The following is a 115,343-nucleotide window of genomic DNA, read 5'->3' as shown; positions in this document are numbered from 1 at the left end:
GCTTCCACTCAACCGAAACGGAACATAGGTTCCGCTCGGGGCCGTCACACTGGGCAGGGCAAGGCCCAACTCCGCCAGTCTGGAAGAAACGATTCCCATCTCGAATTCCCCTGTTTTTGTTCGCCTGTTCTGCAATTGCTGTAGCATGGAACTACCTGCAACTGCGTAGTGATAATATCACATGGCGTCTTGTTGTGATGTTAGGTTTGCTGAAATAATATCACTTGTCAAGAATGAATCTCGGGCGTCTATTTTGGTAAAAAAGCGATTGATACTGGACATTACGATATGGAAAACAGCATGTTGACCAATCTTTGAACGAATTCAGAGGGCTGTCCTAAGTGGCTGAGTATCTACTTTTGTCGAGGCATTTTGTTCCGATAGTGCCTGTTAGGCGCTCCACGGGGCACCAGATTGAGTGGCACAGCGAAGCGTGATTTTAAGTGATATTATCACTGATATGATGATAGTATCTTGTCTTGAGCGTGCTTACCGCGTATCACCATGGAAAGACGATATTTTCACCGGGGTAGCCTCATATTGAAAACACTGACTGCGCGAACGATTGAGAGCCTCAAGACACTGATCGGTGACGGTACGCTTCAGGTCGGCGACAAGTTGCCGACCCTTGTCGAACTTGGGGACAAGCTTGGTGTCAGCCGCACGGTTATCCGGGAAGCTGTGGCGGCTCTGCGCTCTGACGGATTGTTGGAAGCAAAGCACGGGGTCGGAATATTCATTCGCGATCCCGGAAAGGCAGCATCTCCCGTTTCAGACGATTCCATGCTGGAGCCGTTGGCGCGGCTTTCGCTTCCATTTATGGATTTGCTTGAGTTGCGTATGGCTTTTGAAGTCCATGCCGCCGGATTGGCCGCACAGCGCCGGTCATGGGCGCAGGAAGCAAACATGTGGGATGCGCTGAAGCAGTTCGAGGCTTCTATTGAAAATGAAGAAGCGCTGGATGAACTGGACTTCATTTTCCACCGGTCCATATCGGAAGCAACCAATAATCTGGCGTTTATCGAGTTTTTCAGCGTCATGAGCCTGAAAATACTGCCACAGCCAGCATTTTCGCGGGATCTGAACCCCTCACTTATCACGCCTGATTATATCCAGAACACGGTCATCGAGCATCGCGCGATTTGTGAAGCGATCAGCGCCGGAAATGCAGAGCAGGCACGTGAAGCGATGCAGGCACATCTCAATCGCAGCCATCAGCGCTATCGCGGATTCAACGGCGCTTTTGGCTCGCCGTTGAGTAATATTGTGGATAGCTGAAACCTATTCAGTAAGCGCTATCGACTGACGGATTAAGGTCGCTACCTTCAACATTCGGGCGGTGAGGGCGGTACAACCGGTTGTTCGAAAGTGCGCTGCAACTGACCCCAGCCCGGATCGTGCATATGGGCGTCCAGTCCGGCTCTGGCAACCAGCGCACGCGCCTCTGCTTCACCGAAGGCAAGCGCCTCGTGCATATCAGCAGTTAGGACCACGCCGTCCTGCATGATAATCTTGCCATCGACGATGACGGTATCAACATCGCTGCCAAGAACCTGATGAACCAGCCGATGGACGGGCATCCAATTGGGTGTCAGATGCGGTTTGCGCATATCGATGACCGCGATATCCGCTTTCTTGCCAGTTTCAAGAGAACCGATCTCATGATCCATACCAATCGCACGCGCTGCGTCGATGGTGATCATCTCGAACACTTTGCCGGGCGGCAGAAGGTATCGGTCGTGATTGTGCAATATGTGCTGGGTCGATTGCGCGATCCGCGCGACCTGCAGCATATCGAAATGGCGGCTCGGCGCTGCGCCATCGGACGAAATAGCGACAGGCACGCCCCGCGCCAGCATCTGCATAATCGGCGTGGAACGTCCGGGCGGCGCATGGGTGACGTGGGTGGCCGTTTCGGCGAGGATATCAATTTCCTCATGAGAGATGCCCCAGCAGTGCTGCAAATGCACGTCAGGACCCAGCAGCGTGTTTTCCTTATCTTGATAAGCCATCCGAATTTGCCCGGCAAAGGCATCCGAATGGATGCGCACACCCCATTTGCGTGCCGTTTCGCGAATACGACGCGCTTGCATCCGGTCGTTCTGCGTCAGACTGACCGCGAAATCCGGTGTGGAAGCGTTAGAAGGCTCGACCGAAGGGACGATTGTGAAAGGCGTCAGAAAAACCTTAATGCGGCCCTCGGCTGTTCCGTTAAGGCTTTCGACGGTTGCTTCAGCGCCCTCAATCATTTCTTCGAATGAAACAGTGTGACGCACAGGCTTGCCGCTCTCCCATCGCGTCACCGATTGCGGCCAGGGTAGTCCAGCGGGGCCAACGCAGATGATCTCGCGCAGACCGAGTTCCGCATAGGCGCGCGCGTGATTGGCTGCAAAGACCGGATCGTCACTGCGCGGCATGGAGGTGATGATGCTGGCAGAGGTTGTTACGCCTGCGCGCAGTCGCTCCAGACCGGAAACGAGACCATCTGCGTACCAGTAATCGCGCGTTACATAATGATAATAGGTTGGCGTGACGATCCGCATCCAGAGTGAATTGGTGTCGGCGGCAATGCTGCGTATCAGCGCGTGACCAGCGTGGCCGTGCGCGTCGATGAGGCCCGGAATGAGCATCTTGCCACGGCAGTCGATTGCATTCTTGTCAGTATGGCGAGGAGCGAGGTCCTGCGATGTGCCAATATCGACAATTCTGTCGTTCTCGATTGCTACAGCTCCATCTTCGATGATCCGCCGTGTTTTATCGACTGTCACGACAGTCCCGTAAAGCAGCAGCAATCCAGTCATATCTTCCCCTTTTTATGTCCAAGACGACAGCGTTTGACACTGTGCGGTCTCATATCGATGTGTCGATGTTTTTGAACTTAATTGGCGACAATATCGTTGACAATAAAAGAATGGATTAAGATACTGCGACGAAATTCAGTCCAACAATCTTATCGTTATAGATGAGGGGAAAAGCATGTCGCGTTTAAATAGGTTTTTTATATCGGCCTTGACGGCAGCTGCTATTGCGGCGCCGGCGCTGGCCAGTTCTGCCGACGCGGCTACGTTACGTTGGGGCAGTCGTGCGGATATCTACTCGCTCGATCCAGATTCTGTTCCGTCCACATCCAATCTGGCTTTCCTGAACCACATTTACGAAGGTCTGATCCGTTACGGCCCGAACTTCGAGATCGAGCCTGCGCTGGCTACCGAATGGAAGCTGGTCGATAACAAGTTCTGGCGTTTTACCCTTCGCAAGGGCGTGAAGTTCCACAACGGCGCAGATTTTACGGCTGATGACGTTGTGGCCTCGATGAACCGTGTCTCCGACCCGACATCACCTCTGCGCGGCAATATTCCGCTGTATGTTGGTGTCAAGAAAGTGGACGATTCCACGGTGGATATCGAGGTTTCGGCACCGTCGGCGCTGTTCCTCAATGACATGACCAATATTTTCATGTTCAACGCGAAGTGGCTGAAGGAAAATGACGCCGAAAAGCCGACCGATATCGCGTCCAAGACCGAGAATTATGCTACGCATAACACCAACGGCACGGGCCCGTTCAAGCTCGACAGCCGTGTACCTGATTCAAAGACGGTTCTGATCGTCAATGATCAATGGTGGGACCAGAAAAAGCACAATCTGGATCGCATCGAATACATTCCGATTTCTTCGGCTGCAACACGCGTTGCGGCGCTTCTCTCTAATGAAATTGACCTGGTCGATTCAGCACCCATTCAGGATATTCCGCGTCTGGAATCGACGCCGGGCATCAAGGTCGACAAACGCACCGAGCTGCGCACGGTGTTTATCGGCTTTAACGGCAAGGAGAAGCTTGAGGATGGGCGTCCGAACCCGTTTCTCGATGTCCGCGTGCGTCAGGCCGTCGAGGCAAGTATCGATCGTGATCTCATCAACAAGAAAATCATGCGCGGTCTGGCGCGTCCTTCCGGTTCGCTGATTGCGCCGGAAATCGCAGGCTATTCGAAAGCGCTCGACACTTATCAGCCAGCCGATCCCAAGCTCGCACAAAAGCTGCTTGAAGATGCTGGTCAGAAAGGCCTGACTTTCAACTATCTTTGCATGAATGATGAGAGCATCAACGAGGAAGATATCTGCTCGGGCATCGCCAATATGATGAAACGTGGCGGGTTCGAACCGTCCATCGATATGGGGCCGCGTGCCGTTCAGCAGCCCAAGCGCACCAATGGCAAGGCTGATATGTTCAATCTGAGCTGGGCCAATGAGCCGACGCTCGATGCCTATTCGTTGCTTTCGCAGGTGCTTTCCACACGCAGCGGTTCGACCGGCGTATCCAACTATGGTGGCTGGTCTTATCCTGAACTCGATGAGCTGATGAAAAAAGCGGCGCAGGAGCCGGATACGGCGAAGCGCTTGGCGCTGGAAGAACAGGCGCTGAAAGTTGCCAAGGACAAGGCTATTCTGATCCCGCTTCATCAGCAGCCTATCGCTTGGGGCATGCTGGACAAGGTCAAGAGCGTGGATTTCCGGGCCGATAACAAGCCGCGTCATTGGCACACGCAAATGGCCGAGTAAGGCCAGCAAAGCGAAAACCGAAAAGCGCTTCACCTTGGTGAGGCGCTTTTTTTATGTGGTGCACAATCTGGTGATGCGACAACACTCATTCAAAAGCCGCACTTTGATTGCTGCTCAGAAATGTGGCAGCGCCTGACCAATTGTAGAGCATAGTTGTCGACAAATAGGTTATTGAAACCCAGAAAATTGTCTACAATTACGTTGACAACCTTATATCGACTGGCAATACTCCATTTCGTGATCTGGGAGGCAGGTCACCCCAAAAAAGGAGAAATCAGTATTACCCGCCTGCATGGCGTGAGCAGACACTGAAACGCAGCACCGAAACGGATGCGGCGATGCATGAAAACAGACCTCCAAAAAAGGAGGCGCAAATTTCCAGAAGCGGAGCAAAATCTATGTTAAGAAAACTTGGCCTCGCGGCCACAATGCTGGCTGGGCTGACTTTGGCTGGCCACGCCGAAACGCTCAAATGGGGCGCTGCGCGCGATATCTATTCGCTTGATCCCTATTCTTATGGCGACAGCTATACACTGTCCTTCCTCAATCACATCTATGAAGGCCTCGTGCGCTACGACGCCGAGCTGAAGATCGAGCCTGCCCTTGCTGAATCCTGGGAAAATGTTTCCGAGACGGTTTGGCGCTTTCATCTGCGCAAGGGCGTCAAGTTTCATGATGGCGCTGATTTCAATGCCGACGATGTGCTCGCTTCGTTGAAGCGCGTGAGCGATCCGGTTTCGCCGCTGCGTGGTAATTTGCCTGCCTACAAGTCCTCAAAGAAAGTGGACGACTACACAATCGATATCGAGTTGAGCGGCCCTTATCCGCTGCTCCTCAACGACCTCACCAATATTCACATCTTCGATGCGGGCTGGCTGAAGACCAATAATTCGGAAAAGCCGACTGACGTTGGTGCCAAGATTGAAGGTTATGCAACCTACCACACCAATGGTACGGGTCCGTTCAAGCTGGAAAGCCGCGTACCGGATTCCAAAACCATTCTGGTTAAGAACCCGGACTGGTGGGACAAAACGTCGAAATCAAACATCGACCGCATCGAGTTCAATCCGATCACTTCGGCTGCGACACGCGTGGCGGCGCTCCTCTCTGGAGAAGTCAATTTTACGGAAAGTGCGCCATCGCAGGATTTGCCGCGCCTTCAGGCACAGCCTGACCTGAAGGTCATGGAACGTACCGATTTGCGTACAGTCATGATGGGTTTCAATCGCAAGCCGAAGCTCGATAATGGATCGGAAAATAAATTCAACGATTTGCGTGTGCGTCAGGCTTTCGCACATGCGCTTGATCGTGATTTGATACAGAAGCGCATCATGCGCGGCAAGTCGCGCACGGCAGGTGCGGTGGTTGCGCCGGAAATTCCGGGCTACACGCCGGAACTGGATACCACTCTGGCCTATGATCCGGCCTTGTCCAAGAAGCTTCTGGCCGAGGCTGGCGCCACGGATTTTCCGTTCACACTGGTTTGTACAACTGATGCCTATGTGAACGAGGAAGAACTGTGCCAGGGGCTCGTGAACATGCTGAGCCGGGGCGGTTTCAAGCCGCAGCTTGATATTGCACCAACGGCTGCGCAGGCACCGAAACGCACGGGCGGCAAGGCCGATGTCTATATCATAGGCTGGGCGACAGAGCCCATGCTCGACAGCTATTCCATTCTGTTGCAAATGATTGAAACCAAGACAGACAATGCTGGTGTTTTCAACTGGGGTGGCTGGAGCTATCCGGAAATCGACAAGCTGATCATTGAGGCATCCACGGAGATGGATCGCAGCAAGCGGCTAGCGTTGCAGACAAAGGCCTTGCAAATGGTCAAGGACGAGATCGTCATGTTGCCGCTGCATCAACAGCCGATGGCGTGGGTCATGTCGAATAAGATTGATCATATCGTCCAGTTGCCAGACAACAAGCCGCGTCACTGGCTGACGCATTTTGCCGAATAGTCTCATCAAGACGCTCCGGGGCACGCCGTTCCGGAGCGTCCTGTTCCCAAGGAATTCACATGCTGGTTTTTATCATCAAGCGTCTGGCCAATGCCATCATGGTCATGCTGGCTGTTGCCTTGCTGGCCTTTTTGATCTTTCGTCTGGCGGGCGACCCCGTCGAGATGATGGCCAACGAACAGATGACACAGGCCGACCGCGATAATCTGCGTGAGCGTCTGGGGCTTAACGATGGCCTGATGACACAATATACCCGGTTCGTGGTGAACGCCGCTCAGGGCAATTTCGGCATTTCCTATCGCAATGGTCAGGATGTGCTTGGCCTTATCGCCGAGCGGTTTCCGGCAACACTGGAACTGGTGCTGGTGGCCACCTTGATCTCGTTGTTGCTTGGCCTTCCCCTTGGCGTACTAACAGCAATTAAACGTGGCAAATGGTATACGGAGGGATTGCAGTTTCTCTCCATTGTCGGTGTTTCGCTGCCAAGTTTTGTGGTCGGTATACTGCTCATTCTGGTTTTTTCGGTCACGCTTGGCTGGTTCCCGGCATTCGGACGGGGTGATGTCGTACAGCTTGGCTGGTGGTCCACGGGATTGTTGACGCATTCCGGTCGTATCGCGATTTTGCTACCGGCCATTGCGCTCTCGCTTTATCAAGTCACGCTTGTCATGCGTCTGGTTCGCGCAGAAATGTTGGAAGTGCTACGTTCGGACTACGTGAAATTCGCCCGTGCCCGCGGTATTCCGCGCTGGCGTATCTATTTCCGTCATGCGCTTCGCAACTGCCTTATGCCGGTTGTGACGATGACAGCGATGAATGTCGGTTCGCTGATCGCCTTCGCGCTGATCACCGAAACCGTGTTTCAATGGCCGGGCATGGGCATGTTGTTCATTCAGGCCGTTACCTTCCTCGATATCCCGGTCATGGCAGCCTATCTCTGCATCATTTCCTTCATCTTCGTTGTACTCAACACTTTCGTGGACATTGCCTATGCGGTGATTGATCCACGCCTGCGCACGGCGCGTTGAGTTGCCCATGGAACCGATTGTGGAGTCAAAGCCGATGAGCACCCCAACCACGCAAACCACTACCATCTCCCGCCCGTCGGTTGTACAGCGGATTCGTAAAAGCGACTTGTGGTGGTCGTTCACACACAGCAAGACCGCAATGATCAGCGCAGCACTGCTCGCAATCCTGATCTTGACGGCATTGTTTGCACCCCTCATTGCACCGCAAAACCCCTATGATGGCGCTGCACTCGATATGTGGAAAGCAGAGCTGCCGCCTATCTGGGAAGACGGCGGCGAATGGCCCTTCCTGCTGGGCACCGACACGCAAGGGCGCGATATGCTGTCAGCCATTCTTTATGGCACGCGCATTTCCATCGTTATCGGCATCGCTTCCGTTGTGCTTTCCTTGATCATCGGCATGAGTGCCGGTTTGGTCTCAGGTTATTTCGGCGGTTTTATCGACAATCTACTGATGCGCATCGGCGATATCACGCTGTCGATCCCGACCATTCTAGTCGCCATTCTGGTTTCAACCGTCGTGCGACAGATGTTGCCTGTCAGCCTGCGCGAGGTCGGAGCATCCGCGGTTCTCATTCTGGCCATCGCGCTCTCCGCATGGGTGCAATATGCCCGTACTGTCCGCGCTCAGGCCATCGTTGAAACCGGCAAGGATTATGTATCCGCCGCCCGTCTGATCGGCGTTCCAGCGCGCCGCATTATGGCGCGGCATATCCTGCCGAACACGCTGACCCCAATCATGGTGGCGGCCACGCTTAATTTCGGCATGGCCATTCTTACCGAAGCCACGCTGTCCTTCCTCGGCATCGGCATGCCGCCGAGCCAGCCTTCTCTCGGGACACTGATCCGTATCGGCAACCAGTTCCTGTTTTCCGGTTCCTGGTGGATCGTGCTCTTCCCCGTCATTCAGCTCTGCCTGCTGGTCGTGGCCGTCAATATGCTTGGCGACTGGCTGCGCGATGCTCTCAATCCGAAACTGAGGTAATATTGATGAACAATCTTTTGCTCCGCAATGTGCGCCCTATGGCTGGCGATACGTGCGATGTTTTGATCAAGGATGGGAAGATTGCGGGTTTCGGACGGTTCGAGGCAGAGCCGGGCATGGCCATCGAAGATGGTGGTAATGCAATCATGGCGCCCGGCCTGATTGATGCGCATACGCATCTCGACAAGACGACCTGGGGCATGCCCTGGCATGTCAATAATCGTGCCGCGATTCTGCGTGAACGTATTGATTTCGAGCGCGAGCACCGGCTGGAAATCGGCCTTGATCCGCATCGCCAGTCGATGCGTCATGCCATCGGTCTTGCTGCCCATGGCGCAACGCATATCCGCAGCCATGTCGATATCGACCCCACTCATGGATTGTCATTGGTCGAAGGCGTCTGGGCAACACGCGAGAAGCTGAAAGGCATCATCGATATCGAGATCGTTGCATTCCCGCAGTCGGGTCTGATGGTCATGCCTGGTACGGAAGAATTGCTCGATGAGGCCTTGCGTCAGGGTTGTGAAGTTCTGGGTGGTATTGATCCATGCGGTATTGATCGCGACCCAAAGGGTCAGCTCGATATTCTGTTCGCGCTCGCACTCAAGCACGGCGTACCGATTGATATTCATCTGCATGAGACCGGCGATCTTGGCGCGTTCACGATGGAACTCATCTTTGAGCGCATTCGCGCCAACGGTATGGGAGGGAAGGTGGCGATCAGCCATGCTTTCGCGCTCGGCATGAATGATTATTTGCGCGTCGGCCAGTTGATCGAACAGATCGCGGCTCTGGATGTCGCAATTCTGACGACCGGCGCGCCATCGGCCACGGTGCCGTCGATCAAGCGCCTGAAGGAAGCGGGCGTGCGCATTGGTGGTGGTTGTGATGGCATTCGCGACACCTGGGGACCTTGGGGCCAGCCGGATATGCTAGACCGTGCCAAGATCATTGGCATGAAAAACGGCGTCCGCTCGGACCATGATCTGGAACATCTCCTGTACATCGTCTCTCAAGGCGGCGCGGATGTGATGCGTCTTGAAAACTATGGTCTCGATGTGGGCTGCAATGCCGACTTCACCCTTTTGACGGGTGAAACACTGGCCCATGCCGTGGTGGATATCGCGCCGCGCCCTCTGGTGGTCAAAAACGGTCGCGTCACTGCACGCAACGGCGTTGCTGTGGTGGAGATGCCGTGATGAACAACGCTATGGACACATTAACCCTCGGTCAGCGACCTGATGGACGGACTCTGATTACTGCCAGTTGGGTGGTTGGGCACAAGGATGGCGGCCATACGCTTTTGCGCAATGGTGAAGTCGTTTTTGAACACGGCGAGATTGTCTTTGTTGGACATGGCTTCACCGGAGAACTGGCGCGCCGCATCGATTTCGGCAATGCGCTAATCTCGCCGGGTCTCATTGATCTTGATGCCTTGTCGGACCTCGACACCACCATTCTTGGCATAGACAACCATCCCGGTTGGGCCAAGGGTCGCGTCTGGCCACGGTCTTATGTCGAGGCTGGCCCTTATGAGATGTACAGTCAGGACGAGCTGGCTTTTCAAAAGCGCTTTGCGTTCGGCCAACTCCTGTTGAACGGGATCACCACGGCAGCACCCATCGCCTCTCTATTCTATCGAGAATGGGGCGAAACAGTTGCCGAGTTCGATGCTGCTGCCGAGGCGGCTGGTGAACTGGGGCTACGCGTTTACCTCAGCCCTGCTTACCGTTCCGGCGGTATGGTTCTGGAAGAACCGGGAAAGATTATTCCGGTTTTCGACGAAGAGCGTGGTTTTCAGGGGCTGAAAGACGCCATTGCCTATATCGAGCGCCAGAATGGGCGTCACGGCGATCTGGTGCGCGGTATGTTAGCCCCGGATCGAGTCGAGACTTCGACACTTGGATTGTTGCAACGCACTGATGCAGCGGCGCGCGATCTTGGCTGCAAGTTCCGTCTCCATATGGCTCAAGGCACGATGGAAGTCGATACTGTGCGGATGCTGCATGGCTCGACTGCTCCGGTCTGGCTTGCGAAACATGGTCTGCTCAGCGAGCGGATGATTGCACCTCACGCGACGAACGCAACGGATGAAGATCTGGGCCTCTATGCGGCCAATGGCGTTTCCATTGTGCATTGTCCGCTGGTATCGGCACGCAGCGGTTCGATCCTCAAATCCTTCTCCGCTTGCCGCAAGCGGGGGATCAATATTGCCATGGGCACAGATACCACGCCGCCAGATATGCTCATGAATTTGCTGACGGGCCTTATCGCTGGCCGCATCGCCGATGGTGCGCCGGATCGTTTGCGGTCAGCCGATCTTTTTGACGCCGCGACCATTGGTGGCGCAAAAGCACTCGGACGCGGTGATCTCGGTCACCTCTCACCGGGTGCGAGAGCGGATATAGCGATCTTCGATCTCGACGATACCATCATGGCCGCGACAGTTGACCCCATCACGACCATTGTCACAGGCGGTTCGGGCAAGATCACGCGTGCGGTCTTTGTCGATGGCCGCGCTTCCATGATTAATCGAAAGCTTGCGGGGTTGGATATGGAACAAGCTCGTCGTCAGGCACAGGCCCAGTTCGACGGACTTATCGCCAAATATCCCGAGCGCAGCTGGAACCATCCTCCTGTCGCGGAAATCTTCCCTTCCAGCTATCCGATAGAAGGTGACTTCAATGCATGACATGCAAGAACCAGTCATTGAAGTGCGCAATCTGCGCGTGGATTTTCCAGGGCGTCATGGCACGGTTACCGCTCTGTCAGATGTCAGCCTGTCGATCCGGCCCGGTGAAATCCTTGGTGTTGTGGGTGAATCCGGTGCTGGCAAGTCGATGACCGGTCTGGCCATTCAGGGCCTGCTGGAAGCGCCGGGGCATATCGCCGACGGTGAAGTGTGGCTTGGCAAGCGCCGGATAGACACACTGGATGACCGCGCCATGGAGAAAATTCGCGGACGTGAAATCGGCGCGATCTTTCAGGATCCGCTCACCTCGCTCAATCCGCTGTTCACGGTGGGCGCGCAGCTTGTCGAAACGATCCGGCGGCATCTTGGTCTTGGCAAAGCTCAGGCGCGTGAACGGGCTATCCAGTTGTTGCGCGATGTTGGCATTCCTTCGCCGGAGGACCGCGTCAACCAGTATCCGCATCAGTTCTCGGGCGGTATGCGGCAGCGCGTGGTAATTGCACTTGCACTTGCCGCTTCCCCTAAGCTCGTCATTGCCGATGAACCGACGACGGCGCTGGACGTATCGATCCAGGCACAGATCATTTCGCTCCTGCGGAAACTCTGCAAGGAAAAGCAAACCGCCGTTATGCTCGTTACGCACGATATGGGCGTGATTGCCGAAGCCGCTGATCGCATTGCCGTAATGTATGCGGGGCGACTGATTGAGATCGGGCCTGTCGAACAGGTTCTGCATAAGCCGCGTCACCCCTATACACAGGGCTTGATGGCCTCGATCCCGTCGCTTGGTGCGCGCGTGGACAAGCTGAATCAGATCGATGGCTCAATGCCGCGTCTTGACGCTATTCCCAAGGGCTGCGCTTTCAATCCGCGTTGCAAGGTGGCGGTGCCACGCTGTCTTGAGGAGCGCCCCGAACTCAACCTTATCAGTCAAAACCCCAACCTTGGCGCTAGCGCTTGTTGGCTCAACGCAGGAGGCAGCGTATGACGAACTCGTCGAAAGAAACTGCGGCTTTGACCGTCGAGCGTCTGGTCAAGACATTTGATGTCTCTGCTCCATGGCTCAACAGAGTGATAGAGCGCAAGCCGCGTCAGTACCTCCAGGCTGTCAACGATATCAGCTTTACGGTGCCAGCAGGTGGTTGTCTGAGCATCGTTGGTGAAAGTGGATGCGGAAAGTCAACCGTGGCCCGACTGGTCACCGGATTGCATGGTGCGACAAGCGGCCAAATGCGGTTTGCGCCCGGCAAAAGTGGTGCGCCATTGACGGCGCAGATGATATTTCAGGACCCTTATGCCTCGCTCAATCCTCGTTGGCGCGTCAAGAACATCATCGCTGAACCATTGCGGGAATTGAAACTGCGCAAAACAGCGGCGGAAGTCACCGAGCGCGTGGAGGAACTTCTGCGTACTGTCGGGCTTTCACCCTCCGACGGCGAAAAGTTTCCGCATGAGTTTTCCGGTGGGCAACGGCAGCGCATTTCAATTGCGCGTGCCTTGGCGAGCGAGCCTGAGTTTCTTGTTTGCGACGAGCCGACTTCGGCGCTGGACGTTTCGGTGCAGGCGCAGGTGCTCAATCTTATGCGCCGCTTGCAGGATGAGCTGGGCCTGACCTACCTCTTCATCAGCCATGATATGAGCGTCGTTCGCCACATGTCCGATCGCATCGCGGTCATGTATCTGGGGCGGATTGTTGAAGAGGGCAATACGGAAGAACTCTTCGCGCAGCCGCGTCATCCCTATACGCAGCTTTTGTTGCAGACGATCCCCAACATTGAATCTCCCAATCGCAACCGCACACTGGCAAGCGGTGAAGTTCCAAGCCCGCTGAAACCGCCTTCGGGTTGCACATTCCATCCGCGGTGTCCGTTTGCGGTGGCGCGCTGTGCGCAAGAAGCGCCGAAGATGCAGACTTTGTCGAATGGCACACGCGTCGCCTGTCATCTGGTGGAAGAGGCCGCAGCAGCTGCCTGATATAGGTAGGGTGTTCAGGCACCGCATTGGGCTACTGTTGCACGTTTAAAGCAGGTGCCGAGATCTGCGGATAAGTGCTCCAGTCGGGATTAAAGCGGGTTGTTAAATTGTCGACAATATGAAATATTATTGTAGATAATAAATCAGGTTCTGGGGACGTGATGGAATTCGATTTTGAAGAGTTGGACCCTCAAAGCCGTTACAGGCTTCTGACGAATTTCATCGGTCCACGACCGATAGCACTTGTGACAACCCGTTCACCAGCAGGCCATAGCAATGCCGCGCCGATGAGTTTCTTCAACGTGTTTTCGCACGACCCGGCCATTGTCGTTCTGGGCATTCAACCACGTCTTTCCGGTGAGGAGAAGGACACGCTGGCGAATATCCGTCGCACTGGCGAGTTCGCAATCAGCATGATCGACATGGCATTGTCGGAACAGATGCTGATCTGCGGATTGGGTTTCGACAGCGAGGTCGATGAGCTTGAGATGGCGGGGCTGTCAGCGACACCCTGCCAGAAAATCGATGTCTCTTTTGCTGAGCAGGCACCTTGCACCTTCGAGTGCCGTGTCGAACGTGTGATCGATTATCCGCGTCGCGCGCTTATCCTGGGTGAGGTGGTGCATATGCACGTTCGTCGCAATTGTCTGGATGCCGACGGCCACTACGTCGATCCCGAATTCTATCAACCGATTGCCCGGCTTCACGCCGACAATTACATCACTTCAGATCGTCAGTTCGTTTTGAAGGCACCGCCCATCGCCGATTTCGTGAAGCCGGAAAACTAGGCCAGAACGACGGTTCTTCGAGAATTTTTACCATGCACATTCATCTGATCAATCCTAACTCAACAACGTCTATGACAGAGCAAGCTCTTGATAGTGCTCTGCTCGTCAAACACAGCAGCACCACGGTCTCAGCCTCAAATCCTGCCGACACGCCTGTCAGCATTGAAGGCGGAACCGACGAAGCACTGGCTGTGCCGGGCATGCTTGCGGAAATCCGAAAAGGTGAAGCGCAAGGTGTGGACGCCTATGTGATCGCCTGCTTTGACGATCCCGGCCTGCATGCGGCGCGAGAGATCGCGAAGGGTCCGGTACTGGGTATTTGTCAGGCGGCGGTACAGGTGGCTATGACGATCAGCCGGCGCTTTTCAATTATCACGACCTTGCCGCGGTCGGTTCCGATCATCGAAGATCTGGTCAGTGATTACGGCGCAGATCGTCATTGCAGAAAAGTGCGTGCGATCAATTTGCCGGTACTCGGCTTGGAAGATGATCCTGCGGAAGCAGAACGGCTTTTGATCAACGAGATCGAACTCGCCAAACGCGAAGATCGGGCGGAGGCGATCATTCTCGGCTGCGCGGGCATGACGTCCTTGTGCGACCGGTTGCGGGATGCAACGGGCGTTCCGGTGATCGACGGCGTTGCGGCGGCGGTGAAGCTTGCCGAAGCTTTGGTCGGAGCGGGCTACGCGACTTCGAAGGTGAACACCTATGACTATCCGCGTGTGAAGACGGGCAATACGAACGCCATCTGCGGAATATGTGCCTGAAATAGAAGCATCACGATGTATTGTTGACAATTTTGTAGGCGCTTTGCGGTTGCAATAGTTGACTTTTTCGGTCGCATCACGCTTCCTGAATCGGAACGGGAGCAAGACCATGACTGATCAGACAGGTGTCTCGACGCAGCAGATTGTTGAGAAAGTATGGCTATCCATTGCCGAGCGCCGTCTGCGTCCGGGGGTGCAGCTTAAAGAAGAGCAGATGGCGACGATTTTTCACGTCAGCCGTGCGCGTATCCGTCAGGCGCTTGCCGCGCTTGAACGGGAAGGGCTTGTCACGATTATTCCCAATCGCGGCGCTTTTGTTTGCAAGCCGACCGTGGAAGAAGCGCGGGATGTGTTCTTCGTACGCCGGACTGTTGAGCGTTGTGTGGTCGAGCGCCTTGGGCGTTCTCCGTCAAAGGACAAGATCAAGATTTTGCGCGAACATGTTGCGAAAGAACGTGTCGCCAACAAGAACAATGTCACGACCGATATTATCAAGCTGTCAGGTGGTTTTCATCTGCTGCTGGCCGAATTGACGGGGTCTGATTTTCTGTTCACAACGATGCGCGATCTCATTTCGCGCACCTCTCTCATCACGGCTGTCTACCGCAATACCAACCGCTTCAACTGCGGGCCTGATGAACACGCGGAGATTGTAGAAGCGATTCTGCATGGCGACGTCACAAAGGCCGCCGATCTGATGGCACACCACCTTGAACATGTGGAATCCGAGCTCGACCTGCGGGAAATCAATGATCTCTCCCATGATTTGAGTGCCGCACTTGCTTAAATGGGAGTGAACGGATAACGGGCGATATTCTTTTTCGTCCGAAGCCGTTGTGATTGATGGCGGATACGCCATTACTAAAATATTTCAATGAGTTGTTAGCAAAGTAAGCCAACCGGTTATTGCCCGTTTGTTTGTTTTTGTACCGTCTGCCTATTGCGCACACGGCGATTACTCGACCAAAAGCGGAACAAGTTTCGGGTGAAAACGTAAGTTTCATCCCCATAGCAAAGAAATCCACCCACAATCTTGACATATGTCATAAGTTGGAATTAGCTTAGTTAAAATTGAGCAGATGTCGCTTCGAGGAGACCCTTGTGAGGGTGGAGCACATCGAGCTTGGGAGGAAATATTTGTGACTGGATTGTACACTGCAATCTTCGATTGTATGATCGCGTGCGGCTGTGTTTCAGGCGGAGCATCTGCCTGTCTGTGGTTGGGCGTGGAACAGAAACTGACTTCTGCCTTGCAGGGTTCTTCGCCTGAACTGGTGAAGTCTCTATGAGCTACGAGTTCAGTTTCAGCTTCCTCAGCCAGTATTGGCCGCTGCTGCTCAAAGGTACTTTGGCGACGATCCAAATGTCCCTGATTGTCACGGCGCTGGGCTTCGTGCTGGGCACGATCTGTGCGGTTGCCAGCATCAGCAAATACAAGTTCCTGCGCATTCTCGTGGCGATCTATGTCGAGGCGATCCGCAATACACCTCTGCTCGTGCAGCTGTTTCTGGTCTATTTCGGACTGTCTTCCATGGGCGTCAAATTTTCCGCCCAGACCTCGGCGCTAATCGGCCTGACCATCAATGTTGGCGCTTACTCCAGCGAGATCATTCGCGCGGGCTTGCAGGCCATTCACCCCGGCCAGCTGGAAGCTGCTGACACACTGGGACTGTCCCGGCTGCAAATGCTTGCAGGGATTATGCTGCCGCCAGCACTTGAGAAGGTTTATCCCGCTCTCGTCAGTCAGTATGTGCTGTTGATGCTGGCAACAAGTGTTGCATCGCAGATATCGGCTGAAGAGCTGACCGGAGCTGCGTCCAGAATCCAGTCGATGACCTTTCGTTCTTTCGAAGTCTATCTCGTCATTCTGGTGATTTATCTCGTTCTTTCCCTATTGATGCGGGGACTGTTCAAGCTTCTGGGGTTGGCGTTGTTTCCACGCAAACGCCGTCTTGGCACCAATCTTTAGGAGGTCGGGATGTTTACGAATTTCTCCTGGATTCACATCGAAGTTCTGCTTCAAGGCTTGGTCTGGACAGTTCTGCTTTCGATCATCGCCTTCATATTCGGCGGCCTGCTTGGCTTTGCCGTGGCGCTGGCTGGAATAGCAAAGAACAAGGCTTTGGTTGCTCTGGTCGATGGTTATACCGTTCTGGTGCAGGGCACACCGGTTCTGATCCTGATGTTCATCGTTTACTTCGGTTTGCCGGTCTTCGGCATTGAAGTTTCGTCACTTTTTGCGGCCAGCGTTGCGATGACGATCTTCGCGAGCGCCTTCCTTGGCGCCATCTGGCGAGGTAGTCTGCAATCCGTGCCACGCACGCAGTGGGAAGCATCCGATTGTCTGGCCTTGACTGGATTGCAGGGGTTGTTCCTCGTCATCATGCCCCAGGCTATTCGCATCGCAACGCCGCCAACAGTCGGCTTCATGGTCCAGATCGTCAAGAACACGTCGCTCGCATCGATCATCGGCATGGCCGAGATGACCTATATTGGCAAGGAAATCAACGCTTCGACGTTCCAGCCCTTCACGACCTATCTCGTGATCGCATTCTTCTACTTTTGCATTTGCTTCCCGCTCTCAGCGGCCAGCCGGAAATTCGAGAGGATGTACAGTGTCAGCCGTCGTTAAGTTTGTTGACGTTCATAAAAGCTATGGCTCGCTGCCGGTGCTCAGAGGTATCAATCTCGAAATTGAGAAGGGACAGGTTGTTGCTCTGATCGGACGAAGCGGTTCCGGCAAAAGCACAGCGCTTCGCTGTGTCGACCGGCTCGAAACCGTCAACAGCGGGGATATCTGGGTTTGCGATCATCGTGTCAGTGATCCCAATATCAATCTGCGCGCGCTCCGACAGGATGTTGGCATTGTCTTTCAAAGCTACAACCTCTTCCCGCATCTGACGGTTGAACAAAATATCACTCTGGCGCTGCGCTGGGTCAAGAAACTGACAAGACCCGCCGCGCGCGAAATAGCCGAGACGGTTTTGCGGCAGGTTGGACTGGCGGAAAAGATAGATTCCTATCCCGAGCAATTGTCCGGCGGACAACAGCAACGTGTAGCCATTGCCCGATCACTCGCGATGAAGCCGAAGGTCATGCTGTTCGACGAGGTCACTTCGGCGCTGGACCCTGAACTGACCGGAGAAGTGCTGAAGGTCATCGAAGATCTGGCGCGGGGTGGCATGACGATGCTGCTCGTCACCCACGAAATGGATTTTGCCCTGCGCGTGGCAGACAGAATTGTCTTCATGCATCAGGGCCAGATTTGCGAACAGGGCGAGCCGACAATTTTGGCAAATCCGCAAACACCTGAATTGCGCAGCTTCGTTGGCGCGCATCACTGAAAATCCGATCATAAGCATGTGGTGTCGATGAGGAGCGACATCATCAACAACAGGAGGAGGAAATATGACTATTCTGAACAAGAGAAGATTTCTGGCAATAATGGGACTTGGCATCGGTATGGCGGCCATGATGCCCCAGACCTCTTTTGCCGATCAACTGGATACGATCCGCCAGAAAGGCAAACTGCAGGTCGCCATTGATCTTGGCAACCCGCCCTATGCGATGCGCGATGCACAGTTCCAGCCGACCGGCTCGGAAGTCGAAACAGCGAAGCTGTTGGCCAAGGACCTGGGCGTGGATGTGGAGTTCCTGACGGTTCCAACCTCGGGTCGCATTCCGTTTCTTGTCTCCGGCAAGGCTGATTTGGCGGTGTCCACGCTTTCAATAACAAAGGAGCGGCTGGAGGTTGTTGATTTCAGCATTCCCTATGCTGAAACCGCAATTGTCGTTGCAGCACCCAAAGAAGCAAAAGTGAAATCCTATGCGGATCTAACCGATGCATCGGTTGCGGTCACGCGCGGTACGGTCAACGACACCAATCTGACGGAAAAGACGGCGGATGTTGCCGGCGTGCAGATCGTGCGGTTTGAGGATGATCCAACATCGAGTGCGGCAGTCACCAGCGGCCAGATTGCAATTTATGCAACGTCCCGCCCGCTTCTGACGGAATTGATCAAGGCCAACCCCAAGCTCGACCTCGAAGAAAAGTTTGTCGCCAAGGCTTACCCGCTGGGTATTGCACTCCGCAAGAACGAGCCGAAGCTCAAGGAATGGATCGACGCGTGGATCAAGACCAATCTCGACAACGGCAAGCTGATCGACATTTACGAAAAATATCACGGCGCTCGTCTGGACCCGCAGAAACTGCTGGCCAGTGACTTGCCTCGGTCGTGACACAACTGCCGTGGCGGGGCTGTGAAAGACACAACCCGCCACAGTGCTGGTCTGAATACTGATGGAACGGAACCTTGCTCTTGAGAACTTGGACGACCCCGAAGCCAGCAGATTGGAGCGCATCCCGAAAAGCATGAAACAGCTTTCGGAAAAGATGCGCGTTAAAACAAACATTTAGAGCGCCGATCTGATCCGGTCAGATCGAAACGAGCTCTAAGGTGCAGGAATGAAATTATGACAGACAAGTTCAGTGTGAGAGACAAGATCGCCATTGTAACAGGCGGGTTGGGGCAGCTCGGAACCCAGTTCAGCAAGTCGCTTGCCGAAGCTGGCGCCAAGGTGGCGATCTTCAGCCGCCGGGCAATCGACGCTGCCGATCTCGAAGCGAAGTTTCCGGGCTTGACGAAGAACATTCGCGTTTATGTCGCGAGTGTTACGGACAAGGCCAGCCTTGAGCAGGCAACCGAACAGCTCATCGCCGATTGGGGTGTGCCGCATATTCTGGTCAATAATGCTGGCATTGATTCAAAGCCGTCTGGCTCTGCCGACCAGAACAGCCCTTTTGAAATTTACCCGCAGAAATACTGGAACGAGATCATCGAGACCAATCTGACGGGTGTGATGCTGTGCTGTCAGGTCATCGGCTCGAAGATGGCCGACGCCAGACGCGGCAGCATCATCAATGTCGGTTCGATCTACGGCATCGTGTCGCCCAATCAGGCGCTCTATGCATATCGCGAAGCACGAGATGGCGAGCCGTTCATCAAGGCCGTCTCCTATGCGGCTTCCAAATCCGGTCTTGTCAACTTGACCCGCTATCTTGGCACCTATTGGGGAACCAAAAATGTCCGAGTAAACCTGATTTCGTTCGGTGGCGTGAAAACCGCAAACTTTGACAAGGAATTTGTGGATGCGTTTCTCGAACGCGTTCCGATGAACCGACAAGCAGAGATCGATGAATATAATGGCGTGATACAGTTTCTGGCATCCGATGCCTCGTCCTATATGACAGGTTCGAATGTCGTTGTGGATGGAGGCTTTACGGCATGGTGACAGAACAGGCAGACAATCGATATCTGACGAGGCGCGCGTTACCTGATCGTGACAAGCTGCACGTCTCGGTCGTTGAGGCGCTGGAAGCTCAGATACTTTCCGGCAAGCTCAAGATTGGCGATCGTCTGCCTGCCGAAGCCGCAATGGCGCGTGAATTCAATGTAAGCACGCGATCTGTTCGTGAAGCGCTTCAAATTCTCGAAACAAAGGGGCTCGTTCGCCGCAAACACGGTGAAAGAGCGCTTGTTGTGCGTGACGATGTCGGAGAATTTCTCGGTTCGCTTGCAACGACTGTCAAACAACTCTTTGCCAATAATTCCGACTATCTCGTCCAACTCATGGATGTGCGCCGGATCATTGAGACGGAAGTCGTGACGCGACTGAGTTCGGAAGACCTGGTGATGACGGCGGAAGTTGACGAGGCGCTTGCCAGTATGAGGGCTGCAGCTGACGCCAATGACATGGCCCGTTTTACCGACAGCGATGCCGCTTTTCATCTTGGGCTCGTGCATTCCGTGGGCAACGAGATCCTCAATGTCGTCTATGACAATCTTTTCTCGATCATCATCGATGTCATCCGGGTTACGAGCCGTGTGCCCAACAAATCGCTGGAAGACGGGTTTGCCGAGCATGAGGAAATTTACAACCTCATTAAGGCCAGAGAACCAGATATCGCCCGGCAAGCCATTCGCAGACAGATCGACGAAAGTTCGCGCTATCTCAAGGTCGCACTGGACAATTCAAATCTACAGAACAAGGTTAAAACCAAATGAGCAACTTCGATTATTCCGATACAGACTGGGCGTCGATCGAGCGTCTTTCGAAATGGTATTCCGGTGATGTCCATGACAGTCTGGAACAACTCGGCGGGTGGGGTTATCTGGACGGAATTTCGTTACAGGGCGAATTGAAGCCGGGTGAAGTGGTTTGCGGTCCCGCAGTCACGGTGCAGTTTGCGCCAAGCGAACGACGCAATCAGCCGCAGGATGTCTATCACAATGCCATCGACAACGCGCCAAAGGGCGGTATTGTTGTCGTTGATGCGTCCTGCGCGCAGGGTTCCTGCTCGGGAGAGCTGATGAGCACAGGCGCGAAAACGCGGGGCGCGGCTGCCACGATCGTCAACGGAACGGTGCGTGATATCGCGCAGGTTCGCCATCTTGGCTATCCGCTTTTCGGTCGCGCGCGGTCTCCGGTTTCGGTATCCGGCAAGATGGAACCGAAGCTCTCGCAAGTTCCAATCGAAATCGCCGGCGTGAAGATCATGCCGGGCGACGTCATCTTCGCGGATATCGATGGCGTTGTCGTCATCCCTAAGGCCATGGTTGCTGCCGTCGCGGATCAGGCCGACAAGTTGGGCGCAAACGAAGCTTCGGCCCGTGACCGTATTCTAGGTGGTGAAAAGCTCCAGTCAGTGTGGCCGGTGGAGTCGAAATACGGCGCCTGATCAAGCGGCTTCTTGACATAAAAAAGGCCGCCCTTGAGGCGGCCTTTCAACAGTATCGCTGACGAATCGATTACGGTGTCACGTCGAAACCGAACCACTTCTCAGAAAGACGCTTGATGGTGCCATCGGCCTTAGCGGCTTCAATGGCTTCATTGAACATCTTCTGAAGTTCAGGTTCGTTCTTGCGAAGACCAACGGCGACGCCGCGACCCAGAATGCCGCCCTTAAAGAAGGGACCGGTCATGACAATATCTTCATTGCCGGGCTTTTTGGCAGCATCGCTCAGATAAGCCAATGAAGCGACGACAAGATCGACGCGGCCCGACTTGAGGTCGAGGTCGTGCTGATCGGTGGTCTTGTATTCACGAATATCGGCAGAATCCTTGAAATACTTGTCGAGCAGCGAGAGGCCGAGCGAGGCAGTCTGTACACCGATTGTGCGGCCCTTGATTTCAGCCTTGACGTCGTCAATCGCCTTCTGAGCGGCAGCTTCGTCCTTGGCCAGATAGAGCGTTTCGCCCGTATGTGGTAGCTTTGCGAATGGGCTATCCTTCAGCGTGGCGAAGGTCTGCGGGGTCAAGCCATAAGAGACGGAAAAGTCGATGGTTTCTTCGCGCTTCGGCGTAGCGGTAAGGCCAGCCATGATCGCGTCGAACTTGCCTGCATTCAAGGCCGGGATGATGCCGTCGAAAGGCTGTGCAATCATGGTGCACTCAACCTTCATGCGGGCGCAGAGGTCTTTGCTCAGTTCGATTTCATAACCGTCCAGCGTACCGTCTGGCTTGGTGAAATTATATGGACGGAACGCGCCTTCGGTCGCGATGGTGAGCTTGGTCCACTTCTTCTCTTCGGCATGGGCCGAAGCAGCGGTCACAACGAGGGCCGAAACGAGAAGGGCTTTGAATAATCCCTTGGTCTTCATCTTAATTACCTTACTGCAGTTAAGTGCTGAGCGGTCTTTTGGCATAAATCAGTGACGTTTGAAATAATCAGCCAGCGTTTTCATGGCTGATAAACTTGCGAAAACGCTCTGATTTGGAGTTTGTAAACACATCTTCGGGCGCGCCGTCTTCTTCGACCAGCCCCTGATGGACGAAGATGACCCGGCTCGACACATCACGGGCAAAGCCCATTTCGTGGGTGACGACGAGCATGGTGCGTCCTTCTTCGGCCAAGCCGCGCATGACACGCAGTACCTCGCCGACGAGTTCGGGATCAAGCGCGGAGGTTGGCTCGTCGAACAGCATCACTTTTGGCTTCATTGCCAATGCGCGGGCAATGGCGGCACGCTGTTGCTGACCACCGGAGAGATGTGAGGGGTAGAAGTCGCGCTTATCTGCGATGCCAACCTTGGCGAGTAGCGCTTCGGCCTCTGCAATGCATTCCGCGCGCTGCCGACCCTGAACATAGATCGGCGCTTCGATGATGTTTTCAAGAATAGTCTTGTGTGACCAGAGATTGAAGCTCTGGAATACCATGCCCAGTTCGGAGCGGATTCGCGAGACCTGCTTCTTGTCTGCGGGATAGGCTTCGCCCTTGGAGTTCTTGGCCATCCGGATCGTTTCGCCAGAAACGGTGACGGTGCCGGATGTTGGAATTTCCAGAAGGTTGATGCAACGCAGCAAAGTGGATTTTCCGGAGCCGGAAGAGCCAAGGATAGAAATGACTTCGCCTTCGCGCGCTTCAAGCGAAATGCCCTTCAGCACTTCATTCGCGCCAAAGCTTTTACGCAGGTTTTCGACTTTTAGCGCCACCGGTGCGTTAGGAGAGATGGCTTTACTCACGATGTTTTTCCTTCGGTGGAGATACGAGCGACGGGCTGGCGCAAATAGGGCGTGAGCCTGTATTCGGCGATCAGCAGCAAGCGTGTCAGAACGAAATTGATAGCAAGATAGATCGCGCCCGCAATCACGAACACCTCAATCACACGGTAGCTTTCCGCGATGAGTTTGGCCGCGATGCCTGTGACTTCCATGAGCGTGATGATGGAGGCAAGCGAAGTTGCTTTGATCATCGAGATCATTTCATTGCCATAGCCGGGTAGCGCCTGTCGGATAGCAAGCGGCATCACAATCCTGCGGAAGCAGGTGAAACGCGACATGCCACAGGCTTTTGCCGCCTCAATCTGACCGTGCGGCACAGACAGCAGACCACCGCGAATAATCTCGCTGGCATAGGCTGCATTGTTCAGCGTCAGCGCGATGATTGCGCACCAGTATGGCTCACGGAGAATGGGCCACAAGAACGAATAGCGGATCGTCGAAAATTGGCTGAGACCATAATAGATGATGAAGATTTGCACTAGAAGCGGCGTTCCACGGAACACGAACACATAGAGCCGGGCAATCCAGTCGAGGACCTTTATTCCCGACAGCCGCATCATGGCAAACAGTAGGGCAAGAATTGCGCCGCAGACGATGGATATGGCCGCAAGCTGCAACGTCAACGGCACTCCGCCCATCATTGCCAGAAAGGATTCTGTGTAGAATTGAAGGTTCATTTTGCCCTCCTGACGCCACGCGAGAAATGACGTTCAGCAGCTTGCAGGATGCTGCCGGAAACCGAGGAAATCAGCAGATAGAGCGCGCCTGCAATCAGGAAGAAGTTGAACGGGAGTCCAGTCGAGCCTGCGCCGATCTGCGCCTGACGCAGAATATCGACCACGCCGACAACAGAGATCAGAGCAGATTCTTTCAACGCAACCTGCCAGACATTGCCAAGACCGGGCAGCGCATGGCGCAGGGCCAGTGGCGCGATAATACGACGAAATTTGAGCGCCTGCCCCATGCCGCAGGCCGATGCAGCTTCAAGCTCTCCCTTGGATACGGCTCTGAATGCGCCGCGAAACACTTCCGTATGATGCGCACCGCAGGAAATGCCAATGGCCAGCACGCCAGCCAGAAAAGCGGGAAAGCCGATGAAGCCTTGGGCGCCGAAGAACTTTCCAAGCGCCGTGACGGCGGCGCTGCCGCCGAAATAAAACAGATAGATCACCAGAAGATCGGGAACGCCACGAATGATGGTTGTGTAGCCATCAGCAACGCCGCGCAGTGTGCGTCCGCCGGAAATCTTCGCCCAGGCGGCGAATACGCCAATGGTTGCACCCAGCAGGAAACCGACAACGGCCAGCGAGACCGTTACCAAAGCCGCCATCACGAGAACATAGCCCCAGCCGTCGGGGCCGAAGCTCAAAATGTCGAAAAAAGCCTTCATGATGCGAGAGGCCAATTCTTGAAGGATTGATTGAAGTTCATTTCACTTTCCGGCGGTCGCGCTGGACCATGTTTCATTTCGCTGCGACGGGCAGGGCAGGCTGCACACTATCTGGAATAGGATTGACGAAAACATCGCCGTTAAGCCTTTTCACGTGGTCCTGTTTGGCTTCTACAATCCGTTCGGGATGCAAAAACAGTTCCACTGCCGTGCTTCCCATGACCTTTGCAGCATGAGCCATTCCTTTATGAGCCGTAGGCAATTTACCCTGCGCCACCATTTGCCACGAATGGAGCGGCGTGCCAATAGCGCAGGTAGCGCCACGCATTTGCACGGTGGGGACAACCCAGCTCACGCTACCAACGTCTGTCGAACCAACGAGGGAATTGTCTCCCTTATAGGGTTCATAAACATCTTCACAAAGAGCAAGGCCTTCCTTCGGTTCGACGCCGAAACGGCGAAAAGCGTCAGAAATGTCTTCCTTGGTCAGCGTGGCCTGAAAACGCTGTGCCATTTCCTGATCTTTTGCGTCGAATACGGGTGGTCCCAAACGCTCCAGCTCGCGCTGCATAAGCTGTTCCAGCGGCTTGTTGCCGATCAGATTGGCGTCGCCGCTAACAATTTCGCTGCGTACCGTCGTTTCCGTCATAAGCGCTGCGCCGTCGGCGATCTTCTTAACCCGCTCCAACAAGGTCTGCATCACGGGCAGACTCAACGCGCGGATGAGATAGCGCACGCTGGCCTTGGCCTGCACGACATTGGGCGCGAAACCGCCGGAATCCGTCACAGCGTAATGAATGCGGGCCGAAGAAGGCATGTGCTCGCGCATGTAATTGACGCCGACATTCATCAACTCAACGGCGTCGAGAGCGCTGCGTCCCAAATGGGGGGCGGAGGCTGCATGGGCCGCGCGACCGGTGAAATGAAAGCTTATTTCGTTACAGGCCAGCGATACGGGGTCGTTGACGCCTGCGAAAGGTGCCGGGTGCCAGCAAAAGGCGACGTCGACATCGTCAAAAAGGCCTTCGCGCACCATGAAGCCCTTGGCTGATCCGCCTTCTTCCGCCGGGCAGCCGTAATAGCGCACACGTCCCTTGATCCCATGTGTTTCGAGATATTGCTTCACTGCGGCGGCCGCCAGAAGTGAACCGGCGCCAAGCAGATTATGGCCGCAGCCATGGCCGTGTCCGCCTGCCTCGATGGGCTGTTCTTCTGCAATGCCCGCGATCTGGCTCAAGCCGGGAAGGGCATCGAATTCGCCAAGAATGGCAATGACCGGACCTTCGTCACCTGCTTCGCCCATGACGGCGGTCGGCAGTCCTGCGATGCCGCGCGAGACGCGAAACCCTTCAGCTTCAAGCATTGCAGCATGAGCTGCGCTGGACTCATATTCTTCATAATTGGTCTCAGGATGATCCCAAACCGTGTCGCTGAGTTCGAAATAAGCGGCACTTTTGCCGTCCACAATATCCCAGATATCGTGATGGTTCTTCGCCATAGCTCGCCCCTCCATCGTCTGGCTCCCATTGTATTGAGGTCCGTTATTGTCGCCCTTATGTTCGGGATTGCGCTTTTCAGCGCAATCCCGTCGAAGGGAGTAATCTGAAGTGGTGCTGATTACTTCCTTCTGCGTTCATGTCAAACATTGAATTGAAAGCCATCAACCGTGAATGCCTGACCGGTTATGAAGCACGGTTCGGATGTGGCAAGGAACGTGACAAGGCGTGCCACGTCGTCAGCACAACCAAGGCGACCGAGCGCGATGCCCTTGATGACTTCATCGGCGCGTTCGGTAACATTCGTGTCGATCTCGGTGCGGATGACGCCGGGGCAGATCGCATTTACGGCGATATTCGGGCCGAGTTCCTTGGCGAGCGAGCGGGTCATGCCCAGAATGCCGGCTTTTGCGGCAGCATAGGCAAACCTGCTGACGGCTGCGGTCACACCCCCGGAAAGTGCATTGAGCGACGACATGGAAACAATGCGGCCGCCGCCCTGTTTCAGCATATGTGGTGCCGAATGCTGGATATAATTGAAGCAGCTTTTCAGGTTGATGGCGATCGCGCGGTCGAACTCATCTTCCGAAATGTCGAGAATGCCAACCGGGGCAGAACGGCCTGCATTGTTGAGCAGAAAGTCAAGACGGCCAAATGTTTCAACGGTTTGTGCGACGACTTCACCAGCCCGCTTGTGGCTGGAAACATCGGCCACGCAGGAGATCGCCTTGACGCCGAGGCCTTCAATTTCGGCTGCGGTTGCCGCCAGTTCCACTTCCAGCAGATCAACCAGCGCAATGTCATAGCCCGCACGCGCCAGATCGAGAACGCAAGCCTTTCCGATGCCTCTTGCCCCGCCAGTAACAATGGCAACCTTGTTTTGTGAGTTCATTTCGAGATGCGCTCCTTTTTGTATTGCCACTTGATCGTATGTCTGCCACATTATTCCACAATAGGAATTTGGTTCACATATATGAACATTGAAAACAGTGGTGAAGTTAAGTCGGCCGTTCGGGTTCTCGAGATCCTCGAATTCCTCGGTCGTGCGCATAAGCCGGTGACGCTCAAAGCAATTGTCGCTGAACTTGGTTATCCCAAAAGCAGCACGTTCAATCTGCTGGCTACATTGGTGGCCCGCGCCTATGTGGTGCGGGACGATACCGAGTCCTATCGCATCCATGAGGCGTTTCGTGACGGGCCGGGCTGGTCGAGCGGCAGCGATGCCTATCTGATCGCGACGGCTCAGCCGATCATGGACGCCATGCGTGACAGTGAGGGCGAAACCGTTTTTCTCGGCACACGCCGCAAGGATGGGCGGGTTAAGCTTCTCGCCAAGAGCGTCAGTCATCAGGCGGTCCGCTTCGATTCCGATCTGACAGGGTCTGATCCTGCCTATTGCACGGCAATGGGGCGGGTTCTTCTGGCGCATTGGCAGCCGGAAAAGACATCTTCCTATCTGGCCAAAGAACGGATCGTTCCTTTGACGGATAAGACCGTGATCGATCGCGTACAGATACGTCGTATCATTGAAGTTGCCCGCGAGGACGGCTTTGCAATCTGTGACGAAGAGGCGGTTGTCGGCGGGTCCGGCGTCGCTGCTCCAGTTTTTGATGCCAGCGGCGAAGTGGTCGCAACGCTCAATATGGCCACCATCTCATCGCGCTTTACCGCATGCCGTCAGCGCATGATCGACGCTGTCGTCAAGCATGCGGCAGAGTTGAGCGCGCGCCTTGGATACAAACCAACAACAGCAGACAAGCAATAACATGGATATAGAATTCAAAGAAAAGCGGGTTCTGGTGACCGGAGCCGCAAGGGGAATTGGGCGGGCTATCTGCGAGGCATTTGCTGCGGACGGTGCAATCGTTACGGCTACCGATGTTTTGGACGATGAACTGACAGAATTGGCCCGTGAGGCACAGCCCGGGCGTGGCGGCTCGATCAGAACAGTACATCTGGATGTGACCGATGAAGCCGCGATAGCCGCATTGGCGGCGGTAGAAGAGGCCAGTGGAGGCTTTGATATCTTCGTCCATGTTGCCGGTGGTGTCCTCGGACAGAAGAAGCGTGCGGTGGAAAACGTTCCAGCCGCTGATTGGGATCGCATCTACGACATTAATGTGCGCGGGGCATTTCTGGTCGCCCGGGCACTTGTCCCGGCCATGAAGCGGCGGGGCACGGGCAAAATGGTCTTCATTTCCAGCGGCGCCGGTCTTGGCGTTAGCCTCACTGGCATTCAGGCTTATGCGAGCGCGAAGGCTGCGTTGATCAGTCTTGCCCGCCAGCTGGGTCACGAGCTTGGACCATTCGGGATCAACGTCAATGCCGTTGCTCCCGGCTTTTTGCGCACCAGCCCTGACTATGAGCGTCAGTGGGCTTCCTATGGTGATGAGGGGCAGGCCGCAATGATCAACGAAATTCCGTTGCGCCGGATCGGACTGCCGGAAGACATCTCGAATGCTGTGCTTTTTCTCGCATCTCCCTTTGCGAGCTGGATCACGGGCCAGACATTATCGGTCAGTGGAGGGCCGACATCATGACAACTGACGCGCCTGTTCCAACCTGGACATGGTCTGAAGAACGGCTTCAGACCATCATGAATCGTGCCCGCGCTGGCCGCAGTTTCAAACCGTCTTCCTGGCAAGGCGGCGCTCGATGCGCAGTCGCTTTGTCCTTCGATTCAGACCATGACACGTTTGAACTGCGTGATGGCGGAAAATCAATATCGGCTTTGTCGCAGGGGCAGTTTGGCCCAAGGCAGGGCATCCCTCGTATCCGCGAAATTCTGCGCCGCGATAACATCCCGGCAACATTCTTCGTGCCTGCCATTTCGGCCATGCATTATCCTGATGAGCAACGCGCCCTGATCGGCGAGGGGCACGAAATTGCCCTTCATGGCTGGATACACGAGCGCAACACATTGCTTGACGGTGAAACAGAGCGCGATCTTCAACATCGTGCTGCTGATACGCTGGAAAAGATCACCGGTGTTCGCCCGGTCGGCATTCGTACGCCGTCCTGGGATTTCAGCGACAACACATTGCAGATCACTTCAGAAATGGGATTGATCTACGATTCATCGCTTATGGCGGATGTAGATTGCTACGAGCTTTTGCTTAATGGCGAGCCGTGTGGTGTCACCGAACTACCTGTGGAGTGGATTCGAGATGACGCAGCCTATCTCGTCATGGACAGATGGGGTGGGTTACGCCCGCAGATCGCACCGCACGATATTCTCCACATATTTCTCCGGGAGTTCGATGCAGCTTACGAAGAGGGGGGCATTTTCCAGCTGACCATGCATCCAGATATCGTCGGGCACCGTTCGAGAATCTGGATACTGAAAGAACTGATTGCGCATATTAGCACACATAAGGATATATGGTTTGCGACCCACGCGGATATTGCACGCTATGCCAAGCTAAATGGTTGATAACTAGAACTTTGTGGTGCAGCTGAAACTAACTTTGGCCCGATTTTTGGACCGGGTGTGTTTACGTGTGCCGGTCATGCACGGATTTCATAAAGCAGAACAAAGTTCATATATATGAACCAAATTCCGCTTTTCATCGCTGGTTAGCGGGTTCAAACTCTTAGCAACCGGGCAGAGAAAAGCGCGTAATCGCCGCCCGCATTGCAGATAAAAAACACAAATAAGCACGAGGGAACTATGCTGAAGAAAATTGCGGCCATTGGCCTTTGCACTTTATCGATGCTTTACAGTGGCAGCGTTTTGGCGAAAGACTGGAAAGCTGTGACCGTTGGTGTCGAGGGCGCCTTTCCGCCTTTCAACCTTACAAGCCCGGGCGGAGAGCTTCAGGGCCTTGACCTCGATGTCATCAAGGAAGTTTGCAAGCGCGCCGAGCTTGAATGCAATATTGTTGCGCAGGATTGGGACAGCCAGATTCCGTCGCTGCTGGCCGGAAAATTCGACGTAGTACTGACGATGGGCCCAAACCCAGAGCGTCGCAAGGTCATCGATTTCTCCGATCCTTATGTGATTACGCCGAATACGTTCCTGGTGCCAGCTGATGGACCTTTGGCCAATCTGCCGCATACGGGTGAAAGCCTTTCCACAGATACAGATGAAGGCAAAAAGGCGATTGCTGATCTCAAAGAAGCGTTGAAAGGCAAGACAATTGGTGCGTCGCTTTCGACCAGCCAGTTGCAGTTTGTCGAACAGAACTTCGGTGATGCCGTTCAGGTCCGCACCTATAAGGGATCGGAACAGGTTAAATTGGATCTCGAATCCGGTCGTGTTGACGGTCAGTACGATAATGTGGTTTTCGCGCGTGACCGTGCTGAGAAGAGCAATGGCAGGCTGAAGATCACCGGGCCGCTTCTGGTTGGTGGCATTCAGGCAACCAATGTCTGCATCGGCCTGCGCAAGGAAGAGCCAGAACTGAAAGCCAAGCTCGACAATGCACTGGGCGAAATGCGGGCAGATGGCACGCTCGCCAAGATGTCGGAAAAGTGGTTCTCCATGAATTTGAGCCCGAAGGGCTAAGCGAACTCCGCTCTAGTCTTTTAGGAAAGCCCCGTTTTGCGGGGCTTTTTCTGTTTTAGGTGCCGTAAAAGGTCTGCGCCATATGGCGACGCAATTATCTTAAGCGCAAAGCGTACGACCTCATTCATCCTCTATTCAAACTGTTGGATTTAAAGCATAGTCCGGCGCATATGGAGGGACCCCAGTATGGTATCTGTAGTTAAAAAGATGGTTGCATCGCTATGTCTGGGCGGTGTGATGACAATGGTTTCGCCGCTGCTCGCAACATCCGCGTCGGCGGCAGAATTGCAGCGTTGCGCAAGTGAAGGCGGTATTTGCCGACTGCCTTACCCGGCTGAAGTGGTCTATGGGACAGGCGGACGCAACACCTCTCGCTTTATCGATCGTCCGGAAGTGCCGTGCTCGAACCGCGTCTTTAACGATCCAGCACCGGGCAAGAAGAAGAGCTGCTCTTTCGTTGTCCGTGACCGTTACGACCGCCCCGGTCGTCCGGATCGCCCCGACCGTTATGATCGGGATCGCGATTGGCGGCCTTGCGCGAAGGAAGGCGGATATTGCGACTTCTACGGGCGCAAACGGGTTCGCTATGGCGCGAAAGGTCGCTTTATCGAACGGACTTTCCGTGATGGGGTCGACTGCGACAATTATTCGTTCGGAGATCCGGCACCGGGCAAAGGAAAAGCCTGCTACGTGCTGGACTGAGAACAAAGAGTTTTTTGAGCCGAAGGCAGCCGGTTCATACTGCCTTCGGGTTGCTTTGTTTGCAAAAGCCAGTGGCGAAGCGCGTCTTTAATGCGCGGTCACAAGGCTATGAATGATCGAAAACATCGTGCGGGCGCCATCGGCTGCGGCAAGGATGGCTTGCTGCATTGGCCCTGCCACGCAATCACCCGCGGCATAGATACCCTTCATTGAAGTCTCGTTCATTTCGTTGCGCCACAGGCCGCCATCCTCGCGCATAGTCAGCGCCAGATCTGCCACGATGCGGGTCTGACTTTGAAGCGGCCTTATCCACAGTGACTGGATGCCTTCCCGGCGACCGTCCTTGAGCATTGCGCCGCCGATGGTGTGACCATCACCGCTAAGAACCTGTTTGATTGGCGTCGTTACCAGGTTGATTCCGGCGCGCGATAAATCGGTCAATTTGTCGGCTGGAAGATCAGCGCCGTTGGTCAATATAGTCAGACGCCCCGCCCAGTTTTTGAAAAACGGTGCATGATCCAGCATGGCGGCGTTCTCGGCAAGTACACCCCAATGCTCGCCGCGATGTTCGAAACCATCGCAGAATGGACAATGATAAACACCTCGTCCCCAGTTCTTCGCCAGGCCTTCGATCGCCGGGAGCTGGTCCGACAGGCCAAGGGCGAGAAGAATTTTGGGCGCAGAAACAATGTCTCCATCGACCAATTCTACTGAGTAGCCTCCATCTGTTGGCCTGATCGCCTGGGCAAGACCGTCGCGATAGGTCACTGTGTCATAACGCGATAGCTCTTCACGCGACACCTTCCGAAATTCTTGTGGCAGAATTCCATCCCGTGACAGGTAACTGTGCATGGCGGGCGCTTTTCGATTTCGGGGCTCGCCTCCGTCGATGACGAGCACTTTGCGCAGAGCGCGTCCGGCGATCAAGGCTGCGGAAAGCCCCGCAGGGCCACCGCCAATGATGATGGTCTCGTAATTTTGCATGATTGTTTATCCGGTCATTTGATAGCCGTTGACGATGGCGCGCCAGAGCTGTCTGCACGAACATCCTCGGCAGGACATCAAGCGGGTTAAAATCGACATGTCACAACATAAGTTACATGATATCCTCGAGTCAATAGTCATGTAACTTACGGTGTGTCAAATTGCTTTCTGACAGGAAATGTTCGATAAACGGGTCAGTCCTATCAGACAGATATAAAGAGTGAACGCATATGAGGCAGGATAGCCGGCTCTCTCGCATGTTGCATGTTTTGATCCACATGGATCATCATGATGGCGCGATGACGTCTGAAGAAATTGCAGCGATGCTGGATACCAATTCGGTGGTGATCCGACGCACGATGGCAGGGTTACGTAAAGAGGGCTATGTGCATTCAGAGAAGGGGCACGGAGGCGGCTGGACACTGGCGCGGCCACTCGACCAGCTGACACTTTTGGACATTTACCGCGCGGTCGGGGAACCTTCTATTTTCGCTGTCGGCCCCGCCTATGACATGCCCGGTTGCGTTATAGAACAAGCGGTTAATAAAAAGCTTGAAAGTGTCTTCAAGGAAGCAGAGCAACTGCTTTTGAGCCGATTGCAGGGTGTGACCCTTGCGGATATTGCGCAGAATTTTTTCTGCGGGCATGGCAGCGAACGGCCATGCAGCTAAAACAAAAAAAGACATTTGATTAATGGCGCAACGGAACATCAGTTGCTGGGTCGGTAATTGCTCCCACGCGGAGCAGATTCTTACACTTTGATGACCATGACGAAACCACAATGTGGCCATCGCCGCGCCTCGAAAATCGATTCGATGTGCATCGGTTGCCAAACTTAATGCTCCCAAAATGGCATTCAGCCTCGGTTCATGATCACAGCGGTAACGCTTCTGTGAAGTTGCCGCAATTTGCCTCTATTTGCATTCCAGCATGTGCGGAATCGGAAGCAGGCCCTTTGCTTATCAGTTCTGCCTTCGAGAAGGAGAAGGATATATGTCTATTCGTTCCAAGCTTCGCACTACTGTTGCGATCCCAGTGATATCGGTCTGTGTTCTGGCGCAGCCATCTTTCGCGGATAGGCTGTCGCAGTCCTATCAAGTGGCTCAGGAAAACAGCGAGGAGCAAGCGCCGCAGGAACAGCCCGTTGAACAGCCACAGGCAGAAGGCGAGCGTCCTTCTGAGGAAGGTCAGGGGCATCGTCAGGCTGAGGAGCAGAAGCATGCTGAACGTGAGGAAGCGCAGCGCCAGGAAATAGAAAAGCAGCAAGCGGAAAAGGCGGAGGCTGCCAGGCAGGCTGAAGAACGCAAGGCGGCTGAAGCGGAAACGCAGCGTCAGGCGGCTGAACAGAAAAAGGCCGAAGAAGAAGCTGCCGCACAGCAGAGGGCGGCAGAACAGGCGCAGCGTAAAGTTGAGCAGGAAGCAGCGGAACGCCAGGCTGAAACGAAGGCTGCTGCCGACGAGGCTGAAAAGCAGGCTGTCGATCAAAAGAAAGCGGAGCAAGAGACGCAGCGCCAAGCCCAAGAGAAGAAGCCTGCATCGGAAGAGAGCGCGCCGAAAGGCGAAGCTGAACCAGAACAACAGGTTCCTGCCCAAAAACAGCCAGCAGCGAAGACGCCGGATGCAAACGGTGCATTGGAAGAGACCACGAAGGAGTCCGCGGAACGGCCAAAGAAGAGGCCCGCTCCTGCCGACGATGCACAGGCGCAGAAGCCATCGCCACAGCCGGAATCTGCACCTGTTCCGGTGCAACCGACCGAACCGCAGACCGGCGAAACGAACCCCGTTCAGCCATCCGAAGAGCCTCCCGTCAAAGAACCGCGTGGAAAGCAAAAGCGCGAACCGTCGCCGGTAGAACAGCAACCAGCGGAACAACCTGAGGAGGCTGAGAAGAAGCCAGAGCCTGTGCCTGCAATCGTCGACGAGCGTTCCGCGGTAGAAAAGGAAGCCATCGCGAAAGATCCGTCGAAGACGGACGAAACGGTTGTTCTTCCGGTCGAGAACGGTGCTGCGATTCTCGACAGCGACAAGGATGCCGATAATAGCGGTGGCAATCAGGCTCGCGAGGAACGTCGCAAGCAGCGTGGACAACAGCGCGAAGCCGAAGCCTCAGCGCCGCCCCCCGCAGACGACGCATCCGCTCAGGTTGCTATTCCTGCAGAAATCAAAGCCGATCTCCCCAAGAAGATTGAAGCCAATCTGAAGGAAAAGGGAAAGCGCGTCGACGAAGCACCCGCTTTCGTCGTCCCGGAAACCACAAACATTGTGAACAACACCGTTGTTAACAACACGGTCGTCAATAACACGACAGTCAACAATGTGACGAACAACGTCAGCAATGTGAAAGTGCTTGAAGAAATCGACAACCGCGTTGTTATGAATGTGGGAGATCGAATTTTTGTGCGCGGTGACGACCGCCCACGTCTGCGCCGTAACGCTGAAGAAGCCTATTATGATGAGCTTCCGCGCGGCCGCACGCGCGAAACGATCGTGCGTCCCGGCGGCTATCGCGTGGTGACTGTCTATGATCGCTATGGGGATGTCGTGCAACGTTCCCGTATTGATCGCGACGGCAACGAATATCTCATGGTCTACGCCCCAGACTATGAAGATACACCCCGTGCAGCTATTGCCGATGTCGGCTACGAACTACCGCCGATGCGTCTCACAATTCCTGTCAGCGATTATATCATTGACGTCACAGACGACCGCGATCGCGACTTCTATGACTTCCTGGCCATGCCTCCGGTAGAGCGGGTTGAACGCGTGTATACGATTGACGAGGTGCGTCATTCGGCACGTCTGCGCGATAAGGTGCGCCGCATTGATCTGGACACCATCCACTTTGCCACCGGGAGCGCGGAAGTCTCGCTTTCACAGGCCAAGACGCTGCGCAAAGTGGCTGATGCCATGCAGAAGGTTCTTTCCAAGGACCCGGGTGAAACCTTCTTCATCGAAGGCCACACGGATGCTGTCGGCTCTGATCGATCGAACCTCGTTCTTTCCGACAAGCGCGCAGAGTCAGTCGCAAGCCTGCTAACGGAAGTCTATGATATTTCTGCCGAAAATCTCGTCACGCAGGGCTATGGTGAGCGCTTTCTGAAGATCAAGACCGACGGGCCAGAGCAGGAAAACCGCCGTGTTACCATTCGCCGAGTGACACCGCTGGTCAGGCCGGTGGCGCAGCGCTAACGCCTGCGCATTTTAAAACTCTCAGGCCGCAACCACTGCGGCCTGAGAGACAAACGCTTAATCTCCGAGCACCTGTTTGTCGTCGCCATCCCTGGAGCGGACAAGCTCTTCCTTGATCTGTCGGAGAACATGCGCGGAGCGGTTACGGTCTGCATAGGCAACCATGTTTGCCAGAATGTCGATTGTGGCCAGATAGGCGTAGCGGGTGGATGTGGGACGGAAGATATTTTTGCCTTCGTCCAGATCAATTGCAATCAATACATCGGAAGCCTGTGCGACAGGCGAATTGCTCTGCGTTATCGCAATGGTGGGAATGGCCCGGGCGCGCAGCAAATTCATGCAATTCACCAGCTCGCGATCTCGCCCTGTAATGGATGAACCGATGACAACTGTTCCCGGCTGCGCAGCAGCTGACAGCATGTGGTTCATGCTGTGGTCCGTCGATGCATTGATGCGACAACCGAGGCGGAACAACCGGTTGTGGAGTTCATTGGCAATCATGGCCGAGTTGCCCGTCGCGCCGAAGGCCTGAATAAACTCGGCCCCACGGATCAGGTGGGCGGCCCGTTCTATTGCGGCGAGATCGAGTTGCCGGTGTAACTGGAAGAGCGCATTTTGCGCCTTGGTTATAATGTCTTCGGCGACTTCTTCCACCGAGCTGGTCTCGGTTTCCGGCATCAGATAGCGCAATCCGACATAGGTTATCTTTGCCAGTTGCACCTTGAAGTCGGAATAGCCCTGACAGCCTATCCGTCGGCAAAACCGTGTTACGGTTGGCGGAGAAACGCCTGCCTTCTCCGCCAGTTCACCAATCGAGGAATTGACGACAAAATCGACATTTTCCAGCACCACGGCTGCGAGCTTTTTTTCGAGACCGGAAAGTTTGCCTTCCTTGTCCGACAATGCGTGAATGACGTCCATTGGAACTCCGGTCGAGAAGGAAACAGCGCTTTGCGGTCTCTTTTCCATATCCCTGCTGATGAAAAATAATTACATGACTATGGAAATTTTCCGCGTTCTGATCAATGGTTATCTCTCACACGAGGTTAATCAAGAAAATAATATACACCGTCGACAACAATCGCGCACCGTACCCGAAGAGGCAATCCATGACGTTCCCTTGGCCAGAAGCAGGCACGCCTGTTGAAAATATCCCGACCCCAATGCCCATCATCGATGAAGACCGTATGGCCTCGAATATTGCCCGCGCGCAGGCTTATTTCGACCAGCACGGGAAGGCTTTTCGTCCGCATATCAAAACGCACAAGATACCTTCCATCGCAAGGCTACAGCTTAAAGCGGGCGCCAAAGGCATCAATTGCCAGAAGATCACCGAGGCAGAGGTTTTTGCCGAGGCCGGTTTCGATGACATTCTGATAACCTACAATATTCTCGGAGCTGCAAAGCTCGCGCGGTTGAAAGTGCTCAATGCGAAAATCGGCGCTTTAAAAGTGACTGTCGATAGTGAAGTCACGATCAAGGGACTTGCTGAAATCTTTGATGCAGAGAGACCACTGGCGGTGCTGGTGGAATGCGACACAGGCGGCAAGCGATGCGGTGTCCAGACGCCGGATGCCGTTGTGGCGTTGGCTGAAGTGATCTCCGCCAAGCCCGGTCTTCGTTTTGCAGGCATCCTGACTTACCCGGCGGCGGGAGGCGTGGCGCAAGTCGAAAATTTCATCGTCGAGACGATCGAAAAGCTGGCCGCGAAAGGAATAGATTGCCCGATCCGGTCGAATGGCGGCTCGCCGGACCTCTATTCCGCGCATCTCGTACCGTCAGCGACAGAACACCGCGCTGGCACCTATGTCTATAACGACCGCAGCATGGTTAGGGCAGGGCACTGCACCAATGAGAATCTTGCCATGCATATTCTTGCAACTGTAGTTTCCAGACCCGCGCCGGGCAGGGCCGTGCTGGATTGCGGTTCCAAAGCTCTGACATCGGACCTGCTTGGTTTTGTTGACCATGGTGTTATCGAAGGCTTTGAGGGCGCGCGGATTGTTTCCCTTTCGGAAGAGCACGGAGTGGTCGATCTGACGGATTGTAAACAAGATTTCGCGCCGGTGGGGGCTGTTGTTCGGGTCATCCCCAATCACACGTGCGTCGTCAGCAACCTGTTCGATCGCATTGTTTTTCATCGTGACGGTGTGGTGACTCGTGTTGAAGATGTTGCCGCACGTGGGACCGTTTGGTGAACTGTGCGCCAATGGTGGCGTGAAATGACGGCCTAACGCTGAAAAAAAGTGAGCGGAAAACATGAAAAAGGAGCCGAATTTTTCGGCTCCTTTTTCATCTGATAAGTAAATTTATATCACATGGAGCATTGAGTGCCGCCTTAAAGGCATTGAATGGGCATGCATTTTCCGCTCATCATCGCGGTATGTCCGCCGCCGCTTCATGAAAATCAATTTCATAAATTTTCATCTTAACGCCGACGGCGCAGTTTATTGCGCGATATCCTGTTGACATGGACATTATTCGACGCATTATCAAGAAAATAAATTACAAAAATAATCAAAGGGCGAACACGAGGCGGAGACCACCATCATATCCCGATTTCAATTGTTGCGTCGGCATTGTCGCCGGTCTGCGTGAACTGTTTTTGCGACGCGACGTGAGTGACAAACCTGAAACGAGCGCGCGCACGGGCGTCGAGTTTTCCGCGCGAACAGATGCCGACACGACTTTTGATCAAGCCATACACCTGGAACCATACCATGCGCATATTCACGGCCTCGATGGCTACGGAAACAAATACGTTTTCACCCGTTCCAACGGATATGGAGGCGTTTAAGGCAGCCTTTTACGCCAAGCCCGGCGAGCACCCGGAAACGCCGACCTTGTGTTCATCCGTTGTGCCGATTTTGCGCCGTCGCGGCAAAGCTGAGGGCTTTACCGTTGTCGAAGGCACCTCGTGCTGGGCCGAGCCTGCGGGTCTCATTCAACGCCAGACCTATGAGACATTGCGCGATACCATACTGGCTGAACTGAAGGCCGCGCTTCCCTTGAATGCGGTTGTTCTCGGACTGCATGGCGCGATGGTGGCGCAGGGCTACGATGATCCGGAAGGGGACTTTCTGGAAAAAGTACGCGCAGTTGTCGGCCCTGATGTTCTGATCGCGGCGGAATTTGATCCCCATAGTCACCTAACTGCAAAACGTGTGGCCAATCTCGACGTCATGGCAACGTTTCTGGAGTTCCCGCATACGGATTTCGAAGAGCGCGGAGAACATGTCGTTGATCTGGCTCTCCGGACTCTGCGTGGGGAAATCAAGCCTGTCATTTCGACCTTCGATTGCCGCATGATCACCATTTATCCCACCAATCGCGAGCCAATGCGGTCTTATGTGGATCGCCTTGTGGCCCTGCAGGGCAAGAATGGCATCCTTTCCATTTCCGTAATCCATGGTTTCATGGCTGGCGACACGCCCGACATGGGGACGCGGATTATCGTGGTTACCGATAATGACAAAGCCAAAGGCGACGAGCTTGCGCGTCAACTGGGCCATGAACTGTACCGTATGCGAAAGCTTACGGCCATGGAGATGCTTGATACGGAAACCGGTCTGGATCGCGTCCTGGAACGTCGCGCCAGTGACCCATCGCGTCCCGTTGTTGTTTCCGATATCTGGGACAATCCGGGCGGGGGCGTGGCGGGCGACGCTACCTATATTCTGCGCCGCATGTTGGAGCGCAAGCTCGACAATTTCGCGGTAGCCACCATCTGGGATCCTGTCGCCGTGGCTTTCTGCCATGCGGCAGGCGAGGGGGCTGAGCTTGAAATCCGTGTCGGCGGAAAGTCGTCATGGCAGGGCGGCGAGCCACTCGATCTGCGTGTGACCATCGAGAAGGTCGTGGACGCAGGCTGGCAGAGCTTTCGTAACAGCCGGGTCAATCTGGGGCGTGTGGCGGTAATCCGTCCTGTGGGAACACAGATCGATATCATTCTGATTACCAGCCGCACACAGACCTATGAGCCGGATATCTTCTCCAATCTGGGGATCGATTTTGCGCGAAAGGATTTCCTTGTCGTCAAATCGACCAACCACTTTCAGGCCGGTTTCCAGCCTGTCGCCTCGGAGATTGTCTATATAGCGGCTCCAACTTCATACCCAACCAATCCAGCGGTCACACCATATCGGAAAGCAAGTCTGGAACTCTGGCCGCGGGTCGCCGATCCGCTGGGGCTGGACTAACCACAGCGAACACTCAGTCGGTTCGATTACATAAAAAGGGGAGTAACCATGAAAAAACGTTTTCTGCTGGGGGCTACTGCAGCACTTCTATGTTCAAGCGTGATGGCTTTCGCGCAATCGTCGGATGGCGTTCTGACCATCGCAACCATCGGCGAGCCGCCAACACTGGATGCGATGCAGACCCCAACCGACATTGTCCTGACAATTGACCAGCATATTTTTGAGACGCTTTATACCTATGATGAACAGTGGAAGTCGGTTCCGTTGCTCGCTGCTGGCATGCCGGAAATCTCCGAAGATGGTTTGACTTACAAGATTTCCTTGAGAGAAGGTGTGAAGTTCCACGATGGCAGCGATTTTGACTCCAAGGACGTCGTCGCATCCTTAAAGCGATGGATGGAAATCAATTCCAAGGGCAAGCAGGTTGCTGGCATCGTAGAAAGCCTGAGCGAAGATGGCGACCATGCGGTCATCATCAAACTCAAGTCGCGCTATGCACCACTGCTGGCGACGTTATCGCAGGCATCCATCATCATTCCGTCCGAGACCATCGCCGACACGCTGACGCAGTTCGTCGGCACCGGCCCCTATGCGCTCAAGGAGCGCAAGCCCGATCAGTATACGCAGCTCGTGCGCTTTGACGATTATAAGTCTCCCAAAGGCGAGCCGAGCAATTATGCGGGTAAGCGCGAGGCCATTGCCAAGGAACTGCGCTTTGTGCCCGTTCCCGATGCCAACACCCGCGTTGAAGGACTGATTTCCGGACAGTTTGATTTCGCAGACTCGCTTCCCGTCAGCGCCTATGAGCGTGTTGAAGCAAGCGGGAAGGCCAAACCAGTCATCTTCAAGAACTCGGGCTGGGCCTCCATGAATATCAACATGAAGGAAGGCGCGCTCGTCAAAAAGGAACTGCGTCAGGCGGTTCAGGCCGCGCTCAATGCATCCGACATGATGCTCGCAGCTTTCTCCGATGACCGTTTTTACAGCGTCGATGGCTCCATCTTCCCTGAAGGGTCGTTCTGGCACACTGAAGCCGGCGTGGCCCGCTATGGCGAAGGCGACCCTGAAACAGCTGCCAAGCTCCTGAAGGATGCCGGATATGACGGCACGCCGATCCGGCTCTTGACCAGCCGCCAATATGAGTTCCATTACAAGATCGGTGAGGTGGCGAAAGCCTATCTTGAAGCGGCAGGCTTCAAAGTTGATATGCAGGTTGTCGACTGGGCTACGCTGACGACGCGTCGCGCCGATCCGAAGGAATGGGATATCTTCATCACCCATTCGAATTTCCCGGGAGATCCGACGACGATCAACACCATCACCGATACATATCCGGGCTGGTATGTGTCGGACCAGAAAGCCAAAGCCGTCGCGACCTATATGGATGCGACGACCGATGAAGCCAAGCAGAAGGCGTGGGAAGGCATCCAGACTGTCATCTATGATGATGCTCCGCTCTATAAGGTCGGCAATTTCAATGCGGTTTCCGGTGTTGCGGACGGGGTTGCCGGTTACACGCCAACCTACTGGCCGCATTTCTGGAATGTAGCCCCGAAGAAGTGAGGCAGACCATGTCGAGGATCGCCCGGGCACTGTTGCACCGCTTGATAGGCATGGCCGTTGTGCTTGCCCTTGTCGTGACAGTTGTATTCGTCATTGTCCGGGTTACGCCGGGCGATCCCGCTGCCGTCATGCTGGGGTCTGACGCGACCCCGCAGGACATTGCAGATTTGAGAGCACGGATGGGGCTGGATGCGCCCCTTCTGGTGCAATACGGCCAGTTCGTGCTGGGCATTTTCCAAGGCGATCTTGGTCAGTCCATCTTTCTCAACCAGCCGGTGACGAAAGCCCTTGCTTCGCGTGCGGAGCCGACATTCTTTCTCACGCTGTTCTCCATATTGATCGCGGTGCTGATCGCCTTGCCGGTCGGGGTTTTCTCAGCCGTGAAACGAGGAACCTTCTTCGATCAGACTGTGGTCGTGCTGACCATGGTAGCTGCAAGCGTGCCAAGTTTCTGGTTGGGCTTGCTCCTTATCCAGATTTTCGCGGTTCAATATGGCTGGTTCCCGGCATCCGGTTATGGTGGTCCCGACACTAGCTTTCTGGAACGATTGCACCATCTGATCTTGCCCGCCGTCGCGCTTGGCGTGGTCAATTCCGCACTCATCACCCGCTTTACCCGGGCAGCCATGCTTGATGTGCTGGGGGATGACTATGTGCGGACGGCACGCGCAAAGGGCGCCACCGAAGGCCGCGTGATCCTGAAGCATGCCTTCAAGAATGCGCTTGTGCCCATTATCACCGTCATTGGACTTTCCATCGCGATGCTGGTCGCGGGTGCCGTCGTAACGGAGACGGTATTCGGTCTGCCGGGCATTGGAAATCTGGTGGTGTCGGCGGTGCTCCGCCGCGACTATCCGGTGATCCAAGGAACGCTGTTGGTCGTGGCCGCTATCTATGTACTGATCAATTTTGTGGTCGATATGCTCTATATTCTCGTAGATCCGAGGGTACGCCTGTGACGCTCGCTTCTTTCTCCATGCCCTTTGCGTCGGGCTTTCGACGTCTGTTCGGCAATCGGGCGATCTTTCTCGGTGCGCTGATCCTGCTCGCCGTGGTGCTGGCAGCTATTCTCGCACCTTGGGTTGCACCTTATGCACCGAACAAACTTTCTATCGTGAACAAGCTTCAGGGCCCTTCCTGGAAGCATATTTTCGGCACGGATGAATTCGGACGCGATATTTTCTCGCGCGCGATCTTTGCGGGACGCGTTTCGCTGCTCGTCAGTCTTGGTGTGGTTATGATCTCGACCATTCTGGGCGTCATACTCGGCGTAACGGCCGGATATTTTCGCAAGCTGGATACGCCTATCTCCAGACTGCTCGACGCGATGATGTCCTTCCCGGATATTCTGCTTGCGATTGCGCTTGTTGCAGCACTTGGCCCTTCGTTGATGACCGTCATCATTGCGCTTGGGATCACCTATGCGCCACGACTTGCGCGTATCGTGCGCGGCTCGACATTGGTGATCCGCGAGATGCCCTATATCGAGGCGGCAATTTCGCTGGGACTTCCCACCTGGCAGATATTGTTACGTCACGTACTGCTCAATCTGGCCTCTCCCATTCTGGTACAGGCAACATTCGTCTTCGCATCTGCAATGCTGGCGGAGGCAAGCCTATCGTTCTTAGGCGTTGGCGTTTCGGCGGATATGCCGACCTGGGGAACCATGTTGGCATCGGGACGGGAATATATGAACAACGCGCCCTGGCTCATGTTGTTTCCCGGCCTTGCCATCGTCTTCTCCGTCCTCTCGCTGCAACTTGTCGGCGATGGCCTGCGCGATCTGGTTGATCCGCGTCTCGCGAAGGAAAGCTGACCATGTATCAAGAGTCCAGCAGTGATACCCGCCCGGTTTTGTTGGTGGAGAACCTCACGACATCGTTCAAGACCGCAGAGGGTTGGCGGCCCGTCATCCGCGATATCAATTTCCATGTGAATGCTGGCGAGACGGTTGCCATTGTCGGCGAAAGCGGATCAGGAAAAAGTGTCACCGCGCTTTCCACGATGCGATTGCTGCCGCCTGCAAAATCAAAGTCAGAAGGCCGAATTCTGCTCGATGGGCGCAATCTTCTGCAAGTATCGGAAGCGGAAATGCGTTCGGTGCGCGGCGGCTCCATCGGCATGATCTTTCAGGAACCGATGACATCGCTCAATCCCGTCTTCACGATTGGCAATCAATTGGCCGAGGCTTTGGTGCTTCATCAAAAACTGAGCTGGAAGCAGGCCGAAGAGGAAGCCGTTCGCCTCATGGAGCGCGTTCGCATTCCAGCAGCCCGATCCCGCTTGAAAGAATATCCGCATAAATTTTCCGGTGGCATGCGCCAGCGGGTGATGATTGCGATGGCGCTTGCCTGCCGCCCAAAGCTTCTGATCGCCGACGAACCGACGACAGCGCTGGACGTGACTATTCAGGCCGAAATTCTCCATCTCATTCGTGAACTGCAGCAGGAAGAGAACATGGCCGTTCTCTTCATCACGCATGATATGGGCGTGGTTGCAGAGGTCGCAGATCGCACAGTGGTCATGTTCCGTGGCGATATGGTCGAGACTGGCCGTACGGAAGAACTCTTTGCTGCGCCGAGAGAAATTTACACAAAATCTCTGCTCGCTTCCATTCCCCGGTTGGGAACCATGGGAGACGCAACGGCTCCAAAACGGTTCCCGACAGTCGATCCGAAAACCGGACAAGCTGCCGAGGGCGCGCAGACAAAGCCCCTGCCTGCGGATCGAGCGCCGCTTCTCGAAGCCTCCAATATTGTGGTTCGGTTTGAACTTCCAAACGGTCGCATTCACGCCGTTGAAGATGTTTCTTTCGACCTTCGCCCCGGAGAGACACTGGCACTGGTAGGAGAATCCGGTTGCGGGAAATCGACAACCGGTCGCACGATCATGCGTCTGCTGCAGCCGACATCTGGAAATATCGTCATTGATGGACAGGACGTGACCAGGCTTGGCGCGTCGCAGTTGCGCGAAATGCGGCGCAATGCGCAGATGATTTTCCAGGACCCTTTTGCCTCGCTCAACCCGCGCATCCGCATTGGCGCGGCGATTGCCGAACCCATTCTGGCCCACAAGATGATGGGCAAAGGCGAAGCGAGGGCGCGGGTTGCAGAACTGCTGGAGCAGGTCGGGCTTTCGGCTTCGATTGCAGACCGCTTTCCGCATGAATTTTCAGGGGGGCAAAGACAAAGAATTTCCATCGCGCGCGCTTTGGCGTTGAAGCCAAAGCTGATCGTCGCGGATGAGGCGGTGTCGGCGCTCGATGTTTCGGTCAAGGCTCAAGTGGCGAATCTCCTGCTTGATTTGCAGGAGCAGCATGATCTTGCCTATCTCTTCATCAGCCATGACATGGCTGTCGTGGAACGGATCAGCCACCGCGTGGCAGTGATGTATCTCGGCGAAATTGTCGAGATTGGTCCGCGCGAAGCGATCTTTGGCAACCCCCAGCACCCATATACGCGCCGTCTTATAGAGGCCGTCCCGATTCCCGACCCGGCTTCACGAGGACTGGTGCGCCCGGAACTTGGCGAAGAAATTAAAAGCCCATTGCGACCGCTCGATTATGTTCCGCCGAAACGCAACTATATTGAGGTTTCTCCTGGGCATTTGGTGCAGGATTTCACGGAATGGGGCGGACGCTTATCTGCTGCGTGAATGATAGCGACCTCAATCGTTGAATAAGGAGCATGACATATGAACAACGAAAAACTGATCCGTTACGAGACGGCTGACAATCAGGCAGGCGGTCAGCGCCGCCCTTTTGCAAAAGCGGTTCGGGCCGGCGATTTCGTTTATGTCTCCGGACAGGTGCCAACGCTCAACGGTGAGGTGGTGGTGGGCAATATCGTTGCCCAGACCGAGCAGGTGATCACCAACATCAAGGACGTGCTGGCTCTCGCGGACTGTACTTTGGCTGATGTCGTCAAGGTGAATGTCTGGCTGGATGATGCGCGCGATTTCTCCAGCTTCAATGCTGTGTTCCAAAAGCACTTTATCGACCATCCGCCAGCGCGTTCCACGGTGCAATCGCCATTGATGGTCGACGCCAAGGTGGAAATGGACGTCATCGCCTATAAGCCGTTGACATAAACGATAGTAATCTTCGGCAAGACAATCTTGATTTGGCTTGCCGAAATATCCGTCAGTTGTGATCCAATACCCGCGACAGGCGCAAGGCAGCCAGCGTGCAGATTGCACCGGATATCAGATACCCGCCGATGAAAATTATCCCAAGGCTGCTTGCAAGGCCAAGAGCGACGAGCGGGGCAAAAGCTGCTCCGACGAGCCAAGCAAGATCCGATGTCAGTGCCGCACCGGTATAGCGATAATACTGCGTGAAACGGGAGGAGACCGCACCAGAAGACTGGCCGAATGTCAGCCCCAATACGCCGAAACCAATCAGGATATAAGCATCTTGTCCCGCGCTGCCCGCATCGAGAAGGAAGGGCGCGGAGAAGCTGAATATCGCGATGATGATGGCGCCGACCATCAATTCGCTGCGTCGTCCGATGCGATCGGCGACAAAGCCCGACAAGATGATGCCGATGACGCCGATTGCAGCGCCAGCTACCTGCACCCAGAGGAAACGTTCTGCCGGCTGCGTTCCTGAAAGGACAACCCAACTGAGTGGAAAAATCGTCACAAGATGGAACATGGCAAAGCTTGCCAGCGGCACGAATGCGCCGAGCAGGACGTCGATGCTATGCTTGCTCAGCATTTCAAACACCGGTCGCGGCTGCAATTCTTGCGCTTCCATCGCCGCGCCGAATTCACTGCTCGCAACGATGCGAAGGCGCGCAAAGAGCGCGACTACATTGATCGCGAAGGCAACGAAGAATGGATAGCGCCAACCCCAAGCGAGAAAGTCTGCTTCGCTGAGATTATGTACGAAATAGGCGAAGAGAATGCTGGCGAGCGCGAAGCCGATAGGCGCTCCCAATTGTGGTATCATTGCATACCAGCCCCGTTTATTCTGGGGCGCACTCAGGCTGAGCAGCGAAGCCAGACCATCCCAGGCACCGCCAAGTGCGAAGCCTTGGCCCAATCGGAACAAGGCAAGCAGGAACACGGCCCAATAACCGATCGTCTCATAGCCGGGCAAGAACGCGATAGAAGCGGTTGAGCCACCCAAAATAACGAGGGCGAGCGTGAGTTTTGTTCCTCGTCCGTAATGGCGGTCAATCCACATGAAGATGAAAGAACCGACGGGACGCGCAATGAATGCGAGCGAGAAGACGGCAAATGACATCAATGTCGCCGATACCGCATCAGGCGCGAACGGGAAAATCAGCTTGGGGAAAACCAGAATGGAACCGAGCCCATAAACGAAAAAATCGAAGAATTCGGATGTTCGACCGATGACGACACCGATGGCGACGTTTCCCGGAGACAAGGGTTTTCCGTCGCTGTGGATGCGTCGCGCGTCTTGTTCAAGACCTGTCGATGTCGGTGTGGCGGACGAACTCATGAAACTCTCCGAGGGAAACGTATCATGTGCTTTATGATGTCGCACCAGCGCACGATATCAAGGAACAGGGCAAAAAAAAGCAGATATAGTTGCTTAAAAGCTCCTTTGCCGTGAAATTTTCATAAACTGAAAAATGGGTCTTCCCGAAATGCGATTGTGCCTTATCATGTTTAAAGGAACAGAATGTAGGTCGGGTTTAACATGGACGCATTCTTTAGTTTCATACGAAATACGATACTGGCTTCACTTCTTCTGGGGCTGGCCGGGTGCAATATGGTCGTTATGTCTCCGTCAGGAGACATTGCAGCCCAGCAGCGGGACCTTATCGTCATATCGACGATCCTGATGCTGATCATTATTGTGCCGGTTATTTTCCTCACTCTTTTCTTTGCGTGGCGATACAGGCAATCCAATAGTGCAGCCAAATACGATCCTGAATGGCATCATTCCACCGCGCTGGAAGTGGTTATCTGGACCGCGCCCTTGCTCATTATCATTGCATTGGGTGCGATTACATGGGTCAACACGCATAAGCTCGACCCCTACAGGCCGCTGGACAGAATAGACAGCGCACGACCGGTCGAGGCAGGAACAAAGCCACTGACTGTGGAGGTTGTGGCGCTCGACTGGAAGTGGCTATTCTTCTATCCGGAGTACGGTGTGGCCACAGTCAACGAGATGGCAGCCCCCGTCGACAGGCCGATTGATTTCAAGATCACCGCCTCATCTGTGATGAATTCCTTCTATATTCCAGCACTTGCGGGCATGATTTACGCTATGCCCGGAATGCAGACACGACTGCACGCGGTGATCAATAAGGCTGGGGAGTATGAAGGTTTCTCATCGAACTACAGCGGTGAAGGCTTTTCGCATATGCGCTTCCAGTTTCACGGTCTCGATGATTCCGGCTTCGACACCTGGATCAGTCAGGTCAAGCAGAACGGAACCGCGCTGAACCGCGATACCTATTTGAAGCTCGAAAAGCCCAGTGTCCGGGAGCCCGTTCGGTATTTTGGCGCAGTCGAAAACGGGCTTTTTCAAGCCATATTGAATATGTGCGTTCGTCCCGGCCAGATGTGCATGAGCGACATGATGCATATTGATCGAATGGGCGGTGGTGGCATCGAGAGTCGGGAAAACAAGCTCAAGCTTGAACACGACAATCGATATAGCCGTGACCAAGCTCAATCTGCGGCGACTGACGTTCAGACCACTCCGGACACCCATCAGGAACAAGGGCATGACATGCACAACATGCCATGAAGCTGGATCAGTTCGATCGCGTGAAAAAGTTGGGTGTGAAACTACGGTAGAGATTAGACGAGTACTCAGGTCCAAACATTGAAAACGCGATGATCGCGTGAATTTAACTTCGGGAATGTTCTATCATGATTGGCGGAAACAGTCCTACGAGTATGATTTTCGGACGTCTCTCTGTTGAGGCAATACCCTATCACGAACCCATCCTTCTGCTGACCTTCATCGTGGTAGCAATTGGCGGGATCGCCATTGTGGGGTTGATTACCTATTTCAAGCTGTGGGGTTATCTCTGGCACGAGTGGTTCACCAGCGTGGACCACAAGAAGATCGGCATCATGTATGTCGTTCTGGCCTTGGTCATGCTTTTGCGTGGCTTTGCGGATGCGATCATGATGCGTATCCAGCAGGCTATTGCCTTTAATGGTTATGAGGGCTATCTGCCGCCCCATCACTACGATCAGATATTTACCGCCCATGGCGTGATCATGATCTTCTTCATGGCCATGCCATTTGTGACGGGCCTGATGAACTATGTGGTGCCGCTTCAGATCGGCGCGCGGGACGTGTCTTTTCCGTTTCTCAATAATTTCTCATTCTGGATGACGACCGGTGGCGCAATCATTATCATGATGTCGCTTTTTGTTGGAGAGTTTGCCCGCACGGGCTGGCTGGCTTATCCACCCTTGTCCGGTATTGATTACAGTCCCGATGTCGGGGTCGATTATTATATATGGGGCTTGCAGGTTGCGGGGGTCGGCACTACCCTGTCGGGCATCAATTTGATAGCCACAATCGTGAAGATGCGCGCGCCGGGCATGTCGTTCATGAAGATGCCGATATTCACCTGGACGTCTTTGTGCACCAACATTCTCATTGTGGCAACGTTCCCCATTCTCACTGCAACGCTCGCACTGCTATCCCTGGACCGTTATGTAGGGACAAACTTCTTCACCAACGATCTTGGTGGCAATCCGATGATGTATATCAACCTCATCTGGATATGGGGGCACCCGGAAGTCTACATTCTCGTTCTGCCTGCATTCGGCATTTTCTCCGAGGTGGTGGCGACATTCTGCGGCAAGCGCCTGTTCGGTTACGCTTCAATGGTCTATGCGACCTGCGTTATCATGATCCTCTCCTATCTCGTGTGGCTGCATCACTTCTTCACCATGGGGTCGGGCGCGTCTGTCAATGCGTTCTTCGGCATAACGACGATGATCATCTCCATCCCCACGGGCGCGAAGATGTTCAACTGGCTCTTCACGATGTATCGTGGACGCATACGCTATGAAGTGCCAATGCTATGGACGTTGGGATTCATGGTGACATTCGTGATCGGCGGCATGACTGGCGTGATGCTCGCCATTCCACCTGCGGATTTCGTGTTGCATAATTCGCTCTTTCTCATTGCGCATTTTCATAATGTGATTATTGGTGGCGTTGTCTTCGGGCTGATGGCGGGACTGGTCTACTGGTGGCCTAAGGCCTTCGGATACAAGCTCGATCCATTCTGGGGTACCATGAGCTTCTGGTTCTGGCAGATCGGCTTTCTCTTTGCCTTCATGCCGCTCTACGTTCTGGGCCTTAAAGGCGTTACGCGCCGCGTCAGCCAGTTTGAAGATCCATCGTTGCAGATATGGTTTGTTCTGGCTGCCTTTGGAGCGTTTCTGATTGCGCTCGGCATTGCATCCTTTCTCATTCAGCTGGTGGTCAGCTATTTGAAGCGGGAACAACTGCGCGATCTGACTGGCGATCCATGGGGCGGACGGACGCTTGAGTGGTCAACATCATCACCGCCGCCGGACTATAACTTTGCTTTCACCCCTGTCGTGCATGATCACGACAGCTGGTATGACATGAAAAATCGCGGCTACGAGCGCCCGCTAACCGGCTATCGCCCCATCCATATGCCGCGCAATACGGGTGCTGGAGTTATTCTTGCCGGGTTGAGCGTCGTTCTTGCGGTTGCCTTGATCTGGTACATCTGGTGGCTGGCGATTGTGTCTTTCGTCGCTTTGCTGTTCGCCGCTATCGGGCACACATTCAATTATAAGCGTGACTTCTATATCCCCGCTGAAGCGGTGACGGCGACAGAAGATGCACGTTCAAAACTTCTCGCTGGACAGGTCGCACCATGACAGAAACACATCTGGACCAAACCGAGAAGCCGCAGTTTTATCTGACGGAAGAGCATCATCCGGAAAACAGCACCATGCTGGGCTTCTGGCTCTATCTGATGAGCGACTGCCTGATCTTTGCTGTTCTCTTTGCTACCTATGGCGTGCTTGGTCGCAACTACGCTGCCGGACCGTCGCCGGCAGACCTGTTTGACCTTAATCTGGTGGCTATCAACACTGCAATGCTGCTCCTGTCATCCATCACATATGGTTTCGCCATGTTGCAGATGCAGCGCGATGACAAGACGGCAACGCTGTTCTGGTTGGGCATTACCGGTATTTTCGGCGCATTGTTTCTTGCAATCGAAATTTATGAATTCAGCCATCTTATTCGCGAAGGCGCCGGGCCGGGCCGTTCGGCATTCCTATCCTCATTTTTCACGCTCGTTGGCACCCACGGACTGCACGTCACCTTCGGCATCATCTGGTTGGTCACGCTGATGTTGCAGGTCGTACGTCATGGCCTGATTGTCGAGAACCGCAGACGATTGATGTGCCTTTCGATGTTCTGGCATTTTCTCGACGTTATATGGATTGGCGTATTCTCCTTTGTATATTTGTTGGGAGTTCTGGGATGAGCGTACAAGGCGAGCACCACGGAGCCCAATCGGGCCATCACGACAATCATGGGTCGGGCGCGGATGAAGTCCATGCGACCTTTGGCGGATACATGACGGGTTTTGTCCTGTCGGTTATTCTCACCGCCATCCCATTCTGGCTCGTCATGGGCGATGTCTTCGCCAGCAGGCAGTTGACTGCCATGCTGGTCATGGGCATTGGCGCTGTCCAGATTGTTGTTCACATGGTCTATTTCTTGCACATGAGCCCCCGCTCCGAAGGCGGGTGGACGCTGATGGCGCTGATCTTTACACTCATCATTGTCGGCATCGCACTGGCTGGATCACTTTGGGTTATGCATCACCTCAATGAGAACATGATGCCGATGAGCCCGGAAATGATGAAGAATATGCCTTAGCTGCTTCGTTCGAATGTCATGATCCCGTCGGTGACTTAAGGATTCTATGGGTTTTGTAGGAAGCTGTGGCAATTCCGGCTACATTTGTTGAATATGCCTGCGTAACGAATAAACAGGCGGGAAACAAATGCTGACATTGCGACAAATCGAAGTGATCCGGGCCATCATGGTGACCGGGACGATTGCCGGCGCGGCCAAGCTCTTGAATGTCTCCGCTCCGGGCATCAGCAGGCTGATGAAATATTCGGAAGATTCGCTTGGCATCCGGCTTTTTGATCGTCGTGGCGGGCGCTATGTTCCAACGTCGCAGGCCCGCAACATCTTCGATTTGTTGGATACGGTGCATCGGAAAATAGACGACCTGCAATCGGCTGTTGCTGATTTAAGCAAAGGCAAAGCGCAGGAGCTTTGCGTGGCTTCCGTGCCGAGCATCGCCAATGTCATGGTGCCGCGTGCTGTGGCAAAGGTACGGGAGCGTTACAGCGACCTCAACCTCGACCTGAACATTCTCAAAATCGAAGAAGCCGTTGATTATCTTCTGTTAGGGCGCGGTGAGATCGTTGCAATATCATCGCGCTTCGAGCATCCGCTGATCAAGTTCGAGCCGCTTGCGAAGGGCCGATTGCTTTGCATTGTGCCGGAAGCAAATCCGCTGGCTTCGAGGGAAAAGATAACGCCGGAGGAAATGTCGGAATATCCGCTGATCGGCATTAATCCGAAAGATCCATATGGAGCAATCATGGCGGCAATGTTCACCAATGCAGGCCTGGATTATCGCATGAATATCAAAGCGCGTTTTGGAACGACCGTGTGCAGTCTGGTGGCGGCAGGGCTCGGCATTGCAATCATCGACGAGTTTACCGTCGCGCATGACGTGGTACGGGGGCTGAAGAGCATTCCCATTGACGCCGAGAGCGCCTTTCATACTTACATCGCCTACCGCAACGATCTGCCGCTTTCCGTCTACGCCGAACATTTCATTGATGTGCTGCGTCAGGAGATGAATGCTGTTAGCTCATTCAGTCGCAAAGACTGATGCTCATAAATTAACATGATGTTATGGATTGCTGTTAATTTGGTAGGCGATATTATCTCCACTATTCGCTAAGCTGATCATGGAAGGACGCAAGAAAACGCGCGCAGACCGGGATCAGTACAGAAATGACGCATGACAATAGTGCCCGACATTTGAAGGACTTGAATCCGTTTCCTAATGGAGCATCTCGTCTTTTCCCTGTGGTGGGCGACCCGATTGAACAGGTGCGTTCGCCAGAAGTCATGACGGAACTGTTCCGCGCGCGCGGTGAAAATGCGGTTGTTGTTCCATTCCATGTCTCATCATCCGGTCTGTCTGCCGTTTTCAGCACATTAACAGAGGTCGATAACGTCGGCGGCTTGCTGGTGACGATACCGCATAAGCAGCAGGCCTTTCAGTTCTGCACAGGGCTAACGGACAATGCGGTTTGCATTGAGGCGGTCAATGTCGTTCGACGGGCCGAAAATGGTTGGTATGGCGACAATACGGATGGGATCGGCTTTCTCAACGGGATCGAGCGGGAAGGGTTCGATGTCCAGGGGAAAACTGTGCTTCTCGTCGGGTGCGGCGGTGCGGGAACGGCCATTGGGCTGGAAATGCTGAGGCGGGGTGCCGCCCGCCTCGCTATTCACGATGTTGACGGAGAGAAACGTGATTCTGTGATCCGCAAGCTTGATGCTCGTTATACGGGTAAGGTCGCTAAGGGGAGCGACGACCCATCCGGGTTCGATTTGATTGCAAATGCGACACCGAGGGGCATGAAATCGAACGATCCCTTACCGGTAAACGTAACAAAGTTGCGTTCAGAGCAGTTTGCTGCTTGCGTGATTACCAAACCGCACGTATCGCCATTTATTGAGGAAGCTAGAAAACGGGGCTGCCAGACGATGATTGGTGCTGGAATGTTCGATGCGCAGGCGGAGGTCCTGGCGGATTTTCTGACTGGTCAAGACGGGCATCTGCACCATAGCGGTCGCGCTCCGTTGCCGACGTCCACGAAAGGGTAGGCTTATCTCTATATCTTGATCTCTATGAACTTAAGGGGAGGAACTAAAATGCATTATCGTAAGAAACTTCTGGCGCTGTCGACGGCGATATTCGCGACTGTTGGAGCTGCACAGGCGGAAGACGTGGTCAAGCTCGGCATGGTGGTCGAACTGTCCGGTCCGGGTGCTCCGGCAGGCACGAACTGGCGCGATGGCATCAAGATCGCAATCGACGAAGTCAATGCTGACGGGGGCATTCTCGGCAAGAAGGTCGAACTGGGTGAATATGATACCCAGACCGATCCGCAGGTCTCGCGCGCACTGGTGCAGAAGGCCATCGACGACGGCGCTTATGCCATTCTCGGCACGATCTATTCCGGCTCAACCATGGTCAATATGCTGGTTGCCCAGCAAAACAGCATTCCGCAATTCGTCGGTTCTGAATCGCCGAGCATTGTCGAAAAGGGCAACCCGTTCGTGTTCCGCACCTCGACCGGCGCTCAGAAGGGCGTTCCAGCACTGACGTCCTACTTCACCGACACGCTGAAGGCGAAGAAGGTCGGTGTGGCCTGGCTGAACAACGAATTCGGCAAGGGTGGCCATGACGTTTTCGTTGAGGAAATGAAGAAGGCGGGGATCGAAATCATTGCCGACGTTGCCTCCGAGCAGGCGCAAACTGACTATGCCGCCGACGTTGCCAAACTGAAGCAGGCCAATCCCGAGGCGATCTTCGTCTACATGAACCAGGAAGAGTCCGCGCGTTTTCTGATCGAAGCCAAGAAGCAAGGCCTGAAAATGCCTCTGGTTGGCGAAGTGACGCTGACGGAAGCCAAGGTGGTTGAGCTTGCCGGTGGTGCGGCTGACGGTGCTATCGCGCATGTCGGCATCACCGCTGCCGCAACCGAGGTGCCGGGTATCGGCGAATTCTCTAAGAAGTTCGAAGAAGCCTACAAGCGTAAGCCAACGCATGACGCGCTCAAGGGCTATGTCGGCGTCTGGACCACCAAATATGTTACCGACATGGTGGGCAAGCTCGACGGGGAAGCATTTGCTGAAAAGATGCATGGTCTTTGCCTGAAGGCGGCTGATTATCCGAAAGTGCTTCTCGACACCTGCTGGGATGACCGCGGAGAAATGTCCCGCCCAAGCTTCATGGTTCAGGTGAAGGACGGTGTGCCGACGGTCATTGGTACTGTCCCGGCAAACTGATCAATCCTTTCAGCAGAGGCGGCGGCCTGGCTGCCGCCTCAGACGGGTAAAGTCATGTCCCAGTTTCTACAGGTTTTGTTATCCGGTCTTGCGACCGGCTCCATTTACGCACTCGTTGCGATCGGTTTCACGCTGGTCTGGCAGGCTGCCCAGACCGTGAACTTCGCGCAGGGTGAATTCGTGATGCTGCCGGCGTTCTTCGTTCTGGCGGCAATGACCATTTTCGGCGTGTCGTTCTGGCCTGCTTTGCTCATCGGGCTTGTGGCCGCCTTGATCGTGCTTGGGCTTCTGTTCAAGAAGCTGATCGTTGAACCCATTCTGCCCCATGGGGGTATCACGCTGATCATCGCAACGATGGTTTTGGGCATCTTGCTGAAAGAGAGCGTGAAAGAGTTCTATTCGGCAGAAGCGCAACCGTTCCCGTCAATGTTCCCGAACGATCCCATTGATGTTTTCGGCGCGGTCCTTTCGCTGCGAGACATGCTCAATCTGGGATTGTCGCTGGGTATTGTCGTTTTGCTGACATTGTTCCTCAACCGGACACGTACGGGGCGCTGCATGCAGGCAACCGCGCAAAATCCGGCGGTGGCTGAGATACTCGGCGTCAATGTCAAGCGCATGATCCTCTATACGTTTCTGATCAATGCGGCTCTGGCGGCGCTTGCGTCCTATCTGATCAGCCCCGTCTATCTTGCGAAATTCTCCAATGGCGAAACGCTTGGCCTTATCGCCTTCATCGCGGCCATCGTCGGCGGTTTCAACCAGATCCGTGGCGCGCTCGTTGGCGGATTGCTGATCGGCGTTCTCGATAATCTCACGGCGGCTTATGTTACTGCGCAATATCGCGCGGCGCTGCCGCTGGTATTGTTGATCGTGATCATCCTCGTGCGGCCACAGGGCATCATGGGCACTTCCGAGGGGAGGACCGTGTGATGACCGCGCATAAACGCAATATTTCTATTGCCATATTGTTGCTCTTATCACTGCTCGCACCGATTGGGCAGGGCAACTATATCATCTATGTGCTGACATCCTGGCTGATCTTCTCCATTGCCGCGATGGGGCTTAACCTGACGCTTGGTTATGCAGGTCAGATTTCACTGGCGCAGGCTTCCTTCATGGCGATTGGCGCCTATACGACAGCGCTCCTGACACTGGCCGGATGGCACTGGTTTCTGGCAATGCCGCTTGGCCTCGTCCTGTGTTTCATTGTCGGCCTTGTGCTGGGATATCCAGCTCTGCGCGTCAAAGGACACTTTCTGGCCTTTGTGACGCTTGCGTTCAACACTCTGGTCTTTCTGGTGTTGCGCAACGAAGAATGGTTGACCGGCGGCAATTACGGTCTTGTCGGCATGCCGCGTCCTGATCTTGGTCTTTTCGCAACGACCAAGCAGATGCCATTCTACTATTTTACGCTTGGCGTGACGATCATAGCCGCGTTGATCATGTGGGGCATTGTGCGTTCCCCTTGGGGACGCGCCTTTAAAGCTCTGCGCGAGAACCCGATCCGCGCTGAAAGTCTGGGGGTAGACACGCGCCGCATCACGCTTCTGGCGTTTGCCATCGGCTCGGTCTATGGCGGGCTTGCCGGATCGCTGATCACACCGCTGGTTCAGTTTATCGAGCCGGGTTCCTTTGGTCTCGTCCATTCACTGCGCATTTTGCTGATGGTCGTTGTGGGTGGCGCAGGCTTCTTCTTCGGTCCCTTCATCGGAGCCGCAGTCGTCATTTTGCTGCCGGAAGTGCTTCGCTTCACGGAAGGCTACTATCTCATCATTTATTCCGTGCTGGTGATTGTCATGCTGGTCTTCGTGCCTTCGGGTTTGATCGGAGTGTGGGGCAAGTTCCGCGAAAAATTCTGGCCGAAGCGTCAGGTGCGCGGTGACATGAGCGAAGGAGCGCGGCTGAAATGAGCAGTCCTGTACTTTCCATACGCAATATCGAGAAGCGTTTCGGCGGCATTCACGCCGTTCGCGATGTGTCCTTCGACGTCAATCAGGGCGAGATACTCGGACTGATCGGACCGAACGGCTCCGGCAAGTCGACGCTGTTCAACTGCATTCTTGGCCAGCTTCAGCCCAATGGCGGTGAAGTGCAGGTCAATGGCAAGAACGTTTCCGGCATGCGGGCATCCGACCTCAGCAAGCTTGGCGTCGGACGCACTTTCCAGCAGCTTTCCGTCTTCCCGAAGATGTCCGTGCTTGAGAACATCATTCTGGCAGGTCAGGAACACAAGGGAACCATGGTTTCCCGGCTGTTTGGACCAGGCGATGCCGGACTGACCGAAGAAGCGGAACAGATGATTTCGTTCTTCCGTCTCAACCATCTGCGTGATGAATTGGCAGGGTCGCTTTCTTATGGCCAGCAAAAGCTGGTCGATGCGGCGATGGCGTTCATGGCAGGCCCCAGTCTTGTTCTGCTCGATGAACCGGCCGGCGGCGTCAATCTGACGATGCTTGCCAATCTCAAAGATCGTTTGGTCGCCTATAATGCCGAACATGGAACGACTTTCGTGGTCATCGAACACAATATGGAGTTCGTCATGAGCCTTTGCACGCGGATTATTGTGCTGGCGGAAGGCCGCATCATTGCTGAAGGCAAACCCGAAGAAATCCGGTCAAACCAGATGGTTATCGACGCTTATCTGGGAGGATGACATATGCTTGAACTCAAAGACCTTCACGGCGGCTATGGCAAGATCACCATTTTGAACGGCGTGTCTTTCTCCATTCCAAAGGGCACCATCACGACCGTGATTGGGCCTAATGGAGCCGGTAAATCGACCGTATTCAAGGCGATCTTTGGCCTCCTGAACATCCATTCGGGGCAAATCCTGCTGGACGGAAAAGACGTCACCCGCAATACGCCGCGCCAGATGATCGCCAACGGCGTGACCTATGTGCCGCAAGGGCGCAATGTCGTGCCGCAGCTTTCCGTCTACCACAATCTTGAACTTGGGGGCATCACATCGCCCGATCCTGCCAAGGTCCGCGCCCGTATCGAACAGGTCATGGACCAGTTTCCTATGCTGCGACAGTTCCGCGACCGCAAAGCAATCGAGCTGTCAGGCGGCCAACAGAAGCAGTTGGAGGTCGCCCGCGCTCTTTTGCTTGATCCGAAGCTCATTTTGATCGATGAGCCGTCCATCGGTCTGTCACCCAATCTCGTTCAAGAGGTGTTTCAAACACTTATTCGCCTGCGTGATCAGGGCGTCACCATCCTGATGGTCGAGCAGAACGCCAAGGCAGCACTTGCCATGTCGGATTACGGTCTGGTTCTCGAGCTCGGGCAAACGCGGATGCACGACGAAGCCGCAAAGCTTCTTGCTGATCCGCGCGTGGGGCAGCTGTTCCTTGGCGGACATGTCGAGCTTGATAATCCAAAAGCGCCGATAGCAGCACCAACCCTTTAAATGCGGATATACGGTAAACCGGACCGGGAGAGACTCTCATGAAAACTTCGATAGCAACGGTTTCGATCAGTGGTGATCTGCCACAGAAACTCGAAGCCATTGCCAAAGCTGGCTTCGACGGTGTCGAGATTTTCGAGAACGACTTTCTCACCTTTGAGGAAAGTCCGCGTCAGGTGGGGCGTATGGCACGCGATCTGGGACTGGAAATCACTCTGTTCCAGCCGTTCCGCGATTTTGAAGGCATGCCTGAACCATTGCGCAGCCGTACGTTCGACCGCGCCGAGCGCAAGTTCGATCTTATGCAGGAACTTGCTACAGACCTCGTACTGGTGTGCTCGAATGTATCGCCGGTGGCCATGGGCGGGATTGATCGCGCTGCCGATGATTTCCGCGAGCTTGGCGAACGTGCCGCCCGCCGCGATTTGCGCGTGGGTTACGAGGCGCTCGCCTGGGGTCGCCACATTAATGATCATCGCGATGCCTGGGAGATTGTGCGTCGCGCAGATCATCCAAATGTCGGTCTGATCCTCGACAGCTTTCATACGCTTGCGCGCAAGATCGACGTGAATTCGATCCGCTCCATTCCAAAGGAAAAACTCTTCATCGTTCAGATGGCCGACGCGCCGCTGATCGATATGGATCTGCTTTACTGGAGTCGTCATTATCGCAACATGCCGGGCGAGGGCGATCTGCCGGTTCTCGATTTCATGCGCGCAGTAGCCGCCACCGGTTATGACGGCTATTTTTCGCTGGAGATTTTCAACGATCAGTTCCGTGGTGGGTTGCCCGCGTCTATCGCCGCCGATGGCCGTCGCTCGCTGATCTATCTTGGCGATCAGGTCCGCCGTGTGGAGCCGGAAAACCGGCTTACGGTGACCCAAATGCCCGCGAGAGCCAAAGTGGATCGGGTTGGGTTCATCGAATTTACCGCGCATGCCGAAAGCGCCGATAAACTCGCATCGGTGCTCGGCGCTCTTGGTTTTCAGCTGGCGGGCAAGCATCGCTCCAAGGATGTCGTGCTCTATCGTCAGGGCCACATCAATCTGGTCGTCAACACTGATATACGCGGCTTCGCAAGCTCAGCCTATGCTGTTCACGGCACGACGGCCTATGCCATGGGCCTCGTTGTCGATGATGCTGCGGCGGCGCAAGCACGCGCGATTGCCTTGGGCGCAGAGCCATTCGAACAGCCGCTCGATCCGGGCGAAATTGGCATGCCAGCAATACGCGGTGTTGGGGGCGGTCTTATTTATTTCCTTGATGAAAAGACCGATCTTGCTCGTATCTTCGACATTGAGTTCGAACCTGTCGCGGAGACCGGCAACTCTCAGGGCGTGGGCCTCACCCATATCGACCATGTCGCGCAGACGATGAAGTTCGACGAACTTCTGACCTGGCTCCTGTTCTACACGTCGCTTACGGAATCGCGAAAATCGCCTATGGTCGACATTGTAGATCCGGCTGGTGTCGTGCGCAGTCAGGTCGTGGAAAATGACAGCGGATCACTGCGCATCACGCTCAATGGCGCTGAAAACCGGCGTACACTGGCTGGCCGCTTCATTGCAGAAACCTTTGGTTCCGGCATTCAGCATCTGGCCTTCGCGACCGACGATATCTTTGCAACCGCTGCCGCGTTGAAAGCCAATGGTTTTCACACTCTGGAAATTTCGCCCAACTACTATGACGATCTTGAGGCACGACTTGGCCTCGATCCGGATTTTACGGACCAGTTGAAAGCAGCCAATGTTCTTTATGATCGCGATGAAACCGGCGAATATTTTCAATTGTACAGTCCGACAGACGATCAGGGCTTCTTCTTCGAGGTCGTGCAACGGCGCGGCTACAAGGGTTATGGGGCCGTGAACGCCATCTTCCGTATCGCGGCTCTGAGGCGCTATCTCAGGCCCGAGGGCATGCCGAGAATGGTGTTTTAAGGCAAATCCCGACACGACCACGATCCGCTGCCTAATATTTCAGTTTCGCGCCGCAGACCTTTAAGTCTTTGCGGCGCGTTTTATCATTATGGAAAACTATTTTAACCCACCTCCCTGACGCCAATCAAACCTTCCTTGATAAATTCTATATAAATTGTAGGTTTTTCGCGAATGTGAGAGACCATGAATATAGATACAGTAGAAATATCAGCGGACGTGCTTGTGATCGGAGGGGGACCAGCCGGGTGCTGGGCCGCTTGGAATGCAGCTGCCAGGGGCGCGAGCGTCGTCCTTGTCGAAAAGGGTTATGTCGGCACCAGCGGCGCCACGGCGGCAGGCAATACCACCACGATATACACCCATCGCGGCACCGCCGAGCGGAGCGCGACCGTTGCCCAAAGGGTGCGGCTCGGGCAGGGCCTCGCGGAACAGGAACGTATTGAGCGCGTGCTTGACCGGACTGTCGAGAACCTCGATCTGCTCGCCCAATGGGGCTACAATTTTCCAACTTACGAGGATGGCAGGCCCTATCGCGGAATGCTGCGCGGTCCGGACTATTTGCGGTTCATGCGACAGAAGCTGATCAAGGCGCACGTGCGGGTTATCGATCATTGCCCGATAGAAGAATTGCTTGTGTCCGACGGTGCGGTTGCAGGTGCAATAGCGCGATATCGGCGGTCGGGTGAGTTGCTGCACATCCGCGCTGGCGCGGTGGTCATTGCGACAGGCGGCTGCGCGTTTCGCAGCGGCGCGCTTGGCACGAACAACCTCACCGGCGATGGTTATCTGATGGCCGCGGAAGCTGGTGCTGTTCTTTCAGGCATGGAGTTTTCCGCCCAATTCGGTATTTCGCCAGCCTATTCAAGCGTTACGAAAGGCGTGGTGTATTTCTGGGGCACTTTCAGCGACGAGCAGGGCAATGAACTTTCCTCGTTAGGTGACCGCCAGAGCGTTGTCGCGCGCGAGTTGATCAAGGGACCGGTCTACGCCGTTCTGGATAAAGCGCCACCGCGTTTGCAAGAAGGATTTCGTCGCGGCCAGCCGAATATCTTTGTGCCGTTTGATCGCATGGGGATCAATCCCTTCACTGAGCGCTTTCCAATTACCCTTCGCCACGAAGGGACGGTTCGCGGCACCGGTGGTCTCAAGATCGACGGTCGCGCAACGACAACGATCCCCGGCTTGTTTGCTGCCGGAGACGCGGCAACCCGGCAGGGAATGTCGGGCGCGTCCAGCGGGGGCGGCGGCCCAAACTCCAGCTGGGCGATGGCGACAGGTTCCTGGGCTGGCGAGGATGCCGCGAAGTTCGCTCAAGCGCTGGGCGCGAACTGGCGCGACAGGGAAGTGCGTTCCGCCAATGGTCAATTGAGAGAACGGGCAGATCATGCGACCCGCGATGTCGATGCAGTTTTGAACGACGTTAAGCAGCAGGTTCTTCCGCTGGATGGTAGTTTCTTCCGAAACCATGATCGGTTGTCGGTAGTGTCCGAAAAACTGGCCTCGCTTTGGCAGGACGAAAGCTGGCGATTGCACCGCACGACGAAGGTGCGAGAGGTCGAAGCGCTTATCGCGACTGCCCGATGGGCGACCCAAAGTGCGCTGTTACGCAAGGAAAGCCGTGGCTTGCAGCGCCGCACGGATTTCCCGGAGACGAACCCGAATATGGCAAAGCCAATTGACTCCGGGGGCATTGAAAACATCTGGGCTTCGTTTGAGACGGATAATCAAGTGAGGGCAGCGTCATGATAGAGATCGTCAGTGAAGATCGCTGCATCAAATGCGACCTGTGTGTCGACGCCTGCCCGGACAATGTGTTCGATGCGGTTCCCGACAGCGCGCCCATCATCGTGCGCCAGTCGGACTGCCAGACCTGCTTCCTGTGCGAACTTTTCTGCCCAACCGACGCGCTCTACGTATCACCGCTTTCCGAGGCGATTGAAGGCGCGACCGAGAGCGAGCTGATTGCGCGTGGCGTGATGGGCAGTTTCCGTCGAGAGATGGGATGGAAAAATGCCAAGCCGCGCGGAACGGCTAGCGACTGGAGTTACCGGATCTTCGAGACCGGAAAAATCATACCCTGACTGGAGAAATTTATGAGACGATTTTTATCGACCTTCCTGCTGGCGGTCGGCGTTATAACCGCCGCGGCTGCTCCTACGCTGGCCGAGGATGCACCAGCAACTATTCGTTTCGGTGATGTGGGCTTCGGCTTTGGTACGCCGTTCGGCGTCGGCCTTCAGGCGATAGCGGACGCCAAAGGCTTCATCGCGGATGAATTCAAGGGAACTCCCACCAAGATCGAGTTTACCTATTTCACGGGAACGGGTCCAGCGATCAACGAAGCGCTGTCTAACGGTCAACTGGACTTTGCGTCCTATGGTGCGGTTCCCAATATTATTGGGAAGGCCAATGGTCTCGATACCGTCATTCTGGCGTCCTATGGCGGCACCACGATCTTTGGTGCGTCCAGGCCGGACCTTGACATCAAAACGATTGCCGACTTGAAGGGCAAAAAAGTCGCCATCCAGAAGGCAACCATCATTCACTGGGCGTTGATTACCGCTTTGAAGAATGCTGGCTTATCTGAAAAAGATATCACCATCGTCGATCTGAAAAATGCGGACCAGCTTGCGGCTATTGCAGCAAAGAGCGTCGATGCCGTATTCGGTGCAGACTTCCTGCTTCCACTTGAGGATAAAGGTCTGGCCAAGATCTTCTACAAATCCTCTGCGGTTGGCGCGACCGGTGACGGTTTCGGCGCATTCCTCGTCACCGATAAGTTCCGTAAAGCCTATCCGGAAGCAACGCAGAAAGTCGTGACGGGCTTTGTCAAAGCCGCGCAATGGCTGTCGGATGACAAAAACCGGGAAGAGGCATTCAGTATCTGGTCGCGGGCAGGGTCGCCAATAGAGGTCATTCGCAAGTCCAATGAAGGCGGCGAGCTTGGTAAGAAATACAATCCGCGTCTCGATGGGTTCTTTGCGGCGCGTTATCGCAGCGGCATCGACTTCGACAAGCAGCAGAAGCTCATTAGGCATGATATCGATCTCGATACATGGGTCGATAGAAGCTACGTGGACAATGCCGTCAAGACATTGAACCTTCAGTCGTTGTGGCCTGATCGTTCCGCAACGGGTGAACTTCTGAACTGATCGGAGAAAGCTGATGGCGACGTTGGAAGCTGGAGCCGACTTTAGCGTCTCCCGGAGAATGAAAGACGAGCGACTGGCGAAACTGCAGTTTCTCATCAAAAGCTCAGTTCTGGTCTTGACCGGGCCGGTCTGCTTGCTAGTTCTCTGGTGGGCCGCGTCGGCCAACAGCTGGGTTTCGCCGCAGGTACTTCCACGTCCGGATTGGGTCTTTAACACCTTTCTGGATCTTCTGGCGGATGGCGACATATTCTCTGCCGCCATCGTCAGCTTCCAACGCATTGCCGAGGGTTTTCTGATTGGAGCATCTCTCGGCTTGGCGTTCGGTTTCCTGATTGGGAAATCTAAAATCGTAGAGGCCTATCTGGGACCAAGCTTCAGAGCGCTTGCCGCAGTACCCTCACTTGGGTGGCTGCCAATACTGATCCTACTATTCGGCATCGAAGAAAGCGTGAAGATCATCATCCTTTCCAAAGCCTGTTTCGTGCCCATGGCTATCAGTACTGCCGAAGGAGCAAGGGACATTCCTAAAGGGTTCAACGAGGTTGCCGACATTCTCGGCCTTCGTGCGCGTACCCGGTTTTTCAAGCTGACAATCCCGGCTATGGCGCCCTATATCGCGAGCGGCGTCCGGCTTTCGCTCAGTCAGGCATTTGTTTCCCTGATCGTTGTGGAAATGCTCGCGGGCACTGACGGGCTTGGTTACATGATGGTTTGGGGCCGCACGCTTTTCCAGCTCGATATCGTTATTGTTGGCATGATCGTTGTGGGCGTTGTCGGCTTTGCCCTCGACCTTCTCCTGAAGCGGGCGGAAGCGCTGATGCGGAAGGGTAGTCATGTCTAAGGCTGAACGTTCCGCTTTGCGGATTCCTCGTGGCACAGTCGTGCCGCTTGTGGCGGTCGCCGTTTGGTGGGGTGGTGTATCCGCAGGGCTGATCACTGGCCCCATGGCCATTCATCCCTTGCAGGTGCTGGAGGCGCCGTTCTTTGACCCTTCGGGGCGCGAATTGTGGGCGGGGCTTTTGGCAAGCATTGTTCGCGTGATGATCGGTGGCACTATCGGGTGCATTGCTGGGCTTGCACTCGGCTATGTTGTTGGCAGCTACCGCTGGGCCGGTTTGGCGCTTGCACCGTCTATTCATGCCGTGCGTCAGGTTGCGCTCTTTGCCTGGATACCACTGCTGACGGCATGGTTTGGAAATGGTGAGGGCACCAAACTTGTGTTTACCGCTCTCTCGACATTTTTCCCGCTCTTTCTTGCAACAGAGCAGGGTGTGCGGCAGGTGCCGTCCTCGTTGATTGAAGTCGCTGATACATTGAATTTGCGGCGCTGGACCCGCATTCGCCGGCTTTGCCTGCCGTCGGCGCTTCCGAATATCTATGTTGGTTTGCAGATTGCCGCTCTATCGGCCTGGATCGGAACTGTCGGTGCGGAATACGCCATTGGAAATGGTCGTGGATTGGGCAGCTACATTGCCAGCGCGCGCGACCAGTTTCGCATGGACATTGTGATTGTCGGCGTCTTCACCCTGGCAACGGGCGGCGTCTTGCTCGCGTCCATCATTCGCCATTTCACATCGATTATATCGCCCTGGAGCTCAGAGAATTGACGAACGCCCTTTCAATCGAACATGTCAGCAAGTCCTTTGTTCTGGATGGCGCACCTCGCCCGGTGTTGAGGGATATCAATTTTCAGGTCGGGCACAACGAGATCATATCCATTGTCGGTGCGTCTGGCTGCGGAAAGTCCACGTTGCTGCGGCTGATTATCGGACTGGATGGCGACTATCGTGGGTCGATTACACGTGGCGTTTCAACCACAACGGTTCCGGCGAAAACAGGTATGGTTTTTCAGGATCATCGCTTGTACCCGTGGCTAACTATCGAGGGCAATGTCGAGTTGGCTTTCGACAAGTCTGATCTTCCGCCCGCATCCAAGCGCGAAAGAGTACAGCATTACCTCGCGCTCGTTGGTCTCAGTGACTATGCGAAGGCCTATCCGAAGCAGCTTTCAGGCGGGATGGCGCAGCGCGCGGCGATAGCCAGAGCGCTGGCGCAAGAACCCGATATTCTTCTTATGGATGAACCTTTCGGTGCCTTGGACTCCATCCTGCGGATGCGTCTTCAAGATGAACTTTTGTCTATCTGGGAGAAGAACAAGGTCTCCATCATTATCGTCACGCATGATGTGGAAGAAGCACTTTATCTCGCTGACCGGGTTTTGATCATGGAGCCTAATCCCGGTCGGGTGCGTGATGTGTTCGATGTCGGACTACCGCGTCCGCGCGACCGCAGCGCGTCCATATTGGCTGATCTGAAAAAGCGCTGCCTTGCAATGCTGGTTTGAACCGCTGCAGACCTTCTAAATTATGCTTTCCCAAGCTGTCTGAACGCCGCTCTGCACAGTTCCGAATATGAACGGAATCGCTTGACTCGCTCAAAACGATCATTAATGTTCACGTTGGGAGCAGGACATGAGCGAAGCAAGAACACGTTTTCCGCAGGAACGTCACCGGCAGATGATGGACGTCATCGCCGATGCGAAGCGTATTGGCACCTCGGATCTGGCTGGCATCATGGGTGTTTCGCTTCCGACATTGCGTCGTGATCTCATCACGCTGGAACAGGCGGGATTGATCCTGAGAATTCACGGCGGGGTCGTTGCCCGCGGTGCGGGCGAGGGTGTTGCCGAGCCGATGTTTCTGGAAAAGCTGCGCATAAGCCAGAGCGCCAAGGCGCGGATTGGCGAAGCAGCTGCTGCTTATGTTGCCAATAATTCCACCGTTATTCTTGACTCCGGCACGACAGCGCTTTCTGTCGCGCGCGCGCTTGCGGGCAGGGCGATCACGCTTGTAACGATGGACCTGAAGATTGCCGAAGCGGCGGCCGTCGGCGCAACGGAAGTGCATATCATCGGCGGTCGGGTCAGAAATGACTATTATTCGCTCATCGGGGCCTGGGCCACGGAAACGCTACGCCATATCCGCGCCGATTGTTTCTTTCTGTCCGCCGACTGTGTCGATCTTGACGGTGTTTCCACGTCTACCGTCGAGGAAGCAGAAGTGAAACGCGCAGCAATCGTCATTGCGCAAAAGACGATACTTGTCGCCGATCAGCGTAAACTTGGATGCCGCAGTTTTGCGCCGGTTTGTGGGCTGCAGGATTTGAGCGGCTTTATCACCGATATTGGTTTCGAAGGCTCTTTGCAGCCTTATCGCGACCAACTGCCTTTTCTGGAAACCGTATAACGGGCGCCTCGGGGAGGAACTGAAATGCTAATCGCCAAACACGTTTTCGCCCGCTAAGCGGGCCAAGGCAACCAGCGCAGGGGAGAGCGCCAATGGATGCAAGACAGGACACGACGGGCAATTATCTGAAGGGGCTGGCCGTTCTGGCTATTGCCATCTTTGGAGTGTTGAGCCTGCTCGCGCCGGGCTTTCTAACGGCTGCAAACCTCAATTCAATGGGATTTCAGTTTCCTGAATTCGGGCTGCTTTCGTTGGCCGTTCTGCCGACGATGGTGTCTGGTGGCATAGATCTTTCTGTCGTGGCCACAGCCAATCTCGCCGCTATCGTCGCAGCAGTGATGATGAGGGCAGGACCCGAACTCGCCATCCTCGCCATTCCGGTTGCGCTTCTGATAGGCGTTGCTTGCGGGCTGCTCAACGGCTTTTTGATTGCCTATCTGCGCCTTCCGCCAATTCTGGCTACGCTTGGCACGATGCAGCTGTTCTCCGGGATTGGTATCGTAATTACCGGCGGCCCTGCAATTACGGGCCTGCCACAGTGGTACACAGCCTTTGGCAACTGGTCGGTCGGTGGCGTGGTGCCACTGCCACTCGTCCTGTTTGTAGCCACAGCGCTTCTGTTGGGCTTTCTGCTGAAGAGAACACCGGTTGGTATCCACCTGCGGCTGTTCGGAGCCAATCCCGTCGCGTCCCATTTTGCGGGCACGCGCGAAAAAGGTCTGTTGCTTCGTATCTACGCTATTGCCGGTCTCATCGCATCAATTGCCGGGCTTGTGGTTCTGGCGCGTGTCAATTCCGCCAATGCCGATTATGGTAGCTCCTATCTGCTTCTTGTCATTCTCATCAATATTCTGGCAGGCGTTTCGCCAGCCGGCGGCTTTGGCACCGTGACCGGTGTGACGTTAGCCGTCATCTGTCTCCAGCTCATATCGAGCGGACTGAACTTTCTGTCGTTCAGTGCGTTTTCACGCGATCTGTTCTTTGGTGGCCTGCTTGTGGTCGTCATGTCGGCACGCGTTCTGGCAGGCCGACTTGGCCTTGCGTCCGTTTTCCAAAGAAAGGCCCGTACGGCATGAAAAATCGATTACGTTCAACGCTCGAAGCATTGATGTTGACGCCTGGCCTGTCGGGCCATGAGGATCGCGTACGGCGTCTCATCGCCCGCGATCTGGCTGATTTGCCGCTCGAATTTGCAACCGATCGTCTGGGCAATCTGATTGCAACGATGAAGGGGGATGAAAATGCGCCCTCCGTCATGCTGTTTGCGCATACGGATCAGCTGGGCTTCATCGTGCGCAAGGTCGAGGATAATGGCCTGATCCGTATCGAGCGGTTGGGCGGTATTCCGGAAAAGGCGTTGCCTGCGCAAGCGGTGCTATTTTGTGTCGGCGAAGGGCGCGACGTTCACGGCGTCATTGCGAATAAGAGCCATCATGCCACGCCAGCCGAAGAAAAATACAAGGTTACGCCCTATGCCGAACTTTTCATCGATGTCGGCGCGGAAAGCGCTGCGGATGTAAAGGCGCTCGGCATCGAAATCGGTACGCCGGTGGTCTATGCACCGCGCGTCATCCATCTCAACGAAAATCGCGTTATCGGAACGTCGGTTGACGACCGGGCCGGTTGTGCCGTCGTGATGGAAGTTGCCCGTCAGCTCGCGAAAGGTGGTCCACGACCAACAGTTCATTTTGTTTTCGCGGTTCTGGAAGAGTTCAACCTGCGTGGTGCCATGGTCGCAGCGCAGGCCATCAAACCGGATATCGCCATTCAGCTTGATATCGGGCTCAATGCCGATACGCCGGATATGGCTCATCGCGGTGAAATTCAGTTGGGCGGCGGTCCAGCCATCAGCCTTTACTCTTTCCATGGCCGCGGCACGCTCAATGGAACGATCCCCCATCCGGCACTGCCGAAATTATTCTCCGACGCCGCTGCCAGCGAAGCCATTCCGTTGCAACGCACGGCCCATACAGGCGCATTGACGGATTCGTCTTACGTGCAACTCGTCAATGAGGGCGTTGCCTGTATCGATGTGTGTTTCCCGTGCCGTTATACCCATACGGCGCTTGAAATGTGCGATCTGCGTGATCTTGAAAGTCTCACTGCGCTTCTGGTCGCGGCTATTGGCAGGATCAACAAGGACTTCAGCCTCGACAGGGATCTTTACACCTGATGCGCTATTATCTGGGCATCGACATCGGCACATTTGAATCGAAGGGCGTTCTTTCCGATGAGGAAGGAAGGATCGTCGCTTCTGCCGCACGTCCGCATCGCATGCTGGTTCCACAACCGGGTTGGGCGGAACATGATGCTGAACAAAACTGGTGGGGTGAATTTTGTTCGATCAGTCGTGAATTGATCGAACAAAGTTCAGTGGCGGCCAGCGATATTCGCGCAGTCGCGGCCAGCGGCATTGGCCCATGTATGCTGCCGGTTGATGAAAACGGCGCTCCGCTCATGAAGGCCGTTCTTTATGGTGTCGACACGCGCGCAGCTGTTGAGATAGAGGAACTGACCGCTGAAATCGGGCTTGAACGCCTGATGCGGGAAGGCGGCAATGCGTTGACCTCGCAATCGGTCGGCCCGAAAATCCTTTGGTTGAAGAAGAACCATCCTGATATTTTTGACCGCACGCACAAGTTTCTCAATTCCTCCTCCTTCCTCGTTCACAGGCTGACGGGCAACTATACGATCGATCACTATTCCGCGGCCGGGTTCTCGCCGCTTTATGACGTTGCACGGCAGGACTGGACTGACGATTTTGCCGAACGCATCGTTTCACGTGAGCGGCTGCCCGATCTTCTCTGGACAACCGACATTGCGGGAGCAGTGACACCGCAGGCCGCAGCCGCGACCGGGCTCGCTGTTGGAACGCCTGTGATCACTGGCACCATCGATGCCGCCGCTGAGGCTGTCAGCGTCGGCGTGCAGAAGTCTGGCGAAATGATGGTCATGTATGGCTCGACCATGTTCATCATTCTGGTCACGGATCAACGCATCGCTGATACGCGGCTGTGGTATGCGCCTTGGCTTTTCCGTGGAGAACATGCCTGTATGTCCGGCACGTCGACCAGCGGAACGCTGACGCGGTGGTTTCAGGAGCAGTTCGCTCGCGAGTTGCCCGCCGCCAGCGCCTTGCAAGCACTGGCGGAAGAAGCCGCATCGTCACCGCCCGGCGCAAAAGGGCTTTTCGTACTCCCCCTATTTTTCCGGTGAGAGAACACCTGTTCATGATCCGTCAGCACGAGGCATGATTTTCGGTCTCGATCTGACCCATATCCGCGCTGACATTTATCGTGCGCTTCTTGAAGGCGTCGCTTATGGCGTCAACGACATTTTCAATACCTATCACGAAGCACATGCTCCGCTGGAGCGCATCGCTGCTGTGGGCGGTGGTACAAGAAATGCCGTCTGGTCACAGGCCATTTCCGATGTCAGCGAAAAGCTTCAGCTTGTGAGAAGCAAGACTATCGGTGCGGCCTACGGAAACTGTTTTCTGGGGGCGCTTGCGGTGGGCGATGTGGCGAAGGCTGACATTGAACAATGGAACCCGGTGGAGCGGCGCATTGAACCTGATGCGGGGACAAAGCGCGTCTATCAGCAGGGTTTCGATACGTTCAAAAAGCTCTACGAGCGGACAGCCGATCTGATGCGGATCGCATCGGCTTGAAGGGAGGCCGGACGGAGTCACGCGTCCGGAAAGGAATTGGTGAAAGCCGCAGAAGCTTCGCCAGAACACAGCCTGACTGATTGCCGGGGAGGCAAGCAGGGGTGAACCAACGGAGGGAATAACAATGAATATCAGCTTGAGGAAAATGGCAGCCGGTCTTGCCGTCAGCGCAGCTATTGTTGCTGGTGGTGCATTCTATGCGAACGCGCAGGACGCAAAACACACCATCGTCACTGTCGTCAAACTTTCCGGCATTGCCTGGTTCAACCGTATGGAAACCGGCGTGAAGGAATATGCCAAGGAAAGTGGAAACAACGCCACTCAGATCGGACCCGCTTCGGCTGATGCTGCGCTGCAGGTTCAGCTGATCGAAGACCTGATTGCAAAAAAGGTGGACGCGATCACCGTGGTGCCGAATTCCCCGGAAGCTTTGGAGCCCGTGCTCGGCAAGGCTTTGCAGGCCGGGATCAAGGTAATCGGCCACGAAGCATCGAGCATGAAGAATGTCACCTATGACGTCGAAGCTTTCGACAATGGCGCCTATGGCGAACATCTGATGAAGGCGCTGGCCGAAGCGATGGGCGAAGAGGGCGAATATGCGGTATTCGTTGGCCATCTGACGGCAAAGACCCACAATGAATGGGTTGATGCAGCCATTGCCTATCAGAAAGAGCATTATCCGAAGATGAAGCTCGCGACCGACAAGATCGAGAGCAACGAGCAGCAACAGACGGCCTATGCCAAGACCAAGGAACTGTTGAGAACCTATCCGAATCTCAAGGGTATTCAGGGCTCCGCAGGTGAAGATGTCGCCGGTGCGGCGCTTGCGGTCGAGGAAGCGGGTCTTGAGGGCAAGGTCAAGATTGTCGGCACCAGCCTTGTTTCGGTTTCAGGCCCATATCTTGAAAGCGGCACGATCAACATGATCTCGTTCTGGGACCCGGCCAAGGCTGGTATCGCCATGAACAAGCTCGCCGCAATGGCCATTGATGGCAAGGCCGTAACCGATGGCATGGACCTAGGTGTCGAAGGCTACAACAAGGTTCAGCTCAAGGACAAGGTTGTCTATGGCCAGGCTTGGGTCGATGTGACCAAGGAAAATATGGGCAATTACGACTTCTGATCCATGGACAATGGGCCGCCGGGACAACCGGCGGCCTCTATGGGAGAGCTGCATGAGTGATACGCAGAATTCCGGCGCTTTTGTTCTGGAAATGCAGGCTGTTGCCAAGTCTTATGGTCCCGTCCGGGTACTGGAAGATGTGGGTTTAAGCCTGCGACCGGGCGAGGTGCGCTGTCTTGCCGGTGAAAACGGGTCGGGCAAATCGACTTTGATCAAGATATTATCCGGTGTCGTTCGTGCCGACGCCGGGACGGTCACGATTGGCGGCAAGTTCATCGAAAATGACGCAAAAGCCGCTATAGCAGCGGGGCTTTCAGTCATCTATCAGGACTTTGCGCTTTTTCCCAATCTGACTGTTTGGGAGAATGTCAGCTTTCTGGCGGCAGTGACCGAGAACAAGCGTTTCTTCAATCGCATGTCTGGACGTAAGCGGGCGATTGAAACGCTTGCACGAATGAAGGTCGATATTGATCCCGATATTCTGGTGGAAAGACTGCCTGTTGCTTCCAAGCAGCTGGTTGCCATTGCACGTGCGCTTGCCAATGATGCGCGCATTATCGTTATGGATGAACCCACCACGGCCTTGACTCGCAGCGAGGTCGCCAAGCTTCTTGATATCGTCTTTGCGCTGAAGGCGGAAGGCGTTGCCTTTCTGTTTGTCAGTCACAAGATCGAGGAAGTTTTTGCTGTTTGCGACAGCGTCACGGTTCTGCGTGATGGTCATGTCGTGGTGGCAGGACCGATAGGTGAATTCGATCCAGCGCGTCTGGTAGAGGCCATGTCCGGTCGACCAATTGACAGCCAGCGTCCGGCGCGTGAGGCGGTTACGCCTTGGGAAGCCATATTCAAAGTGCGTAATCTTGGACGACGCGGCCAGTTTGTCTCGATCAATCTCGATTTGCGCGCGGGCGAAATCATATCCGTTGTGGGCCTTCTGGGGTCAGGGCGAACGGAACTTGCGCTGGCTTTGTTTGGATGTCTTGCGTCGGACGAGGGTCGCATTGAAGACGTGAATGGACCATTGCATCTTACGGCTCCCGCAGACGCGATGGAACACGGCATTGCCTATGTGCCGGAAGATCGACTGACAGAAGGCCTTTTTCTCAATCAGCCGATCCGTGAAAACATCATCGTCTCAAGTCTTGAAGCGGATACTAAAGGTGGCATTGTCAGCGCGTCGAGCCTCACCGAGCGCGCGCGCGAAGCCGTTAAGCGGTTGCGTATCAAGACACCCAGTGTCTTCCCACCTGTGGTGACGCTGTCAGGCGGCAATCAACAGCGTGTCGTTCTGGCGCGATGGATGGAGAGAAAGCCGAAGCTGCTTATCCTCAATGGTCCAACAGTCGGCGTCGATGTCGGCTCCAAACGGGAAATCCACGAACTATTGCTCGCATTGAGCCGTTCGGGAACAGCGGTTCTGGTGGTGACCGACGACATTGGCGAAGCCATTGCACTGTCCGACACGATCAAGGTGATGGTGAAGGGAAGAATTGTGGCCAGTTTCGATGCCGGTGATATCGACGAAGAAACACTCTATCAGGAAGTCATTCGGGAGGACCGGCCATGAACTATTCATTGATCCGGGTGCTCTCGACACCACAGGGTGTCGTCTTTTTGACAGCCGTTGCTTTTGCGATTGTGCTGAGCATTCTCAATCCTGCGTTCTTTTCACCGGCAACGCTGATAGACCTGGCACGTAACTCACTGGTGACCGGAATATTCGCGCTTGGCGTTATGATGGTGCTGGCATCCGGCGGCATTGACGTGTCCTGCACGGCAATCGGCGCCTTTGCGATGTATGCAACGGTAAAAATCGTCATGGGTATTGATATCCATGTTCCGATTATCGCCTATTTCGGACTGGCAGCCCTCATAGGGGCCAGTCTTGGTCTTATCAATGGAATACTGGTCGGTGGACTCGGTCTACCGACGCTTATCGTCACCCTTGGTACAATGAGCCTTTTTCGGGGGGCGTTATTGACCTTCGTCGGGACGGTGTACGTCACGTCAGTGCCGCGTGAAGTTATCAATTTTGCGCGCAGCATTCTGGTGCGGATGGAGAACGCATTGGGCCAGATGGTATCGCTTCCAATGTCATTCTTTGTTCTAGTAGGGGTCGCTGTATTCGTCGCCTTCATCATGAACTTCACGCTGTTCGGGCGCAAAATCTACGCCATCGGCGGTTCTGAAGAAGCTGCCGCTCGTATTGGCATTCGCGTGGGGCGCGTCAAGCTATTGATCTATGTTCTGGCGGGCGCAATTGCTGGTCTGGCTGCCATGACCCATATGACCCTGTCGCGCATGGCTAATCCGTTCGATCTGGTCGGCATGGAGTTGAATGTCATCGCAGCCGTTGTTCTCGGTGGAGCCCGAATAACAGGCGGTCACGGTACAGTGCTCGGGACGCTACTTGGTGTATTTGTCATCACAATGATCAATACAACGCTGTTGATGGCGGGTGTGCCATCCTATTGGCAAAAGGTCGTAATAGGTTGTCTGATTGTGGTGGGTACGGGCTTGCCGATATTGATCGAGCGATTGAGCCGGCATCGGGCGCGTCTGGCGCAGCCTTTGGGAGCGTGATAGGCGTCAATCGCGCGCGGCGAACAGTCACCGCGCGCGATTGTCTTTTTTATCAGTCCTTGCGGGCTTTCTTCACGATGTTCATGAATTCCTTGGCGCGTTCCGGATCGACCGCATTCCAGGTGTTACCATCGACCTTCAGCGACGAACCGACAATGCAGCCATCGGCAATCTTGAGGATATCGGCGACGGTTGCATGACGCACGCCCGTATTGGCCAGAACCGCCGTGTTAGGCAGGACCCGCTTGACGGCTTCGAGGTCCGAAACATTGGCGGCTTCACCGGTGATCGTGCCCGACACCAGAACGGCATCCGGAATGGACGAGAAGACTGCCGAACGTGCCCGGTCGGGGAGGGGGCGGCGATCCATTGAATCCGCGAATTCAGCAGATACGTTGTCCAGCATGACAAGATCCGAACGGCCAAGACGATTGCGATAGCGCATCGTTTCACCCGCATTTGGCGTCCATGGCCCCATGTCGGAGGCATAAGTGCCAGTCAGGATTTCGCGCATGAAGGACGCGCCGGTTGCCGTGGCCAAAGCGACCGAGCTTTTGGGGTCCCAGAGAACGTTAACGCCAAAAGGCTTTGCGATTTCACCACGCAGGCGGCCAATGACATAGGCCATGGTCGCCGTGGAAGCGACGTCGACAGCAAGTTCGTATGGACGGTCGTTTTCGTTGCCGAACATGACAGCATCGACATCAGCGTCCTGCAAAGCAGTAAGATCGCGACGCGCTGCCTCGACGATACCTTCGATGCCAGCTTCCGGGTCATAAAGCGGAGCGCCAGGCATCGGGTTAAGATGCACCATCGCGATGATGGGCTTCTTCGTCGGGAAAAGATCAAAAAACTTGCTCATGGTGAACCCCTTTGTTGTGCCGGTCTTCGGTTCAATCCGGAGACGGCGTTAGCTTCGTATTCTTCTTCCGACCTCGGGTCGGTTGATCTTCATGCGGTCTGCACGCTCACATGTGAGCGCGCAGGATTGCCGGTAGCTCTGCGTAGTTATCCAGGTAGTGGTCGATTGGATTTCCGGGCTGTTCAGCCAAACCGTAGCCGACGACCTTCATGCCTGCGGCATGTGCTGAGATTGCTCCGGTCAAACTGTCTTCGATTGCTATCATCTGTGCTGGAGCAAGGCGTAGCCGCTCGGCCGCAGCCAGATAAGGCTCTGGATCAGGCTTGCCATGCAGCACATCGTTGATGCTGATGGAGAAGCGAAGCTTGTCTGCAATTCCAAGCGCGGCGATGTTGGTGTCGACAATATTTCGACCGGAATTTGAGACGCATACCTGCAACAGACCGTATTCCATTGCCGCGTCCATTGCTTGCAGGACGCCCGTGATGGGCCGAAGTTCGCCCGCATGGGCGATGTAATGGTCACGAATGCGTTCGATCCATGGCTCAAAGCTCAAATCGGCTGGCAATCGCGGTTTGACAGCTTCAAAGACAGCATCCATATGGACCCCGCGAAATCGTTCTTCTGGAATATCGCTGAGATCGGTGCCGAAATGCGCCGTGCCGGCCAGAAGTGCCTTATGGTGAAGCGGCTCACTATCTACGAGCGTACCGTCAATATCCCATGCGATGGCTTTGATCGTCATCGTTGTGATTACTCTCTGTAAAGCGGCTTGAGGTTGGTGTAGATTTCGCGGAAACGTTGGTAACCGCTGTTGTAAGTCACTGCATTTTCAGGCCGTGGCTGGATGAGATCGCCATTTTCAACGAAGGCGGCAATTCCCGACCAGCCGTCTACGGCGTTTGCGCCCACAGCCGCCGCCCAGGCTGCGCCTAATGATGAGCCTGGATGCCCTTTGAGCTGACGAATTGGAGCCTGAAGCACGTCCGCCATGATCTGCATCCAGACGCGGCTGTTCGCGCCGCCGTCAGAAGCGAGATATTGCTTGGGGTGGTGTCCCATATCCTGAAGCACCTCGATATGGTGGCGTGCAGCATAGGCATAGGCCTCAAGCAATGCCCGCCAAACATGGCCGACCTTGTGATTGAGACTAAGACCGGTAATGGTGCCTCGGGCAAAGGGGTCATGGATAGGCGTCTTCTCGCCAAGAAAATACGGAACAATCGCCACGCCGTCAGCGCCCGCATCGATTTTCGCGGCAAGCGTATCGAGATGCTGGTGCAAGCTTAAACCCGCATCAACTGCAGCTTGCTTTTCGCCGCCTGCAAAGTTCTCGGCAAACCAGTTGAGCCCGGAACCGCCGGTCGACATGCAGCCATTCGGCATATAAAGCCCCGGTACCAGATGGTAGTCGAGGAACATGCGCGGATCTGGCGCTGCCTTTGCGGTCGCAACCAGAATGTCCAGCGCGCCGCCAAATTTGAGCAGTACCTGACCTTCTTGCGAAACACCTGCCGCAAGCGCTGAGGCAATCATATCGGCAGCGCCGCCGACGACCGGTGTCCCCTCTGCAAGGCCCGTGGAGAGGGCAGCGGATTTCGTTATCGTTCCCATGACCGCATGAGATGAGACCTTCGCTGGAACGACCGACAAAGGCAGGTGGGTGAGCGCGATCAACTCCGGGGACAACTCGTTGGTTGCGATGTCGACAAAACCAGCTTCCAGAGCCCAGTTTTGTTCAATCCGCCGTTCTCCGGTCAGTTTCCAGTTAATGTAATCATAGGAGCCGAAAACGGTTGCGATCTTGGCAAAGACCTCTGGTTCGTGCCGTTCGATCCAGCGCAGCTTGGTGGCGACAAGCTGCTGGTTTATGCCGTTGCCAGCCTTGGCAATGAATTCAACTTCCTCGATTTCACTGCGCAGTTCCGCGACCTCAGCGGCGACACGTCCATCGCTTTGCTGAATGCTCGGTCGAAGCACAGCACCATTCTCGTCAAGGAGAACAACTGCAGGCAGCATACCAGTGACGCCAACGCCTACAATCTCGGTGGTTGAGATGCCGGCTGCACCAATCAGCTCTTGAATGATGGCACAGCAATTGCTCCACCATTGTTCCGGGTCTTCTTCAGCCCAACCGGGCTGACGCGACGTCAGGGTAACGGGTCGCGATGTGATGCCGAGCACTTCGTCCGGAAGTCGCACGAGAATGCCGATTGTAGAGGTGGTGCCGATATCAAGACCTAGAACGCAGCTCATGGAAATTTCCGGTCAAATGCCTGTAACTGGGGGAGCGATAATGATCTCGACATTCGCTCTGGAAAGCGCGCTGGCGATATTCGGAGGAGGGGCCGCGTCGCTGATCAAGGTGTCGATTTCGTCGAGATCGGCGATCCTGATGAGGGACATATGGTTGAACTTGGCGCTATGGCAGAGAAGCACCTTGCGATTGGCGCGGCGCAGGTAAACCCGCTTCAGGTCACTGTCTTCCGGCGAATAATCGAAGAGACCATCTGCCGTAATGCCCGAAACGCCAATAAAGGCGATATCAAACCACAGGCGCTCGAACTCATCGCAGGCCGACTTGCCGCAGATGGAAAGCTCTTCACCGCGGATCTGACCCGCAGGGACATAGACTTCGCGTTGTGCGCCGCCGAGAAGCTGCGCGGTCCGGAGGCTGGATGTAAAAAACTTGACGCCCACGGTGTCACACAAGGCTTCGGCGAGAAGATAAGTGGTCGAACCGACATCAAGCGCGACGCTCATGCGGCGTTCAACAAGCTCCAGTGCCTTGGCAACGATGCTCATCTTTTCGGGGTTGTGTTCACGCAGGCGGGCTGAAAAAGCAGGTTCCTCGCGGTCGAGAAAAGGCTCCGGCGCGTCCTCGTCGATAACCGCTCCGCCATGGGTTCGAACAAGCAGGCCATCGCGCTCCAGTTCAACGAGATCACGGCGAATGGTCATTTCAGAGACGCCAAGTTCAGCAGCGATATCAACAACCTGGAGGAATCCACGCTTGCGTGCGGCGTCGACGAGATGGGCATGGCGAACGCGGGCAGGCAGCCGTTTTGCTTCTGCTGGCTGGATGTCCTTTTGCTTGTCCGTCATACTTTCCTCCGGTGGTTCGACCAGACATTCAACTTATTCATTAGGAGAAGGAACGAACAAAATCAATCTCAAAAAAACATAAACGAACATAATTTTATGTATTGCCAACATAATCAAACAGTGAATATGCTTTTTCGTGATCGATAACATTCGTTCCGAGGGTGAACAAAATGACCAACGCTGCAATGCCGGGCAAACTGGCCAGCGAACTGAACGGAAAGCGCGCCATTGTGACGGGGGCTGCTTCCGGCATAGGCAAAGCGATAGCGCGTGCATTGGCGCGCCATGGCGTTCGTATCGCAATTGCCGATATCAACGGTGATGCTGCGAAACGCGCAGCAAGCGAACTTGGCGGGGATGCTGTCGGACTGGCGATGGACGTCAGCCAGCGCGCATCCGTCGAGGCGGGTTTCGAAGCTCTGATCGCCCAATGGGGTGGTCTTGATATTGTCGCGGCAAATGCCGGTGTTTCCACGATGAACCGTGCCGTCGACCTCACTGACAAAGAGTGGAACTTCAATTTCGACGTGAACACACGTGGCGTGTTTCTGACCAATCAGATTGCCGCCCGCTATTTTCTCGCCAGCGACACCAAGGGCGTGATCGTCAATACGGCATCGCTCGCCGCCAAGATTGGGGCACCGCTTCTGGCCCATTATTCAGCAAGCAAATTTGCAGTTCTTGGTTGGACACAAGCACTGGCGCGTGAACTCGCGCCGAATGGAATTCGCGTGAACGCAGTTTGTCCCGGTTTCGTCAAAACCTCCATGCAATCGCGCGAAGTGGAATGGGAAGCAGAACTGCGCGGCATTACACCTGAACAGGTCATTGCCGATTATGTATCGCAGACTCCGCTGGGTCGTCTCGAAGAACCGGAAGATGTCGCTGAAGTGGTTGTGTTCCTCTGCTCGGATGGCGCGCGCTTTATGACCGGACAAGGCATCAATGTGACCGGCGGCGTCTATACGACCTAGTGCAGACAAGGCGCTTCACGCCAGATGTGAGGCGCCCACGAACAAGAATGGCTGACAAAGTGCAGTCACCTCCAGGGGAATAACGGCGGCCGGCTAAAAATGGCCCGTGTCGCTGATCGTGCAGAAGGGTAGACCTGAATGGCGTCGATCGAACTAGAACACGTCTCCAAACTATACGCCAATGGCGCCTATGGGGTGCGTGATGTCGATCTCAAGATCGAGGACGGCGAGTTTGTAATTTTTCTCGGACCATCTGGTTGCGGGAAATCGACGACATTGCGCATGATAGCAGGGCTTGAGGGCATCACCTCCGGCGACCTGCGTATTGGCGGTAAATCCGTGACGCGGCTCCCGCCAAAAGATCGCAATGTTGCGGTCGTGTTTCAATCCTATGCACTCTATCCGCATATGAGCGTGCGGCAGAATATGGGCTTCGGTCTCAAGATGCGTGGCGTGCCCGCTGCCGAGATTGCAGCCAAGGTTTCCGATGCTGCCAATATGCTGGGGCTGAACAAATATATTGATCGCAAACCTGCCGCACTGTCCGGCGGGCAGCGCCAGCGCGTTGCGCTTGGCCGGGCGATTGTCCGCGAGCCCAACGCCTTTCTTCTCGACGAACCGCTTTCAAACCTTGATGCACAATTGCGCGCAGAAATGCGGCTGGAACTGGTCAAGTTGCATCGCAGGCTTGGCAAGACCATCATCCATGTGACGCACGATCAGGTCGAGGCCATGACCATGGGAGATCGCATCTGTATCATGCGCGACGGTGTGATGGTTCAGGTGGGGGCTCCTCTGGAGGTTTATGCCAATCCTGCGGATACGTTTGTTGCAAAGTTTCTGGCGACACCGCCGATGAATCTCATCCCTGTGCAACTAATGCCATCTGACGATGGCGAGTTGCAGGCAAAGGGCGATGGTGTCGATATTCGCATTCCAGCGATGCATAAGCCGCATTATGCGGCCAGCAGCGGCAAACCGCTTCTGTTAGGCATCAGGCCTGAAGACATCTACGAAGCCCAGAACAATCCCGATTGGCAACCGCTCGATCTGACTGTCGTTGCGGTCGAAAAACTGGGCGTCGAGACGGTCGTCATCGGGCAGATTGGAAACGACAAACCGCTGGAACTGAATGCCCGCGTGAGCCGCCACTTTACCGCTGAAGTCGGGCAAAAGGTACGGTTGTTCATCGATACCAAACCGATGCATCTCTTTGATGCCCAGACGGAAAAGGTCATCAAACGACCACCGTTAGAACCCGGCCTTGTGACGGTCTAGGAGACGGTGATGCGCAAGATAGTCATCCATACGGGCCTTTTCATCGTATCGCTTGCGATCCTGTTACCATTGCTGTGGACTCTTCGAACAAGCTTTGTTCCGGAGCAGATGGCCTATTCCACCGAACTGATGCCTCAGTTCACCTTTCAGAACTATGTGGATCTGTTCACGCAAAAGCGCTTTGGCGTCTATTACCTCAACAGTCTGATTGTGGCGACGGGCTCTGTGCTACTCGCGCTGCCCTTTGCGGCAATGACGGGCTATTCCTTTGCGCGCTTCAAGACCGGCGGTCCGCTGGCCCGTTTCACCGTGCTTGCCACTCAGATGCTTCCGCCAGTGGCTATTGTCTTGCCAGCCTTCATGGTGTTCCGCTCAGTGGGCATGACCAATTCTGTGCTCGGCCTGACGATTGCTTATGCTGCAATCAATCTGCCGTTCCTGATCTGGATTCTCATGGGTTTCTTCGAGGGTATTCCTGTCGATCTGGAATGGGCAGCGCAGACAGATGGCGCCAGCGCCTGGGGTGCGTTCTGGCGTATTGTCGTGCCTGTTTCTCTGCCCGGTATCGCAGCGGCAGGTGTGCTGGGCTTCATCCTTGCCTGGAACGAATTCCTGTTTGCTCTGGTGCTAAGCGGCCCGGCGACAGCGACCGTGCCTGTCGGTCTTGCCTCTCTACAGACCTCCAACGGGGTTCAGATTGCGAAAGTGGCGGCGGGCGTCATTCTGGCCATTTTGCCGCTCGTGATCGCATCGCGTTTCATCCAGCGCTTCATCGTGCAGGGGCTCACATTCGGCAGCGTCAAATGACGCCAAGATAAATTGCATGCAGGTAAACATAACAAAGGGAACCACGAAAATGCTGAAATATGGGAACAAATTATTGGCGAGCGTCAGCCTGCTTCTTCTGGCGGGTGCGGGATACGCACACGCGGAAACCGTTACGCTGCGCGCACTGATGGAAGATGTGCCCGAAACGCACATCATTGAAAAACTGCTGCCGGACTTCGAGAAGGAAACCGGCATCAAGGTGGAATTTGAAAAAGTGGGCTATGGCGACATGCATGACAAGCTCGCCACGCAGCTTGTCTCGCCGGAAAGCTATTACAATCTCCTTGAGGTAGATTTTCTATGGGCGGGCGAATTTCCCGCTGCCGGTTGGTTGACTGATCTGAAGCCTCTTGCCGAACGCGACAAGCTTGATCTGTCCGAATTTATCCCCTCAACACTCGATCTGCTTGGCCGGACCGACCAGGCCATGCCGATCCTGCCGATGTACAACTACTCGATGGGAATGCTTTATCGAAAAGACCTGCTGGACGATCCAAAGCTCAAGGAAGCCTATAAAAGCGAGTTCAATGCCGAGCTGAAGAAGCCAGAAACGCTTGAAGACTATGTGCAGGTCGCCAAATTCATGAAGGCGAAGGCAAATGTTGCGGGCACGGCCATGCAGGGCCAGCGTGGCGATCCGAACAGCATGGAGTTCTCCAACTACCTGTTCTCGGCAGGTGGCGGCTATCTCGACAAGGACCGCAAGGTTACGCTCGACAGCCCGGAAGCCGTCAAGGCGCTTACGCTTTATGTCGATGCGATCAAGAATGCGGCGCAACAAGGCGCACTGTCGGCCACATTGGATGATACGATGCGCCTCATGTGCAGCGGCGAAGCTTTCAGCATGGTCACCTATTGGTGGATGCTGCCTCAGATGGACAATGCCGAAAAGTGCCCGAATGTTGCTGGCAAGGTCGGTCTTTCCGTGATGCCGGGTGGCCACGGCGAAAGCGGTGGCTGGGGTTGGGGCATTCCGAAGAACACATCACCAGAAGCACAGGAAGCAGCCTGGACTTTCATCAAGTGGGTGCAGAGCAAAAAGATCGGCGTCGCACGCGCGCTTGAGGGCCATGCGCCTGTCAGCGAAGCTGTCTACAAGGACGCCGACGTCTTGAAGAAGTACCCGTTCTATGAACAGGCTCTGGATGTTGTCGCTTCTGGAAAGTCGTTCCCGATATTCGCCTATTCGGCGCAGTATGAAGATGTTCTCGGCACGCAAGTATCGCAGGCGGCAGGCGGCGAGATTGCGCCGGACGCAGCCATAAAGGCAGCCGCTTCCGGTCTGGAAGACCTTCTCAAGAAATAATGCTTTGCCGCCCTCCCTGTTGAAGGGAGGGCGGCAGAAAATTTTCAGTTTCATCCCGGCGGCATTCTAGGAAACATTCGTATGTCCACGTACACCACTGCAATCGACGGAACCTGGAAAACCGGCTGGGCGTTTTCCTTGCCAGGATTACTGACACTTGCAGTCGTCATGGGGCTGCCGCTTCTGTATGCCGTTCTCATGTCGATTTCCTCGATGACACTGATGCGGCCATCGCTGTTACCGTTCACGGGCTTTGAAAACTACGCGCGGATCATGAGCAATGCGCAGTTCTGGAGTTCACTATGGCTGACAGTCAAATACTCGATCGTCACCGTGGTTGCCGAGTTTATACTCGGGTTGGGGATTGCGCTCATGCTGAACGCGGTCGTGAAAACCAAACCCATCTACTTCGCAATCCTGACCATACCGATGGCCATGTCTCCGGTAAGTGTCGCCCTTATCTGGCGTATGCTGCTGCAGCCCAATCTGGGTATCGTGAACCACATGATGGAGACCATAGGTCTGCCAAGGCTTGACTGGCTTGGCTCGTCCGACCTCGCGATCTGGTCTATGGCAGCCATCGATATCTGGCAGCAAACATCCTTTGTCGTGCTTATCCTTGCGGCTGGACTGGCTTCGTTGCCGCGCGATCCTTACGAGGCGGCGGAAGTAGACGGCGCTGGCAAGATCGAACAGTTCTGGTACTTGACGCTGCCGATGTTGCGTCCCGTTGCGGCTATCGCCATCATCATCCAGCTGATCAATGAGTTCCGCACGTATGATCTGACTTATGTTCTCACTAAGGGTGGCCCCGGCACGTCGACGGAAGTCTTGAGCTTCTTCGCCTATAGACAGGCGTTTCTTGGACTCTCCCTCAACGAGGGGTCGGCAGCAGCATTCATCCTGCTTCTGATCGTGCTCGTCATAACAATTGTCTTCTTCTGGGTCCTAGAAAACAGACAGTTTCGGGACGTCGGCTAACCCTTAGCAAGACTATGCTGTTTCAGCCTTACTTCATTTCGGGCAGAAGCAACCGCTCAGAGCACCAGGTCCAAACGGCATCGACCGCCTTTCTCGGTGAGGTTGAGCGTTTGCGGATAAGGTAATAATCTGGTTCTATCATGATTGTAGGCTCGGCCACTTGCACCAGTCGTCCGGTCGCCAGGTCGGACGCAACGAAGGCTCTACATGCGAGAGCGACGCCTTGACCGGCGAGAGCAGCATCCAGTGCAAGTGCTGTCTGGTTGAACATCGCACCTGGCAGTTTTCCTTTTGAGCCAAGAAGCTCGGGCCAGTGATTATGCGCATCGTGCAGAAGCGGCATTTCCCGAAGCTGTTCGCTTGTCAGTGGCAAAGACCTACCGTCGATGAGATAGGGGCTGGCAACAGCTACCAGTTCCTGACGAAACAACAGTTTTGCATCAAGCGTAGACGGGAAAGGCGGCCGCGTGAGGCGCACCGCAATGTCCACATTGTCCCGGTCAAAATCGGAAACCGCCTCCGTCGCAACGGTGCGCAATTCCACGCCTGCGAGATCTGCATGAAGTCTGGCCAGTCGTGGAATAAGAAGTTTCGCCGCGACAGTCGGCGTAACGCTAATCGTAACCGTCTCCGGTCTGTCCAGAAGCCGTCCGGTGGCGTCTCCAAGCGTATCGAAGGCTCGGGTCACATCCGCCAGATAGTTCGCACCTTGCGTCGTCAGGGCTAATCCACGTGGCAGGCGATGAAAAAGCGTCAGGCCGAGATGATCCTCCAACGCACGGACTTGTTGTGCAACAGCGCCTTGCGTGACACGCAATTCGTCCGCTGCGGCGCGGAAATTCAGCCTGCGGCCCGAAGCTTCAAAGGCGCGCAGGGCATTTAATGGAGGCAATTTGCGGCGTGACGGGTTCATGGATTAGCCTGTAGATTTTCTACAATATAATGCGTTTCTTTCTGGCGCGAAAGTCTTATCAAAATTTGGCATAGTGTGCTCAAGATCGAAACAAAGGAGCCTTTGATGTCTGGAGAAAAAGTTGCAATCATCACCGCTGGCGGTTCCGGCATGGGCGCTGCGGCTGCACGAAAGCTGGCACAGGACGGATATCGCGTAGCGATCTTGTCTTCGTCCGGCAAGGGCGAAGCGCTGGCGCAGGAATTGGGCGGCGTGGGCGTCACCGGCTCAAATCTGGTCAATGACGATGTGAAGCGACTTGTCGATCTGGCGATGGACAAGTGGGGCAGGGTGGATGCACTGGTTAATTCTGCCGGTCATGGTCCGCGTGCGCCGATCCTTGAGCTGACCGACGAAGACTGGCACAAGGGCATGGAGGTTTACTTCCTGAGCGCCGTGCGCCCGATCCGTCTGGTAACGCCGATTATGGAAGCACAGGGCGGCGGCGCTATCGTCAATATTTCGACGGCATGGGCCTCGGAGCCTTCGGCTATGTTTCCGACTTCGGCAACATTCCGGGCGGGTCTGGCCAGCTTCACCAAGATCTTCGCGGATAACTATGCCGCCAAGAACATCCGTATGAACAATGTGCTGCCCGGCTGGATCGACAGTCTTCCGTCTACTGATGAGCGGCGCGACAGCGTGCCGATGAATCGCTATGGCACGGCAGAGGAAATCGCCGCGACGATCGCGTTTCTGGTGTCTGATGGGGCAGGTTACATCACCGGGCAGAACCTTCGCGTTGACGGTGGTGTGACCCGTTCCGTTTGATCGGTTCTTGTTTGGAACAATCAAGAAGCGGTGTCGGTCATTGGGCCAGCGCCGCTTTTTATCATATGGAGTGACATAGAATGGAACCTATCGAGGAAGTGGAACTTGCTGCTTGGGCCGAGCTTGAAGCGGCGGCGTCTTCTCCGGAATCCTGCTTCCGTTATGTGAATCTCTGTTCGGTTGATGCCGAAAACCTCCCTCAGGCGCGAATGGTTGTGCTTCGGCGAACCGACGTGACCAAACGGATGCTTGAATTCCACACGGATACACGCAGTGCCAAATGGCGTGAATTTGGCGCGCATCCTTATGCGACCTTGCTCGGTTACTGTTCACAGACGCGTTTGCAGCTTCGATTGCAGGGAACGGTAGAGCTTCACGCGCCGGGTAGCCCAGTTGCCGAAACAGCTTGGGAAATGCTCCCTGCTAGGACGCGTGCGACCTATGCAGGAGGCCCACCCGGAGATGAGCTTGCCTTTGTAACTGACGAGCAGCCCTTTGTATCGGAACTTGCAGACGGTGCTGATGGTAAAGAGCACTTCGGCGTGCTGGCTTTCCGCGCCGACACATTGGATTGGTTTCAGCTTCGGCGGGAGAGCAATCGCAGGGCGCGATTCAGCTATGACCCTGCTGGCGTGGTCATGGCCTCTGAATGGATCAACCCTTGATACGAAACTACCTCGCTTGCAAGTTGCACTTCAAGCTTGAACCCACCCCTGTTATACAATTGGATCGCGTAATCTATCTTATGGAACCTTCACCTGCAACGGCCAAGGTTTCACTCCGTGTCTATCGCAACGACTTCAATCCGATTGCGTCCATTATTCTTTGCGACATACAGCGCCTTGTCAGCATGTATCATCACGTCATCGAACTTCATCGTTTTGTTCTGGACGACAAGTCCGATCGACACCGTGACTGATATTGACGCGTCGCCTATAGAAAACAGATTTCTCGCAACGGTGTTACGGACTAGTTCGGCGGCCATTTCTGCATCACGGCTGCTTTTTTCGCCAAAAATGATTACGAACTCCTCACCGCCTGTACGAGCAATAAAATCATCAGCCTGCAGAACGGCTTTTAGTCTTTGTGCAAGCGTTTGCAAAACGACGTCGCCTGAAAAATGACCATAACGATCATTGATGGATTTGAACTGATCGATATCGAGGATTGCAACTGCCCGGTGACTGGATGTTTCCTCGGTGGACCCTATGATCGACGTGCCATAGGCAATCAGGGAACGCCGGTTTGGCAGGTCTGTTAAATAATCGCGTGATGCAGCATTCTGCCAACGGCGTTTGACCTGATCGGAGCACATGAGCAAAAATGTTGTGGTTCCAATAACCGGCAATACCGATAGAAACACTGGCGTCACGCTGTTCATCCAGTGGGTGTTGTCCGCAATCGTGAAATTCGGTTGTGTATCTAGCGAAACGTAAAGGATTGCGCGCAGTATCGTAGTAAGCGCCGCCATTATGTAAATTACAGCCATCGCAAACCGACTACGGGATTGATACTCCTTTGAGTGTTCGGGACTGATCAGGATAGCTGTCGAGGCCAACATGATGATAGTCCAAAGAATCGAAACGATGACCACCCGCACTTTGATGTCTGGAACGAAGACAACGTAATAAAGAAACGGGAGCATACCCAAGACCGGCACCAACAGAACGTGCGAGTAAAGGGGCAAACCGTGAAACTGTCTGATGGCCAGATGATACATGCTCAGCGCTATCATCAAAACCACATTTGCCGTAATGATCGCCAGGTTCGACGGCAAGTAAACTTCGGCAGCGAATATTCCACATCCAAGGGCGACGAGCAGTGTCGCCCATTGCCATATCCGTGCGGCAGGTCTTAGCGTGGTTGGAAAATCGGAGAGGATTGCACTCAGGACGCCGCCATTCGCAAGAATGATCAGCATCACTGTGATATAGACCGACTTTGCATCCATGTCTCGCCTCTTCGATGCTGAAGAAGTCGAAAAGCTCCCCAGTCGCCGGATTGTTTATACTAAATCGACATATTTTTCCAAATCAAATAAGACACGATAATTACTGCTTAGGCGGGAATACAGGTTTAGGCGCCGGGAAAGATATTCAAACAATCAATCGGATAAATTATTAACCTCTACCTCATAAGCATTTTTCGCATTTTCTGGTTTTCGGCGTTGAGCTTTTCAGCCAACTGCCGTTTTAGTGCAGTATTCTCGGCCTCAAGCGCTTGCAGTTCATCCAGAATATCAAGTTTCGCTCTCGGAGATGGTTTTGCCTTTACCGGCTTGTCAGCAATCGGCTTCAAGTGACGGCGAGGAATTCGCTTTTTCTTTTCAGGCGTTGCCGAGACGAGAGCGGCGATAGCCGGAAGGGTTTCGGTTTCTTGCGGTGACGCGATTGCTTCCAAGATTACCGGCTCAACAACGGCTTTCCCCTGTGGGGCGGGTTCTTCGATGGTCTCAGCAGGCTTGCTGCCAGTTTGCGAGATAGCGGGCTTTGACGGCTCGACTGCGAGCGGCGCCTTGACATCCTCGTCCACTTCACGGGCAATCGATTTCAGATCAAGGTTGCCCCAAAGAGAGTTGCCGCTCTTGCGCGCACGCCGGTTCTTATATTCAACCACAACATTGCGGATTGGATTCTTCATCCGAAAATAGCTTTCTCGATCAAATTCCATGGAAGTGTACGACAGGTACTGCGCTCTACCTATAGATTTCGGGGCCCGTTTTCAACAATCAATCCGCCTTCACAATAGATCGCTCGCCGCATGTCTTTGGATGGCATCTCTTCACAAATTGTCAAAGTAATGGCACTTATGGTTGCATTAAGCATTGTCCCATATATTCGGCACCCGGAAAGCTTACCCGAGTATCAATTCAGGAGAAACTGAACATGGCTGATGAAACCATTGTAGAAGCAAACCAGACCGCTGCCGCAGAGCCCGCAAGCAGCAAGCCGAAAACCCGCGCACCGCGCAAGAAGGCCGAGCCTAAAGCAGCCGCTGCAAAGCCTGCGGCGAAGGCAGCCAAGGCTCCCAAAGCTGCCAAGAGCGCACCCAAGGCCGCTGCAGCTGCTGCAGCACCAGCTGGTCGCAAGGTGAAGAAATATTCGCCAGCCGAACGCGCTTCTATTCTTGCCTCCGTTGAAAAGGCTACCAAGGGTGGCAAGGTCACGTTGAAAGCTGCATTGCAGCAGGCTGAAGTCAGCGAACAGACCTATTACAACTGGAAGAATGCTGCTGGAAAGACCGCAGCACCGGCTGCTGCCAAGGCATCGTCGAGCGACGATCTCAAGGCGCTTGTTGCACTGGAAGCTGAAAACCTCAAGCTGCGCAAGGAACTGGCTGCAAAGCTTCGCTCCGAAAACACCGAATTGCGCAAGCGTCTCGGCAAGGCATAACAAACAACCCACTTGGGGCAGCCCCTGCCCCAACCCGACCATGACACAAAACATGTGGCCCGCCGGAAAGCGGGCCACATGTTTTACTTTTGTACTAAGAAATTACCGTTATATGATAGCAGCTTAACCTGACTTATTCGTGTAGTATGTCAATGCATAACCATTTCAACCGTCGTGGTGAAGCTGCGGAAACAGGCACTCAACAAACTTGGCCGCTGTTGGTCTCGGTTCATGGTTGGCTAGCCCTGGTCGCTCATTGGCCTCAATGAAAATGTACTCCGGTCTATCCGGTTTCTTGACCATAAAGTCGATGCCGACCACCGGAATATTGATTGCACGCGCGGCACCACGAGCCGCGTCGACAAGCTCAGGATCGACAATAGATGTGACGTCATGAATGGTCCCGCCAGTATGCAGATTGGCAGCCTTGCGCACCGTGATCTCATGGCCGTCTTCAAGTACGCTATCGAGCGATAGCGCCTGCTCTTGGAGACATCTTTTAGTTTCAGCGTCGATAGGGATGCGGCTTTCACCACCAGTAGCGGCAGAGCGACGACGTGATTGAATCTCGATGAGCTTTCGCACAGGTGTCTTTCCGTCACCCACCACACGTGGGGGCGACGCACCGCTGCTGCGACGAGCTGATAATTGATAATAACCAGACGCAAATCCTCCCCATCAAAACAAGCTTCCAGCAGAACCCGATCACAAACAGTGCGCGCCTGTTTGATTGCCGTTTGCAGCTGCTTCATATCGGATATTCCAACAGAGATCCCCTGGCCCTGTTCTCCGCGCGCCGGTTTGACGACAAGCTTCCCATGTTGACGCAAGAAAGCTTCGAGTATTTCAGGGGGGCGTCGGCGGAAATCTGTGCAGGCACGCTCAGTCCCGCTTTTTCAACAACCCGTCTGGTCACGGCCTTATCATCACAGATCGACATCGCAACGCCGGAGGTCATCTCAGACAGGCTTTCGCGACAATGAACCGAACGCCCCCCGTAAGAGAGACGAAAGAAGCCGCCTTCCGCATCTGTTACATCAACCTGGACACCCCGGCGCATTGCTTCATCCACAATGATCCGCGCATAGGGATTAAGTGCCTCAACGGCTTCGAGACGAGATGCGAAGAACTTTTCATTGATGGCGTTTTTGCACTTAACCGCAAAAAGCGGAACGCGATTGAATCCAAGTTTCTCATACAGACGGATAGCGTTTTCATTGTCATGCAGCACCGACAAATCCATATGACGCAACCCACGCGCCTGAAAATGTTCGGCCAGCATGCGCACCAGCTTTTCACCAATACCGGGTTGACGCGCCTGCGGATGAACCGCGAGGCACCAGAGGGACGCCCCGCGATCAGGATCGTCGAACAAGCGCTGATGGTCGATGCCAGTGACCGTTCCAACAATTTCGCCAGTGGCGTCGTCCTGAGCGACAAAATAGGTCACAGCGCGGTTGACGCGCTCGGCTGAGAAAAAATCTTCCCGAAGCTGAACCATCCCGCACGCTGTATAGACCCCATTGATACCATCTGCATCAGTTTCCGAAATGGCGCGACGAATGGTGATGCCGCGTGTGCGACGCCCGCCAGCCCGGTAGGTCGACAGTTCCAGACGGTAAGTATGCGACGGATCGAGAAAAATCTCGTGCGGTGCCAGCGACAATAGCACATGCGGATCGCTGACATAAAACAGGATATCTCTACTTGCCGGAGCTTCGGCCCGCATCGCGTCAACAATGGCTTGGTTGCTGTCAAATGTCTGAGCAAACAACAAACGGCCCCATCCACAATCGAGTGCTACATTGCGATGCCTGCTATCAGTTTCCGCCTTATGGCCTTGAGAATGCTCCTGGTAAAACCCTGCACTTTCAGGCGTGCGCAAGCGTGTCAGACGATGCGAAAGAGCTTTACCGCCCCTGGCTTTCTGCCGGGTCATACGTTCCTCACCATGGTTATGCATTTATGCCTCCTGCGTCTGGAGCCACATCTCCAACAGGCCCGCCTGCCACAATTCCGACCCACGCAATGGCGTGATGTGGTCTGAGGGTTTTGTGAACAGACGCTCCAGGTAGTCGCGCTGAAAAAGCCCACGTTCGCGCGCCTTCTGGGATGACAACGCATCGCGCAACATGTCGAGATAGGGCCCGGCGATATATTTGAGCTGCGGCACCGGAAAATAACCCTTCTTCCGGTCGATGACCTCGCTTGGGATGATCTTCCGCGCAACGTCCTTGAGGATACCTTTGCCGCCGTCGCGCAGCTTTTCCTCAGGAGGTATCCGCGCTGCCAGTTCAACGAGCTCATGGTCAAGGAAGGGCACCCGCGCTTCCAGACCCCATGCCATCGTCATGTTATCGACGCGTTTGACCGGGTCGTCCACGAGCATCACATTGGTATCGAGCCTCAACGCGCGATCCACGGGCGTATCGGCGCCATCCTCAAGCAGCCTCTCTTCCAGAAGTTGCTGGCTGTAATCCTGTTCAGACATCCACTCCGGAGACAATTGCGTTGCGAGCACTGCATGCGTCCGGTCGCGGAATCCCTTGGCATAGTCGCTGACCACATCGTTGGAATCGACGAGAGGCGGATACCAGTGATAGCCACCGAACACCTCGTCTGCGCCCTGCCCCGATTGGACAACCTTGATGTGCTTCGACACTTCCTTCGAGAGGAGGTAAAAGCCCACATTGTCATAGGAAACCATCGGCTCCGACATGGCGGCAATGGTTCCAGGCAAGGCGTCCATGAGAACCGCCGAAGGAACAAAGATTTTGTGGTGATCCGTTCCGAAATGCTCGGCTATCAGGTCCGAATAGACGAACTCATCGCCTTTCTCACCATTGGCTTCTTCGAAGCCGACAGAAAAACTCATAAGGCCGGTCTGACCTGCTTCAGCCAGCAGCCCTACAATGAGGCTGGAATCCACGCCGCCGGAAAGAAGAACGCCGACCGGAACATCAGAAATCATGCGTCTTTTGACTGCCACACGGAGCATGTCCAACAATTGCTCCTGCCATTCCTCACGGCTCAGAGTGCTGTCACCCGGCAGTCGGCGATAGGGCGCCTGCCAGTAAATCCGGTCTTTGAAATTGCCATTGGCTTCATAAATGCGCATCGTTGCAGGTGGAAGCTTACGCACACCTTCATAGATCGTGCGCGGCGGTGGAACGACCGCGTGAAAGCTCATGTAATTGTGGAGAGCAGCGCGGTCGATTGAAGTATCAACGCCGCCAGCTTTCACCAATGCGGGCAGCGAAGACGCAAAACGCAACGCGCCGTTGACCTCGGCAAGATAGAGCGGCTTTATCCCGAAACGGTCGCGAGCGAGAATGATCCTTCCCGTGTCCCGTTCGTGGATTGCGAATGCGAACATTCCCAAAAATCGAGAGACGCAATTTTCTCCCCATGCATGCCAGGCCTTTAAAATCACTTCCGTATCTCCATCGGAGAAGAAGTGATAACCCTTTGCTTCAAGTTCTGCGCGCAACTCGCGGAAATTGTAGATGCATCCATTGAAAACCAGTGTGAGACCGAGGTCGGCGTCGATCATTGGTTGCTGCGATTTTTCGGAAAGATCGAGGATCCTCAGTCTTCTGTGACCGAAGCCAATATTGCCCCGGATGACGATACCAGATGCGTCCGGCCCGCGGGGGCTTAAAACATCCGCCATTTTCGAGACTGCCGAAACCGATGGCGTACCGCCATCGAACCTGACTTCTCCGCAAATTCCACACATAAAAAGGGTCAAAACCTCCATTGTCATCACGAGAGCCGCTTCAAACGGAAATCCGTTTGTCCCTGCCCTCGTTCATTGCACAGCCCGAAAATTGCTTCACAGCTTACGGGCTATGCCCTCACGAAAGGGGCCGTCGCATAACAACTGGCGGCGGCCCTCATAGTTGCAAATGCAGGAGCGCCGGGATGGTTCCCAATTTTATCGGTTTTTCCTAATCCGCTCCGCCAACTGTCTTGGCCTTCGCGAGCATATAATCTTCGGCAGCTAGCATATGTTCGTAGGCGATGCGTCGTGCATCCTCTGGTCTGTCCTCTATAAGTGCGGCCAGCAGGCGGTGCTGGAAAACAAGGCCAGCTTCACGGGATGCAGGCGTGGGATCTGCATAGATGCTCCGTGCGACAGGCAGGTTCCGCAGAAGATGGTGCGTCAGCCCGCAGATGAAACCGAGCAGTCGGTCAGGACACAATCGCGCCAGCAGCGAATGGAAATCGAGTTCCGCCACACGCTGCTGGCACTGGTCGTCCAGATCGATAGGCGGGCGATCATAAAGGCGCATGGTGTTTTCCAGTTGGATGATATCGCCTTGCATGAGCCTGCCTGCCAGCAATGCCGCAATTTCCGGTTCCAGAAGTTTGCGGATGGAGTAGATTTCGCTCAAGCTTGGCTGATCGAAGAAGAAGAAGCTGCCCAGCATTTCCATAGCATGTCGTGCCGATGGCTCCGCCACAAATGCGCCGCCGCCCGGCCCGCTGCGCGTATAGATAAGCCCTTGCGTTTCAAGTGCTTTCATTGCCTCACGAACAGTCCCCTTGGCGGCTTTGAACTGATCGATCAATTCCTTTTCCTGAGGCAACCGGTCCCCGGGCTCCAAGGTTTTCGCCCTAATGAAATCCTTGATGCGATCGGCGATCTCTTCCGGCCTACGCTTGGCTTTATTCACGCGCGCACGCGCCCGTGTTTCGTCCTTGTTTTTAAGGTCCGTCTTGACCATACGCTTCTACTCTTTCCTGATGCGGGGTGCGCTTTCCAGCAATTGTCGCGTATAGGCGTGTTGCGGATGAGCGAAAAGATCGCGGGTCGGGGCTTCTTCCACAATTTCTCCGAAATACATCACCGCCACCCGATCTGAAATTGCTTCCACAACCGCAAGGTCGTGACTTATAAAAAGATAGGAGAGATCGAACTCCCGTTTGAGCTGGTCCAGAAGCAACAGAACCTGAGCCTGCACCGAAACATCAAGTGCACTGACTGGTTCATCCAGCACGATAATCTCGGCCTCCGCTGCGAGTGTTCGCGCTATTGCAATCCGCTGTGCTTGCCCGCCAGAGAACTCATGCGGATAGCGTTCCAGCGTGTCTTTTGGCATCTGCACGGCATCAAGCAGTTGCACCATCTTCTGCTTGCGCTGCGCCGTGTCGAGTTTGCCCAGAAGCTTAAGCGGAACGTCAAGAATTTGTCCTATTGTCTTGCGGGGGTTGAGCGAAGCGACAGGGTCCTGAAAGACGTATTGGATGACCTTGCCAAATGCTGAAGCCCCCGCTTTGCGCAGATCGGTCGCATCGCGATCCGCGATTGTCATGGTCCCACTTGTGGGTTCCGTCAGCCCGACAAACATGCGCGCAAGGGTGCTCTTGCCGGAGCCGCTTTCGCCGACCACGGCAAGGGTCTCCCCCGCCGCAAATCAAGAGATACTTTTTTAACCGCATCAACCTGATGGCGTTTTCGACCGAAGAGCGTTCGTCCCCCGCCAAAGGTTTTGGTCAGATCGCGTGCACTGATAGCAATTTCACTCATGCTGTCATGCCTTTATTCCCGCGTCCAAAGACTTTAGCTACTTTGTTCAAAAAACTTGCGCCCTGTCCGAGTTCTGGCACGCACGCAATGAGCCGCTTGGTATAGTCATGCTGCGGGTTGGACAGGACTGCCCTCGCCGTGCCCGTCTCGACAATCTCGCCATCCTTCATCACCGCAACGCGATCGCAGATTTCTGAAACCACGCCAAAGTCATGGGTGATGAACAACAGCGCGATGCCGCGTTCACGCTGCAATTCGCGCAGCAAATCGAGAATTTTGGCCTGTACCGTTACATCGAGCGCCGTCGTCGGTTCGTCGGCGATGATGATATCGGGATCATTTGCCAGAGCCATTGCAATGCCAACACGCTGGCGCTGGCCGCCGGAAAGCTGATGCGGATAGTGACTGGCGCGTTCCCTGGCGTCTGGAATGCCAACTTTCTCAAGCAGTGCTATTGCTTGCGCGCGCCGCTCCGTTGCGGTGATGCGCCGATGCGCTCCGATCGCTTCTTCGACCTGCCAGCCGATGGAATACATCGGATGCAATGTCGTGAGCGGGTCCTGAAACACATAGGCCACCTTGCTGCCGCGAAGGGCCGTCAGTTCAGTCTCCGGCATGGAAAGCACATCCCTGCCCTCAAGAAATATGGAGCCATTGCGGATAAGCCCGGGCGGCGATGCGACAAGCCCCATGATTGAAAGCGCAGTAACGCTCTTTCCTGATCCGCTTTCTCCAATGAGGCCGAGACATTCCCCCCCGTTCCAACTGGAGAGAAACATTTTTGACGGCAGGGGAGAAATGCCCGCCGCTGACGAACCCTGTTTCCAACCCATCAATCGACAATGCCGCATTGCCCAATATTTCGGGTTTTGTAACTCGATCTCTGGCGACGTCGGTTCGTGCACCGGGACGCGCAAGGGCACCGGACCGTAGGCGTGGATCAAGAACGTCGCGTACACCGTCTCCAAGGACATTCAAGCTAATCACAAGCAGGAAAATCATCAGCCCCGGAACAATCGACACATGCGCGGCATTGAAGAGCTGCGCCCTGCCCTCACCCAGCATCGAACCCAGATCAGCTTGTGGCGGCTGCGCGCCCAGACCGAGAAAGCTGAGACCAGCCGTTTCGAGGATCATCCAGCCGGCAGTCGTAGACATGGTGATGACGATTACCGGCATCACATTGGGAAGGACTTCGCTCGCTAATATCGAGATGGGGCTTTTTCCAGAAAGCCGCGCCGCGTCGATGAATTCGCGATGTGCGAGACCCAGCGTAACACCGCGTACATTGCGCGCAAAGAACGGGATATTGACGACGGCTATTGCAAACAGCGCATTCATCAGTCCGGGGCCAAGAACTGCGACAATCGCCAAAGCAAGCAGGATATAGGGAAATGCCATCAGCATATCGACACCGCGCATCATCAGATTATCGGTGCGCCCACCCACAAAGCCAGCGACCAGACCGATAGAAGAACCGATAACAGCCGCGATCAAAGTAGCAGCAAAACCCACTGCGACCGATACACGCGTCCCCCAGATGACCCGGCTTAGGATATCCCGGCCCAGTTGATCCGTTCCAAGCAAATGGCCGGACGTGAACAAGGGCTGCAACCGCGTCGCGGGTGACGTGGCATCCGGATCGGGTAACGGCAGCAAAGGCGCCGCCAGAACGACAAGGCAGATCGCGACCAGTAGAAAAAAGCCGAAAGCGGCCAGCCGATTGCTCATGAGCAGCCCCCATGAGGTCAATCGTGTCTGCGCCGCAACCGCCGCACTTTGTGTCAGCAAACTCATGTGCGGATCCTCGGATCAAGCATGGTCTGGAAAATATCGGCAACCAGATTGAAAAGGACGTAGCTCGCAGCCACCACAAGCACACCGCCTTGGACCAGCAGAATATCGCGCGTGGATATTGCCTTCACCAGCATCGCGCCTATGCCCGGCCATTGAAATACGGTTTCGATATAGACCGCTCCGCCCAGCACAAACCCTGCCTGTATACCGATCACGGGAATGACACTGACAAGTGCAGCGCGAAACGCATGGCGGTAGATCACTCGTCGCTCGTTCAGCCCCTTGGCGCGGGCGGTGCGGATATAGTCTTGTCGCAAAACTTCCAGCATCGCGCTGCGCGTCAATCGGGCGATAACACCCGCCGCCACAACGGCAAGTGTTGCAGCAGGTAAGATCAGGTGCCAGATCAAGTCCTTCAGATCACCGCCGCCATAGACGGCATACATACCGGATGCGGGCAGAATTCGCCAATGAACAGCGAAAAGATAAATCAGCAGGAGACCGAGCCAAAATGAGGGGATGGAAATTCCAGCAAGAACGACGAAGGTGATCGCCCTGTCCGCCCAACCAAACTGACGTACGGCTGAGACGATGCCCGCCAGCAATCCGACGATGGAACACAGGACGAGCGCCACGCCAGCCAGGATCAGTGTCGCATGAAATCGTTCCAGAACCTCATCGAGTACCGGCCTGTTGAGAACGAAGGAACGGCCGAAATCGCCATGCAGCAGATTGCTGATCCAGATGAAATACTGCTGCACGAGAGGCTTATCCAGACCAAGATCGCGGTTTACCCGCTCGACGTTTTCAGGCGTTGCATAGGAGCCGAGCAATGCGGTTGCCGTGTCGCCGGGGATCATGGCCATCACGAGAAAAACAATGATCGAAAGTCCCAGCAACACGGGGATCACCGCTACAAGGCGTTTTAAAATATAGGCTGGCATTTCAAGCCCTCCTTTAAATCCGAGATACTGCTGCCCTAGACTTTGGCAAGCGGGTTTGAGGCTTACTCCTTTGTCACCGTTTTCAGATGCAGCAGGAAGGACGGTTGCAGCTTGAGGCCTTTGACGGCAGCGGTTGTCACCGCATTCTGTTTCCAATTGGCTACGAAAAGCCATGGCGCGTCGTCATGCACAATCGCCTGTACCTCGCCGTAGAGCTTGCCGCGTTCGGCCTGGCTGTTCGACGTGCGCGCTTTTTCAAGAAGCGCGTCCAGTTGCGGGTTGGAATAATAGCCGGAATTAAATCCGCCCTTGTCAGGCAAGGCATCAGTCCGCAGCGTCAGATACGGCACAGTATCCGGGTCATTGGTCATCCACGCCATTTCGGCCATATCGGCTTTGCCTTCGAGACCCGTGTTCACGCGGCCCAGAAAGGTGTTCCATTCGTAAGTCTCGATTTTAACCTTGAACCCAACGGCCTGAAGATCCGCCTGGATCGCCGCCCCCATGGTGATGGGATCAAGCATGCCAGAGCCGCCCTCTGTCACATAGAAAGTGATTTCCGGATTGGTGACACCGGCCTCGGCCAGCAATGCTTTGGCCTTTTCGGGGTCATAGGGATAAGCCTCCGTCTTGTCTTCAACCCAGTTGAACGCCGGTGGAATGGGACCGGCTGCAACAGTCGCGGAGCCTTGCAAAACATTATCGACAAGCGCCTGTCTGTTGACTGCATAATTTGCAGCCTGCCGTACCTTCTTATCAGCGAAAGGGCCAGTTTTTGCATTCAGAATAGTGAACCAGACATGAGGTCCGGCCTGTTCCGCTACGGCAAAATTCGCGTCCTGTTTGAACGTGGCAAGATTGTCTGGCGGCACTTCCACCATGACATCGAGGCCACCAGCCATCATTTCTGCAACGCGGGTATTCGGATCAGTTATTGGGCGGAACACAACGGCTTCCAAAGCGGGCGCGCCGTCCCAGTAATCGGGGTTTCGTTCCACCACAACGCGTTGACCGGATTGCCATTCGGTAAATTTGAACGGACCTGTTCCCGATGGATGCCGCCCAAACTCCTTGCCATATTTCTTCACAGCTTCGGGCGAAACGATAAGACCCGTCGGATAAGCCAGATTGGACAGAAATGGCGCAAATGGCTCTTTCAATTTGAACTCGACTGTTGTCGGATCAATCGCATTGACGGCTTCAATCGACGAGAAATTGAAGGAAAGGGGAAATGGCCCGGTGTTGTAGAAAGGATGATCCTCCTTCAACATCCGATCAAAGTTGAACTTCACCGCCTCGGCGTTGAAATCGGACCCATCATGAAATTTGATACCCTGACGCAGCTTGAACCGATAAGTCTTGCCGTCATCTGAAATGGTCCAGCTTTCGGCCAATGCAGGCTCAACCTCGAGTGTCCCATCCTTATAGCGCACGAGACCATCATAGATATTGACCAGAATACGGAAATCATTGGTTGCGGTGACTGTATGCGGATCGAGCGATTGCGGCTCCGCAATCTGCCCCACGATCAGCACGTTGGGCGGCGTTTGAGCCAGTGACGGCATTGCCGGCCCCGCAATTGCGAGCGCCATTGCCGCCAGCGCAGCACGAAATAATCTTCTCATCGAGCGATCCCCTTTCGTTATGCCTATTTAGCTAACACTAATTTATAGGCATAAACTTTTCTGGATCAACTAATTATCATAATAAATTTCATACTGCTGAAAAAGGCGGACCTCGGCCCGCCCTTAAACTGTGAAGGTTTCTGCTATTCGGCGGGAGTGTCTTCAGGCTTCAAATCCTGCTCGGCTTTGGTGGATTTTTGATGCGTAAAGCCCTTCAAACCCTTGGCTGTTTCTTCGGCGTCACGTTTAATTTCCACGTCGCTCATTGCATAATGAACGGCCAGTTTAGCAATTGAGGTCAAGGCGCTCAAATGAATGCGCTCATACCCATGGGACGCATCAACGCCGAATGTTAACAGCGCGGTCCGTACGTCATGCCCTGCCTCCACGGCAGAAGCCGCATCCGAGCGATAATACCGGAACACGTCTTTCTGTACCTGAATATCTTGTTCGCCACAGAGTTCATAAAGCTTCTTGGTCAGATGATAATCGAAGGGCCCCGTCTGGTCGGCCATAGCGAGCGTTACGCCGAATTCCGACGAGTTTTGCCCCGGCGCGGTCGTTCCATTATCGATGGCAACGAGAGAGGCAATATCGGGAACCACCACAGCCGACGCGCCGACCCCAACTTCTTCGCCGATGGTGAAGAGCCAATAGGTGTCAACCGGCGTTTCGATCCCGCCTCGCTGCATGGCTTCGAGTGAGGCGAGCATGATGGCCACGCCTGCCTTGTCATCCAGATGGCGAGAGACGATGAAGCCGTTATCAATAAACTCTGGCGCGGGATCGACAGCAACAATATCGCCCACATCAATCCCAAGCTGAACAAGGTCTTCCTTGTTGCGTGCCAGTGCATCAACCCGCAATTCGACATGGGGCCAGCCGACCGGCTGAGTGTCGACTTCTTCGTTGAAGGTGTGCCCGGATGCCTTTAATGGCAGGATGGACCCGCGATAGGTTCCCTTGCCGGAAAAGATGGAAACCCGTGCGCCTTCTGCGAAACGGGCAGACCAGTTTCCGATAGAGACCAGTTCAAGACGACCGTTATCTTTCAGGTACTTAACCTGCGCGCCTAATGTATCCACATGCGATACGATACCCCGCGCCGGGCGCCGGGATGCGCCCGGTCTACGGGCCCGAATTGCACCGCGTCTGGTCAGCATCACTTCCAGACCGAGCATTTCCAGTTCACGGGCGACATAGCGGACGGCTTCATCCGTAAAACCCGTTGGGCTTGGTATCGAAAGAAGCGCTTTAAGCCTTGTAACAAGGTAGTCCTGATTAATGGGGATGGAGTTCTGCATAAAGCGAATGTCGCAGAATGCAGAAATATCGTCAACAAGGTGGGGCCACTTCCTCGTGAAGTTGGCCCCGTGCGGCCTTGTTATCACCGGTCTGCGAAAACGCTTTCAATCGCCGCTTTCGTTGCAGAAACGACCTGATCCGCTTCTTCCTGCGTCAGACAAAGCGGAGGCGCAAAGCCCAGAATGTCACCTTCGGGCATTGCACGCCCGATGACGCCATTGGCAAGAAGGGCGGCCGAAATTTGTGCGCCAATCTTGAGTGACGGGTCGAAGAATTGACGATCATCGCGATCTTCCACAAACTCGATAGCAGCCATCAGCCCCTCACCGCGCACATCTCCGACATGCTTGTGATCGCCGATAGCGTCCTGAAGCGCCTTGCGGAAATAAGCGCCGGTTGAACCAGCATTCTCCACCAGCTTCAGTTCGTCAATGAGCTTCAGATTTGCTACACCGGCAGCAGCACAGATCGGATGCGCCGAATAGGTCCAGCCATGACCAATCGCTCCCATCTTGTCTGATCCCTTGACCAACACTTCCCACATGCGATCCGAGACGATCGATCCGGAAAGTGGCGCATATGCCGATGTCAATCCCTTGGCGATGGTAATCAGATCGGGTTTCATCCCGTAATGGTCTGAGCCAAACATGCTGCCGAGGCGGCCAAAGCCTGTCACGACTTCGTCTGCCACGAGCAGAATGTCGTATTTGTCGAGCACGGCCTGTATCTTCTGCCAATATCCTGCTGGAGGCGGCACGATACCCCCCGTACCCAGCACAGGCTCGCCGATGAAAGCAGCAATTGTGTCAGGCCCTTCCGCCAGGATCATCTCTTCAAGCTTGTCGGCGCAATATTGTGAGAATTGCTCTTCGTTCATCGAGCGATCTTCGCGGCGGAAAAAGTAAGGCGCCTGCGTATGCAAGATGGGCGCACGCGGCAGATCAAAGGCGTTATGGAAAGTCGCAAGACCGGTCAAACTGCCGGTCATGACGCCGGAGCCATGATAACCGCGCCAGCGCGAGATGATTTTCTTCTTCTCGGGGCGCCCCAGAATATTGTTGTAATACCATATCAGTTTGATGTTGGTTTCATTGGCGTCGGAACCCGACAAGCCGAAATAGACGCGGCTCATATGATCGGGCGCACGATCGATAATCATCTTGGCAAGCGTAATTGACACTTCCGTACCATGGCCTACATAGGCATGATAGTAGGCGAGTTTATGGGCCTGTTCAGCGATCGCATCGGCGATCTCCTTACGGCCATAGCCGACATTCACACAGTATAGTCCGGCAAAGGCGTCAAGGCTCTGACGTCCATTCACGTCGGTGATAAACACACCCTTGCCATCGTCCAACACACGGGTTGGAGTCTCACCACGTGCATGCATGCCCATATGTGTCGATGGGTGGAAAAAATGATCGCGGTCCCACGCGGTCAATTCGTTGCTGTTGTTTAACACTGTCAGTTTCCTTTCATTGCGCGACACATTCATGCGGCGGTATCGATGCAGAGATATTTGAGTTCAGTGAAAGCGTGGATGCCGTGATGGGAACCTTCGCGTCCCAGTCCGGACTGTTTCCAACCGCCGAAGGGTATGGGCGCACCGGTGATCTTGGCGCGATTGATGGCGACCATGCCGTATTCGAGAGCACGCCCCATCCGCAGCTGCCGTGCACCATTGGCGGTCACAACATAAGCGACAAGGCCGTATTCTGTATCGTTGGCCCGCGCGATGACCTCATCTTCCTGATCGAATGCAGCAATAGCTGCCACCGGGCCAAAGGTTTCTTCCTGCATGATAGCCGCATCATCAGGCACATCGACAAGCAAAGTCGGTTCATAAAACAACGTATTGTCACCGATGCGATTGCCGCCAACGAGTACCCGCGCTCCTTGCGAACGCGCATCCGCCACGTGTTCTTCGACCTTCTCGACCGCGCGGCTATGCATCAGCGGCCCGATATCTACTCCCGCTTCAAAGCCTTGGCCCACCTTGAGCGCAGCAATTCGCGCCGCAAAGGCTTCGGTGAAAGACGCGAGAATGCCGCGCTGAACAAAAATACGATTTGCAGCCAAACAGTCCTGACCGGAGGTTGCGAATTTCGCGGCCATGGCCACGTCTACAGCTCGCTCCAGATCGGCATCATCGAAAATGATCAATGGTGCATGCCCGCCAAGTTCCATGACAAGGCGCTTGACCGTTGCCGCACATTTGGAAGCGATCAGCTTGCCGATCTCAGTAGAACCCGTGAAGCTCAAAGCGCGTATGCGCGTATCATTGCAAAGCGTATCGACGATTGGCGCCGCCTTGCCTGTCACAACGTTGAAGATGCCAGCGGGAAAACCCGCTCTTTCGCCAAGTTCCGCGAGAGCAAGTGCGGAAAGCGGCGTCTCGGATGACGGATGAACAACGACCGGACAACCCGCTGCGATAGCGGCAGCGGCCTTCCGCGTAATCATCGCGTTTGGAAAATTCCATGGCGTTACAAGCCCCACAACGCCGAGAGCCTCGCGACGTACCAGCATGTCTGCATCGGGCAGATGGCTCGCTATTGTTTCACCGTTCAGGCGTTTTGCTTCTTCTGCAAACCATTCAACGAAAGACGCGCCATAATCGATCTCGCCGAGGGATTCCGTCAGCGGCTTGCCCTGCTCAAGCGTCATCAGTACTGCCAGGTCATCCTGGTTCTGGACGATCAGTTCGTACCATCGCCGCAGAATGCGCGCCCGCTCCTGTGGGAGCAACAGCGCCCATTCAGGAAAGGCCTTTTCCGCCGCATCTATTGCTGTAAGCGTCTGGGTTCCATTCAGGCTTGCGACCCGTGCCAGGCGCTGCCCTGTCGCGGGGTCCACAACCGGAAATGTCTCCGCCTTCTCTCCAGCCACCCAACGCCCGTTGATATAGGCCAGCTCGCGAAAGAGATGTTTCTCACGCAGCCTTTTTAGCCCGTCATGTTGTATCGGATGATCCAGAACGGCATTCATAATGCTTCTCCCAATTCAGGAAAAGCATCTCATAGGAGCACCGTTGATTTGGACCAAAGCGACCGACGCCACTGGTTATTTGGACCAAACTTGGCCCAGTGCATAGTCCGCTTGGTCTACGCTTGATCGTCGGCAAGAAGCGATAGTGGCGCAGCGCCCTTCGCATGCTTGACCAGCTTGGTCACGATATAGGTGAAATAGCGCTCGATACCGATATTCTGGTCCAAAAGCCGGTCGATCAGCCGCTGGTAGCCATCAATATCGCGCGCAGCGACCATCAGGAAATAGTCCACACCACCACCAACCGACCAGCACGAAATGATTTCCGGCAACGCCGAAACGGCACGTTCAAACCGATCAAAGTCACTTTGACGATGATTACCAAGTGTAATCTGCACAATGACATGCGCGATGGGAGCGACTTTACGGTAGGCGATATGCGCATGATAACCGGTCACTATGCCAGCTTCTTCCAGTTTGCGAAGGCGCAGCCAACACGGCGTCGGCGACAGCCCGACCTTTTCCGCTAATGCAAGTTTTGTGATTTTCGCATTCTCCTGCACCGCATCGAGAATACGCAGATCAACAGCATCGAGCTTAAGGGCAGATTTCATTCGGTTGATCCGGTTCCAGTGAGAATTCAGTGCGCTCTTCCTTGCATGAGCAAACAGGGCTGGCAAGGCTAGCCGCCAGAACAGTGGCGCAAATCTAATTGTAATGATCCAATATAATCATTGACATGATCTTTCCCGTCTTTCACACATATTGCAACGAAAATATTCAAGACATGGGGAACGAGCTTGCGACCACACGGTTTCGCATACGGTGCATTATTGCGTCCTGCATTTCAGCACCAATGCAATTGGCCGCAGCCTTTCCGTTCCTCGACTAGTTTTGAGAGGCGAAAGACGTGTCCGCAATGGTGAGTATCCGGGAAGTCGAACAGGCGCACGACAGGCTGCGTGGCCAAATTGTGCGGACCCCGCTCGTTCGCACAAAACGCCTCAGTGAAATGTCCGGGGCACCGATCTTCCTCAAACTTGAAAATCACCAAACCACCGGCAGCTTCAAGTTGCGTGGTGCAACGAACGCCGCTCTCAACGTGCCTGCTTCCAAGCGAAAGTTTGGACTTGTCACCGCTTCCACAGGAAATCATGGCCGCGCATTGGCCCATGCGGCTTCTCTGCAAGGTCTCACAGCCACTATCTGCCTCTCCTCACTCGTTCCGCGAAACAAAGTCGAGGCGATTGAGCGACTGGGTGCCAATATTCGCATTGTCGGAAAGTCTCAAGATGACGCGATGGAGGAAGTCGTCCGTCTTGTGCGCGATGAGAACATGAATGCGGTTCCGCCTTTCGATGATCCACACGTGATCGCGGGCCAAGGAACCATCGGGCTTGAGTTGCTGGAAACTATGCCTGACATGGAAACCGTGCTTATCCCGCTTTCCGGTGGTGGGCTGGCGGCAGGCATCGCCGCCGCAGTCAAAGCACATAAACCCAAAGCCCGAATAGTTGGTATCTCAATGCGGCGGGGCGCTGCAATGCAGGCAAGTCTCGCCGTCGGCCATCCTGTCTATGTAGAAGAAGTGGATTCGCTGGCGGACTCGCTAGGCGGCGGCATCGGTCTAGATAATCGCTGGACCTTCGCCATGTGCCGCGATCTGCTGGATGACGTGCTTTTGCTTGACGAAGAAGAGATTGCCTCAGGTGTGAGACACATGGCCCTTCACGAAAATGAAGTCATCGAGGGCGCAGCCGCCGTTGGTGTTGGCGCGCTTCTTAGTGGCAAACTTGAAGTTTCAACCCCAACCGCGATTATTGTTTCTGGTGGCAATATCGATCCCAAACAACATCGCATGATCATGAATGGCTTTGTGGGGGAGCGAGCTGATGGCTGAAATGCGGATATTAAGCGAAGCAGATCTTCGTCAGTTCATTATGCTCGGTCTGGAAACCATCGTCTGTGTCGAAGATGCGTTTCGCGCGCTTGCAGGTGGAGACGTCCGTATGCCGCCGATCCTACGGCTCGACATTCCCGCCGAGCGCGGGGAAGTCGATGTTAAAACCGCCTATATTCCGGGGCTCGATAGTTTCGCGATCAAGATCAGCCCTGGATTCTTCAACAATCCTTCCATTGGCTTGCCTTCGACCAACGGCCTGATGATCCAGTTTTCCGCAAAAACCGGGCTGATCGAAGCCCTGCTGCTCGACAATGGATATCTGACTGACTTGCGCACCGCAGCAGCGGGCGCGGTCGCTGCAAAATATCTGGCCCGAGAAGACGCCAACACAGCCGCAATCTTTGGCGCGGGTATACAGGCCCAATTGCAGCTCGAAGCCCTCACTCTGGTGCGCCGGATCGGGGAAGCCCGCATCTGGGCACGCGATTTCAAGAAAGCGACAAGCGCAGCGGCGGTCCTGGAACAGAAGCTAGGAATCCCGGTCGTTCCCGTTGAAGATGCGCGAAAGGCCTGTGCGGGGGCCGATATCATCGTCACGACCACACCGTCAGAAAAGCCACTCATCGAGGCTGACTGGCTGGAGCCGGGGCAACATCTCACCGCCATGGGTTCGGATGCCGAACACAAGAACGAAATAGAACCCGAGATCTTTCGCCGACCGATCCTGTATGTCGCGGACAGCCTCAGCCAGACGCGCAGGTTAGGAGAATTGCATCACGCAATCGACGCCGGGATCGTTGCTGCCGATGCCCATTTCCCTGAACTCGGACAGATCATTTCAGAGGGGGGCAGTTTCCTCCGTAATGCCGAAGACATCACATTTTGCGACCTGACGGGCACCGGCGTTCAGGACACGGCCATTGCACGTCTTGCCACGGAACGCGCAACCAAGCGCGACGCTGGTGCCAAAATCGACTCGAACAAATCTGCTGGAGCCAATCAATGAGCGTTGAACTCAATTTCACCCGCGCCGAGTATGACGCCAGAATTGCCAAGACCAGACGCGCTATGGAGAAGGCTGGTTTCGATATCATCATTGTAACCGATCCGTCCAACATGCATTGGCTGACCGGTTATGACGGCTGGTCCTTTTATGTTCATCAATGCATCGTCCTTGCAATGGATGGAGAACCAATCTGGTATGGGCGCCGTCAAGACGGAAACGGCGCAAAACGCACGGCCTGGATCAGCCACGACAGCATTATCGGCTATCCGGATCATTATGTGCAGTCACTGGAACGTCACCCCATGGATTTGCTGGCATCCATCCTTGACGACAAAGGTTGGGGCTATAAAACGATAGCGGTGGAGTTCGACAATTATTGGTATACGGCAGCGGCCCATCACGCTCTGCAAAGGCACTTGCCGAATGCGCGGTTCAAGGACGCTCAGGGACTGGTGAATTGGCAACGTGCCGTCAAAAGCCCCACAGAGATCGACTACATGCGCAAGGCGGGCCTCATTGTCGAAGCGATGCACAAACGTATCGTCGATACAATAGAACCGGGCATGCGCAAATGCGATCTTGTGGCAGAAATCTATGACGCCGGAATACGAGGTGTGGGCGAATTTGGCGGTGATTATCCAGCCATCGTACCGCTCTTGCCCTCTGGTGCAGATGCTTCCGCCCCCCACCTCACATGGAACGATTTGCCGATGAAATCCGGCGAAGGTACGTTCTTCGAGATTGCGGGGTGCTACAAGCGCTATCATTGCCCGCTGTCTCGAACTGTCTTCCTGGGCAAGCCGACACAGGCATTTCTCGATGCCGAAAAGGCCACACTGGAGGGAATGGAGGCTGGTCTCGCGGCTGCCCGGCCCGGCAACACCTGTGAAGACATTGCTTCAGGATTTTTCGGTGTTCTCAAGAAATATGGCATCATTAAAGATAATCGCACAGGCTATTCGATCGGTCTTTCCTATCCGCCAGATTGGGGTGAGCGCACGATGAGCCTGAGGCCTGGTGATCGCACTGAATTGCAGCCAGGCATGACCTTTCACTTCATGACGGGGCTTTGGCTTGAAACCATGGGGCTGGAAATCACAGAAAGCATCGTCATCACCGAAACCGGCGTCGAATGCCTTTCAAAGGTACCACGCAAGCTGGTGGTCAAGGACTAGTTTCATGATGCACACAACGCCACCTCCACGCCCCTCCCCGATCACACCCACTGTCGATCTTACGCGGGATGGAATCCAGCATGGCCATTTGCGGCTGCCGTGGTCGCGGGACGATTCCGCATGGGGCTCAGTGATGATCCCAATCTGCGTGATCCGCAACGGTGATGGTCCGACGGCACTGCTGACCGGCGCCAATCACGGCGACGAATATGAAGGGCCTGTGGCGCTCTATGATCTCGCAGCAAGTCTGAAGCCGGAGCAAATCAATGGTCGCGTCATCATCGTTCCTGCGATGAATTTCCCAGCCTTTCAGAAGGGCACCCGCACCTCCCCAATCGACAAGGGCAATCTCAATCGCAGTTTTCCGGGCCGTCCTGACGGTACGGTCACGGAGAAAATCGCCGACTACTTCACGCGCTATCTTATGCCAGAAGCCGACATCGTATTGGACTTCCATTCAGGGGGGCGCACGCTGGATTTCCTACCCTATGCGGCTGCACATGCTCTGCCCGACAAGGTACAGGAAAGCCGCTGCTTTTCCGCAGTCAAGGCCTTCTCCGCGCCCTATTCCATGCGCATGGTCGAGATAGATGCGGTGGGCATGTATGACACCACTGCGGAAGAAGCTGGGAAGGTCTTTGTGACAACCGAGCTCGCAGGTGGTGGAACCATATCCGCCCGCACGGCCGCAATAGCAAAACGCGGCGTGCGCAACCTTTTGCGCCATTCCGGCATTCTGGAAGGTGAGATTGAACAGTCGCCGACGGTCTGGCTCGATATGCCGTCAAAGGATTGTTTCGGCTTTGCAGACACAGACGGCCTATTGGAACCGCTCGTCGATCTGGGTTCCGAAATTTGGAAGGGTGACCTCATCGCCCGCGTCCATAACATAGCGCGAACCGGCAGTGCACCGCAGGAACACCGCGCCAAGCTCGACGGTGTTCTGGCTGCCCGTCACTTTCCGGGGCTCGTCAAGATGGGTGACTGCCTCTCGGTCATTGCCACAATCTGCGAGGAACCCGTAGCGCGTTAACTGAAACCCATTGAACTACCGAAGCAATAAGCCGGATTAAAACAAACCGGTAATTTCAAAGAGGAGTGAACACAATGCGTATGAAACTTTATACGATTTCTACCCTGCTTTCTGCGGCAGCAACCATTGCCCTCACCCTGCCATCTCACGCCGTCACGATCGACGATCTGAAAAGCGCTGGCTTTGTCCGTGGCGCAACAGCCAACGAGATGCCCTATGGTTACATGGACGAAAGCGGGGCGGCGAAGGGTATTGGCCCTGACGTGGCGGCAGCGATCTTCAAAAAACTTGGCATTGAAGAAGTTGACTGGACGGTCACGCCATTCGGCTCGCTTATCCCGGGCTTGAAAGCCAAGCGTTTTGAATTCGTCGCTGCCGAACAGAATGTCTTGCCGGAACGGTGCAAGCAGGTGCAGTTTACCGTTGCCAATTCCAGCTATGGTGAAGGTCTTCTGGTGCCCAAAGGCAACCCCAAAAAAATTCACTCCTATGACGACATCAAGAAGGACCCATCCCTGAAGGTCGCTATCGTATCAGGTGCAGACCAAATCGACTTCCTGCATGGAATGGGGATTGACGAATCCCAGATCGTGATGATCCAGGGCAATGCCGATGCGCCCTCCACCGTACAGACAGGACGAGCCGATGCTTATGCTGCAACCGAACTCACGGTTGCAAAGCTTGTCGAAAACTCCCCTCAGCTGGAACAGGCTCATCCATTCACCGACCCTGTCGTTGAGGGGAAATCTGCGCGAAGCTTCGGCGCCTTTAGTTTCCGCCCTGAAGACAAGGACTTTTATGAAGCTTTTAACAAAGAGCTTATCGAATTCAAGAAGACCGACGACTACAAGAAAATCCTGACAACATATGGACTTAGCGAAGAAAGCGTAGAAGCTGCACGCGCTGTAGACACAGCAGCACTCTGCAACGCAAAGTAAGCTTATCAGCGCCCGCCGATCTCAATAATATCGGCGGGTCTCTCTGCCCGGGAGACGACCCTATGCATTGGACGGAATATTTACCCGCCCTTTTCAAAGGCGCCCAAGTCACCATCGTACTTGCTTTGAGCTCGATGGTGATAGGCACCATATTCGCGTTTGCGGCGGGAATAGCGCGCTTTGCAGGCGGGAGAATCCTATCGGCGCTCGCCGTGGTCTATATTGAAGTCTTCCGGGGCACGTCGCTTCTGGTACAGCTGTTCTGGCTCTACTATGCCTTGCCCCTGATCGGCATTTCCTTTGACCCCGTCACCACGGGCATCATGGGTCTTGGCCTGAATATCGGTGCTTATGGTGCCGAGGTCGTGCGCGGTGCGCTGCAGGCCGTACCAGAAGCCCAACATGAAGCGGCACGCGCGCTCAATTTTGGCAAAAGACACACGCTGTTCCACATTGTCTTGCCGCAGGCTATTGTCGAGATGATGCCTGCATTTGGCAATCTCGCCATCCATAATCTCAAGGATACCGCTCTTGCGTCCCTGATCGCTATCAGCGACCTGACATTTCAGGCCCAAAGATTGCGCAACCTGACATTGGATAGCGTGACCATTTATTCCCTGACACTGCTTGGCTATTTCGCGATGGCTCTTTTGCTTGCGACTGCAATAAGATGGCTGGAACGACGCCTTCGCCGCCAGACCATGGCTGGAGGTTTCGCATGATCTATGGTTATGCCTGGGACACCACGTCCACACTGTCCTTCGCCATATCGATCTTGCCGATCCTGGCTATCGGTCTGACCGTAACGCTGAAAGCTGCAGCAACCGGTTTTGCCATTGCCTTGGCGCTTGGACTGGTCTTTGCGCTTTTACGGCGCAGCCGTTACAAAATCGTTTCCTGGCCCACGGCTGTTGTGGTGGAGTTCTTGAGGGATACGCCGCTCTTGGTGCAGCTCTTCTTTCTTTATTACGTACTGCCAGTCTATGGCATTGTCTTGCCAGCATTTTTAACCGGCGCTCTGGCGCTCGGCCTGCAATACTCAGCCTATACATCCGAAGTTTATCGCGGCGGCATTGAGGCCATTCCTCGTGGACAATGGGAAGCGGCCCGCGCGCTCAATCTGACGCCGTGGAGGACATATCGCGATATCGTCATACCGCAAGCGGTTCCCCGGATCATTCCGGCCATGGGCAACTATCTGGTCTCGATGCTGAAGGAAACGCCGGTTCTCTCGGTCGTCAGCATCGTCGACATGCTCAATCTTGCCAACTTGATCGGCGATCGTACCTTTGAATATCTCGTACCGCTATCGATGGTCGGCCTGATCTTCCTCATTTTGACACTCATCTGTTCAGCAGTCATCCGTCTGCTTGAACGAACACTTCCAAAGAACGGGATCGCTCTCAAATGACGCAGGAAATCATTCGCTTTCAGAACGTCGTCAAACGCTTTGGAGCACTGACCGTATTGGATCAGTTCAATTTCTCGGTCACAACAGGCGAAAAAGTTACGCTCATTGGCCCATCCGGATCCGGCAAATCTACCGTGCTGCGCATTCTCATGACACTTGAACCCTTTCAGGAAGGCACGCTGGAATTGGGTGGTGTGCCCTATCATGAGACCGGCGGCAAAGAACCGTTTTATGCCAGCGAAGCACATTTGCGGAAGATCAGATCGCATGTCGGGATGGTGTTTCAGAGCTTCAATCTCTTCCCCCACATGTCCGTAATGCGCAACGTCATCGAAGCGCCCGTCCATGTCCTTGGTCTTAAACGTGCGGAAGCCGAAGCACGCGCGCTGGACCTGCTTTCTCTTGTCGGCCTCTCGGACAAGAAGGATCACTATCCATCCCAATTATCGGGCGGTCAGCAACAGCGTGTTGCCATAGCACGATCACTGGCAATGCGTCCGCGTGTCCTGCTGTTTGATGAACCGACATCGGCGCTGGATCCGCAGCTTGTTGGCGAGGTGTTGTCAGTCATCCGCAGTCTTGCGCAGGAGCATGATCTCACCATGCTGCTGGTTACCCACGAAATGCGCTTTGCGCGAGAAGTCTCTGATCGTGTGTGCTTTTTCGACAAAGGGCGCATCTGCGAACAGGGCACGCCCGAACAGATATTTCAAGCACCGAAAGAAGCGCGCACCAAGGAGTTTCTCCAGTCTGTCCTTTAGGGTCAGGCTATAGCGCCAACATCATAAACTGGTGGAAGTTGTGCAGCGGTTTCACGGATGGTTTCAAGTGCCTTGTGCAAGGTTGTGCGTGACAGCCGTCCGCCAAGGCAAATTCGAATGCCCCCTTGGCCGCGGTCGGCCCCGGCTACAAACGGATCGGATGGCGTCACTGCGACCCCCTTATTGGCCAGCGCTCTTACCAACCCGTCTTCCGACCAGTGGCGCGGGATTTTGAGCCAGGCGCACAGAGACAACGGGTTACTCCCTGCGATCAGAGGCCCCAAGACGTCACTCACCTGCGCCTGTCTTGTACGCAATTCGCCCCGTTGGATTTCGATGAGTTCCTTGACGGTGCCATCCTCAATCCAGCGGCTTGCCATCTCGCCCAGAAGATTGACCCCGCTCCAGCTTGTCACGCGCAAAATCGATGCAACACGAATGGAATATTGCGATGGAACAACGAGATAACCGGTGCGAAGCCCCGTCATGACAGTCTTCGTGAAGCTTGTTACGAAGAAGCCCAAATCCGGCAGCAATTCCGGCATTGAAGGCAACCGTTCTTCGAGGATCGGTTTGTAAACTTCGTCTTCGATAACACAAACATCGTATCTTGCAGCGATTTCCGCGATCGCCATACGCCGTTGCGCAGACATGAGATGACTTGTAGGATTGCCCAGTGTCGGTATCAGTACGAGCGCGCGGACATCCCCAGCTTTGCACGCCATCTCAAAAGCATCCGGCATGACACCTTGTTCGTCGATTGGCAGGCCGCGCAGGGTAAATCCCAGCACATTTGCGAGCCCGATAATGCCATGGTCGGTCAAGCGTTCCGTCAGCACCACCTCGCCCGGCTGAACAATTGTCGCGACCGCAAGAAACAGGCCATGTGCCGCTCCATTGGTAATGACGATACGGCCCGGATCAACATCAACAGATAAGCTACGCAGCCATTCCTGAGCAACGGCGCGATGGTGATCCAGCCCGGCGATTGGCCGACATGGACGCATGAAACTGGCGTTTTCCGTTTGGCTCAATTGTTCAAACAGATGCTTGGAGGCCCGCTCATGCGCCTCCGTATAGACAGCTCGTATGATCGACATATCAGCGGTGCCGCTCGGATCTCGATCCAGCATGAAACGGTCCGCAAGTTCGGTGACGCGATTGCAAACGTAAGTTCCGCGTCCAACTTCACCACGCAGATAACCGCGTCGTTCTGCTTCCTTATAGCTGATACTGACAGTCTGCACAGAAAGTCCGAGTTGATGCGCAAGCTCGCGATGCGTAGGCATCCGGGCTGCCGGTTGCAGAATACCGCCCTCGATATCATCGACAATTTTTTCTGTCAGAAGTCGGTGTTTGGTTGCGCCTTTGCGCAGCTCCAATACGGGTTTCCACATAGGCTTACCGGCTCCATCATGACAAAGTGTCGATTGAACTGTTATAGCAATTTTTGTCATGACATACAGGTCAAATACGACGCAATGAATGTCGCCCACACAATTTGTTAAGATGCGGGCGCCTTGACCGAAACATGGTTTAACCTGGGAATAGCCCCGAAAGAAACTCATTACGGTCACATTCGACCTGTGCACTGGCTCCGTCACCCAAATCGCCTCTAGCAGAATTTCTGGAAAGGAAAGATGATGCCAAGAATTGCATCGCTTGCATTCGTAACTCTCGTCGCCCTGACCCCTGCCGCAATGGCTCAGCAACAGGCACCACAGCCCCCGGCCAATTCTGCGCCAGCGGCTCAGCAACCTTCAACAGCCCCAACCATACAGACTGTATCTGTGGTAGATATCAAGGAACTGCCGGCTGAAAGCCAGAAAGAGGTTCAAGCCGTAGTCGAAAGACGCAGCGCCGATGACCTCACCAAACTGCGCACATCAGTGAAGACGTTCCCCGAGGCGCGCGACGCCCTGCAAAAGAAAGGCATGAACGAACAAGATGTCATTGCAGCCAGTCTTTCTGAAAATGGCGCTTTGACGCTGATTACAAAAAAAGGCAAGCTAACAACTTGCCATCGGAAGCAAAAGTCGGGCCGGAAGGGCCGGCTTTCAAGATCAAGCCTCTGCAAAGCCGATCCGCAGCGTCGCGATATCATCATAATAGACGATATGGCCGTCGCGGATGATAATTCCGCAATCACAATGATGCTGAGATTAACCGACAGTTCGTCTATCAGCTTGCGATCATTGTCATCACACCGCTCCAACGGATGTATTTTGAAAACCAGCCGCAGATGTTGCGGAGCCGATGCTGCAAAGCTATCAAGCACTTCAGTTATCCGACGCGCATTGTCCCACCCTCGGGCGGAGCGTTTCAACTGGGTATCCTGTGAAACCTGCAAAGCCACCACAAAATATTGACCGACACTGTGCTCCAGCAGGCGGTCGATGATTGCGCTTCGATTGTCCCCAAAGCCAACGGCTAAAATTTTTGATCCAGCGGGGCAACTCACGGAGTATGCCGATATCACGGCGCATAAGCTGCCGTTGTCTGCGCTTTCCACAAAGCGTTACGGACGCGTAATATAGCCCACCATAGATACACATAGCGGAGAAATGACCCCGATTGGGAGGGTAAGCATCTTCAAGATCAATTCGGAATCTGCGTGGCGGAAGCTGCCCGGCAATTGGGGAAAAGGCGTTGTTTGCTCCGAATTCCAGTGTGATCGCACCGGGGCGGATATATCTCTTCTTCAAGAGATATCACGACTATGTTCAGTTGCGCGGCCACTCGGCGCGTGATGATGTGAACCGGACGTTCTGAACCGAAGAGAACCATGTGCGTGATGTTCTGTGTGCTCGCTTGAACAAGCAGCCAGTCTTCGAGACCATCTATACCGCCCGTGTAAACGCGTGTGCCGTTTCGTCGCCCGGAAAATAGCCGATCACCCGGATTGAACAACACTTGAATGCAATGATAGCGTAATTGCGTCAGATATCTCCGAAGCAGGCGGAACGCAGGCCCAACCGGTCCTTGTAACAGGAGAACCCTTTGCCACGGCGCGGGCTTTTGCTCGTCTATGGGATCAGCCCGCACAATGTTTGTCTTATTTCTTGCGCGATAATTCACATCGGCGAGATTGCATCCAACAGGATTGCCCCTCGCCCTTGTCGTTTGTCGATTTAATGTTGGTCCAATTCTCTTTTTATATTGGTAGAAGCATAACAATTCGAAGGCGATAGCAGAGCTGGCAAGGCGGACAGGCCTCACTAAAAATGGCGATCAAAAATCGAGCTTTGTTTCACTATTTGGCAATGCAGATAAAAATGACCCCCAACGTTCTTTCCGTCAGGGGCCTCATGATTGTAAAAACTGCTATTCAGCAGGCTGCGCCGAACAGCGCTCGTCGACGGCCAACGTTGTACGCTCGCCAGACAAAGCCCTCTGTCCTAATCCGACGATTAAAACGGTCGTCACAGTTGCAACAATCGACACCCAGAAGCCGTACGCAGCACCAAAATTATCGACGACCCAGCCCGCGATGAACGCACCGAGCGCCATCCCGATACCGATCCCCGTCATGACCCAGGTAATACCTTCAGTCAGCATGCTTTCCGGCACGCGGCGTTCGATGAGACCGAAAGCTGTGATGAAAGTCGGCGAAATGGCTATGCCGCTGACAAAGACAGCCACGGCCAGTAGAGCGACCGACGAGCTTGCAAACAAGAGCGGCAGGGCGGTGATTGCAAGGACGCTAACCGCAATGAGCAGCTGTAGCGGCAATTGAATTCTGGGTTTGAGCGCGCCTAGCGTCAGACCGACCACAAAGGATCCGATGGCGTATACACCAATAACCAAGCTTGCCATGTTGGGCCGGCCAAGCTCCCTGGTGATCGCGACAGCACTAACTTCCGCTGTGGCGAAAGTCGATCCCACGAATATCAAAGCCAGGGTGATAATTTGAACCGAACGAAGCCTGATAGCGGAACGCTGCGAAACATTTTGCTCAGGCATACGGAGTTTGGGCTCTGTTGAACGCTGAGCGAGAAATGCTATGGTGCCAACAGCGAGAAAGACCGTGCTGATCAACATCCCGGCCTCTGGGAAAAGAGCTACGGTCAAGCCAACCGAGAGCGAAGCGCCGGCGATATAGACCAATTCATCGGCAGCCGACTCAAATGCAAAGGCGGTGTTCAACTCTGGTCGGTCACGAAAAATCTCGGTCCATCGTGCCCGTACCATCGCGGATATGCTTGGCATTGTTCCGGCCAAAAAGGCCGATACGAATAGGGTCCAGTTGGGCCATTTTTGATTGGCAGCCAAAATCAGCGCCGCGAACGCAACCACCGAAACAATGGTTACCGGTCCTACGACGGCCCGTTGCCCAAATTTGTCGACAGCCCGCGATATCTGCGGCGACAGAAACGCGTTGGTCAAGGCAAAGGTAGCGGAAACTGCGCCACCCAGCCAATATTCGCCGTGCGTCAGAGACAGCATCGCGACGATTCCGATTGGAGCCATTGCCATTGGAAGCCGCGCAAAACCCGCAGCGGCGGAAAAGCCAAGCGCGCCGGGCGCGCTGAATATCTCTTTATAGGGGTTGGACATGGACCTATTCCTTGATGCAAAGGTTTTTGCCATTTACATACGTGACGTATGTCAATTGATTACTTGATACGTGGCGCATGTCAACTAATATACGTCACGTATGTGAAAACTGGAGAATAATGTGCGCAAACCCCGTAGCGAAATGATTGCAGAAACCCGGGAAAAGCTGCTGGCCGCGGGACGGAAGGCATTCGGTACAGTGGGCTATGCCGATGCCTCAATGGATGACTTTACGGGCGCAGCCGGTCTGACCAGAGGCGCGCTTTACCACCACTTCGGCGACAAAAAAGGCCTCCTGCAAGCTGTCGTCAATCAGATTGATGCTGAAATGACCGGCAGGCTTT

General features: G+C 54.8%; 104 protein-coding genes and 4 pseudogenes (2 of these 108 cut by a window edge). 76 read left to right on the top strand and 32 right to left on the bottom strand.

All coding sequences use genetic code 11. The features are described from left to right. On the bottom strand, positions 1 to 99 hold the beginning of the coding sequence (locus QLQ11_RS18255; protein WP_283735265.1) for a RidA family protein. Its footprint begins 369 nt before the window's first position; only the first 99 of its 468 coding nucleotides appear in the window; the start codon lies at positions 97 to 99; its stop codon lies off the left edge, out of view. Between the two features lie 441 nt (positions 100 to 540). Between QLQ11_RS18255 and QLQ11_RS18250 the strand changes: the two genes are divergently transcribed. Next, a complete protein-coding gene (locus QLQ11_RS18250; protein ID WP_109366038.1) occupies positions 541 to 1,278 on the top strand; it encodes a FadR/GntR family transcriptional regulator in 738 nt (245 codons plus the stop codon). Between the two features lie 47 nt (positions 1,279 to 1,325). Here the strand turns inward: QLQ11_RS18250 and QLQ11_RS18245 are convergent, their stop codons facing one another. Then, positions 1,326 to 2,801 carry an amidohydrolase family protein gene (locus QLQ11_RS18245; protein WP_283735266.1) on the bottom strand — a complete coding sequence of 492 codons (1,476 nt, stop codon included), beginning with the start codon at positions 2,799 to 2,801 and terminating at the stop codon, positions 1,326 to 1,328. Between the two features lie 175 nt (positions 2,802 to 2,976). Between QLQ11_RS18245 and QLQ11_RS18240 the strand changes: the two genes are divergently transcribed. The 18 genes from QLQ11_RS18240 (at position 2,977) to QLQ11_RS18155 (ending at position 21,491) form a co-directional block, all read left to right on the top strand. Beyond that, a complete protein-coding gene (locus tag QLQ11_RS18240) occupies positions 2,977 to 4,557 on the top strand; it encodes an ABC transporter substrate-binding protein (RefSeq protein WP_283735267.1) in 1,581 nt (526 codons plus the stop codon). Between the two features lie 398 nt (positions 4,558 to 4,955). Next, on the top strand, positions 4,956 to 6,518 hold the full coding sequence (locus QLQ11_RS18235) for an ABC transporter substrate-binding protein (protein ID WP_283735268.1): 1,563 nt from the start codon (positions 4,956 to 4,958) through the stop codon (positions 6,516 to 6,518). A gap of 59 nt (positions 6,519 to 6,577) precedes the next feature. Further along, positions 6,578 to 7,546 carry an ABC transporter permease gene (locus QLQ11_RS18230; protein ID WP_078337171.1) on the top strand — a complete coding sequence of 323 codons (969 nt, stop codon included), beginning with the start codon at positions 6,578 to 6,580 and terminating at the stop codon, positions 7,544 to 7,546. A 34-nt stretch (positions 7,547 to 7,580) separates the two neighbouring features. After that, complete coding sequence (locus tag QLQ11_RS18225; RefSeq protein ID WP_283735269.1) at positions 7,581 to 8,531, top strand: ABC transporter permease; 951 nt, start codon at positions 7,581 to 7,583, stop codon at positions 8,529 to 8,531. 5 nt (positions 8,532 to 8,536) lie between these two features. Further along, positions 8,537 to 9,730 (top strand): amidohydrolase family protein, encoded by a 1,194-nt coding sequence (locus QLQ11_RS18220; RefSeq protein WP_283735270.1) that lies wholly within the window; start codon positions 8,537 to 8,539, stop codon positions 9,728 to 9,730. Beyond that, positions 9,730 to 11,223 carry an amidohydrolase family protein gene (locus tag QLQ11_RS18215; RefSeq protein ID WP_283735271.1) on the top strand — a complete coding sequence of 498 codons (1,494 nt, stop codon included), beginning with the start codon at positions 9,730 to 9,732 and terminating at the stop codon, positions 11,221 to 11,223. Before QLQ11_RS18220 ends, QLQ11_RS18215 begins: the two co-directional genes overlap by 1 nt. Continuing rightward, positions 11,216 to 12,211, top strand: a complete 996-nt coding sequence (locus QLQ11_RS18210; RefSeq protein ID WP_283735272.1) for an ABC transporter ATP-binding protein — start codon at positions 11,216 to 11,218, stop codon at positions 12,209 to 12,211. Before QLQ11_RS18215 ends, QLQ11_RS18210 begins: the two co-directional genes overlap by 8 nt. Further along, complete coding sequence (locus tag QLQ11_RS18205) at positions 12,208 to 13,197, top strand: ABC transporter ATP-binding protein (RefSeq protein ID WP_283735273.1); 990 nt, start codon at positions 12,208 to 12,210, stop codon at positions 13,195 to 13,197. The genes QLQ11_RS18210 and QLQ11_RS18205 overlap by 4 nt, the downstream gene beginning before the upstream one ends. 161 nt (positions 13,198 to 13,358) lie before the next feature. Then, a complete protein-coding gene (locus QLQ11_RS18200; protein ID WP_121537986.1) occupies positions 13,359 to 13,985 on the top strand; it encodes a flavin reductase family protein in 627 nt (208 codons plus the stop codon). Positions 13,986 to 14,017: 32 nt separating this feature from the next. Continuing rightward, positions 14,018 to 14,752 carry an aspartate/glutamate racemase family protein gene (locus QLQ11_RS18195; RefSeq protein ID WP_283735274.1) on the top strand — a complete coding sequence of 245 codons (735 nt, stop codon included), beginning with the start codon at positions 14,018 to 14,020 and terminating at the stop codon, positions 14,750 to 14,752. Between the two features lie 109 nt (positions 14,753 to 14,861). Then, complete coding sequence (locus tag QLQ11_RS18190; protein ID WP_078337166.1) at positions 14,862 to 15,539, top strand: GntR family transcriptional regulator; 678 nt, start codon at positions 14,862 to 14,864, stop codon at positions 15,537 to 15,539. Positions 15,540 to 16,037: 498 nt separating this feature from the next. Beyond that, positions 16,038 to 16,721 carry an amino acid ABC transporter permease gene (locus tag QLQ11_RS18185; RefSeq protein ID WP_109366028.1) on the top strand — a complete coding sequence of 228 codons (684 nt, stop codon included), beginning with the start codon at positions 16,038 to 16,040 and terminating at the stop codon, positions 16,719 to 16,721. A 9-nt stretch (positions 16,722 to 16,730) separates the two neighbouring features. Then, positions 16,731 to 17,384 carry an amino acid ABC transporter permease gene (locus QLQ11_RS18180; protein WP_121537842.1) on the top strand — a complete coding sequence of 218 codons (654 nt, stop codon included), beginning with the start codon at positions 16,731 to 16,733 and terminating at the stop codon, positions 17,382 to 17,384. Further along, entirely contained in the window at positions 17,368 to 18,096 is a 729-nt protein-coding gene (locus tag QLQ11_RS18175; RefSeq protein ID WP_121537844.1) for an amino acid ABC transporter ATP-binding protein, read from the top strand. Before QLQ11_RS18180 ends, QLQ11_RS18175 begins: the two co-directional genes overlap by 17 nt. Before the next feature lie 64 nt (positions 18,097 to 18,160). Further along, a complete protein-coding gene (locus QLQ11_RS18170) occupies positions 18,161 to 18,991 on the top strand; it encodes a transporter substrate-binding domain-containing protein (RefSeq protein ID WP_283735275.1) in 831 nt (276 codons plus the stop codon). A 234-nt stretch (positions 18,992 to 19,225) separates the two neighbouring features. Further along, positions 19,226 to 20,044 carry an SDR family oxidoreductase gene (locus tag QLQ11_RS18165; protein ID WP_121537848.1) on the top strand — a complete coding sequence of 273 codons (819 nt, stop codon included), beginning with the start codon at positions 19,226 to 19,228 and terminating at the stop codon, positions 20,042 to 20,044. After that, positions 20,038 to 20,817, top strand: a complete 780-nt coding sequence (locus QLQ11_RS18160) for a FadR/GntR family transcriptional regulator (protein ID WP_283735277.1) — start codon at positions 20,038 to 20,040, stop codon at positions 20,815 to 20,817. Before QLQ11_RS18165 ends, QLQ11_RS18160 begins: the two co-directional genes overlap by 7 nt. Then, the gene (locus QLQ11_RS18155; RefSeq protein ID WP_140025261.1) at positions 20,814 to 21,491 is read left to right on the top strand and encodes an RraA family protein; all 678 of its coding nucleotides are present in this window, start codon (positions 20,814 to 20,816) and stop codon (positions 21,489 to 21,491) included. Before QLQ11_RS18160 ends, QLQ11_RS18155 begins: the two co-directional genes overlap by 4 nt. Positions 21,492 to 21,561: 70 nt before the next feature. Here the strand turns inward: QLQ11_RS18155 and QLQ11_RS18150 are convergent, their stop codons facing one another. The 6 genes from QLQ11_RS18150 to QLQ11_RS18125 all read right to left on the bottom strand — a co-directional run bounded on the left by QLQ11_RS18150 (position 21,562) and on the right by QLQ11_RS18125 (position 27,092). After that, positions 21,562 to 22,413 carry a transporter substrate-binding domain-containing protein gene (locus tag QLQ11_RS18150; protein ID WP_283735278.1) on the bottom strand — a complete coding sequence of 284 codons (852 nt, stop codon included), beginning with the start codon at positions 22,411 to 22,413 and terminating at the stop codon, positions 21,562 to 21,564. A gap of 67 nt (positions 22,414 to 22,480) precedes the next feature. After that, positions 22,481 to 23,275 carry an ABC transporter ATP-binding protein gene (locus QLQ11_RS18145; protein ID WP_283735279.1) on the bottom strand — a complete coding sequence of 265 codons (795 nt, stop codon included), beginning with the start codon at positions 23,273 to 23,275 and terminating at the stop codon, positions 22,481 to 22,483. After that, on the bottom strand, positions 23,272 to 23,991 hold the full coding sequence (locus QLQ11_RS18140) for an ABC transporter permease (protein ID WP_109366021.1): 720 nt from the start codon (positions 23,989 to 23,991) through the stop codon (positions 23,272 to 23,274). The genes QLQ11_RS18145 and QLQ11_RS18140 overlap by 4 nt, the downstream gene beginning before the upstream one ends. Then, complete coding sequence (locus QLQ11_RS18135; RefSeq protein ID WP_109366020.1) at positions 23,988 to 24,704, bottom strand: ABC transporter permease; 717 nt, start codon at positions 24,702 to 24,704, stop codon at positions 23,988 to 23,990. The genes QLQ11_RS18140 and QLQ11_RS18135 overlap by 4 nt, the downstream gene beginning before the upstream one ends. Before the next feature lie 73 nt (positions 24,705 to 24,777). Beyond that, complete coding sequence (locus QLQ11_RS18130; protein WP_283735280.1) at positions 24,778 to 26,202, bottom strand: M20 family metallopeptidase; 1,425 nt, start codon at positions 26,200 to 26,202, stop codon at positions 24,778 to 24,780. A gap of 140 nt (positions 26,203 to 26,342) precedes the next feature. Next, positions 26,343 to 27,092 carry an SDR family NAD(P)-dependent oxidoreductase gene (locus tag QLQ11_RS18125; protein WP_283735281.1) on the bottom strand — a complete coding sequence of 250 codons (750 nt, stop codon included), beginning with the start codon at positions 27,090 to 27,092 and terminating at the stop codon, positions 26,343 to 26,345. Positions 27,093 to 27,173: 81 nt separating this feature from the next. On the opposite strand from QLQ11_RS18125, the gene QLQ11_RS18120 reads away from it, so the two are divergent. The 5 genes from QLQ11_RS18120 to QLQ11_RS18100 all read left to right on the top strand — a co-directional run bounded on the left by QLQ11_RS18120 (position 27,174) and on the right by QLQ11_RS18100 (position 31,409). Next, the gene (locus QLQ11_RS18120; protein ID WP_109366018.1) at positions 27,174 to 27,965 is read left to right on the top strand and encodes an IclR family transcriptional regulator; all 792 of its coding nucleotides are present in this window, start codon (positions 27,174 to 27,176) and stop codon (positions 27,963 to 27,965) included. 1 nt (position 27,966) lies between these two features. Further along, on the top strand, positions 27,967 to 28,740 hold the full coding sequence (locus QLQ11_RS18115) for an SDR family NAD(P)-dependent oxidoreductase (RefSeq protein ID WP_283735282.1): 774 nt from the start codon (positions 27,967 to 27,969) through the stop codon (positions 28,738 to 28,740). Continuing rightward, a complete protein-coding gene (locus tag QLQ11_RS18110) occupies positions 28,737 to 29,633 on the top strand; it encodes a polysaccharide deacetylase (protein WP_140025266.1) in 897 nt (298 codons plus the stop codon). Before QLQ11_RS18115 ends, QLQ11_RS18110 begins: the two co-directional genes overlap by 4 nt. A 237-nt stretch (positions 29,634 to 29,870) precedes the next feature. Further along, positions 29,871 to 30,707, top strand: a complete 837-nt coding sequence (locus tag QLQ11_RS18105; protein ID WP_124915448.1) for a transporter substrate-binding domain-containing protein — start codon at positions 29,871 to 29,873, stop codon at positions 30,705 to 30,707. Positions 30,708 to 30,893: 186 nt separating this feature from the next. After that, on the top strand, positions 30,894 to 31,409 hold the full coding sequence (locus tag QLQ11_RS18100; RefSeq protein ID WP_121537854.1) for a hypothetical protein: 516 nt from the start codon (positions 30,894 to 30,896) through the stop codon (positions 31,407 to 31,409). Between the two features lie 87 nt (positions 31,410 to 31,496). On the opposite strand, the gene QLQ11_RS18095 is transcribed toward QLQ11_RS18100, so the two are convergent. Further along, positions 31,497 to 32,393: an NAD(P)/FAD-dependent oxidoreductase gene (locus QLQ11_RS18095; RefSeq protein WP_283735283.1), complete on the bottom strand. Its 897-nt coding sequence runs from the start codon at positions 32,391 to 32,393 to the stop codon at positions 31,497 to 31,499. A 230-nt stretch (positions 32,394 to 32,623) separates the two neighbouring features. Between QLQ11_RS18095 and QLQ11_RS18090 the strand changes: the two genes are divergently transcribed. After that, on the top strand, positions 32,624 to 33,064 hold the full coding sequence (locus QLQ11_RS18090) for an Rrf2 family transcriptional regulator (protein WP_371836043.1): 441 nt from the start codon (positions 32,624 to 32,626) through the stop codon (positions 33,062 to 33,064). Between the two features lie 322 nt (positions 33,065 to 33,386). Then, entirely contained in the window at positions 33,387 to 35,582 is a 2,196-nt protein-coding gene (locus QLQ11_RS18085) for an OmpA family protein (protein WP_283735284.1), read from the top strand. Positions 35,583 to 35,639: 57 nt separating this feature from the next. Here the strand turns inward: QLQ11_RS18085 and QLQ11_RS18080 are convergent, their stop codons facing one another. Next, entirely contained in the window at positions 35,640 to 36,503 is an 864-nt protein-coding gene (locus QLQ11_RS18080; RefSeq protein ID WP_109366010.1) for a MurR/RpiR family transcriptional regulator, read from the bottom strand. A 188-nt stretch (positions 36,504 to 36,691) separates the two neighbouring features. On the opposite strand from QLQ11_RS18080, the gene QLQ11_RS18075 reads away from it, so the two are divergent. The 7 genes from QLQ11_RS18075 (at position 36,692) to QLQ11_RS18045 (ending at position 45,433) form a co-directional block, all read left to right on the top strand. Next, on the top strand, positions 36,692 to 37,780 hold the full coding sequence (locus QLQ11_RS18075; protein WP_283735746.1) for a D-TA family PLP-dependent enzyme: 1,089 nt from the start codon (positions 36,692 to 36,694) through the stop codon (positions 37,778 to 37,780). 522 nt (positions 37,781 to 38,302) lie between these two features. Next, the gene (locus QLQ11_RS18070) at positions 38,303 to 39,781 is read left to right on the top strand and encodes a M81 family metallopeptidase (RefSeq protein ID WP_109366007.1); all 1,479 of its coding nucleotides are present in this window, start codon (positions 38,303 to 38,305) and stop codon (positions 39,779 to 39,781) included. 48 nt (positions 39,782 to 39,829) lie between these two features. Then, positions 39,830 to 41,344, top strand: a complete 1,515-nt coding sequence (locus tag QLQ11_RS18065) for an ABC transporter substrate-binding protein (RefSeq protein WP_121537861.1) — start codon at positions 39,830 to 39,832, stop codon at positions 41,342 to 41,344. Between the two features lie 8 nt (positions 41,345 to 41,352). Further along, entirely contained in the window at positions 41,353 to 42,303 is a 951-nt protein-coding gene (locus QLQ11_RS18060) for an ABC transporter permease (RefSeq protein WP_371830807.1), read from the top strand. A gap of 17 nt (positions 42,304 to 42,320) precedes the next feature. Next, a complete protein-coding gene (locus QLQ11_RS18055; RefSeq protein WP_124915518.1) occupies positions 42,321 to 43,160 on the top strand; it encodes an ABC transporter permease in 840 nt (279 codons plus the stop codon). 2 nt (positions 43,161 to 43,162) lie between these two features. After that, entirely contained in the window at positions 43,163 to 44,998 is a 1,836-nt protein-coding gene (locus tag QLQ11_RS18050; protein WP_121537863.1) for an ABC transporter ATP-binding protein, read from the top strand. A 39-nt stretch (positions 44,999 to 45,037) separates the two neighbouring features. After that, positions 45,038 to 45,433 carry a RidA family protein gene (locus QLQ11_RS18045; protein WP_124915453.1) on the top strand — a complete coding sequence of 132 codons (396 nt, stop codon included), beginning with the start codon at positions 45,038 to 45,040 and terminating at the stop codon, positions 45,431 to 45,433. Positions 45,434 to 45,485: 52 nt separating this feature from the next. Here the strand turns inward: QLQ11_RS18045 and QLQ11_RS18040 are convergent, their stop codons facing one another. Next, positions 45,486 to 46,811, bottom strand: coding sequence for an MFS transporter (locus QLQ11_RS18040; RefSeq protein WP_109366003.1), 1,326 nt, complete (start codon positions 46,809 to 46,811; stop codon positions 45,486 to 45,488). Between the two features lie 201 nt (positions 46,812 to 47,012). Here QLQ11_RS18040 and cyoA point away from each other — a divergent pair, with 201 nt between their 5' ends. The 26 genes and pseudogenes from cyoA (at position 47,013) to QLQ11_RS17910 (ending at position 73,574) form a co-directional block, all read left to right on the top strand. Beyond that, entirely contained in the window at positions 47,013 to 48,074 is a 1,062-nt protein-coding gene (gene cyoA / locus QLQ11_RS18035) for a ubiquinol oxidase subunit II (RefSeq protein ID WP_283735285.1), read from the top strand. Positions 48,075 to 48,199: 125 nt separating this feature from the next. Then, the gene (gene cyoB / locus QLQ11_RS18030) at positions 48,200 to 50,209 is read left to right on the top strand and encodes a cytochrome o ubiquinol oxidase subunit I (protein ID WP_124915455.1); all 2,010 of its coding nucleotides are present in this window, start codon (positions 48,200 to 48,202) and stop codon (positions 50,207 to 50,209) included. Then, positions 50,206 to 50,826, top strand: coding sequence for a cytochrome o ubiquinol oxidase subunit III (cyoC, locus tag QLQ11_RS18025; RefSeq protein ID WP_109366000.1), 621 nt, complete (start codon positions 50,206 to 50,208; stop codon positions 50,824 to 50,826). The genes cyoB and cyoC overlap by 4 nt, the downstream gene beginning before the upstream one ends. Continuing rightward, the gene (gene cyoD, locus QLQ11_RS18020; protein ID WP_109365999.1) at positions 50,823 to 51,224 is read left to right on the top strand and encodes a cytochrome o ubiquinol oxidase subunit IV; all 402 of its coding nucleotides are present in this window, start codon (positions 50,823 to 50,825) and stop codon (positions 51,222 to 51,224) included. The genes cyoC and cyoD overlap by 4 nt, the downstream gene beginning before the upstream one ends. 127 nt (positions 51,225 to 51,351) lie before the next feature. Then, positions 51,352 to 52,260, top strand: a complete 909-nt coding sequence (locus QLQ11_RS18015) for a LysR family transcriptional regulator (protein ID WP_124915456.1) — start codon at positions 51,352 to 51,354, stop codon at positions 52,258 to 52,260. A gap of 125 nt (positions 52,261 to 52,385) precedes the next feature. Further along, entirely contained in the window at positions 52,386 to 53,267 is an 882-nt protein-coding gene (locus QLQ11_RS18010) for a shikimate dehydrogenase (protein ID WP_124915457.1), read from the top strand. A gap of 48 nt (positions 53,268 to 53,315) precedes the next feature. After that, positions 53,316 to 54,455, top strand: coding sequence for an ABC transporter substrate-binding protein (locus QLQ11_RS18005; RefSeq protein WP_124915458.1), 1,140 nt, complete (start codon positions 53,316 to 53,318; stop codon positions 54,453 to 54,455). 54 nt (positions 54,456 to 54,509) lie between these two features. Then, positions 54,510 to 55,388 carry a branched-chain amino acid ABC transporter permease gene (locus QLQ11_RS18000; protein WP_124915459.1) on the top strand — a complete coding sequence of 293 codons (879 nt, stop codon included), beginning with the start codon at positions 54,510 to 54,512 and terminating at the stop codon, positions 55,386 to 55,388. Beyond that, positions 55,388 to 56,368, top strand: coding sequence for a branched-chain amino acid ABC transporter permease (locus QLQ11_RS17995; protein ID WP_124915460.1), 981 nt, complete (start codon positions 55,388 to 55,390; stop codon positions 56,366 to 56,368). Before QLQ11_RS18000 ends, QLQ11_RS17995 begins: the two co-directional genes overlap by 1 nt. After that, positions 56,365 to 57,111, top strand: coding sequence for an ABC transporter ATP-binding protein (locus tag QLQ11_RS17990; protein WP_283735286.1), 747 nt, complete (start codon positions 56,365 to 56,367; stop codon positions 57,109 to 57,111). Before QLQ11_RS17995 ends, QLQ11_RS17990 begins: the two co-directional genes overlap by 4 nt. A gap of 3 nt (positions 57,112 to 57,114) precedes the next feature. After that, positions 57,115 to 57,867 (top strand): ABC transporter ATP-binding protein, encoded by a 753-nt coding sequence (locus QLQ11_RS17985; protein ID WP_124915462.1) that lies wholly within the window; start codon positions 57,115 to 57,117, stop codon positions 57,865 to 57,867. Between the two features lie 38 nt (positions 57,868 to 57,905). Next, positions 57,906 to 59,801: a bifunctional sugar phosphate isomerase/epimerase/4-hydroxyphenylpyruvate dioxygenase family protein gene (locus QLQ11_RS17980; RefSeq protein ID WP_283735287.1), complete on the top strand. Its 1,896-nt coding sequence runs from the start codon at positions 57,906 to 57,908 to the stop codon at positions 59,799 to 59,801. Between the two features lie 183 nt (positions 59,802 to 59,984). Beyond that, entirely contained in the window at positions 59,985 to 61,547 is a 1,563-nt protein-coding gene (locus QLQ11_RS17975; protein WP_124915464.1) for an FAD-dependent oxidoreductase, read from the top strand. Continuing rightward, a complete protein-coding gene (locus QLQ11_RS17970) occupies positions 61,544 to 61,882 on the top strand; it encodes a ferredoxin family protein (protein WP_124915465.1) in 339 nt (112 codons plus the stop codon). The genes QLQ11_RS17975 and QLQ11_RS17970 overlap by 4 nt, the downstream gene beginning before the upstream one ends. Before the next feature lie 12 nt (positions 61,883 to 61,894). Further along, the gene (locus tag QLQ11_RS17965; RefSeq protein ID WP_109365988.1) at positions 61,895 to 62,953 is read left to right on the top strand and encodes an ABC transporter substrate-binding protein; all 1,059 of its coding nucleotides are present in this window, start codon (positions 61,895 to 61,897) and stop codon (positions 62,951 to 62,953) included. A gap of 13 nt (positions 62,954 to 62,966) precedes the next feature. Beyond that, positions 62,967 to 63,794 carry an ABC transporter permease gene (locus QLQ11_RS17960; RefSeq protein ID WP_124915466.1) on the top strand — a complete coding sequence of 276 codons (828 nt, stop codon included), beginning with the start codon at positions 62,967 to 62,969 and terminating at the stop codon, positions 63,792 to 63,794. Further along, positions 63,787 to 64,560 carry an ABC transporter permease gene (locus QLQ11_RS17955; protein WP_283735288.1) on the top strand — a complete coding sequence of 258 codons (774 nt, stop codon included), beginning with the start codon at positions 63,787 to 63,789 and terminating at the stop codon, positions 64,558 to 64,560. Before QLQ11_RS17960 ends, QLQ11_RS17955 begins: the two co-directional genes overlap by 8 nt. After that, positions 64,557 to 65,297 carry an ABC transporter ATP-binding protein gene (locus QLQ11_RS17950; RefSeq protein ID WP_109365986.1) on the top strand — a complete coding sequence of 247 codons (741 nt, stop codon included), beginning with the start codon at positions 64,557 to 64,559 and terminating at the stop codon, positions 65,295 to 65,297. Before QLQ11_RS17955 ends, QLQ11_RS17950 begins: the two co-directional genes overlap by 4 nt. Positions 65,298 to 65,424: 127 nt before the next feature. Beyond that, positions 65,425 to 66,198: a DeoR/GlpR family DNA-binding transcription regulator gene (locus QLQ11_RS17945; protein ID WP_124915467.1), complete on the top strand. Its 774-nt coding sequence runs from the start codon at positions 65,425 to 65,427 to the stop codon at positions 66,196 to 66,198. Positions 66,199 to 66,290: 92 nt separating this feature from the next. Continuing rightward, positions 66,291 to 67,274 (top strand): ABC transporter permease, encoded by a 984-nt coding sequence (locus QLQ11_RS17940; protein ID WP_113534276.1) that lies wholly within the window; start codon positions 66,291 to 66,293, stop codon positions 67,272 to 67,274. Between the two features lie 32 nt (positions 67,275 to 67,306). Then, a complete protein-coding gene (locus QLQ11_RS17935; RefSeq protein ID WP_371836042.1) occupies positions 67,307 to 68,371 on the top strand; it encodes a M42 family metallopeptidase in 1,065 nt (354 codons plus the stop codon). After that, a complete protein-coding gene (locus tag QLQ11_RS17930) occupies positions 68,371 to 69,414 on the top strand; it encodes an FGGY-family carbohydrate kinase (RefSeq protein WP_371836041.1) in 1,044 nt (347 codons plus the stop codon). The genes QLQ11_RS17935 and QLQ11_RS17930 overlap by 1 nt, the downstream gene beginning before the upstream one ends. Before the next feature lie 19 nt (positions 69,415 to 69,433). Continuing rightward, positions 69,434 to 69,868 (top strand): annotated as a pseudogene (locus QLQ11_RS17925) (FGGY-family carbohydrate kinase); the annotation flags it as partial. A gap of 124 nt (positions 69,869 to 69,992) precedes the next feature. Next, positions 69,993 to 70,991: an autoinducer 2 ABC transporter substrate-binding protein gene (locus QLQ11_RS17920; protein ID WP_209445980.1), complete on the top strand. Its 999-nt coding sequence runs from the start codon at positions 69,993 to 69,995 to the stop codon at positions 70,989 to 70,991. Between the two features lie 52 nt (positions 70,992 to 71,043). Further along, complete coding sequence (locus QLQ11_RS17915; RefSeq protein WP_283735289.1) at positions 71,044 to 72,558, top strand: sugar ABC transporter ATP-binding protein; 1,515 nt, start codon at positions 71,044 to 71,046, stop codon at positions 72,556 to 72,558. Beyond that, positions 72,555 to 73,574 (top strand): ABC transporter permease, encoded by a 1,020-nt coding sequence (locus QLQ11_RS17910; RefSeq protein WP_283735290.1) that lies wholly within the window; start codon positions 72,555 to 72,557, stop codon positions 73,572 to 73,574. Before QLQ11_RS17915 ends, QLQ11_RS17910 begins: the two co-directional genes overlap by 4 nt. Before the next feature lie 52 nt (positions 73,575 to 73,626). Here QLQ11_RS17910 and QLQ11_RS17905 read toward each other — a convergent pair whose 3' ends face one another. The 4 genes from QLQ11_RS17905 to QLQ11_RS17890 all read right to left on the bottom strand — a co-directional run bounded on the left by QLQ11_RS17905 (position 73,627) and on the right by QLQ11_RS17890 (position 77,541). Next, positions 73,627 to 74,436, bottom strand: a complete 810-nt coding sequence (locus tag QLQ11_RS17905; protein ID WP_283735291.1) for a BtpA/SgcQ family protein — start codon at positions 74,434 to 74,436, stop codon at positions 73,627 to 73,629. Positions 74,437 to 74,542: 106 nt separating this feature from the next. Then, a complete protein-coding gene (locus QLQ11_RS17900; protein WP_109365978.1) occupies positions 74,543 to 75,181 on the bottom strand; it encodes an HAD family phosphatase in 639 nt (212 codons plus the stop codon). A gap of 8 nt (positions 75,182 to 75,189) precedes the next feature. Then, positions 75,190 to 76,692, bottom strand: a complete 1,503-nt coding sequence (locus QLQ11_RS17895; RefSeq protein WP_283735292.1) for an FGGY-family carbohydrate kinase — start codon at positions 76,690 to 76,692, stop codon at positions 75,190 to 75,192. 12 nt (positions 76,693 to 76,704) lie between these two features. Continuing rightward, positions 76,705 to 77,541 (bottom strand): DeoR/GlpR family DNA-binding transcription regulator, encoded by an 837-nt coding sequence (locus QLQ11_RS17890; protein WP_078337100.1) that lies wholly within the window; start codon positions 77,539 to 77,541, stop codon positions 76,705 to 76,707. A gap of 170 nt (positions 77,542 to 77,711) precedes the next feature. Between QLQ11_RS17890 and QLQ11_RS17885 the strand changes: the two genes are divergently transcribed. The 5 genes from QLQ11_RS17885 (at position 77,712) to QLQ11_RS17865 (ending at position 82,908) form a co-directional block, all read left to right on the top strand. Beyond that, positions 77,712 to 78,515 carry an SDR family NAD(P)-dependent oxidoreductase gene (locus QLQ11_RS17885; protein ID WP_235858937.1) on the top strand — a complete coding sequence of 268 codons (804 nt, stop codon included), beginning with the start codon at positions 77,712 to 77,714 and terminating at the stop codon, positions 78,513 to 78,515. A 138-nt stretch (positions 78,516 to 78,653) separates the two neighbouring features. Further along, a complete protein-coding gene (locus tag QLQ11_RS17880; protein WP_109365975.1) occupies positions 78,654 to 79,793 on the top strand; it encodes an ABC transporter ATP-binding protein in 1,140 nt (379 codons plus the stop codon). 9 nt (positions 79,794 to 79,802) lie between these two features. Next, positions 79,803 to 80,600 (top strand): carbohydrate ABC transporter permease, encoded by a 798-nt coding sequence (locus QLQ11_RS17875; RefSeq protein WP_283735293.1) that lies wholly within the window; start codon positions 79,803 to 79,805, stop codon positions 80,598 to 80,600. A gap of 49 nt (positions 80,601 to 80,649) precedes the next feature. Beyond that, the gene (locus QLQ11_RS17870) at positions 80,650 to 81,927 is read left to right on the top strand and encodes an ABC transporter substrate-binding protein (RefSeq protein WP_171317676.1); all 1,278 of its coding nucleotides are present in this window, start codon (positions 80,650 to 80,652) and stop codon (positions 81,925 to 81,927) included. Between the two features lie 81 nt (positions 81,928 to 82,008). Next, a complete protein-coding gene (locus QLQ11_RS17865) occupies positions 82,009 to 82,908 on the top strand; it encodes a carbohydrate ABC transporter permease (protein ID WP_283735294.1) in 900 nt (299 codons plus the stop codon). Between the two features lie 28 nt (positions 82,909 to 82,936). Here QLQ11_RS17865 and QLQ11_RS17860 read toward each other — a convergent pair whose 3' ends face one another. Beyond that, complete coding sequence (locus QLQ11_RS17860) at positions 82,937 to 83,821, bottom strand: LysR substrate-binding domain-containing protein (RefSeq protein ID WP_121537889.1); 885 nt, start codon at positions 83,819 to 83,821, stop codon at positions 82,937 to 82,939. 105 nt (positions 83,822 to 83,926) lie between these two features. On the opposite strand from QLQ11_RS17860, the gene QLQ11_RS17855 reads away from it, so the two are divergent. Both QLQ11_RS17855 and QLQ11_RS17850 read left to right on the top strand, forming a co-directional pair. Continuing rightward, on the top strand, positions 83,927 to 84,631 hold the full coding sequence (locus tag QLQ11_RS17855; protein WP_078337470.1) for an SDR family oxidoreductase: 705 nt from the start codon (positions 83,927 to 83,929) through the stop codon (positions 84,629 to 84,631). 80 nt (positions 84,632 to 84,711) lie between these two features. Further along, the gene (locus tag QLQ11_RS17850) at positions 84,712 to 85,296 is read left to right on the top strand and encodes a pyridoxamine 5'-phosphate oxidase family protein (RefSeq protein ID WP_283735295.1); all 585 of its coding nucleotides are present in this window, start codon (positions 84,712 to 84,714) and stop codon (positions 85,294 to 85,296) included. A 110-nt stretch (positions 85,297 to 85,406) separates the two neighbouring features. On the opposite strand, the gene QLQ11_RS17845 is transcribed toward QLQ11_RS17850, so the two are convergent. Together QLQ11_RS17845 and QLQ11_RS17840 are read right to left on the bottom strand one after the other, a co-directional pair. Continuing rightward, a complete protein-coding gene (locus QLQ11_RS17845; protein WP_121537893.1) occupies positions 85,407 to 86,582 on the bottom strand; it encodes a diguanylate cyclase in 1,176 nt (391 codons plus the stop codon). A 176-nt stretch (positions 86,583 to 86,758) separates the two neighbouring features. Beyond that, the gene (locus tag QLQ11_RS17840) at positions 86,759 to 87,271 is read right to left on the bottom strand and encodes a hypothetical protein (protein ID WP_121537895.1); all 513 of its coding nucleotides are present in this window, start codon (positions 87,269 to 87,271) and stop codon (positions 86,759 to 86,761) included. A 245-nt stretch (positions 87,272 to 87,516) separates the two neighbouring features. On the opposite strand from QLQ11_RS17840, the gene QLQ11_RS17835 reads away from it, so the two are divergent. Beyond that, entirely contained in the window at positions 87,517 to 88,023 is a 507-nt protein-coding gene (locus tag QLQ11_RS17835) for a transposase (protein WP_121537897.1), read from the top strand. Positions 88,024 to 88,188: 165 nt separating this feature from the next. On the opposite strand, the pseudogene ngg reads toward QLQ11_RS17835, so the two are convergent. The 11 genes and pseudogenes from ngg to QLQ11_RS17780 all read right to left on the bottom strand — a co-directional run bounded on the left by ngg (position 88,189) and on the right by QLQ11_RS17780 (position 102,829). Further along, a pseudogene (gene ngg / locus QLQ11_RS17830) lies at positions 88,189 to 89,986 on the bottom strand (N-acetylglutaminylglutamine synthetase). Further along, on the bottom strand, positions 89,987 to 91,762 hold the full coding sequence (locus QLQ11_RS17825; RefSeq protein WP_121537901.1) for an N-acetylglutaminylglutamine amidotransferase: 1,776 nt from the start codon (positions 91,760 to 91,762) through the stop codon (positions 89,987 to 89,989). 211 nt (positions 91,763 to 91,973) lie between these two features. Continuing rightward, a complete protein-coding gene (locus tag QLQ11_RS17820) occupies positions 91,974 to 92,753 on the bottom strand; it encodes a FadR/GntR family transcriptional regulator (RefSeq protein WP_121537903.1) in 780 nt (259 codons plus the stop codon). Positions 92,754 to 92,759: 6 nt separating this feature from the next. Then, positions 92,760 to 93,556 (bottom strand): annotated as a pseudogene (locus QLQ11_RS17815) (ATP-binding cassette domain-containing protein). Then, a pseudogene (locus QLQ11_RS17810) lies at positions 93,553 to 95,353 on the bottom strand (dipeptide/oligopeptide/nickel ABC transporter permease/ATP-binding protein). The pseudogenes QLQ11_RS17815 and QLQ11_RS17810 overlap by 4 nt, the downstream one beginning before the upstream one ends. Next, complete coding sequence (locus QLQ11_RS17805) at positions 95,350 to 96,297, bottom strand: ABC transporter permease (RefSeq protein ID WP_121537909.1); 948 nt, start codon at positions 96,295 to 96,297, stop codon at positions 95,350 to 95,352. Before QLQ11_RS17805 ends, QLQ11_RS17810 begins: the two are co-directional and overlap by 4 nt. Positions 96,298 to 96,359: 62 nt before the next feature. Next, complete coding sequence (locus QLQ11_RS17800) at positions 96,360 to 97,922, bottom strand: ABC transporter substrate-binding protein (RefSeq protein WP_121537911.1); 1,563 nt, start codon at positions 97,920 to 97,922, stop codon at positions 96,360 to 96,362. Positions 97,923 to 98,065: 143 nt separating this feature from the next. After that, positions 98,066 to 99,226: an osmoprotectant NAGGN system M42 family peptidase gene (locus tag QLQ11_RS17795; RefSeq protein WP_121537913.1), complete on the bottom strand. Its 1,161-nt coding sequence runs from the start codon at positions 99,224 to 99,226 to the stop codon at positions 98,066 to 98,068. An 83-nt stretch (positions 99,227 to 99,309) separates the two neighbouring features. Continuing rightward, a complete protein-coding gene (locus tag QLQ11_RS17790; RefSeq protein WP_121537992.1) occupies positions 99,310 to 100,689 on the bottom strand; it encodes an aspartate aminotransferase family protein in 1,380 nt (459 codons plus the stop codon). Between the two features lie 29 nt (positions 100,690 to 100,718). Beyond that, positions 100,719 to 102,215: an NAD-dependent succinate-semialdehyde dehydrogenase gene (locus QLQ11_RS17785; RefSeq protein ID WP_121537915.1), complete on the bottom strand. Its 1,497-nt coding sequence runs from the start codon at positions 102,213 to 102,215 to the stop codon at positions 100,719 to 100,721. 116 nt (positions 102,216 to 102,331) lie between these two features. Then, positions 102,332 to 102,829 carry an Lrp/AsnC family transcriptional regulator gene (locus tag QLQ11_RS17780; protein ID WP_121537917.1) on the bottom strand — a complete coding sequence of 166 codons (498 nt, stop codon included), beginning with the start codon at positions 102,827 to 102,829 and terminating at the stop codon, positions 102,332 to 102,334. Between the two features lie 305 nt (positions 102,830 to 103,134). Between QLQ11_RS17780 and eutB the strand changes: the two genes are divergently transcribed. The 8 genes from eutB to ehuA all read left to right on the top strand — a co-directional run bounded on the left by eutB (position 103,135) and on the right by ehuA (position 110,442). Continuing rightward, entirely contained in the window at positions 103,135 to 104,115 is a 981-nt protein-coding gene (gene eutB / locus QLQ11_RS17775; RefSeq protein WP_121537919.1) for a hydroxyectoine utilization dehydratase EutB, read from the top strand. Further along, positions 104,108 to 105,124: a cyclodeaminase gene (locus QLQ11_RS17770; protein WP_121537920.1), complete on the top strand. Its 1,017-nt coding sequence runs from the start codon at positions 104,108 to 104,110 to the stop codon at positions 105,122 to 105,124. Before eutB ends, QLQ11_RS17770 begins: the two co-directional genes overlap by 8 nt. Next, positions 105,121 to 106,299, top strand: a complete 1,179-nt coding sequence (gene doeA, locus QLQ11_RS17765) for an ectoine hydrolase DoeA (protein ID WP_121537922.1) — start codon at positions 105,121 to 105,123, stop codon at positions 106,297 to 106,299. The genes QLQ11_RS17770 and doeA overlap by 4 nt, the downstream gene beginning before the upstream one ends. Before the next feature lie 4 nt (positions 106,300 to 106,303). Then, a complete protein-coding gene (doeB, locus tag QLQ11_RS17760; protein WP_121537924.1) occupies positions 106,304 to 107,332 on the top strand; it encodes a N(2)-acetyl-L-2,4-diaminobutanoate deacetylase DoeB in 1,029 nt (342 codons plus the stop codon). Between the two features lie 74 nt (positions 107,333 to 107,406). After that, positions 107,407 to 108,270 (top strand): ectoine/hydroxyectoine ABC transporter substrate-binding protein EhuB, encoded by an 864-nt coding sequence (gene ehuB / locus QLQ11_RS17755; protein ID WP_121537926.1) that lies wholly within the window; start codon positions 107,407 to 107,409, stop codon positions 108,268 to 108,270. A gap of 62 nt (positions 108,271 to 108,332) precedes the next feature. After that, a complete protein-coding gene (gene ehuC, locus QLQ11_RS17750; protein ID WP_121537928.1) occupies positions 108,333 to 108,992 on the top strand; it encodes an ectoine/hydroxyectoine ABC transporter permease subunit EhuC in 660 nt (219 codons plus the stop codon). After that, positions 108,989 to 109,681, top strand: a complete 693-nt coding sequence (gene ehuD, locus QLQ11_RS17745) for an ectoine/hydroxyectoine ABC transporter permease subunit EhuD (RefSeq protein ID WP_121537930.1) — start codon at positions 108,989 to 108,991, stop codon at positions 109,679 to 109,681. The genes ehuC and ehuD overlap by 4 nt, the downstream gene beginning before the upstream one ends. Beyond that, positions 109,678 to 110,442 carry an ectoine/hydroxyectoine ABC transporter ATP-binding protein EhuA gene (gene ehuA, locus QLQ11_RS17740; protein WP_121537932.1) on the top strand — a complete coding sequence of 255 codons (765 nt, stop codon included), beginning with the start codon at positions 109,678 to 109,680 and terminating at the stop codon, positions 110,440 to 110,442. The genes ehuD and ehuA overlap by 4 nt, the downstream gene beginning before the upstream one ends. A gap of 2 nt (positions 110,443 to 110,444) precedes the next feature. Here the strand turns inward: ehuA and QLQ11_RS17735 are convergent, their stop codons facing one another. From QLQ11_RS17735 to QLQ11_RS17725, 3 genes are all read right to left on the bottom strand, one after another. Next, positions 110,445 to 111,839, bottom strand: coding sequence for a PLP-dependent aminotransferase family protein (locus QLQ11_RS17735; RefSeq protein ID WP_121537934.1), 1,395 nt, complete (start codon positions 111,837 to 111,839; stop codon positions 110,445 to 110,447). A 437-nt stretch (positions 111,840 to 112,276) separates the two neighbouring features. Beyond that, on the bottom strand, positions 112,277 to 112,801 hold the full coding sequence (locus QLQ11_RS17730; RefSeq protein WP_371836080.1) for a hypothetical protein: 525 nt from the start codon (positions 112,799 to 112,801) through the stop codon (positions 112,277 to 112,279). Positions 112,802 to 113,766: 965 nt separating this feature from the next. Next, positions 113,767 to 114,999, bottom strand: coding sequence for an MFS transporter (locus tag QLQ11_RS17725; protein WP_121537938.1), 1,233 nt, complete (start codon positions 114,997 to 114,999; stop codon positions 113,767 to 113,769). Between the two features lie 121 nt (positions 115,000 to 115,120). Between QLQ11_RS17725 and QLQ11_RS17720 the strand changes: the two genes are divergently transcribed. Beyond that, positions 115,121 to 115,343, top strand: partial view of a TetR/AcrR family transcriptional regulator gene (locus tag QLQ11_RS17720; protein WP_283735296.1) — the start only. It continues 398 nt past the right edge of the window; the window shows 223 of its 621 coding nt (coding positions 1–223); its start codon is at positions 115,121 to 115,123; the stop codon falls past the right edge of the window.

The organism is Ochrobactrum sp. SSR (assembly GCF_030067775.1).
Taxonomy (GTDB): domain Bacteria; phylum Pseudomonadota; class Alphaproteobacteria; order Rhizobiales; family Rhizobiaceae; genus Brucella; species Brucella teleogrylli.
Note: the sequence above shows the minus strand (reverse complement) of the source record. Positions and strands in the feature narration are given on the sequence as shown.

Excerpts from the sequence above, each read along its gene's own strand:
- QLQ11_RS17935 (WP_371836042.1), top strand. The coding sequence starts at position 67,307 with ATGTTGACGCCTGGCCTGTCGGGCCATGAGGATCGCGTACGGCGTCTC.
- QLQ11_RS18180 (WP_121537842.1), top strand. The coding sequence starts at position 16,731 with ATGTTTACGAATTTCTCCTGGATTCACATCGAAGTTCTGCTTCAAGGC.
- QLQ11_RS18140 (WP_109366021.1), bottom strand. The coding sequence starts at position 23,991 with ATGAACCTTCAATTCTACACAGAATCCTTTCTGGCAATGATGGGCGGA.
- QLQ11_RS17905 (WP_283735291.1), bottom strand. The coding sequence starts at position 74,436 with ATGAGCAAGTTTTTTGATCTTTTCCCGACGAAGAAGCCCATCATCGCG.
- QLQ11_RS18095 (WP_283735283.1), bottom strand. The coding sequence starts at position 32,393 with ATGCAAAATTACGAGACCATCATCATTGGCGGTGGCCCTGCGGGGCTT.
- QLQ11_RS17835 (WP_121537897.1), top strand. The coding sequence starts at position 87,517 with ATGGCTGATGAAACCATTGTAGAAGCAAACCAGACCGCTGCCGCAGAG.
- doeB (WP_121537924.1), top strand. The coding sequence starts at position 106,304 with ATGATGCACACAACGCCACCTCCACGCCCCTCCCCGATCACACCCACT.
- QLQ11_RS17735 (WP_121537934.1), bottom strand. The coding sequence starts at position 111,839 with ATGTGGAAACCCGTATTGGAGCTGCGCAAAGGCGCAACCAAACACCGA.
- QLQ11_RS18195 (WP_283735274.1), top strand. The coding sequence starts at position 14,018 with ATGCACATTCATCTGATCAATCCTAACTCAACAACGTCTATGACAGAG.
- doeA (WP_121537922.1), top strand. The coding sequence starts at position 105,121 with ATGAGCGTTGAACTCAATTTCACCCGCGCCGAGTATGACGCCAGAATT.
- cyoB (WP_124915455.1), top strand. The coding sequence starts at position 48,200 with ATGATTGGCGGAAACAGTCCTACGAGTATGATTTTCGGACGTCTCTCT.
- QLQ11_RS18170 (WP_283735275.1), top strand. The coding sequence starts at position 18,161 with ATGACTATTCTGAACAAGAGAAGATTTCTGGCAATAATGGGACTTGGC.
- QLQ11_RS18210 (WP_283735272.1), top strand. The coding sequence starts at position 11,216 with ATGCATGACATGCAAGAACCAGTCATTGAAGTGCGCAATCTGCGCGTG.
- QLQ11_RS17890 (WP_078337100.1), bottom strand. The coding sequence starts at position 77,541 with ATGACGGACAAGCAAAAGGACATCCAGCCAGCAGAAGCAAAACGGCTG.
- QLQ11_RS17725 (WP_121537938.1), bottom strand. The coding sequence starts at position 114,999 with ATGTCCAACCCCTATAAAGAGATATTCAGCGCGCCCGGCGCGCTTGGC.
- QLQ11_RS17855 (WP_078337470.1), top strand. The coding sequence starts at position 83,927 with ATGTCTGGAGAAAAAGTTGCAATCATCACCGCTGGCGGTTCCGGCATG.
- cyoA (WP_283735285.1), top strand. The coding sequence starts at position 47,013 with ATGGACGCATTCTTTAGTTTCATACGAAATACGATACTGGCTTCACTT.
- QLQ11_RS17985 (WP_124915462.1), top strand. The coding sequence starts at position 57,115 with ATGCTTGAACTCAAAGACCTTCACGGCGGCTATGGCAAGATCACCATT.
- QLQ11_RS17805 (WP_121537909.1), bottom strand. The coding sequence starts at position 96,297 with ATGCCAGCCTATATTTTAAAACGCCTTGTAGCGGTGATCCCCGTGTTG.
- QLQ11_RS17970 (WP_124915465.1), top strand. The coding sequence starts at position 61,544 with ATGATAGAGATCGTCAGTGAAGATCGCTGCATCAAATGCGACCTGTGT.
- QLQ11_RS18005 (WP_124915458.1), top strand. The coding sequence starts at position 53,316 with ATGCATTATCGTAAGAAACTTCTGGCGCTGTCGACGGCGATATTCGCG.
- QLQ11_RS18050 (WP_121537863.1), top strand. The coding sequence starts at position 43,163 with ATGTATCAAGAGTCCAGCAGTGATACCCGCCCGGTTTTGTTGGTGGAG.
- ehuB (WP_121537926.1), top strand. The coding sequence starts at position 107,407 with ATGCGTATGAAACTTTATACGATTTCTACCCTGCTTTCTGCGGCAGCA.
- QLQ11_RS17860 (WP_121537889.1), bottom strand. The coding sequence starts at position 83,821 with ATGAACCCGTCACGCCGCAAATTGCCTCCATTAAATGCCCTGCGCGCC.
- QLQ11_RS17865 (WP_283735294.1), top strand. The coding sequence starts at position 82,009 with ATGTCCACGTACACCACTGCAATCGACGGAACCTGGAAAACCGGCTGG.
- QLQ11_RS18240 (WP_283735267.1), top strand. The coding sequence starts at position 2,977 with ATGTCGCGTTTAAATAGGTTTTTTATATCGGCCTTGACGGCAGCTGCT.
- QLQ11_RS17880 (WP_109365975.1), top strand. The coding sequence starts at position 78,654 with ATGGCGTCGATCGAACTAGAACACGTCTCCAAACTATACGCCAATGGC.
- ehuC (WP_121537928.1), top strand. The coding sequence starts at position 108,333 with ATGCATTGGACGGAATATTTACCCGCCCTTTTCAAAGGCGCCCAAGTC.
- QLQ11_RS18135 (WP_109366020.1), bottom strand. The coding sequence starts at position 24,704 with ATGAAGGCTTTTTTCGACATTTTGAGCTTCGGCCCCGACGGCTGGGGC.
- QLQ11_RS17770 (WP_121537920.1), top strand. The coding sequence starts at position 104,108 with ATGGCTGAAATGCGGATATTAAGCGAAGCAGATCTTCGTCAGTTCATT.
- QLQ11_RS17965 (WP_109365988.1), top strand. The coding sequence starts at position 61,895 with ATGAGACGATTTTTATCGACCTTCCTGCTGGCGGTCGGCGTTATAACC.
- QLQ11_RS18090 (WP_371836043.1), top strand. The coding sequence starts at position 32,624 with ATGAGGCAGGATAGCCGGCTCTCTCGCATGTTGCATGTTTTGATCCAC.
- QLQ11_RS18065 (WP_121537861.1), top strand. The coding sequence starts at position 39,830 with ATGAAAAAACGTTTTCTGCTGGGGGCTACTGCAGCACTTCTATGTTCA.
- QLQ11_RS18130 (WP_283735280.1), bottom strand. The coding sequence starts at position 26,202 with ATGGCGAAGAACCATCACGATATCTGGGATATTGTGGACGGCAAAAGT.
- QLQ11_RS17895 (WP_283735292.1), bottom strand. The coding sequence starts at position 76,692 with ATGAGCTGCGTTCTAGGTCTTGATATCGGCACCACCTCTACAATCGGC.
- ehuD (WP_121537930.1), top strand. The coding sequence starts at position 108,989 with ATGATCTATGGTTATGCCTGGGACACCACGTCCACACTGTCCTTCGCC.
- QLQ11_RS18150 (WP_283735278.1), bottom strand. The coding sequence starts at position 22,413 with ATGAAGACCAAGGGATTATTCAAAGCCCTTCTCGTTTCGGCCCTCGTT.
- QLQ11_RS18205 (WP_283735273.1), top strand. The coding sequence starts at position 12,208 with ATGACGAACTCGTCGAAAGAAACTGCGGCTTTGACCGTCGAGCGTCTG.
- QLQ11_RS17980 (WP_283735287.1), top strand. The coding sequence starts at position 57,906 with ATGAAAACTTCGATAGCAACGGTTTCGATCAGTGGTGATCTGCCACAG.
- QLQ11_RS18225 (WP_283735269.1), top strand. The coding sequence starts at position 7,581 with ATGAGCACCCCAACCACGCAAACCACTACCATCTCCCGCCCGTCGGTT.
- QLQ11_RS18010 (WP_124915457.1), top strand. The coding sequence starts at position 52,386 with ATGACGCATGACAATAGTGCCCGACATTTGAAGGACTTGAATCCGTTT.
- QLQ11_RS17870 (WP_171317676.1), top strand. The coding sequence starts at position 80,650 with ATGCTGAAATATGGGAACAAATTATTGGCGAGCGTCAGCCTGCTTCTT.
- QLQ11_RS18165 (WP_121537848.1), top strand. The coding sequence starts at position 19,226 with ATGACAGACAAGTTCAGTGTGAGAGACAAGATCGCCATTGTAACAGGC.
- QLQ11_RS18000 (WP_124915459.1), top strand. The coding sequence starts at position 54,510 with ATGTCCCAGTTTCTACAGGTTTTGTTATCCGGTCTTGCGACCGGCTCC.
- QLQ11_RS17910 (WP_283735290.1), top strand. The coding sequence starts at position 72,555 with ATGAACTATTCATTGATCCGGGTGCTCTCGACACCACAGGGTGTCGTC.
- QLQ11_RS17800 (WP_121537911.1), bottom strand. The coding sequence starts at position 97,922 with ATGAGAAGATTATTTCGTGCTGCGCTGGCGGCAATGGCGCTCGCAATT.
- QLQ11_RS18100 (WP_121537854.1), top strand. The coding sequence starts at position 30,894 with ATGGTATCTGTAGTTAAAAAGATGGTTGCATCGCTATGTCTGGGCGGT.
- QLQ11_RS17885 (WP_235858937.1), top strand. The coding sequence starts at position 77,712 with ATGACCAACGCTGCAATGCCGGGCAAACTGGCCAGCGAACTGAACGGA.
- QLQ11_RS18045 (WP_124915453.1), top strand. The coding sequence starts at position 45,038 with ATGAACAACGAAAAACTGATCCGTTACGAGACGGCTGACAATCAGGCA.
- QLQ11_RS17945 (WP_124915467.1), top strand. The coding sequence starts at position 65,425 with ATGAGCGAAGCAAGAACACGTTTTCCGCAGGAACGTCACCGGCAGATG.
- eutB (WP_121537919.1), top strand. The coding sequence starts at position 103,135 with ATGGTGAGTATCCGGGAAGTCGAACAGGCGCACGACAGGCTGCGTGGC.
- QLQ11_RS17920 (WP_209445980.1), top strand. The coding sequence starts at position 69,993 with ATGAATATCAGCTTGAGGAAAATGGCAGCCGGTCTTGCCGTCAGCGCA.
- QLQ11_RS18230 (WP_078337171.1), top strand. The coding sequence starts at position 6,578 with ATGCTGGTTTTTATCATCAAGCGTCTGGCCAATGCCATCATGGTCATG.
- QLQ11_RS18155 (WP_140025261.1), top strand. The coding sequence starts at position 20,814 with ATGAGCAACTTCGATTATTCCGATACAGACTGGGCGTCGATCGAGCGT.
- QLQ11_RS17845 (WP_121537893.1), bottom strand. The coding sequence starts at position 86,582 with ATGGATGCAAAGTCGGTCTATATCACAGTGATGCTGATCATTCTTGCG.
- QLQ11_RS17820 (WP_121537903.1), bottom strand. The coding sequence starts at position 92,753 with ATGGTCAAGACGGACCTTAAAAACAAGGACGAAACACGGGCGCGTGCG.
- QLQ11_RS18185 (WP_109366028.1), top strand. The coding sequence starts at position 16,038 with ATGAGCTACGAGTTCAGTTTCAGCTTCCTCAGCCAGTATTGGCCGCTG.
- QLQ11_RS17995 (WP_124915460.1), top strand. The coding sequence starts at position 55,388 with ATGACCGCGCATAAACGCAATATTTCTATTGCCATATTGTTGCTCTTA.
- QLQ11_RS18215 (WP_283735271.1), top strand. The coding sequence starts at position 9,730 with ATGAACAACGCTATGGACACATTAACCCTCGGTCAGCGACCTGATGGA.
- QLQ11_RS18245 (WP_283735266.1), bottom strand. The coding sequence starts at position 2,801 with ATGACTGGATTGCTGCTGCTTTACGGGACTGTCGTGACAGTCGATAAA.
- QLQ11_RS17900 (WP_109365978.1), bottom strand. The coding sequence starts at position 75,181 with ATGACGATCAAAGCCATCGCATGGGATATTGACGGTACGCTCGTAGAT.
- QLQ11_RS18075 (WP_283735746.1), top strand. The coding sequence starts at position 36,692 with ATGACGTTCCCTTGGCCAGAAGCAGGCACGCCTGTTGAAAATATCCCG.
- QLQ11_RS18125 (WP_283735281.1), bottom strand. The coding sequence starts at position 27,092 with ATGAACTCACAAAACAAGGTTGCCATTGTTACTGGCGGGGCAAGAGGC.
- QLQ11_RS18055 (WP_124915518.1), top strand. The coding sequence starts at position 42,321 with ATGCCCTTTGCGTCGGGCTTTCGACGTCTGTTCGGCAATCGGGCGATC.
- cyoD (WP_109365999.1), top strand. The coding sequence starts at position 50,823 with ATGAGCGTACAAGGCGAGCACCACGGAGCCCAATCGGGCCATCACGAC.
- QLQ11_RS17785 (WP_121537915.1), bottom strand. The coding sequence starts at position 102,215 with ATGAATGCCGTTCTGGATCATCCGATACAACATGACGGGCTAAAAAGG.
- QLQ11_RS18015 (WP_124915456.1), top strand. The coding sequence starts at position 51,352 with ATGCTGACATTGCGACAAATCGAAGTGATCCGGGCCATCATGGTGACC.
- QLQ11_RS17940 (WP_113534276.1), top strand. The coding sequence starts at position 66,291 with ATGGATGCAAGACAGGACACGACGGGCAATTATCTGAAGGGGCTGGCC.
- QLQ11_RS17795 (WP_121537913.1), bottom strand. The coding sequence starts at position 99,226 with ATGCAGAACTCCATCCCCATTAATCAGGACTACCTTGTTACAAGGCTT.
- QLQ11_RS17975 (WP_124915464.1), top strand. The coding sequence starts at position 59,985 with ATGAATATAGATACAGTAGAAATATCAGCGGACGTGCTTGTGATCGGA.
- QLQ11_RS17955 (WP_283735288.1), top strand. The coding sequence starts at position 63,787 with ATGTCTAAGGCTGAACGTTCCGCTTTGCGGATTCCTCGTGGCACAGTC.
- QLQ11_RS18115 (WP_283735282.1), top strand. The coding sequence starts at position 27,967 with ATGGATATAGAATTCAAAGAAAAGCGGGTTCTGGTGACCGGAGCCGCA.
- QLQ11_RS17990 (WP_283735286.1), top strand. The coding sequence starts at position 56,365 with ATGAGCAGTCCTGTACTTTCCATACGCAATATCGAGAAGCGTTTCGGC.
- QLQ11_RS18080 (WP_109366010.1), bottom strand. The coding sequence starts at position 36,503 with ATGGACGTCATTCACGCATTGTCGGACAAGGAAGGCAAACTTTCCGGT.
- QLQ11_RS18160 (WP_283735277.1), top strand. The coding sequence starts at position 20,038 with ATGGTGACAGAACAGGCAGACAATCGATATCTGACGAGGCGCGCGTTA.
- cyoC (WP_109366000.1), top strand. The coding sequence starts at position 50,206 with ATGACAGAAACACATCTGGACCAAACCGAGAAGCCGCAGTTTTATCTG.
- QLQ11_RS18220 (WP_283735270.1), top strand. The coding sequence starts at position 8,537 with ATGAACAATCTTTTGCTCCGCAATGTGCGCCCTATGGCTGGCGATACG.
- QLQ11_RS17840 (WP_121537895.1), bottom strand. The coding sequence starts at position 87,271 with ATGAAGAATCCAATCCGCAATGTTGTGGTTGAATATAAGAACCGGCGT.
- QLQ11_RS18060 (WP_371830807.1), top strand. The coding sequence starts at position 41,353 with ATGTCGAGGATCGCCCGGGCACTGTTGCACCGCTTGATAGGCATGGCC.
- QLQ11_RS17850 (WP_283735295.1), top strand. The coding sequence starts at position 84,712 with ATGGAACCTATCGAGGAAGTGGAACTTGCTGCTTGGGCCGAGCTTGAA.
- QLQ11_RS18110 (WP_140025266.1), top strand. The coding sequence starts at position 28,737 with ATGACAACTGACGCGCCTGTTCCAACCTGGACATGGTCTGAAGAACGG.
- QLQ11_RS18120 (WP_109366018.1), top strand. The coding sequence starts at position 27,174 with ATGAACATTGAAAACAGTGGTGAAGTTAAGTCGGCCGTTCGGGTTCTC.
- QLQ11_RS18040 (WP_109366003.1), bottom strand. The coding sequence starts at position 46,811 with ATGAGTTCGTCCGCCACACCGACATCGACAGGTCTTGAACAAGACGCG.
- QLQ11_RS17780 (WP_121537917.1), bottom strand. The coding sequence starts at position 102,829 with ATGAAATCTGCCCTTAAGCTCGATGCTGTTGATCTGCGTATTCTCGAT.
- QLQ11_RS17915 (WP_283735289.1), top strand. The coding sequence starts at position 71,044 with ATGAGTGATACGCAGAATTCCGGCGCTTTTGTTCTGGAAATGCAGGCT.
- QLQ11_RS18200 (WP_121537986.1), top strand. The coding sequence starts at position 13,359 with ATGGAATTCGATTTTGAAGAGTTGGACCCTCAAAGCCGTTACAGGCTT.
- QLQ11_RS18105 (WP_124915448.1), top strand. The coding sequence starts at position 29,871 with ATGCTGAAGAAAATTGCGGCCATTGGCCTTTGCACTTTATCGATGCTT.
- QLQ11_RS17930 (WP_371836041.1), top strand. The coding sequence starts at position 68,371 with ATGCGCTATTATCTGGGCATCGACATCGGCACATTTGAATCGAAGGGC.
- QLQ11_RS17825 (WP_121537901.1), bottom strand. The coding sequence starts at position 91,762 with ATGTGTGGAATTTGCGGAGAAGTCAGGTTCGATGGCGGTACGCCATCG.
- QLQ11_RS17875 (WP_283735293.1), top strand. The coding sequence starts at position 79,803 with ATGCGCAAGATAGTCATCCATACGGGCCTTTTCATCGTATCGCTTGCG.
- QLQ11_RS18070 (WP_109366007.1), top strand. The coding sequence starts at position 38,303 with ATGCGCATATTCACGGCCTCGATGGCTACGGAAACAAATACGTTTTCA.
- QLQ11_RS18085 (WP_283735284.1), top strand. The coding sequence starts at position 33,387 with ATGTCTATTCGTTCCAAGCTTCGCACTACTGTTGCGATCCCAGTGATA.
- QLQ11_RS17960 (WP_124915466.1), top strand. The coding sequence starts at position 62,967 with ATGGCGACGTTGGAAGCTGGAGCCGACTTTAGCGTCTCCCGGAGAATG.
- QLQ11_RS18190 (WP_078337166.1), top strand. The coding sequence starts at position 14,862 with ATGACTGATCAGACAGGTGTCTCGACGCAGCAGATTGTTGAGAAAGTA.
- ehuA (WP_121537932.1), top strand. The coding sequence starts at position 109,678 with ATGACGCAGGAAATCATTCGCTTTCAGAACGTCGTCAAACGCTTTGGA.
- QLQ11_RS18235 (WP_283735268.1), top strand. The coding sequence starts at position 4,956 with ATGTTAAGAAAACTTGGCCTCGCGGCCACAATGCTGGCTGGGCTGACT.